Source organism: Azonexus hydrophilus (assembly GCF_038368255.1).
GTDB lineage: Bacteria > Pseudomonadota > Gammaproteobacteria > Burkholderiales > Rhodocyclaceae > Azonexus > Azonexus hydrophilus.
Genome location: NZ_CP151406.1, coordinates 1,403,736 through 1,517,597 on the forward strand (window position 1 = coordinate 1,403,736; position 113,862 = coordinate 1,517,597).

The window sequence follows — 113,862 nt, forward strand, 5'->3', positions numbered from 1 at the left end:
CGGACGCGGCCGGGAAGAGCCGGAAATCAACCTGATTCCGATGATCGACGTGCTGCTGGTGATCATCATCTTCCTGATGTTGACGACCACCTACTCGAAATTCTCCGGTCTGGAAATCAATCTGCCGACGGCCGAGTCCAGCCAGGAGAACAAGCAGCCGAACGAAATCGATGTGGCGGTGACGGCCGGTGGCCAGATCCTGGTCAACAAGGTGCCGCTGGCGACCACCGACGTTGCCGCGATTTCCGTCGCGCTGCAGCAGGCGGCCGGCAATCGCGCCGAGCCGGTGATCGTCATCAACGCTGACGCCAAGGCGACTCACCAGAGCGTTGTCGATGTGATGCAGGCGGCGCAATCGGCCGGTTATCCGCATATTTCCTTCGCCACCCAGTCGGCGCAGTGATGCTGGCCCGCTGGTTGCAGCGACAGTGGTTCCAACGCCGGCTGACGCCGGCGTTGTGGCTTTTGCTGCCCTTGCTGCTGCCGGTGAACCTGCTCTTCGTCGCGGTCGCTGCCTGGCGTCGTCGCCATACCCGGCCGTTACGCCTGCCGGTACCGGTGGTGGTGGTTGGCAATCTGATCGTCGGCGGTGCCGGCAAAACCCCGCTGACCCTGTGGCTGGCCGGCGAACTGCGGGCGCGTGGCTGGTGCCCGGGTATCGTCAGTCGCGGCTACGGCGCCGCCGGTGGCGCAGCGCGGCCGGTCATGCCGCACTCACCGGCGCAGGAAGCTGGCGACGAGCCTGTGCTGCTCGCCCGGCGCAGCGGTGTGCCGGTATGGGTCGGCCGGGATCGGGCGGCGGCCGGCAAGGCGCTGCTGGCAGCCCATCCGGAAGTCGATGTGGTGTTGTGTGACGATGGTTTGCAGCATTACCGCCTGGTACGCGATGTCGAGCTGGCGGTGTTCGATCGGCGCGGCGCCGGTAACGGCTGGCGCCTGCCGCTGGGACCGTTGCGCGAGCCCTTGCGGCGCCTGGCATCGGTCGATGCGGTGATCGGCAACGATTTTGCGGCGCAGTGCCTGGCTGGCCGCACGCCGGCCTTCGCCATGCGTCTGCAGCCCGGCGAATTCTGGCGTCTGGACGAGCCGGCACAACGCTGCCCGGCAGCAGCGCTGCGCGGCAGGAAGTTGCACGCGCTGGCCGGCATCGGCGATCCGCAGCGATTTTTTGCGACGCTGCAGGGGCTGGGGCTTGAGTTTGTCGCCCACCCCTTTGCCGATCATCACGCCTATGTCGCGGCCGACTTGCGCTTCGGCGACGACACCGTGCTGCTGATGACCGAGAAGGATGCAGTAAAATGTGCTGGACTGACGACGGGGGAGGCCTGGGTGCTGCCCGTCGAGGCCGACGTGTCGTCGGCATTGACCGATTTGATAGTGGAGAAGCTGCGTGGACGCCCGATTGCTTGAAATTCTCGTTTGCCCGGTCTGCAAGGGCCCCCTCGAACACCGTAAAGCGGCGCAGGAGCTGGTCTGCAAGCCGTGCAAGCTGGCGTATCCGATCCGCGACGATATCCCGGTGATGCTCGAAGACGAGGCGCGCCAGCTGGGCGCCGACGAAGCGTGATCACGCCGGCCTTCAAGGTTGTCATCCCGGCGCGTTTTGCGTCGAGCCGGCTGCCCGGCAAACCGCTGCTCGATCTTGGTGGCAAGCCGATGGTCGTGCGCGTGGCCGAACGGGCGCACCTGTCCGGTGCCGAGGAAATCTGGGTGGCCACCGATCATGCCGAGGTGCGGGCCGCCTGCGAAGCCCACGAATTCGCCGCGCTGATGACGCGCAGCGATCATGCGACCGGCACCGACCGGCTGGCCGAAGTTGTCGCCCAGCGCGGCTGGAGCAACGACACCATCGTCGTCAATGTTCAGGGTGACGAGCCGCTGATCGAGCCGGAAATCATCGTCCACACCGCCCGCCAGCTGGCGGTCAGCGGTGCCGACATCGCTACCGTTGCCCATCCGATTGCCGATCCGGCCGATTTCTTCAATCCCAATGTGGTCAAGGTGGTGTTGCGGGCCGACGGCGATGCCGCCTATTTTTCGCGGGCGCCGATTCCCTACGCTCGCGATCACTTCGCCCGCGAGGGCGGCGGTGCCAGCCTGCCGGCGGATTTTCCGGCGTATCGTCACGTCGGGCTGTACGCCTACCGGGCGAGCTTCCTGAAGGCTTATGCCGGCCTGTCCGTGGCGCCGACCGAAAGCTTCGAAGCGCTCGAGCAATTGCGTGCGCTATGGCATGGTTACCGGATCAGCGTCGCCCTGGTCGACGCGGCGCCGGCCCCCGGCGTGGATACCCCGGAGGACGCCGAGAGGATGCGCAAACTGTTTGACCGGGCGGAAATAAGCAGGTAACTTCGACCGTCTAGAGAACGGCGCCACAACAGCCGACAACAAGAATTTTCATACGTAACCAGAGGGATTTTCCATGAAACTGATTCTTTTGGGCGCACCCGGCGCCGGCAAGGGTACGCAAGCCACCTTCATCTCGAAGGAATTCGGCATCCCGCAGATTTCCACCGGCGACATGCTGCGCGCCCAGGTCAAGGCGGGTACCCCGCTGGGTCTGGAAGCCAAGAAGCACATGGACGCGGGCGGCCTGGTGCCGGACGCCGTGATCATCGGCATGGTCAAGGATCGCCTGACCCAGGACGACTGCAAGAACGGTTACCTGTTCGACGGTTTCCCGCGCACCATTCCGCAAGCGCAGGCGATGAAGGATGCCGGCGTGCCGATCGAATTCGTGCTCGAAATCGACGTGCCGGACAGCGACATCATCGAACGCATGGCCGGCCGCCGCGCCCACCTGCCGTCGGGCCGCACCTACCATGTCAAGTTCAATCCGCCCAAGGTTGAAGGCAAGGACGATGTCACCGGTGAGGATCTGGTCCAGCGCGACGACGACAAGGAAGAAACCGTCAAGAAGCGTCTCGATGTCTATCACTCGCAGACCAAGCCGCTGGTCGAGTTCTACGGCAAGTGGGCAGCTGAAGGCGATGCCGCGGCACCGAAGGTGCGCAAGATTGCCGGTGTCGGTTCGGTCGACGACATCACCAAGGCGGTCTTCAACGCCCTGAAGTAAATCCATGACGGCGAACAATGCCTTCTACGCGCAGTCGGGAGGCGTTACCGCCGTGATCAACGCAACGGCGTGCGGCCTGATCCAGGAAGCGCGCCGTTTGCATTTGCTGCATCCGCAACGGATCGGCAAGGTCTACGCCGGCCACGACGGTATTCTTGGCGCGCTGACCGAAGACCTGATCGATACCAGCCGCGAGTCCGACGCGGATATTGCCCGCCTGCGCTACAGTCCGGGCGGCGCTTTCGGTTCCAGCCGCTTCCATCTCGGTCCGCTGAGCACGCATCGGGCGCATTTCGAGCGCCTGGTCGAGGTTTTTCGTGCCCACGAGATCGGTTATTTCTTCTTCAATGGCGGCGATGGTTCGATGGGCGCCGCCTGGCATCTGTCGCAGACGCTGGCCGAACTCGGTCATCCGCTGACGGTGATCGGCATTCCCAAGACCGTGGACAATGATCTGGCGCTGACCGACACCTGTCCCGGTTTCGGCTCGGTGGCCAAGTACGTCGCCACCTCGATGCGCGAGGCTGGTTTCGACGTGGCGTCGATGGCGCGCACCTCGACCCGGGTCTTCATCCTCGAAGCGATGGGTCGCCACGCCGGCTGGATTGCCGCTGCTGCCGGCCTGGCCAGCGAAAGCGAAGGCGATCCGCCGCATATCCTGCTGTTCCCCGAGGTCAGATTTGACGCCGAGCGTTTCCTGGCGCGGGTCGATGAATGCGTGCAGCGTCATGGCTATTGCGCCATCGCCGTCGCCGAGGGTTTGTGTGATGACGGCGGCTGCGAGATTGGCGGGCGCAGTTTCGACGATTTGCCCAGTCATACCCGGGCCGGCGGCGTCGGGCGCTTCATCGGCGAACTGATTCACGCCCGTTTTGGCCACAAATATCACCTGGCGCTGGCCGATTATCTGCAGCGGGCGGCGCGTCACCTGGCGTCCGGCACCGACGTCGAGCAGGCGCATGCACTCGGCGTTGCCGCAGTCGATCGGGCGGTGCGTGGCAGCAACAACATCATGCTGACCTTGCAGCGTCTTTCCGATCGTCCCTACCGCTGGGAAATCGGCGAAGTGCCGCTGAGTGCCGTGGCCAACAAGGAACACCGGATGCCGGCCGAATTCATTTCGGTCGATGGCTTTCACATCACCGAGGCCTGCCGGACCTATCTGCAGCCCTTGATCGAAGGCGAAGACCCGCCGCCTTTCCGCAGGGGCTTGCCCGATTACGTGCGTCTGGCCAATCATCGTGTGTCACGGGTTTTGCCGGATTTCGTACCGTGACTTGATATGCAAATGCTATTGTTTTAGCAGTCCTTTGCAATGTTTTGCAATTGTGACGGAAGCGAAGGTTAGAATCGTCGGAAATATCAGAAAGCAGGCGGAGTAAATGAGTATTTCAGGTGAGGCGGCCGTCAGTGGTCTGCGGGAGGATCTGATGCACCACGATCCACTGCTCGACTGCCTGGTCGAATTGACCCGTATCCACGGCAGGCCGAGCACGCGTGCGGCGCTGGTCGCCGGCTTGCCGCTGGAAAATGGTTTGTTGACGCCATCCTTGTTCTGGCGTGCGGCCGGGCGCGCCGGTCTGTCGGCCAAGCTGGTCAAGCGTTCGCTGGACAGTATCGATGAGGTGCTGTTGCCGGCGGTGTTGATGCTCAAGGGCGACGAAGCCTGTGTCCTGCTCGGTTGGGACGATAGTGGCGAGAACGCCCGCCTGCTGTTTCCGGATACCGGCCAGGGCTCGGTGGTGATGCCCCGCGCCGAACTGGCCGCGCGCTATCTCGGCGTCGCCATCTTTGCCCGCCCGCATTTCCGTTTCGACAAACGCACGCCGCAGGTTGGCGAAGTCAAGCTGCGCCATTGGTTCTGGGGGGCTTTGGCCGATCAGTGGCCGGTCTATCGCGATGTGCTGGCGGCGGCGCTGCTGATCAACGTGATGGCCCTGTCGTTGCCGTTATTCACCATGAACGTCTATGACCGGGTGGTGCCGAACCGGGCGCTGGAAACGCTGTGGATGCTGGCGCTTGGCGTCGGCATCGTGATCGCGGTGGACATGGTGTTGCGGACTTTGCGCGGTTATTTCATCGATCTGGCCAGTGCGCGTATCGACATGCAGCTGTCGGCCCGCATCATGGAGCGAGTCCTTGGTGTGCGCATGGAAGCGCGGCCGGCGGCGGTCGGTTCGTTTGCTTCGAACCTGCGTTCTTTCGAATCGGTGCGCGATTTCATTACTTCGGCGACAGTGACGACACTGATCGACCTGCCGTTTGCCATGCTCTTCCTGCTGGTCATCGGCATGATTGCCTGGCCGCTGCTGTTCCCGGTGCTTGGCGCCATGCTGGTCGTGCTGGTGTACGCCTACGTCCTGCAGCACAAGATGCACGAATTGTCGGAAACGACCTATCGGGCCGGTGCCTTGCGCAATGCCACGCTGATCGAAAGCCTGACGGCCCTCGAAACGATCAAGACCCAGGGGGCCGAGAGCATCATGCAGGCGAAGTGGGAAAAATCGGTTGCCTTTGTCGCCCGCATCAACAACCAGATGCGTTTCCTGTCGGCAGCGGCGACCAACGGCGCGATGGAAATGCAGCAGGTGGTCAATGTCCTGGTGATCATCGTCGGTGTTTACCTGATCGGCGACGGCAAGCTCAGCATGGGTGGTCTGATCGCCTGCACCATGCTGTCGTCACGCGCGGTGGCGCCGCTGGGGCAGATGGTCGGCCTGCTCATGCAGTACCACAATGCCAAGGTGGCATTGACCTCGCTGGAGCAGGTCATGGCCAACCCGGTGGAGCGTCCGGCCGATGCCAATTTCGTTCATCGGCCCGAACTGCGCGGCGACATCGAATTCCGCGATGTCGAATTCAGCTATCCCAATACCCAGGTTTCCGCGCTGCGCGGCATCAACTGCAGCATCAAGGCCGGTGAGAAGGTGGTGATCATCGGTCGCATCGGCTCCGGCAAGACGACGCTGCAGAAACTGATCATGGGTCTGTACCAGACCACCGGCGGTGCCGTCAGCATCGACGGGGTCGATGTGCGTCAGCTCGACCCGGCCGACTTGCGGCGCAATATCGGCTATGTGGCGCAGGATGTGACCCTGTTCTACGGCACATTGCGCGACAACATCTCGATCGGCGCGCCCTATGCCGACGATGCTGCGATCCTCGCTGCGGCTGAAGCCGGCGGACTGACGGATTTCGTCAATCGCCATCCGGATGGCTTCGACATGATGATCGGTGAGCGCGGTGATTCCCTCTCCGGCGGACAGCGCCAGGGGGTGGCGATTGCCCGAGCCTTCCTGATGGATCCGCCGATCCTGCTGCTCGACGAACCGACCAGCGCCATGGATTTTTCGTCCGAACAGCAATTCAAGCAGCGTCTGAAGAGCATTGCCGCCCACAAGACGGTGATCATCGTCACGCATCGCAACAGCCTGCTCGATCTGGCGACGCGAGTGATCGTCGTCGATGAAGGCAAGGTGGTCGCCGACGGACCGCGCGATCAGGTGATCCAGGCGCTGCAGAGCGGGCGTATCGGGAGGGCATCGTGAGCCGCCTGAAAACAGCCTTTACCACGGTGCACGCCTGGCTCGAGAAGCTGGCGCTGCGCAACAAGCCGCGGGTCGAGCGGGTGCTTGGCCGCCTGCCGAATCGCGAAGACGTCGAAGTGGTCGATTTCGCCACCGACGCCGATCTGGCCATGCTGCGCCAGGAACCCCTGCGCGCGCGTTTCCTGCTGCGTTCGATCGGCCTGGTCTTCGTGCTCTTTGTCGTCTGGGCGGCGATTGCCCAGCTGGATGAAGTGACGCGCGGAGAGGGTCGGGTCATTCCGTCCAAACAATTGCAGGTGTTGCAGTCGATCGACGGCGGCCTAGTGTCCGAAATTCTGGTGCGCGAGGGCGAGATCGTCGAAATCGACCAGCTCCTGATCAAGATCGATGAGACCCGTTTCGTTTCGTCGGTCAAGGAAAACCGGGCGCAGTATCTCGGCCTGCTGGCACGGACGGCGCGATTGCGCGCGATTACCGAGGGCAGCGAATTCATCCCGCCGGCAGAAGTTGTCGCCGAAGCGCCGGAAATCGCCATTCAGGAAGGGCAGTTGTTTGCCGCAAAGCGCAGCGAGCTTGAGGCGGCGCTGTCGATTGCCCGGCAACAGCTTGCCCAGCGCCAGCAGGAGCTGAACGAAGCCAGTGCCAGGCGGGCGCAGGCGGCGCAAGGCTATGACCTGACCTCGCAGGAATTGACGCAGACGCGCCCGCTGATCAATTCCGGTGCCATTTCCGAAGTCGAACTGCTGCGTCTTGAGCGTGATGTCTCGCGCTATCGCGGCGAGCGTGACATGGCTTCTGCCCAGATTACCCGGGTGCAGGCTGCCATCAATGAAGCCAAGCGCAAGATCGAGGAAGTTGAACTCAGCTTCCGTAACGATGCGGGCCGCGAGCTCTCCGAGTCGACCACCAAGCTCAGCGGGCTGGCCGAGGGTAGTGTTGCCCTGTCCGACCGGGTCAAGCAGTCGTCGATCCGCTCGCCGGTCAAGGGTATCGTCAAGCGTTTGCTGGTGAATACCGTCGGCGGTGTCGTCCAGCCGGGCAAGGACATGATCGAAATCGTGCCGCTCGAAGATGCCCTGCTGCTCGAAGCTCGGGTGCTGCCGCGCGACATCGCCTTCCTGCGTCCGGGACAACCGGCCATGGTCAAGTTCTCGGCCTACGATTTCTCCATCTATGGCGGCCTGGAAGGGACACTGGAGCACATCAGTGCCGACACGGTCACCGACGACAAGGGCAACGCCTTCTATCTGGTACGGGTGCGCACCAACAAGCCGGGCTTCGGCGACGCCAACCTGCCGATCATTCCCGGCATGGTGGCCGAGGTTGACATCATGACCGGCAAGAAGAGCGTGCTGACCTATCTGCTCAAGCCGGTTCTGCGGGCCAAGAGCGTAGCGATGACGGAGCGCTGATGGAATACGAAATCGTTGATACCGAGCATGCCTTCCTGCCCAACTGGCAGGCGGCCATGCCGGCTGCCCGGATGGTGTTGCGAGCGGCAGCGCAGGGCGGTGCTGGTGCAGATGTTTCGATTCGCTGGTGCCGTCTGCGTGCCGGGGAGTCAATCACCGTGATTCTGCCTGCTCTGCTGGCCCGCAATGGAAAAACCGTGATCCTGGCCGATGAGCCGGGCGATGCGCTGATCCTCGAAGCCCTGTCGGCCGGCGCGGCCGGTTGCTGCAACACGCATGCGGCACCCGAGGTGCTACAGCAGGTTGCCGCGGTGGTCGGTAACGGCGGCTTGTGGGTCGGCCAGAACCTGTTGCAGCAATTGATCGGCCGTACGGCCCGCATCCTGAGCAATCAGAATCCTGCGTCGGCCAAGGCTGCCTTGCCGGATACGCTTTCGGAGCGGGAAAAGCAGGTGGCTGCAATGGTTGCCAGCGGTGCAAGCAACAAGGAAATCGCCAATCGTTTGTCAATTGCCGAGCGCACCGTCAAGGCTCACCTGACCGCCATTTTTGACAAGACCGGTACCCGTGATCGTCTGCAATTGTCCTTGAAAATCAACGGCCTTAAGCTGTAATTCACGGATCGTTCGGTACAGTCCGAAAAACTGTACTTTAGTCCAATAGCCAAGCTGCTTGACGCCACCTACTATGACGTATCGCCTACCCATTTTGGAGTATCGTCATGGCTCAAGCTGCTGTTATTGCCAAAGTTTCTTCCCTCACTGGTGAAGCCTATGCCCGCGACAGCGCGGGTAATCTGCGTCGGCTGAAAGCCGGCGATGTCATCCGTGAAGGCGAGGTGGTTGTTTCCGGCAATGGCGCCCAGGTCGTTCTGGCCCTGGCCGACGGTCGCAGCATGGTCATCGCCGAACGCCAGGCAGTAACGCTCGACGCCGAAGTGGCGGCCCAGGACAAGCCGGATGCCTCGGATAGCGCGGTTGCCCGTTCGGGAGGCGGCTTTGATCAGTTGGCCGGCGTCATTGCCGACGGCGGCGACCTCGATGCACTGCTCGATGCAGAAGCGCCGGCAGCCGGTGAGGCGGCCAGCGGCAATGAAGGCCATTCGTTTGTTGAGTTCCTGCGCGTTGTTGAAAGCGTGGATGGGCAACAGTATGGCTTCGCTACCGAGCGCAATGCCCCAGAAGATACGTTCCAGGGTGGTTTGTTGCCGGAAGATCCGCCGGGTATCGAAGTGAGCAATGTGACGGTGTCGGAAGGCCAGACGGCGATCTTCACGCTGACGCTGAGCAACCCGTCGGCGAACCCGACGACGGTGACGCTGAACCTGGGCAACACGGCGGTGGATACGGACACCGACGCGACGCTGGGCAGCGACCTGTCGAACGACCTGTATGTGACGTTTGACAACGGTGCGACATGGACGCCGGTGGTGGGTGGTCAGGTTCAGGTACCGGCGAACACGACGACGTTCTACGTGTCGGTGCAGACGACGGCTGACGAACCGACGCAAGTGTACGAAGGCCCGGAAACCTTCACGCTGACGGCAACGACGGTGACCAACAGCGCCACGGGCGTGGGCACGATCACGGACGACGGCACGCCGGGCACGCCGCAGCCGCCGGTGACGCCGCCGACGATCCAACCGCCGCCGCTGGACGACCGTCCGGGCGTGACGGTGAACAATGTGACGGTGTCGGAAGGCCAGACGGCGATCTTCACGCTGACGCTGAGCAACCCGTCGGCGAACCCGACGACGGTGACGCTGAACCTGGGCAACACGGCGGTGGATACGGACACCGACGCGACGCTGGGCAGCGACCTGTCGAACGACCTGTATGTGACGTTTGACAACGGTGCGACGTGGACGCCGGTGGTGGGTGGCCAGGTTCAGGTGCCGGCCAACACGACGACGTTCTACGTGTCGGTGCAGACGACGGCCGACGAACCGACGCAAGTGTACGAAGGTCCGGAAACCTTCACGCTGACGGCAACGACAGCAGTGAACACGGCGACGGGTACCGGCACGATCACGGACGACGGCACGCCGGGTACGCCGCTGCCGCCGACGGTGACGCCGCCGACGATCCAACCGCCGCCGCTGGACGATCGTCCGGGCGTGACGGTGAACAATGTGACGGTGTCGGAAGGCCAGACGGCGATCTTCACGCTGACGCTGAGCAACCCGTCGGAGAACCCGACGACGGTGACGCTGAACCTGGGCAACACGGCGGTGAATACGGACACCGACGCGACGCTGGGCAGCGACCTGTCGAACGACCTGTATGTGACGTTTGACAACGGTGCGACGTGGACGCCGGTGGTGGGTGGTCAGGTTCAGGTACCGGCCAACACGACGACGTTCTACGTGTCGGTGCAGACGACGGCTGACGAACCGACGCAAGTGTACGAAGGCCCGGAAACCTTCACGCTGACGGCAACGACGGTGACCAACAGCGCCACGGGCGTGGGCACGATCACGGACGACGGCACGCCGGGCACGCCGCAGCCGCCGGTGACGCCGCCGACGATCCAGCCGCCGCCGCTGGACGACCGTCCGGGCGTGACGGTGAACAATGTGACGGTGTCGGAAGGCCAGACGGCGATCTTCACGCTGACGCTGAGCAACCCGTCGGCGAACCCGACGACGGTGACGCTGAACCTGGGCAACACGGCGGTGGATACGGACACCGACGCGACGCTGGGCAGCGACCTGTCGAACGACCTGTATGTGACGTTTGACAACGGTGCGACATGGACGCCGGTGGTGGGTGGTCAGGTTCAGGTACCGGCCAACACGACGACGTTCTACGTGTCGGTGCAGACGACGGCCGACGAACCGACGCAAGTGTACGAAGGCCCGGAAACCTTCACGCTGACGGCAACGACGGTGACCAACAGCGCCACGGGCGTGGGTACGATCACGGACGACGGCACGCCGGGTACGCCGCAGCCGCCGGTGACGCCGCCGACGATCCAGCCGCCGCCGCTGGACGACCGTCCGGGCGTGACGGTGAACAATGTGACGGTGTCGGAAGGCCAGACGGCGATCTTCACGCTGACGCTGAGCAACCCGTCGGCGAACCCGACGACGGTGACGCTGAACCTGGGCAACACGGCGGTGGATACGGACACCGACGCGACGCTGGGCAGCGACCTGTCGAACGACCTGTATGTGACGTTTGACAACGGTGCGACGTGGACGCCGGTGGTGGGTGGCCAGGTTCAGGTACCGGCCAACACGACGACGTTCTACGTGTCGGTGCAGACGACGGCCGACGAACCGACGCAAGTGTACGAAGGCCCGGAAACCTTCACGCTGACGGCAACGACGGTGACCAACAGCGCCACGGGCGTGGGCACGATCACGGACGACGGCACGCCGGGCACGCCGCAGCCGCCGGTGACGCCGCCGACGATCCAGCCGCCGCCGCTGGACGACCGTCCGGGCGTGACGGTGAACAATGTGACGGTGTCGGAAGGCCAGACGGCGATCTTCACGCTGACGCTGAGCAACCCGTCGGCGAACCCGACGACGGTGACGCTGAACCTGGGCAACACGGCGGTGAATACGGACACCGACGCGACGCTGGGCAGCGACCTGTCGAACGACCTGTATGTGACGTTTGACAACGGTGCGACATGGACGCCGGTGGTGGGTGGCCAGGTTCAGGTACCGGCCAACACGACGACGTTCTACGTGTCGGTGCAGACGACGGCTGACGAACCGACGCAAGTGTACGAAGGCCCGGAAACCTTCACGCTGACGGCAACGACGGTGACCAACAGCGCCACGGGCGTGGGTACGATCACGGACGACGGCACGCCGGGTACGCCGCAGCCGCCGGTGACGCCGCCGACGATCCAGCCGCCGCCGCTGGACGACCGTCCGGGCGTGACGGTGAACAATGTGACGGTGTCGGAAGGCCAGACGGCGATCTTCACGCTGACGCTGAGCAACCCGTCGGCGAACCCGACGACGGTGACGCTGAACCTGGGCAACACGGCGGTGAATACGGACACCGACGCGACGCTGGGCAGCGACCTGTCGAACGACCTGTATGTGACGTTTGACAACGGTGCGACATGGACGCCGGTGGTGGGTGGCCAGGTTCAGGTGCCGGCCAACACGACGACGTTCTACGTGTCGGTGCAGACGACGGCCGACGAACCGACGCAAGTGTACGAAGGTCCGGAGACCTTCACGCTGACGGCAACGACAGCGACGCAGGCGACCCCGTCTACGGGCGTGGGTACGATCACGGACGACGGCACGCCGGGTACGCCGCTGCCGCCGACGGTGACGCCGCCGACGATCCAACCGCCGCCGCTGGACGACCGTCCGGGCGTGACGGTGAACAATGTGACGGTGTCGGAAGGCCAGACGGCGATCTTCACGCTGACGCTGAGCAACCCGTCGGCGAACCCGACGACGGTGACGCTGAACCTGGGCAACACGGCGGTGAATACGGACACCGACGCGACGCTGGGCAGCGACCTGTCGAACGACCTGTATGTGACGTTTGACAACGGTGCGACGTGGACGCCGGTGGTGGGTGGCCAGGTTCAGGTACCGGCCAACACGACGACGTTCTACGTGTCGGTGCAGACGACGGCCGACGAACCGACGCAAGTGTACGAAGGTCCGGAAACCTTCACGCTGACGGCAACGACAGCAGTGAACACGGCGACGGGTACCGGCACGATCACGGACGACGGCACGCCGGGTACGCCGCTGCCGCCGACGGTGACGCCGCCGACGATCCAACCGCCGCCGCTGGACGATCGTCCGGGCGTGACGGTGAACAATGTGACGGTGTCGGAAGGCCAGACGGCGATCTTCACGCTGACGCTGAGCAACCCGTCGGCGAACCCGACGACGGTGACGCTGAACCTGGGCAACACGGCGGTGGATACGGACACCGACGCGACGCTGGGCAGCGACCTGTCGAACGACCTGTATGTGACGTTTGACAACGGTGCGACATGGACGCCGGTGGTGGGTGGTCAGGTTCAGGTACCGGCCAACACGACGACGTTCTACGTGTCGGTGCAGACGACGGCCGACGAACCGACGCAAGTGTACGAAGGCCCGGAAACCTTCACGCTGACGGCAACGACGGTGACCAACAGCGCCACGGGCGTGGGCACGATCACGGACGACGGCACGCCGGGCACGCCGCAGCCGCCGGTGACGCCGCCGACGATCCAGCCGCCGCCGCTGGACGACCGTCCGGGCGTGACGGTGAACAATGTGACGGTGTCGGAAGGCCAGACGGCGATCTTCACGCTGACGCTGAGCAACCCGTCGGCGAACCCGACGACGGTGACGCTGAACCTGGGCAACACGGCGGTGGATACGGACACCGACGCGACGCTGGGCAGCGACCTGTCGAACGACCTGTATGTGACGTTTGACAACGGTGCGACATGGACGCCGGTGGTGGGTGGCCAGGTTCAGGTGCCGGCCAACACGACGACGTTCTACGTGTCGGTGCAGACGACGGCCGACGAACCGACGCAAGTGTACGAAGGTCCGGAGACCTTCACGCTGACGGCAACGACAGCGACGCAGGCGACCCCGTCTACGGGCGTGGGTACGATCACGGACGACGGCACGCCGGGTACGCCGCAGCCGCCGGTGACGCCGCCGACGATCCAACCGCCGCCGCTGGACGACCGTCCGGGCGTGACGGTGAACAATGTGACGGTGTCGGAAGGCCAGACGGCGATCTTCACGCTGACGCTGAGCAACCCGTCGGAGAACCCGACGACGGTGACGCTGAACCTGGGCAACACGGCGGTGAATACGGACACCGACGCGACGCTGGGCAGCGACCTGTCGAACGACCTGTATGTGACGTTTGACAACGGTGCGACGTGGACGCCGGTGGTGGGTGGCCAGGTTCAGGTGCCGGCCAACACGACGACGTTCTACGTGTCGGTGCAGACGACGGCCGACGAACCGACGCAAGTGTACGAAGGTCCGGAAACCTTCACGCTGACGGCAACGACAGCAGTGAACACGGCGACGGGTACCGGCACGATCACGGACGACGGCACGCCGGGTACGCCGCTGCCGCCGACGGTGACGCCGCCGACGATCCAACCGCCGCCGCTGGACGATCGTCCGGGCGTGACGGTGAACAATGTGACGGTGTCGGAAGGCCAGACGGCGATCTTCACGCTGACGCTGAGCAACCCGTCGGCGAACCCGACGACGGTGACGCTGAACCTGGGCAACACGGCGGTGAATACGGACACCGACGCGACGCTGGGCAGCGACCTGTCGAACGACCTGTATGTGACGTTTGACAACGGTGCGACGTGGACGCCGGTGGTGGGTGGCCAGGTTCAGGTACCGGCCAACACGACGACGTTCTACGTGTCGGTGCAGACGACGGCCGACGAACCGACGCAAGTGTACGAAGGCCCGGAAACCTTCACGCTGACGGCAACGACAGCGACGCAGGCGACCCCGTCTACGGGCGTGGGTACGATCACGGATGACGGCACGCCGGGTACGCCGCAGCCGCCGGTGACGCCGCCGACGATCCAGCCGCCGCCGCTGGACGACCGTCCGGGCGTGACGGTGAACAATGTGACGGTGTCGGAAGGCCAGACGGCGATCTTCACGCTGACGCTGAGCAACCCGTCGGCGAACCCGACGACGGTGACGCTGAACCTGGGCAACACGGCGGTGAATACGGACACCGACGCGACGCTGGGCAGCGACCTGTCGAACGACCTGTATGTGACGTTTGACAACGGTGCGACATGGACGCCGGTGGTGGGTGGCCAGGTTCAGGTACCGGCCAACACGACGACGTTCTACGTGTCGGTGCAGACGACGGCCGACGAACCGACGCAAGTGTACGAAGGTCCGGAGACCTTCACGCTGACGGCAACGACGGTGACCAACAGCGCCACGGGCGTGGGCACGATCACGGACGACGGCACGCCGGGCACGCCGCAGCCGCCGGTGACGCCGCCGACGATCCAGCCGCCGCCGCTGGACGACCGTCCGGGCGTGACGGTGAACAATGTGACGGTGTCGGAAGGCCAGACGGCGATCTTCACGCTGACGCTGAGCAACCCGTCGGCGAACCCGACGACGGTGACGCTGAACCTGGGCAACACGGCGGTGGATACGGACACCGACGCGACGCTGGGCAGCGACCTGTCGAACGACCTGTATGTGACGTTTGACAACGGTGCGACATGGACGCCGGTGGTGGGTGGTCAGGTTCAGGTACCGGCGAACACGACGACGTTCTACGTGTCGGTGCAGACGACGGCTGACGAACCGACGCAAGTGTACGAAGGCCCGGAAACCTTCACGCTGACGGCAACGACGGTGACCAACAGCGCCACGGGCGTGGGCACGATCACGGACGACGGCACGCCGGGCACGCCGCAGCCGCCGGTGACGCCGCCGACGATCCAACCGCCGCCGCTGGACGACCGTCCGGGCGTGACGGTGAACAATGTGACGGTGTCGGAAGGCCAGACGGCGATCTTCACGCTGACGCTGAGCAACCCGTCGGCGAACCCGACGACGGTGACGCTGAACCTGGGCAACACGGCGGTGGATACGGACACCGACGCGACGCTGGGCAGCGACCTGTCGAACGACCTGTATGTGACGTTTGACAACGGTGCGACGTGGACGCCGGTGGTGGGTGGCCAGGTTCAGGTGCCGGCCAACACGACGACGTTCTACGTGTCGGTGCAGACGACGGCCGACGAACCGACGCAAGTGTACGAAGGCCCGGAAACCTTCACGCTGACGGCAACGACAGCGACGCAGGCGACCCCGTCTACGGGCGTGGGCACGATCACGGACGACGGCACGCCGGGTACGCCGCTGCCGCCGACGGTGACGCCGCCGACGATCCAACCGCCGCCGCTGGACGACCGTCCGGGCGTGACGGTGAACAATGTGACGGTGTCGGAAGGCCAGACGGCGATCTTCACGCTGACGCTGAGCAACCCGTCGGCGAACCCGACGACGGTGACGCTGAACCTGGGCAACACGGCGGTGAATACGGACACCGACGCGACGCTGGGCAGCGACCTGTCGAACGACCTGTATGTGACGTTTGACAACGGTGCGACATGGACGCCGGTGGTGGGTGGCCAGGTTCAGGTGCCGGCCAACACGACGACGTTCTACGTGTCGGTGCAGACGACGGCCGACGAACCGACGCAAGTGTACGAAGGTCCGGAGACCTTCACGCTGACGGCAACGACAGCGACGCAGGCGACCCCGTCTACGGGCGTGGGTACGATCACGGACGACGGCACGCCGGGTACGCCGCTGCCGCCGACGGTGACGCCGCCGACGATCCAACCGCCGCCGCTGGACGACCGTCCGGGCGTGACGGTGAACAATGTGACGGTGTCGGAAGGCCAGACGGCGATCTTCACGCTGACGCTGAGCAACCCGTCGGCGAACCCGACGACGGTGACGCTGAACCTGGGCAACACGGCGGTGAATACGGACACCGACGCGACGCTGGGCAGCGACCTGTCGAACGACCTGTATGTGACGTTTGACAACGGTGCGACGTGGACGCCGGTGGTGGGTGGCCAGGTTCAGGTACCGGCCAACACGACGACGTTCTACGTGTCGGTGCAGACGACGGCCGACGAACCGACGCAAGTGTACGAAGGCCCGGAGACCTTCACGCTGACGGCAACGACGGTGACCAACAGCGCCACGGGCGTGGGCACGATCACGGACGACGGCACGCCGGGCACGCCGCAGCCGCCGGTGACGCCGCCGACGATCCAGCCGCCGCCGCTGGACGACCGTCCGGGCGTGACGGTGAACAATGTGACGGTGTCGGAAGGCCAGACGGCGATCTTCACGCTGACGCTGAGCAACCCGTCGGCGAACCCGACGACGGTGACGCTGAACCTGGGCAACACGGCGGTGGATACGGACACCGACGCGACGCTGGGCAGCGACCTGTCGAACGACCTGTATGTGACGTTTGACAACGGTGCGACATGGACGCCGGTGGTGGGTGGCCAGGTTCAGGTACCGGCCAACACGACGACGTTCTACGTGTCGGTGCAGACGACGGCCGACGAACCGACGCAAGTGTACGAAGGCCCGGAAACCTTCACGCTGACGGCAACGACGGTGACCAACAGCGCCACGGGCGTGGGTACGATCACGGACGACGGCACGCCGGGTACGCCGCAGCCGCCGGTGACGCCGCCGACGATCCAGCCGCCGCCGCTGGACGACCGTCCGGGCGTGACGGTGAACAATGTGACGGTGTCGGAAGGCCAGACGGCGATCTTCACGCTGACGCTGAGCAACCCGTCGGAGAACCCGACGACGGTGACGCTGAACCTGGGCAACACGGCGGTGAATACGGACACCGACGCGACGCTGGGCAGCGACCTGTCGAACGACCTGTATGTGACGTTTGACAACGGTGCGACGTGGACGCCGGTGGTGGGTGGCCAGGTTCAGGTGCCGGCCAACACGACGACGTTCTACGTGTCGGTGCAGACGACGGCCGACGAACCGACGCAAGTGTACGAAGGTCCGGAAACCTTCACGCTGACGGCAACGACAGCAGTGAACACGGCGACGGGTACCGGCACGATCACGGACGACGGCACGCCGGGTACGCCGCTGCCGCCGACGGTGACGCCGCCGACGATCCAACCGCCGCCGCTGGACGATCGTCCGGGCGTGACGGTGAACAATGTGACGGTGTCGGAAGGCCAGACGGCGATCTTCACGCTGACGCTGAGCAACCCGTCGGAGAACCCGACGACGGTGACGCTGAACCTGGGCAACACGGCGGTGAATACGGACACCGACGCGACGCTGGGCAGCGACCTGTCGAACGACCTGTATGTGACGTTTGACAACGGTGCGACGTGGACGCCGGTGGTGGGTGGCCAGGTTCAGGTACCGGCCAACACGACGACGTTCTACGTGTCGGTGCAGACGACGGCCGACGAACCGACGCAAGTGTACGAAGGTCCGGAAACCTTCACGCTGACGGCAACGACGGTGACCAACAGCGCCACGGGCGTGGGTACGATCACGGACGACGGCACGCCGGGTACGCCGCTGCCGCCGACGGTGACGCCGCCGACGATCCAACCGCCGCCGCTGGACGACCGTCCGGCAGTGATTGCAGTCTCCAGTCCGACGACTGTCGAAGGGATGGCGCTTGATTTCGTGGTGACCCTGAGTAACGAAAGTCTGTTCTCGACGACTGTCAATCTGGATTTCGACGACGACACGGCGAGCCTTGCGCTCGATACCACGACGCCGATCGAGGTTTCCTTCGACGGTGGCAACAACTTCACCACGGTTACGGTGGCTGCGGATGGTACTTTCAGCGTCTCGGTGCCTCCTTCGACGACCTCGTTCATCGTTCGCTTGCCGACCATCGATGATGGAGAAGTCGAGCAACCTGAACAGCTTTTCCTTTCTGCTGCGACCGCACAGAATGCCGTCCCAGTTGCTGGAACCGGTACGATCAACGACAACAGCATCGATGATGGCAATGAGGCGGTTTCCACGCAGGAGGATGTCTCCATCGTTTCCGGTACGCTGATTGCCAATACGGTTACTGCCGCTGGTAGCGTCTCAATCCTGAGTTTCTCGGTGGCCGGTGATCCGACTGTGCATGCTGCGGGCAGCAGCGTGACCATCGCGGGGCGCGGCGAGTTGACCATCAATGTTGATGGCAGCTATTCCTTCGTGCCGTACCAGGATTACAGTGGCCCGGTGCCGACGGTGACCTACACGGTCACCAACGGTATGCGCACCGATACCTCGACGCTGGATATCACGGTGACGCCGGTTGCCGATACGCCGAATGTGACGATCCAGATCGGCAACCCGGTGACCAACAACCTGACCATCAATAACACCAACGCTGGCATTGCCGGCCAAGGGTATACAGTCACCGCCTACAATCTCGATGGTTCTCCGGGTACGGTCAGCGTTGTCAACGGCGCGGGTGCGGGCAATGTCAGTGGCTTTGGGGTTGCTCAGGCATCCTCTGGAAACGATAGCGAAATCGGTCATCTGAACGGAAATTCCGAGAAGATTGCCATCGCTTTCGATGATCCGGTGTCCAGCGCCACCATCCAGTTCGCCTGGTTGCACTCTGGCGAGCGGGCGACCTACACGCTGTTCGACGATCAGGGTAACCAGATTGGCCAGGGCACCGTTGCCGGCGTCACCGATGTGGTCGATTCGCCTTTCACGGTGGTCAGTGACAACGGCGCGCAAATCGCACGCATCGAGTTCACGGCTCCGCGTGCGGGTGACGATTACCTGATCCATTCGGTGACTTTCGCGCAAACCAAGACGCATCCGCTGACGATCACGGCAACGCCGACCGATATCGATTATTCCGAGGAAATCGCCACGATTACGGTCAGCGTTCCGGCTGGGGTGACGCTGTCGCATGGCACGCAGAATCCGGATGGCACCTGGACCCTGCCACTGACCAGCGATGGTCCGTATGTGGTGACGGTTGATCCGGTGACCAAGGCTGTCACGATCACCGGGCTGACGATGACCACGCCGGTCGACATGACTGGCTCGATGAACATCACGGTGACGGCAACGGCCCGGGATGGTTCGGATCTGGCTGATGGCTCTGCTTCGATCGCCACGCTGGGCATCCAGCCAACTATCGCGGTGGTTTCGGAAGAAGGTTTGCCTGGTGGTAGCCCGGATTCGGTCGGGGTTCCCGATACGACCAATTCGGCTAGCTTCAATGGAACGATGCTCATTGGAGGCGATGGTGACAGGATAATTTCCTTCACTCCGCCATCCGGCCTGACTTCAGGTGGTCAAGCCCTGTCCTGGACTACCACTCTCGTGGGTACGGCCACTGTACTCTCTGGCTCGGCGAATGGCCGGGAAATCCTCACGCTCACGATGCAGAGTAACGGTCAGTATTCCCTGGTGTTGAAGGGAGGTCTGGATCATCCAGTGGCAAACATCGAGGACATGCTGCGTCTGGACTTTGGTGTGACGGTGAGCAATGCGACCAACAGCAACACCTCTACCCTGACGCTCCTTGTTGAGGATGATGCGCCGACGGTCAATGGGCTTGCATCGATTGCCGGTGCCAATCAGGCAGGGCAAACCGTGCTTGGTAGCCTCCCCGTTTCGCTGTCCGCCGATGGTACGGATTTCACCTGGCGCCCGGGGGCATCGTCGATGCCGACTTTGTTCGCCGATGGTCAACTGGTTCAGACCGAGTTCAACGATGCCGGTGATGTGATGACTGGCTTCATAATGCGCGCGGGGGTTCGCGAGAACGTCTTCACGCTCAATATCGATCTGGATTCCGGTGGTACTCAGTTCCGTACCTATACTGAACTGCTTGGGGTCTCCTCTCAGTCGAGCAGCTTCAAGAATACTGGAGGAAATTCCGGCAATCTGCTGCTGAGTGATTCCGCCTCCGGCCTGGTGTTGATTGATATTACCGGGGAACGTAATGGTCAGCCGGCCAATGTCAATTACTCAACCCAAGGGATTTCTGTAAATGGTGGTGCGGGGAACTGGATCGATACCGCAGGTAATGAAAAGCTCACCCTGAATTTCGGGGTGGACGTCACCTCGGCAGGTTTTACACTTGAGGCTCAGGGGCAGACAGCAACGATGTCGTGGGTTGCCTATCGGGATGGCGTCGAAGTGGCGCGTGGAAATAATGTTGCGATCACGACGAACGAGCAGCCGCTGACCATTTCCGTAGCGAATACGGGCGGCTTGGCTTTCGATCAGGTCGTCTTTACCTCGAATAGCGGTTCGTGGCGTCCCGAGGTATCCAGCCTCAGCTATATCAACTATCGTGCCGATATCAGCATGAATCTCGGCTATCAGCTCACTGATTCCGACCTGGATACCGCCAGCGGCAGCATTAATGTCACGCTGCTGGGCCGTCCGGCACCGACGGTTGGCGGTGCTAGCGCTACGCTCTCTGAAGAGGGCTTGGTCGGCGGTAACATCGATAACCTTGGCGTGCCGCAGGATACGACGAATGCCACTGTCTTCAGCGGAACCATGGCGGTTTCCGGTAGTGGAACCTTGTCCCTCGCCCTCTATCCGCCTTCGACGACGGTGACTTCTGGTGGCGAGCCGCTGCAGTGGAGCGGTGTCGGTACCACGAATCTGGTGGGCTCGGCCGCCGGTTCGCCTGTCGTCAGTGTGACGATTGCCAGCAATGGAAGTTACACAGTAACCTTGCTGGGTCCTGTCGATCATGCTCAAGCAGGCGTCGAAGATGTCTTGTCTTTCGACATTGGTGTGACGGTCAGCGACGGTACGGTTGCGAGTAGCGCAACGCTGACGGTCAACGTTGAGGATGACTCGCCGGTAGCAGGTGCTCAGACCAGGCAATTGGATGTCGGACAGATCGATACCAACCTGATGGTAATCCTTGATGTGTCCGGCAGCATGACCAGCACATCGGTCGACCGGCTGGCGGCTGCGCGGACAGCAATTACCAATCTGATCAACTCGTATGACGGATATGGCGATGTTGCAGTCAAGATCGTCACGTTCTCGACCACGGCTGCAGATCGGACCAGCTTCTGGATGACGGCGGATGATGCCAAGGCCATGTTGAGTTCGATCACGGCCAATGGCTGGACCAATTACGATGCGGCGCTGGCGCAGGCGATTCAGTCCTGGACTTCTGCCGGGCGGATTCTGGAAGCCCCGGCCGGAGGTTCGCTGCAGAATGTGGCCTATTTCATTTCCGATGGACAGCCAAACGCCAGTGATGGAAACGGCTCGACCTTGGCCAATAACAGTAATGGTGGTACCAATGTCACCGCTGATTCCGGAATTCAGCCGGATGAAGCAGCAATCTGGGCAAATTTCCTTGCCACCAATGAGATCAAGGCCTTTGCGCTGGGGATTGGTACCGGATTGACCGCAACGGACAAGGCCTACCTTGATCCAATTGCCTACGACGGTACGACGGGTAGCAGCACCGAGGCACTGATGGTGCCGAACGTGAATACCCTGTCGGCGGTGCTTCAGTCGACCGTTGCGCCGATTGCGCAGGGCAATGTCCTCTTGGGTAATACGCCGGGCAATGTGGGTGCGGATCAGGGCTATTTGTCGGTAATCCAGATCGACGGGCGAGTATTCAGTTGGGACCGTACGGCGAATACCGTCAGTGTCTCAGGCAGCGGTACAGCGTCCGCTACATTTGACGCTGTCACGCACCAGCTGAACGTAAGCACCGCAGCCGGCGGGTTGTTGATCATTGACCTGGATAATGGCGATTACAGCTATCGTCCTCCGTTCTCCGGTACCGGTTCCCTGTCCGAAACCTTCGGCTTCACGCTGCGGGATTTCGATGGCGATACTGCGAATGGATCAGTGCAACTGAATGTGACCTACAGCCAGGGTGCGGTGACCAGTGTTGGCACTGCCAGCGGCAATACCATCAACGGTACTGCGGGGAATGACATTCTCAGCGGGCTGGCCGGCAACGATACGCTCAGTGGCGGTGATGGAAATGACTGGCTGTCTGGTGGCGATGGTGATGACATCCTGAACGGCGGTAATGGTAACGATAAGCTGGTCGGTGGCAATGGTAACGACACGCTTAATGGCGGTGCCGGTAACGACCTGTTGATTGGTGGTGCTGGCAGCGACACGATGACCGGTGGTATGGGGGCTGACACTTTCCAGTGGAGTTTGGCTGATCGTGGGAACAAAGGCTCGCCAGCCCTCGATACCATTACCGACTTCAACCGTAACGAGGATATCCTTGATCTGCGGGATTTGCTGGTCGGCGAAAACCACAGCACGGGTATCGGTAACCTTGCCAACTATATCGACATCACGACGACGACCTCCGGTGGCGTTACCAGTACGATACTGCGCATCAGTCATGATGGAGGCTTTGCTGGAGGAACCTATAGTTCTGGACAGGAAAGCCAGCGCATTACGCTGACCGGGGTCAATCTGTACAGTGAGTACGGTGTGGCGAACAACAACGATGCTGCGCTGATCCAGCAGTTGTTGAATAACGGAAAGCTGATCGTCGATTGATCCTGGTAGTCAGCTAGCAAAGTAAAAGGGGCGGAATTTCCGCCCCTTTTTTTGTCAGCCTCGACTTGCGCTGAGGCGTTTGGGGTCCGGGATTTCAATCTGCCGGCCGCGGACGACGATCAGGCCTTCCTCGACCAGTTCGTGCAGGATGCGGGAGAAGTGTTCCTGGGTCAGGTTGAGGCGCGAGGCGACGATGCCCTTGGTGGTGCTCAGGCTGACCGTGGCGGTCTGGCCTGGCGTGGTGCTGGCCGGAAGCTCGCGTAGCAGGTAGGTGATGATGCGTTCCTTGCCGGAATGCAGCGAGTTGGCTTCGAGGTCGGCCATCAACTGGTGCAGGCGGACGGCCATGCTGGCGAGCATCTTGCGCGCCAGTTTGGGGTCGCGGTCGAGTTCGGCGAAAACGGTTGCCTTGGCAATGTGGATCATCTGCGCATCGGCGAGTGCCTGGGCGTAGACGATGTAGGGCGTGTCCATGAACATGATCGCCTCGCCGAAAGTCTGGCCTGGCTGAATGATTTCGACGACTTTCTCGTTGCCCTGAGCCGAGGTGAAGGCGAGCTTGATCTGGCCGCTGAGCAGCAGGTGGAAACCGTGATTGGGGTCGCCCTTGTGGAACAGGATGTCGCCCTTGGCCGCCCGGACTTCGCGGGCGCCGGCGGCGATGCGGCCGACTTCTTCGACCGACATGCTGGAAAACAGCGGCAGGCGGCCGATCAGGTTGGCGATGTCGGGGAGGGAAGCAGTCATGGCAGGCTCGTCGGGACGGAGCGTCCGATCATGTCACCGCCATCGGCTGCGCACAATACCTCCTAATGCTTACTGCCCGGCGCCGGTTTTCAGCTTGCGGTACAGCGTCTGCCGGCTGATCCCGAGTTGCCGGGCGGCGGCGCTGAGATTGCCCTGGTGGTCGACGATGGCCTGCTGGATGGCGGCCAGCGACAGCGTGGCAAGATCCTGCGCCGGCAGCACGGTACTTGTCGTCGACGGCCGCTCCGTACCGGCCTGGAGCGCGGCCAGGATATCGTCCGGCAGGTGTTGCCAGTCGATGCGGGTATCGCCCGGGTCGAGCATGGCGCAGGCGGTGCGCAGCACGCTGGCCAGCTGGCGCAGGTTGCCCGGCCAGTGGTAGGCCGCCAGGCGCTGGCGCAGTCCCGGCGCAATGTCTACCGGCAGATCTGGGAAAAGTTCGGCCAGCAGCTTGTCGCACAGCGCCGCGAAATCGCTGCGCTCGCGCAGGGCGGGCAAATTCAGGCTGAGGCCGTTGATCCGGTAGTAGAGGTCGCTGCGGAAGCGGCCGCTGGCGCAGGCGGCCGGCAAGTCGCAATGGGTGGCGCAGATCAGGGCGAAATTGACCTTGACTGGGGTGCCGCCGCCGAGCGGCGTCACCTGGCGCTCCTGCAGGACGCGCAACAGGCGGGTCTGCATGGTCAGCGGCATGTCGCCGATTTCGTCGAGGAACAGGGTGCCGCCGTCGGCTTCGCGCAGGCGGCCGATGTAGCCTTCCTTGCGGGCGCCGGTGAAGGCACCGGAGACATAGCCGAACAGTTCGGCCTCGATCAGGTTTTCCGGCAGTGCGGCGCAATTGATGGCGACGAAGGGGCCATCGCGTTGCGGCGAGGATTCGTGCGCGGCGCGGGCGAACATCTCCTTGCCGACCCCGGATTCGCCGCCGATCAGCAGCGGAATGTCCTTGCCGACGATACGCCGGGCCTTGTCGGCGGCGGTGCGCCAGCGGCCGTCGCCGGTATCCAGCGCACTCAGCGCGTCGTCTTTCTTCGGTGCCGGCGTGGCCGGAACCGACAGGATGCGCGGCTCGTGTCCATCGAGCCGGGCGTACAGGCTCATCCCGTCGTGGCGACGCAGCGCCAGGCCTTGCCCGGAACGGCGGCGGGCCTGTTCGAGCAGGTCGGCCAGGCGCGTGTCGAGCGCACGAAACAGCGGTGTGGCGCCGATGTCGGCACTGGCCAGGCCGAGCATCTGTAGCGCATTGCGATTGGCGCCAACGATCCAGCCGTCCTCGGAGAGAGCAACGATACCCTCGGCGACCGTGCCGATGCCGGCCGGGTCCGGGTGGAGATGCAGGCGCAGGTGGCGCTGGCAGGCATCGACGACCAGGCGGTTCTCGATCATCCGCGCCGCAGTGTTGACCAGGCCGAGGGTGTGCGGATGACGGCTGCGCCGGTCGCCGGAAATGTCGAGGATGCCGAGCAGTTCGCCGGTTGCGGAGACGATGGGCGCGGCGGCACAGGTGAGAAAGGTGTTGCGCTCCAGGAAATGCTCGTCGCCGTGGATTTCGACCCCGGCCGCTTCGGCCAGCGCGGTGCCGATGGCATTGGTGCCGCGCTGGCGCTCGTCCCAGCAGGCGCCCGACATCAGGGCGACGCGCTCGGCCTTGCCGAGAAAGTCGGCATCGCCGAGGGTGTGCATGAGCACGCCCCGGTTGTCGGCGAGGATGACCATGCTGTGGCTGTGGCGCACCTGTTCGAACAGGTATTCCATGATCGGCCGCGAATGGCTGAGCAGTTCGTGATTGCGGCCCAGTGCCCGGCCTAGCTCCTTGCCGCTGAGATTGTCCGGGATGGCCAGACGGCCGGTCGGCGTCAGGCCGGCAGCCAGGCTGCGCCGCCATGAACGGGCCAGGCGCTCGTCGACGGCGGCATCGGTGAAGTCGCTGCCTTCGAGCAGCTTCAGGCGGGCTTGTCGCAACTGCGGGGCCGGCACGGGGGAATGAGTGCGCATCGTGTTTGTCTCCTCGCCCGTTCGTCGCCGGACTTTATCGGGAGTATAGGGGGCCGGGCCGGGCATGCAAGCCCTGGCGAACGAATTGCCGGACACTGTTCCAGAATGTGACAGTTGTTTCCTTGTGCGACGTTCCAGTCGTCGCCTGGCTGCTGGTCGATTTCTGGAAATTCTTTTTGAATCAATGATGTGTTGTTCTGGCACGGCCCTTGATATGGGTTGCTGGCCATCAGGCAACTGATTCACTCATTCGTAAAAGACAGGAGACAAGATGATCTACGCAGCCCCCGGCGCCGCTGGCGCAAAAATCGCCTACAAGGCCAAGTACGACAACTTCATCAACGGCCAATGGACCGCCCCGGTCAAAGGCCAGTACTTCGACGTGGTGACCCCGGTCAATGGCAAGGTCTATACCCAGGTTGCCCGCTCCACCGCCGAAGACATCGAGCTGGCGCTCGACGCCGCCCACGCCGCCTTCCCGAAGTGGGGCAAGACCGATGCCGCGACCCGCTCGAACATCCTGCTCAAGATCGCCGACCGCCTCGAACAGAACCTCGAACTGCTCGCCTACGCCGAGACCGTCGACAACGGCAAGCCGATCCGCGAAACGCTGAACGCCGACATCCCGCTGGCCGTCGACCACTTCCGTTACTTCGCCGGCTGCCTGCGCTCGCAGGAAGGCGGCATCTCGGAAATCGACGAGAACACCATGGCCTACCACATTCATGAGCCGCTCGGCGTCGTCGGTCAGATCATCCCCTGGAACTTCCCCATCCTGATGGCCGCCTGGAAGCTGGCCCCGGCGCTCGGCGCCGGCAACTGCGTGGTCTTGAAGCCGGCCGAATCGACGCCGATCTCGATCCTGATCCTGGTCGACCTGATCGCCGACCTGCTGCCGCCGGGCGTGCTCAACATCGTCAATGGTCTGGGTCGTGAAGCCGGCATGCCGCTGGCCACCTCCAAGCGCATCGCCAAGATCGCCTTCACCGGCTCCACCGCCACCGGCCGCGTCATCGCCCAGGCTGCCGCCAACAACCTGATCCCGGCGACGCTGGAACTGGGCGGCAAGTCGCCCAACATCTTCTTCGCCGACGTCATGGACAAGGACGACGGCTTCCTCGACAAGGCGATCGAAGGCCTGGTCCTGTTCGCCTTCAACCAGGGCGAAGTGTGCACCTGCCCGAGCCGCGCGCTGATCCAGGAATCGATCTACGATGCCTTCATAGAGCGCTGCCTGAAGCGCGTCGCCGCGATCAAGCAGGGTTCGCCGCTCGACACCGAGACGATGATGGGCGCGCAGGCCTCGCAGATCCAGATGGACAAGATCGAGTCCTACCTCAAGCTGGGCAAGGAAGAGGGCGCCCAGGTGCTGATCGGTGGTGAGCGCGCCCACCTCGGCGGCGACATCGAAGGCGGCTACTACATCCAGCCGACGCTGTTCAAGGGCCACAACAAGATGCGCATCTTCCAGGAAGAAATCTTCGGGCCGGTGCTCGCGGTGACCACCTTCAAGGACGAAGCCGAAGCCCTGGCGATCGCCAACGACACGCTCTACGGCCTCGGTGCCGGCGTCTGGAGCCGCAACGGCAACGTCGCCTACCGCATGGGCCGCGCCATCCAGGCCGGTCGCGTATGGACCAACTGCTACCACGCCTACCCGGCGCACGCCGCCTTTGGCGGCTACAAGGAATCGGGCATCGGTCGCGAAACGCACAAGGTCATGCTTGATCATTACCAGCAGACCAAGAATCTGCTCGTCTCCTACGCCGAGCAGAAGCTGGGTTTCTTCTAAGCGGATTTCTTCTCCGACTCTGCGTGCCCTTGTGGGCTTTGACGGGGGCCGATGGCCCCCGTATTTTTTTGGAGGATGACATGGTCGAACGCGTTATTGCCACACCCGCCGCCCTGGCCCTGATCGAGCATTTGCAGCACACGCACGGGCCGGCGTTGTTCTTCTACCAGTCGGGCGGCTGCTGCGACAACAGCAGCCCGAATTGCTACCTCGACGGCGAACTGACGCTGGGGGCCCAGGACATCCGGCTCGGCGAGATCGGCGGCGTGCCGTTCTACATCAGTGCCGCGCAGTACGAGTACTGGCAGCACACCCAGCTGATCATCGATGCCGTGCCGGGGCAGGGCGGAACGTTTTCGCTCGAATGCGGTAGCGGGCAATGTTTCATCACCCGTTCCCGGCTGTTCACCGACGAGGAAACGGCGGATTTGCGGAGCGGCTGAGCGTGCTGGCGGTATACTGCGGCCTTCATCAAAACGGATCGACTCCATGGCCGCCAACGACACCGCCAGCATGGCGCTTTTCTGCGACTTCGAGAACATTGCGCTGGGCGTACGCGACGCGCAATACGAGAAATTCGACATCCGCCCGGTGCTGGAGCGTCTGCTCGCCAAGGGCAGCATCGTGGTCAAGAAGGCCTACTGCGATTGGGATCGTTACAAGAGCTTCAAGGCCGCCATGCACGAGGCCAATTTCGAGCTGATCGAAATTCCCCATGTGCGCCAGTCGGGCAAGAATTCGGCCGACATCCGCATGGTCGTCGATGCCCTCGACCTGTGCTACACCAAGTCGCACGTCGATACCTTCGTGATCATTTCCGGCGATTCCGACTTCTCGCCGCTGGTCTCCAAGCTGCGCGAGAACGCCAAGAAGGTCATCGGCGTCGGCGTCAAGCAATCCTGCTCCGACCTGCTGGTCACCAATTGCGACGAATTCATCTATTACGACGATCTGGTCCGCGACCGCGAGGCACAGCGTGGCGGGCAGCGACGCGAACGCGAGAAGCGTTCGCCGGAAGAGGAAGCCAAGCGGCGCGAGAAGATGGAAGAGCGCAAGGCCAAGGCGGTCGATCTGGTCTGTGCCACCTTTTCCGACCTCATGGCCGATCGCGGCGAAGCCGAACGCATCTGGGCTTCGGTGCTCAAGGAAGTGGTCAAGCGGCGCAATCCCGGCTTCAGCGAGAGCTATTACGGCTACCGAACCTTCGGCAACCTGCTCGAAGAGGCGGCTAGCCGTGGCCTGCTGCTGGTCGGGCGCGACGACAAGTCCGGCACCTACGTGACGCGTGCACGGCCGCAGGATAGCGAGCCGGTCGTCGCCGACGCAGCGCCTGAAGTGCAACTGGAAGCTCCGGAAACGCCGGCTGCCGGCGAAACGGAAGCTGTCGCGGCACCTGTCGAGGAAAAATCGGGCGGTCGTCGTCGCGGTGGCCGGCGTACGCGCAAGGATAGCCGGCCGGAAGAGCCAGCGCAGGTGTCCGTTGAGACCGTTTCGCCAGTGGCCGAGCCTGTCTCGTCCGAGCCGCCTCAGCCAGCGCCGGTGGTGATCGCTGAAACCACGGACAAGCCCAAGCGCGGCGCTCGACGCCCGCGCAAGGCGGCCGAGGCCGTCGTCGAAACGACGGAAGCGCCGGCGGCGACGCCGCTCGAAACAGTCGCCGCGGCGGAAGAGAAGAAGCCGGCCAGAAAAACGACGCGCAGCCGCAAGCCGAAAAAGGCCGATGGCGCCAAGAAGTCCGACGAATCGGCCGGCTAGATCACTTTCAGCAACATCGTCCGCAGTTCCTCGGCCCGTCGGCGACCCTCACGGGTCTGCACGACGGCATGGAACCAGGGATCGAACTGCAACCGCAACTCCTCATGCGTTTGGGCGGCGAAGGCGGCTTCGACGATGTGCAGGTGGGCGAACGGGCCGCAGAAGGTCTTCAAGGTGTTCTGGATGAAGTTGCGCGCCTGCTCCATATCCTTGGAATTGGCCGGTTGCGGTGCTGGACGGAAGGCCGTGATCGACGGTAGCGGTTCGGCTGGTGCAGGTTGGGTGGCGCCGGTTGCGGCATCCTTGACGGCACCGATTTCGATGAAGCCGGATTCCTCAAGCAGTCCCAATGTGTGCTGGAGGTCGTCGGCCTGCAGCATCTCCCGCAATTCATCGACGGTACGTTTGCCGTCGACCATGATCAGTACTCGTCGCTGACGCGGGGTCAGCCCGCCGGACTTGGCGGTGAGCTCTTCATGCCCTTTCTGTGTCTTGGCGAATACCACGCCCATGTTTGTCTCCGTTGGTTTTTTTAAAAATAGTGCAACGGATTGTACAGAAAAAGAAAAGCCCGCCAAGAGGCGGGCTTCGTCATCGACGGTGCAGGTCGTCAGTTCAGGCGGCGGCCTGAACCGGAATCTTGTGGCCGCGACGGACGATACGGTTCTGCGAATCGACGTAGATCAGGTCCGGCTCGTGGCGGGCCAGTTCAACCTCGGTATAGGCGGCGAAGGTGGCAATGATCAGGATGTCACCCGGTGCGGCGCGGCGGGCAGCCGAGCCATTGACCGAGATCACGCCTGAACCGCGTTCGGCACGAATCGCGTAGGTGGTGAAACGCTCGCCGTTGTTGACGTTCCAGATGTCGATCTGCTCGTATTCCTTGATATTGGCGGCTTCCAGCAGATCTTCATCGATCGCGCAGGAGCCTTCGTAATGCAGGTCGGCGTGGGTTGCCGTCACGCGATGCAGCTTGGATTTCAACATGGTTCTCTGCATGGTTTTTCACTCATCCAGAAAGTTGGGGGAAGCGAATTTTAACGGCATTGGACTCGCTGTCAACGATCTTTTTCGAGTGAAATCAGTCCTCGCGGAATGTTCTGGCCAGCGCATTGCTGATCGGTTGGGCGAGATACTGGAGTAGCGTGCGTTCACCGGTGTTGATGATGACTTCGGCGGGAATGCCGGGTTGTATCCGCAGATTCAAACGCTTCAGGTGTTGCAGGCCTTCGGCGGTCAGATGGATGTGACTGGTGAAGTAGGGGGTACCGGTCATCTCGTCGATCAGGCGGTCGCCGGCCAGGTGCACCAGGCGCCCTTCGACCACCGGTGTGGTGGTGGCCTTGAAGCCGGTGAAACGGATGTCGGCGAGCTGGTCGATGCGTACGCTGTCGACGTCGGCCGGTGAAATACGCGCCTCGATCACCAGATCGGCGCCGGCCGGGACGATATCGAGAATATGGGTGCCGGGCTGCAGCACGGCGCCGGGTGAATTGGTGCGCAGGCCGATCACCTGGCCAGCCACCGGGGCCCGTATGCTGGCACGCTTGACGCGATCTTCCAGCGACATCGATTTTTTCAGCAACTCGTCGAGTTTCTTCTGGGTTTCGGTCAGTGCATCGATGTCGGCAGTGCGGAATTCGGCCTTGCGGAAGTCGATGAGCAGTCGGGTTTCCCGTTGCTGGACGCGAAGGTTGGCGATGTTGGCATCGTTTTCGGCAATATCGCCGCGCAATTCGGAAATCTGTCGATCGATCTGGCTGAGTTTGTGCCGGCTGATGAAATTGCCAGCGACCAGTCGTTGCAAGTCGCTGAGTTCGGATTGCAGGGACTGCAGTATTTCCTGTTTGCGGGCATTGATCTGCTGCAAGCCGGCAATCTGGGATTCGGATTGCTGGATGCGCCCCTGCAAGACCTTGATCTCGCCCTGGCGGGATCCCTTGCGTGCCTGGAAGAGTGCGCTTTCACTGTCGATGAATTGGGCGAGATGCGGGATCTCGCCGGCGAAATCGTCGGGAAAGACAATTGCCGGTAAACCGTCACGCTCGGCTTTCAGCCTGGCCTCGGTGGCGCGCAGGGCATGCACCTGGCTGTCGCCGACTTCCATGTCGGCCTGGAATTGCGTCTGGTCGAGCGTGATCAGCAATTGCCCCGGCTCGACATGCTGTCCCTCGCGGACATGAATCTCGCGAACGATACCGCCTTCAAGATGCTGGATGCTTTTGCGTTCAAGTTCGACCTTGACCACGCCGGCGGCAACCACGGCGCTGGCAATCGGGGCGAAAAAGGCCCAGCCGCCGAAGAGAACGAAGGCCGACAGGATGACGCCCAGGCCGATCCGGCGCGCCCGCCCCGTGTCGACAATGGCCGCCAGTTCGTCAGATACGGGGGGCAGTTCGGTGCCGACGGGGTTCATGCCCAGGCCTCCTTGATCTGTCGAACCGGCGCCAGTTTGTTCAGTTCGGCGAGTACGCGGTCGCGGGGGCCGAACATCGACAGGCTGCCATCGGCCAGCACCAGCAGTTTGTCGGTGGCGGAAAGAATCCGGGTCTTGTGGGTGATCAGGAACACGGTCGAGGCGTTTTCCCGAAGGATATCCAGCGTTTCCAGAAGCGCCTCTTCGCCGACGTGATCGAGGTTGGCGTTGGGTTCGTCGAGGACGATCAGGCACGGCCGGCCGTAAATTGCCCTGGCAATGCCCAGGCGCTGGCGCTGGCCGCCGGAAAGCTTGCTGCCGCCGTTGCCCAGTTGCGTATCGTAGCCTTGCGGAAGGCGCAGGATCATGTCGTGGATGCCGGCGTCGCGTGCTGCCTGGACGACCTTCTCCGGATCGGCCGGACCGAATCGGGCAATATTGTCGCTGACGCTGCCTTCGAACAGTTCGATGTCCTGGGGCAGATAGCCGATGTGACTGCCCAGCTCATCCTTGTTCCAGCCGTGGATTTCGGCACCGTCCAGTCTGACGCTACCTTTGACGCAGGGCCAGATGCCGAGGAGGGCACGGGCCAGCGTCGACTTGCCGGCGGCGCTGGGGCCGATCACGCCGACGATGGTCCCCGGGGCGCAGTGGAAGGAAACATCGCTGAGCAAGGGGCTGTTGCCGCCGGGTGCAGTCACGACGATGTCTTCGACGCGCACTTCGCCGCGCGGCGTCGGCAGTGTCATCCGGGTTTCTGGGGCGGGATCGGCCTGCAGACTGGCGTTCAGTCGCTGGTATTGTTCGCGGGCGGTGGCAAATTGCTTCCAGCTGCCAAGCATCTGATCGATCGGGGCCAGGGCGCGGCCAAGCAGGATCGAGCCGGCGATCATCATGCCCGGCGATATTTCCTGACGAATGGCCAGATAGGCGCCCAGGCCGAGGATCAGTGACTGGATGATGATGCGCAGGCTTTTCGAGACGGCGGTCAGGATCGACGAAATTTCCGCGGCGGCGTTCTGCTTGACCAGAGCACCCCGGCTTTCCGATAGCCAGCGCTGGCGGAGCCGGGACAGCATGCCCATGGCGCTCATGACTTCGCTGTTGCGCAGCACTTGCGTGAGCATCCGGCCGGCCTCGTGGTAAGCCTGTTCGGCCGCCTTCTGGTGCTGGCCGGTCAGGCGTTCGTTGGCCAGGGTGATGCCGAGTAGGAGCAGGGCGCTGAGCAGGCCGATCAAACCGATCCACGGATGGAAGGCAAACATCACCAGCAGATAGACGGGTACCCAGGGCGTATCGAAAAAGGCAAACAGGCCGTGCGATGAGACGAACTGGCGTATGCCCTTGAGATCCTGCAGCGGTTGCGTGCCTGCGGCCATGCCGGCGGAGAGCCAGGCCTGACGGTAACCGACATCGAACAGCAAGGGGGCAAGCTGCAGGTCGAGACGATTGCTGACCCGGCGCATGATGTCCTGGCGTGCCCATTCGAGCACCCCCATGGCGATCAGGAAAACCAGCATCAGCAGGGTCAGCATGTACAGCGTCGGCATGCTGGCGCCGACGACTACCCGGTCATAGACCTGCAGCATGTAGATGGCCGGAACGAGCATGGCAATGTTGATGCACATGCTGAACAGGCCCACGTTGATGAAGCTGTCCCGGCAGGCGCGCAGGGACAGCCGTATCGTCTGATGCGGAACGGTCAGCATCGAATGCGGGCCGGGCGCCGGGGCTTACTGGAAGCAGGGGATGGAATAGACATCGTCGACGAAATTGAGATCGACGATGTCCGCTTCCGGGGTATCCGCGACGAACTTGATTTCCTCGAACCACCAGGCCGTCATCTTGTTGCCGTTGCTGATGTCGGTGATGTCCGTGTAGCCGCCGTACTTGTTCTTCTGGACGATGAACTGGCTGGCGTCACCGACCAGGGTCAGTGTGTCGTTGCCGCAACCGCCATCGACCACGGTCTTGTTGGCAAAACTGCCAAGGATCAGTTGATCGTCGCCCGAACCCATGTGAATGAGCTTCTTGTTGGTCCCGACATAGACCGTGTCGTTGCCACAGGAGGCATCGAGGTAGCCTTCATTCACGCCAATCCAGGCCTGGTCGTGGCCGGCGCCGAGTTGAACGGTGTCGATGCTGCCGAGAACCACCAGCTTGTCGTCCCCCCAGCCGAGCGAGGCGTGTTTCAGGTTGCCGGCGACATGAATGCTGTCATTGTTCGATCCCCCATTGATCGAGCAGGTGACGTTACCGGCGACGTACACCTGATCGTTGCCATTGCCCAGGCTGGCGTAGCGCAGGTCGCCCTCGACCACGATGCGGTCATTGCCGCTGCCGGTGTGCAGGTTGTCGGCGTTACCCTCGGCGAGGATGACGTTGTCGCCGTCGTGCAGGCAAGCCGTCTTCAGGTCGCCACCGGCGCGGACGTAATCCTTGCCGCTGTAGCCGATGATGGTGTCGATGTTCTTTTCAACCACGGTACAGTTGTCGCCGTGGCCGAGGTTGGCGTGCCTCAGGTCGCCGCCGACCAGCAGTTTGTCATTGTTCTTGCCGGTGAATACGCAATCGGCGTTGCCGCCGACAGTGATCTGGTTATTGCCGTCGCCGAGGTGGGCGTAGCGGAGGTTGCCGCCGACAGTGACGATGTCGTCGCCAGCCCCGCAGGCCGCATTGACATGATCGAGATTGCCGCCAACTTCCAGTTGGTCGTTGCCGGCGCCAAGATCAACGTGGCGGGCGTTGCCCATGATGTTGACCGTGTCGTCGCCGCGGCCGGCGTTCACATGGTCGACATTGCCGCCAATGGTGATGCTGTCATTGCCGTCGCCGGTGTCGATGCTACGGACGTGCCCGGAAATCTTGAAGACATCGTTGCCCTTGCCGAGGCTGACATTACGGATATCCCCGGTGATGTCGTAAGTGGCGTTGATCGAGCGGTCGTGAATATCGGTTCTGGAATTGCTGCTCATGGTTTGCTCCTGGATTATGGCGCGCTTCACCGCAGGCTGCGGCTAGTGAAGTGGCATATTCTAAATGCAAACCGGTGCTTCGTGTATACCGTCGGTATATGTTATTGGATTAGATTTCCAGGTTGTCGATCAGCCGGGTCTTGCCCAGGCGGCTGGCGGCAAGGATCACCAGCGCCTGCTTGTCGTCGCCAGTCGGGGACAGGTCGTGCTGGCGACGGATGGCGATGTAATCGGTGGTCCAGCCCTTGGCATTCAGTTCGGCGATGGCGGCTTGTTCCAATGCCGCGAAATCGCGGTTGCCATTGCGGATGGCGTCACGGATTTCGTTGAGCAGCCGGTACAGGCGCGGTGCTTCGGCGCGTTCGTCGGCGCTCAGGTAGCCGTTGCGCGAGGACAGCGCCAGGCCGTCGTCGGCGCGCACGGTTTCGCCGCCGATGATGTCGATCGGCAGCAGCAGTTGCCGGGTCATGTTGCGGATGACCATCAACTGCTGGTAATCCTTCTTGCCGAACAAGGCCGCCTGCGGCTGGACGCAGTTGAACAGCTTGGTGACGACGGTGGCAACGCCGCGAAAATGGCCGGGGCGGAACTCGCCGTCGAGGATGTTCTGGATGCCCGGCGGTTCGACGAAGTATTCCTGCGGCTCGGGGTAGAGGTCGGCTTCGGTCGGCGCGAACAGGACGTCGACGCCGGCGGCGGTGAGCTTGTCGCAGTCGGCCTGGAAGGTGCGCGGGTACTTGTCGAAATCCTCGTTTGGGCCGAATTGCAGGCGATTGACGAAGATCGACGCGACCACGGTGTCACCGTGCGCACGCGCCTGTTCCATCAGGCTGATGTGGCCGGCGTGCAGGTTGCCCATGGTCGGCACGAAAACGATGCGGCCACGCTTGGCCAGCGCGCCGCGCAGGTCGGCGATGCGGGAATGGATGTGCATGATCTCAGGCAGCGTAGGTGTGTTCCGGGCCGGGGTAGCTGCCGTCCTTGACGGCGGCGACGGCGCGGCTGGCAGCGTCGTGCAGGCTGCTGGCGCCGTCCATGAAATTGCGGACAAACTTGGCCTTCTTGCCCGGCGGGATGTCGAAAGCGTCGTGCAGCACCATGACCTGGCCCGAGCAATCCTTGCCGGCACCGATGCCGATGGTGATGATGTGCAGCGCAGCCGTGACTTCGGCGGCAAGCACGGCGGGAATGGCTTCGAGTACGATCATCGTGGCGCCGGCATGCTGTACTGCGACGGCGTCGTCGAGCAGCTTGCGGGCGGCGCTGTCGCCTTTACCCTGGACCTTGTAGCCGCCGAGCGCATGCACCGACTGCGGCGTCAGGCCAACGTGGGCGCAGACCGGGATGCCGCGGCTGACCAGGAACTGGATGGTCGGGGCCATCTCGGCGCCGCCTTCGAGCTTGACCATCTGGGCGCCGGCGGCCATCAGCGTGACGGCGTTGCGGAAGGCCGCTTCCGGCGATTCCTGGAAACTGCCGAACGGCATGTCGGCAATGATGAAGGCGCGTTCGGCACCGCGCTTGACGGCGGCGGTGTGGTAGGCGACGTCGGCGACGGTGACCGGCAGCGTGGTGTCGTGGCCCTGGATGACGTTGCCGAGCGAATCGCCGATCAGCAGGCAGTCGACGCCGGCGCCGTCGAGCAGGCGGGCGAAGCTGGCGTCGTAGCAGGTGAACATGGCGACCTTCTCGCCGGCGGCGTAGAGCTTGGCGAGGTCGGCCTGGGTCAGGCGGCGGGTGATGCTTTGAGCAGACATGGGCGTCCCGTGGCGTTGTTGACGGCGCCAAGGATACACAGCGGCGCCGAAGTGGCAAGGGTTAAATCAAAGGCGGCAGATACCCTGGTTGGCAACCGCCGGCAGCCAGGCGGCCAGACAGCCGCGACCGGGGATGGCCAGGTCCGGTGCCAGGTCGGCCAGCGGTTGCAGGACGAAGGCGCGCAGGTGCAGGCGCGGGTGCGGCAGCGTCAGGCGCGGCGTCGCCAGCGTCAGGTCGTCGTAGAGCAGGATGTCGAGGTCGAGCGTGCGCGGGCCGTTACGTTCGGCACGGACGCGCCCGAAGGCTTGTTCGATGCCGAGCAGCGCGTCGAGCAGGGCTTCCGGCGCCAGCGTCGTGTCGATCAGGGCGGCGGCATTGACGAATTCCGGCTGGTCGGCGATGCCGACCGGCACCGTGCGGTAAAGCGCCGATTTCGCCAGCAGACGGCTTTGCGGCAACTGGTCGAGCGCGGCAAAAGCGGCGTTGACGGTGGCCGCCGGGTCGCCAAGATTGGCGCCCAGGGCAATATAGGCGAGACTCATGCGTCGCTGGCTTGGGGCGTGGCGTTGGCTGGTTTTTTCCGGCGCCGGCGCTTTTTCTTGTCGCCGGCGGCTTCCGGCAGCAGCATTTCGGCGCGCTTGTCACCTTCGGCGTTCTGGAAGCGCGTCCACCATTCGACCAGTTCCATGTCGATTTCGCCGGCCTGCGCGCGCAGCAGCAGGAAGTCGTAACCGGCGCGGAAGCGTGGCTGTTCGAGCAGCGCGTAGGGGCGCTTGCCGGCGCGCTGTTCGAAACGCGGTTGCAGCGCCCAGATGTCCTTGATGTCGCCGGCAATGCGGCGGGTGATGGCGAGTTTTTCGCCCTGCACGTCGAGGACCGTGTCCATGGCCTGGAACAGCGCCGGAATCTTGGCTTCGCCCTTGGCCTTCATCTTGTCCCAGTGCGCCAGCACTTCGTGCCAGAGCAGGGTGGCGAACAGGAAGCCGGGCGAGGTGCCCTTGCCGCGACGGACGCGTTCGTCGGTGCTGGCCAGCGCCAGCATGACGAACTTCTCGCCGAGCGGTTGTTCGAGAATGACGTCGAGCAGCGGCAGCAGGCCGTGGTGCAGGCCCTCGTCGCGCAGTTGCGTGATGCACTTGACCGAGTGGCCCGAGGTCAGCAGCTTGAGCATCTCGTCAAACAGGCGGGCGGCAGGAACGTTTTCCAGCAGTTCGGCCATCTCGCGGATCGGCTTTTTCGCCTCCGGGTCGATCGACAGGCCGAGCTTGGCCGCCAGGCGCACGGCGCGCAGCATGCGCACCGGGTCCTCGCGGTAGCGGGCGCGCGGTTCGCCGATCATGCGCAGTGTCCTGGCCTTGAGGTCGCCGACGCCGTGGTGGTAGTCGATGACGGTTTCGGTCGTCGGGTCGTAATACAGCGCGTTGGCGGTGAAGTCGCGGCGGGCGGCGTCTTCCGCCTGCGAGCCGAAGACGTTGTCGTGCAGCACGCGGCCGTGTTCGTCCTTCTTCGTCGTCTCGTCGAGCGTGCCGCGGAAGGTGGTCACTTCGATCACTTCCTGACCCATCATCACATGGACGATCTGGAAGCGGCGGCCGATGATGCGCGAGCGGCGGAAGCAGCGGCGAACTTCTTCCGGCGTGGCATTGGTGGCGACGTCGAAATCCTTGGGGTCGGCGCCGATCAGCAGATCGCGCACGGCGCCGCCGACGACGTAGGCCTTGAAGCCTTCGGCCTGCAGCGTTTCGCAGGTGCGCCGGCTGCCGCTGGACAGGCGGTCGCGGGTGATGCCGTGGCTGGAGACGGGAATCACGGCCGGCTCATGCCGGTTGCCCTTGTTCTTGTTGCCGCGGAAGACGCGGGAAATGAGTTTGCGGATCACGGGTGCCTGAGGGTCAAGCGCATGCTGCGCTGCGAAAAGCGGGAATTTTACCGCAATGTGATGATTTTCCAGCCCATTTCAGTGGCGTGATGACACAGTTTGTCATCCGGGTCGACGGCGACCGGGGTGCGGACGTGCTTCATCAGCGGCAGATCATTGTGTGAATCGCTGTAGAAATAGCTGTTGTCGAAGCTGCCCCACCACAGGCCGTGCGCTTCCAGCCACTGCTCGACGCGGACGATCTTGCCGCTCTGGAACGACGGTGTCCCGGTCGAGGTGCCGAAGAAAGCGCCGTCCTTGACGTCGACCGCCGGAATCGTGCCGATCAGGTGATGGATGCCGAATTCGCGGGCAATCGGGCCGGTGACGAAACTGTTGGTGGCGGTGACGATCACGCACAGGTCGCCGGCATCGAGGTGGCTGCGCACCAGCGCCCGCGCCTTGTCGCCGATCAGCGGGCGGATGTGGCGGTCCATGTACTCGCGGTGCCAGGCGTCGAGTTCGGCGCGCGGGTGGCGGGTCAGCGGCGCCAGCTGGAATTCGAGGAAGGCGTCGATGTCGAGCGTGCCGGCCTTGTAGTGCTCGTAGAACTCGACGTTCTTGGCTTCCTGGACTTCGCGGTCGACGACGCCCTTGGAAATCAGGAATTGCGCCCATTCGAAGTCGGAATCGCCGGCGAGCAGGGTGTTGTCGAGATCAAAAAGGGCGAGGTTCATGCGGTGGCTTCCTGGGTGAGTAGTTCGCGCAGCAACGGCAGGGTCACCGCGCGCTTGTGTTCTAGGGTGTAGCGGTCGAGGGCGACGATCAGCGCCGACAGCGCGCGCATGTTGCGCGGCGCGTGGCGCATCAGGTAGTCGATGGCTTCGGGCGTCAGCTTGAGCGCCCGTTCCCTGGCCTGGGCGGCCAGCGCGGCGGCCTTTTCGGCGTCGGACAGCGGCTGTAGCCGGTAGATCAGGCCGGCACCGAGGCGGGTACGCAGATCCTCGCGCAGCGCCAGATGCGACGGCGGTTGGCCGGCGGCGGTGAGCAGGCGTTCACCGCTGGCACGGAGCTGGTTGAACAGCGCGAACAGGGCGATCTGGCCGCTTGCGTCGAGCGCCTCGACATTGTCCACGGCCAGCGGGCCGTCGGCGGTGACGCCGTCGAGGCCGGGATTGGCAGCGGCGTCGATGTAGTTGAAGCCGCAGGCCAGCAGCAGGTGGGTCTTGCCGCAACCGGCCTCACCGTGCAGGCAGAAGGCGGTCGCCTCCAGCGCGCCGGCCAGCCAGCCGGTCAGCGCCGCCACCGTCTCGTCGTTGCCGCCGGCAACGAAGTTGTCCAGCGACGGCGGACTTTCCGGCAGCAGGTCGAGGGTCAGCTGGCGCATCGTCGACTTATTGCCAGCGCAGCATCGCGTACTGCTTCTTGCCCCGGCGCAGGATGGTGAAGCGGCCGTAGAGGCGGTCGTCGCCGGCGAGGCGGTGGTCGAGCGACTCGGTCTTGGTGCCGTTGATCGTCACGCTGCCACCCTGGATGAAGGTGCGCGCTTCCGACTTCGACTTGGCCAGGCCGCTCGCCGCCAGCGCGTCGATCAGGCTGTCGGCGGCGCTGTCGAGCGTGATGCCGGGCATGCCGTCCTGCGCCAGTTGTTCGAGGTCGTTCTCGGTCAGATCGGCCAGTTGGCCGGAGAACAGGCATTCGGTGATGCGCCGCGCCGCCATCAATGCCACTTCGCCGTGCACCAGGCGGGTCGCTTCCTCGGCCAGGATGCGCTGGGCTTCGGGCTTGCCGCCGCTCGCCTTGTCCGCCGCCTCGATCTCGTTGATGCGCGCCACCGGCAGGAAAGTGAAGAACTTCAGGAACTTGTAGACGTCGGCGTCGGCCGTGTTCAGCCAGAACTGGTAGAAGGCGTAGGGCGAGGTCTTCTTCGGGTCGAGCCAGACGGCGCCGGATTCGGTCTTGCCGAACTTGGTGCCGTCGGCCTTGGTGATCAGCGGCACGGTCATGCCGTAAACCTGGGTATGGTGCAGGCGGCGGGTCAGGTCGGTGCCGGCGGTGATGTTTCCCCACTGGTCGGAACCGCCGACCTGCAGCTTGCACTGGTGGCGCTTGTAGAGTTCGGCGAAGTCGTAGCCCTGCAGCAGGCTGTAGGAAAACTCGGTGTAGGAAATCCCCTGGTCTTCGCGTACCAGCCGCTGCTGCACCGATTCCTTCTTGATCATGGCGTTGACCGAGAAGTGCTTGCCGATGTCGCGCAGGAATTCCAGGCAGTTCATGGCGCCGAACCAGTCGTGGTTGTTCGCCATCAGCGCCGCGTTGTCGCCTTCGAAACTGAGGAAGGGCTCGACCTGACCGCGAATCTTGCCGACCCAGGAAGCGATCACGTCCGGCGTGTTGAGCTTGCGCTCGGTGGCCTTGAAGCTGGGGTCGCCGATCATGCCAGTGGCGCCGCCGACCAGCGCGATCGGCCGATGCCCGGCCTGCTGGAAGCGCTTGAGGATGAGCACCGGCACCAGATGGCCGAGATGCAGGCTGTCGGCGGTCGGATCGAAGCCGCAATACAGCGTGATCTTTTCCTCCTGCAGCATTTTGTCGAGCGTTTCCGCGTCGGTGAGCTGGGCGATCAGACCGCGCTCATGCAGATCCTGAAGCAGGGGGGACTGGTACATCGATGAAATCTCCACGGGATGGGCGCCATGCCGGGCGCCGGAAAGACGGACCCGCGATTTTAGCAGAGCTGGCGCCATGGGTTAGGGGCTCGGCCGGCTTTCGGGTAAAATCGCGGTTTTTTCCAGCGGCCCATGGGCTGCTTCCGGCGAGCTTTCAAGATCATGACCCAGAATACCTCCCTCTCCTACCGTGATGCCGGTGTCGACATCGATGCCGGCGATGCCCTCGTCGAGCGCATCAAGCCCCTGGCCAAGAAGACGCTGCGCGACGGCGTGCTCGGCGGCATTGGCGGCTTCGGCGCCCTGTTCGAAGTGCCCAAGCGTTACAAGGAGCCGGTGCTGGTGTCCGGGACCGACGGTGTCGGTACCAAGCTGAAGCTGGCGTTTGACCTTAATCGTCACGACACCGTCGGCCAGGATCTGGTCGCGATGAGCGTCAATGACATTCTGGTGCTTGGCGCCGAATCGCTGTTCTTCCTCGATTACTTTGCCTGCGGCAAGCTCGATGTCGATACCGCCGCTGCCGTCGTCGGCGGCATCGCCAAGGGCTGCGAACTGGCCGGTTGCGCGCTGATCGGTGGCGAAACCGCCGAAATGCCGGGCATGTACCCGGCCGGCGAATACGATCTCGCCGGTTTCGCGGTCGGCGTCGTTGAAAAATCCAAGGCCATCGACGGCAAGTCGATTGCCCCGGGCGACGTGGTGCTCGGCCTGGCGTCTTCCGGCGCCCACTCCAACGGCTACTCGCTGGTGCGCAAGATCATCGACCGTTCCAAGCCGGACATGAACGCGCCGTTCGACGGCGATCGTTCGCTGGCCGACGTGGTCATGGCGCCGACCCGCATCTACGTCAAGCAGGTGCTGGCGACGATGGAAAAGGTCGCGATCAAGGGCATGGCCCACATCACCGGTGGCGGCCTGCTCGAAAACGTGCCGCGCGTGCTCCCGGAAAACACCGTCGCCGAACTGGAAAAGGCCGCCTGGCCGCGTCCCAAGCTGTTTGACTGGATGCAGGCCGAAGGCAATGTCGCCGAGAGCGAGATGCACCGCACCTTCAACTGCGGTATCGGCCTGGTCGTTGTCGTCGCTGCGGCCGACGCCGATGCGGCGATGGCCGAGCTGAAGGCGCAGGGCGAAGCGGTTTACCGCATCGGCACGATCCGGGCCCGTCAGGGTGACGAGGCGCAGACCGTCGTCATCTGATCTTGTCAGGCGGGTCGCGGCGCTCTGCTGCGGCCTGGGCCTGACCCTGGCGGCGGTTGCCGAGGCGCCGTCGCCGGTCGCCGTGGTCGAAGGGCTGGCCAGTTACTACGGCAGCAAGTTCCATGGCCGCAAGACGGCCAGCGGTGAGGTTTTCGACAAGACCGTCTTCAGCGCCGCCAGCAACCGCTTCCCGCTCGGCAGCCACGTTGCCGTGCTGCGTCCGTCCAATGGCCTGTGCGTCGTGGTCCGCATCAATGACCGCATGCATCGCCGGCATCGGACGCGGGTCATCGATATTTCGAAATCTGCCGCCGATTACCTGGAAATGCTCCAGGCCGGTGTCGTCAAGGTCAAGGTTGCCTTGCTCGACGAGTCCCTGCAGGCCCGCGGCCATCTCGCCTGCGCCGACGCCTTCGCTTCTCCCGCAAGGGAAAACGCTGCCACGGTCGGTACCGGGGGCGATGTTGGGTACAATTCGTCTGGAATGATCAATCTCGGGCCAAGCCCAGGAATCTCCCCACCATGAACAAGATGAAACGTCGTGGCGTTCTTGCGCTTTCCTTTGCCGGTCTGCTGGGACTTGGTTTCTATGCCTGGTCGGCCAACCGCAGCGAAGCGCCGGCGCCCGCGCCTGGCCAAAAGGCCGCCGCACCGGCAGCTCAGGCGGCACCGGCACGGCCGGTGGCGGTCGAGGTCGCCACCGTGCTGGCGGTCGATTTTGCCGACGACACCACTGCAGTCGGCACGCTGAAGGCTGCCGAATCGGTCGTGCTGCGTCCGGAAGTCAGCGGGCGCATCACCCGGATCGGCTTTCGCGATGGTGCGCTGGTCAACAAGGGTGATCTGCTGATCGCCTTCGATGCCACCATTCCCGACGCCGAACTGGCGCAAGCCCAGGCCAATCGCGACCTGGCGCTGGCCAGCTTCAAGCGCAACCAGGAATTGCTGGAAAAGAAATTCATCAGCCCGCAGGCGCTCGATGCTTCGGCAGCGACGTTGAAGGTGCAGGAAGCGGCGGTCCAACTGGCGGCGGCCAAGGCAGCGAAGATGCGCATCCAGGCGCCGTTCCGCGGCATCGTCGGGTTGCGCGATGTGAGCGTCGGCAGCTACATCAAGGAAGGCGAGGCGCTGGTCAATATCGAGGACGTCAGCAGCCTGCGCGTCGATTTCCGTCTGGCTGAAACCTGGCTGGAGCGGGTCAAGGCTGGGCAGTCGCTGGAGCTGGGCAGCGATGCGCTGCCCGGGCAGCGATTCGTCGCCAAGGTCGAGGCCATCGATCCGCAGATCGACCCGAACGGTCGCTCGATCGCCGTGCGTGCGCGGCTGGACAATGCCGCCGGCCAGTTGCGCCCGGGCATGTTCGTCCGTCTGCGGCTGGCCTTCGGCGAGCGCAAGGGTGTGCTGATGGTGCCGGAAGAAGCCATCATGCCGGGCGCCAAGCCGGCCGTGTTCAAGGTGGTCGATGGCAAGGCCGAGCGGGTCGTGGTCCGTACCGGCATCCGCCGCGATGCCCAGGTCGAGATTGTCGACGGACTGGCGGCGGGCGATGTCGTGGTCAGTGCTGGCCAGCTGAAGCTGCGCCCGGGGGCGCCGGTGACGGTACCGGGAGCGAAGGCGCCTGAAGGCGCCCAGGGCAAGCCATGAGAATTTCGGAAATCTGCATCGAACGGCCGGTCTTCGCGACCGTGCTGTCGCTGGTCGTGATGCTGATCGGTATCGTTTCCTACGATCGCCTGTCGGTGCGCGAGTACCCGAAGATCGACGAGCCGGTGGTCACGGTGACCAGCGATTACCGCGGTGCCTCGGCCGACATCATCGAGTCGCAGGTGACCAAGCCGCTTGAGGATTCGCTGGCCGGTATCGAAGGCGTCGAGGTGATCACCTCGATCTCGCGGGCCGAACGCAGCCAGATTTCGGTGCGCTTCAAGCTCGAACGCGAGCCGGATTCGGCCGCTGCCGACGTCCGCGACCGCGTTTCCCGGGTGCGCAACCGCCTGCCCGACGAAGTCGACGAGCCGGTCATCGCCAAGGTCGAGGCCGACGCCAACCCGATCATCTGGCTGGCGTTCTCGTCCGAGAAACATTCGCCGCTGGAAGTCACCGACGTCGCCAACCGTATCGTCAAGCCCAAGTTGCAGACGCTGACCGGTGCTGCCGATGTGCGTGTTTTCGGCGAGCGCAAGTTCGCCATGCGCATCTGGCTGGACAAGCAGCGGCTGGCGGCCTATCGGCTGACGCCGGCCGATGTTGAGGATGCTTTGCGCCGGCAGAATGTCGAAGTGCCGGCCGGGCGTATCGAGAGCGTCGAGCGCGAGTTTTCCGTGGTATCGACCACCGACCTGCGCACGCCTGAAGAATTCAGCGCGGTCATCCTGCGCAATGTCGATGGTTACCCGGTGCGTATCGGCGATGTCGCGCGGGTCGAGATCGGCGCTGCCGCCGAACGGACTTCGGTGCGCTTCAAGGGGCGCTCGGCGGTGTCGCTGGGCGTGATCAAGCAGGCCACGGCCAACCCGCTCGAACTGTCGAAGGCCCTGCGCGCCGAACTGCCGCGTATCACCGAAGAGCTGCCCGAGGGCATGCGCGTCGATATTTCCTACGATTCGTCGGTGTTCATCGACCGCTCGATCAAGTCGGTGTTCACCACCATCGCCGAAGCCATCGTGCTGGTGCTGGCGATCATCTTCTTCTTCCTGCGCAACCTGCGGGCGACGCTGATTCCGCTGGTCACCATCCCGGTCTCGCTGATCGGTGCCTTCGCCATCATGTTCGTGCTTGGCTTCACCATCAACACGCTGACGCTGCTGGCGCTGGTGCTGGCCATCGGCCTGGTCGTCGACGACGCCATCGTGATGCTGGAGAACATCTACCGCCACATCGAGGAAGGCATGTCGCGGCGCGAGGCGGCGTTCAAGGGGGCGAAGGAAATCGGCTTTGCCGTGGTCGCGATGACGTTGACGCTGGCCGCCGTGTACGCGCCGGTCGCGTTCATGACCGGGCGCACCGGCAAGCTGTTCATCGAGTTCGCGCTGACCCTGGCCGGCGCCGTGCTGGTGTCCGGTTTCGTTGCGCTGACGCTGTCGCCGATGATGTGCTCGGTGCTGCTCAAGCACGAGGAAAAGCATTCGAAGGGCTTCATGCTGATCGAGTCCTTCCTCAACTGGCTCAACACCGGCTATCGTCGCGTGCTGACGCAGGCGCTGGCCCATCGCTGGATCGTCTTCGTCGCTTTCGTCGCCGTCGCCGTCGCCTGCGGCGTCCTGCTCAAGGCGCTGAAATCCGAACTGGCGCCGATCGAGGATCGCGGCGTGATCATCGGCGTGTTCAACGGGCCGGATGGCGCCACGCTGGACTACACCGAGAAGTACGCGCAGCAACTGGAAAACATCTACAGCCAGACCCGGGATATCGAGCGCTATTTCGTCGTTTCCGGCAACCCGACCGTGAACCAGGGCATTTCCTTCGTCGGCCTGAGCGACTGGAGCGAGCGCTCGCGCAGTTCGTCCGACATCGCCAAGGAACTGTTCCCCAAGTTCGCCGCCGTGCCCGGCGTCATGGCTTTCCCGGTGACGCCGCCGTCGCTCGGCCAGAGTCCGCGCGAGCGGCCGATCAATTTCGTCATCGTCACCTCGGCGCCTTATGAGGAACTGCAGCAGGTGACCCAGCAATTCCTCGGCGAACTGGCGAAGAATCCGGGGCTGACCAACGTCGATACCGACCTCAAGCTGAACAAGCCGGAGCTGTCGGTGGTGGTGCGGCGCGACAAGGCGGCCGACGTGGGCGTACCGGTCGAGACCATCGGCCGGACGCTGGAAACCTTCCTCGGTGGCCGCCAGGTGACCCGCTTCAAGCGCGACGGCGAGCAGTACGACGTGATCGTCCAGGTCGCCGACAGCGACCGCCGGTCGCCCGACGACATCCGCGACATCTACGTGCGCGGCGGCGATGGCAGCATGATTTCGCTCGACAACCTGCTCGACGTCCAGGAAACCGTGGCGCCCCGGGAGCTCAACCACTTCGGCCAGCGCCGGGCGGTGACCATCACCGCCAACCTGGCGCCGGGCTACACCATGGGTGAGGCGCTGACCTACATGGACGGGGTCGCCGGGCAGATGCTCAAACCGGGCTACGCCGTCGATTACAACGGGCAGACGCGCGAGTTCCGCCAGTCGTCGGCGTCGCTGGCGATCACTTTCGTGCTGGCGCTGGCTTTCATCTACCTGGTCCTGGCGGCGCAGTTCGAGAGTTTCCGCGATCCGCTGATCATCATGCTAACCGTGCCGCTGTCGATGGCCGGCGCGCTGTTCGCGCTCTGGGCGACCGACGGCACGCTCAATGTTTACAGCCAGATCGGCCTGGTCACGCTGGTCGGCCTGATTACCAAGCACGGCATCCTGATCGTCGAATTCGCCAACCAGCTGCAGGAAAAGGGCCGGGAACTGCGCGAAGCGGTGATCGAAGCCGCCGAACTGCGCTTGCGTCCGATCCTGATGACTACCGGGGCCATGGTCCTCGGCGCCGTGCCGCTGGCGCTGGCCACCGGCGCCGGGGCCGAATCGCGTCAGCAGATCGGTTGGGTCATCGTCGGCGGTCTGCTGCTCGGTACCTTCCTGACGCTGTTCGTGGTGCCGGCGGTCTATACCCTGCTGGCCACCCGGATCCAGCCGCATCCTGCTGAAACCCCGCTTTCCGAAGAAGCTCATTGATGAAACTCTTTTCTCCCCTCTATCGCCGGGCCATGGACTGGTCGCGTCATCCACGCGCGCCCTGGTATCTGGGCGGTCTGAGTTTTGCCGAATCGTCCTTTTTTCCGGTGCCGCCCGATGTCATGCTGGCGCCGATGGCGCTGGCCAACCCGCCGCGCTGGTGGCGGCTGGCGCTGATCACCACCTTGGCATCGGTGCTTGGCGGTCTGGCCGGCTACCTGATCGGTTATTTCGCCCTCGATGCGATCCAGCCCTGGCTGCAGGAAAGCCGTTACTGGCCGGCTTACCAGACGGCGGTCGAGTGGTTCGGGAAATGGGGCTTCTGGGCGGTCTTCGTCGCTGGCTTCTCGCCCATTCCCTACAAGGTATTCACCATCGCCGCTGGTGCCTTGTCGATGGCGCTGTTGCCGTTTACGCTGGCTTCCATCGTCGGCCGCGGCCTGCGCTTTTTCCTGGTTGCCGGCCTGATGGCCTGGGGTGGGGCACGGATGGAGGAAGCACTGCATCGCTATATCGACAGGCTGGGCTGGGCAGTGGTGCTTGTCGTGGTGATCGTGGGCTTGTGGATCGGCCTGCGCTGAACCGGGATACGGGGAGAAAATAAATGGACAATAAACTCAAGGTGTTCATCGTCGACGACGATCCGATTCTGCTGGAGGTGCTCGGCGCCGTGCTTGAGGCGGATTTCGACCGGGAATTCTTCGGCTCGGGCGAGGATTGCCTGGCGCGGATTGCCGAGTGCAAGCCGGATATCGTCATCCTCGACCTGACCCTGCCGGGCATCAGCGGTTTCGAGGTCTGCCAGCGTCTGAAGGAGGATTGGGATACGCAGGACATTCCCATCCTGTTCGTTTCTTCCAGCGACGATATCGACACGCGCCTGCAATGCTACGAAGCCGGCGGAGAAGATTTCATTACCAAGCCCTTCGACCCGGACGAGCTCCTGCGCAAGGTCAAGGTGGCGGCACGCATCCTCGGCGAGAAACGCAACCTGCACGAGCAGGCCGGTTATGCGCAGCGCACGGCGATGTCGGCGATGGTCAGCATGGGCGAACTGGGTGTCGTCCTGCAGTTCCTGAGCAAGTCCTTCTCCTGCGGCAGTTCGGAAGAACTGGCGGCGGCCTTGATCGACAGCATGCGCCAGTATGAACTGAATGCCGCCGTCCAGCTGCGCATGGACGACCGGGCCCGGTCGTACAGCGAGAACGGTTGCGATCTGCCGCTGGAAGTTTCGGTGCTCAACCATGTCCGGCATTCCGGGCGGATTTTCCAGTTCAAGACGCGCTGCGTGTTCAATTACGGGCACGTCACCTTGCTGGTCAACAACATGCCGCTGGACGATCCGGACCGCTGCGGTCGTATCCGCGACAACGGTGCCTTGCTGGCTGAAGGCGCCGACGCCCGGATGCGTGCGATCGAGGCCGAGGAACTGGCGCGCCACCGGCGGGCCGGCATCGAGGCAGCCTTGCCGCGGGTGCAGTCAACGCTCGATTCGGTGCAGGCCAGCTACCGCCGCAATTCGATGGAACTCACCGAGATCATGATCGAATTCCAGGAAGCCCTGGGCCGTTCGATGATGTCGCTGGGACTCACCGAGAGCCAGGAGGAGTCGATGACCACGCTGGCGGCGGATTACATGCAGCGCATGGTCGCCAGCCAGGATGCCAGCCTGCAGACCATCGGCCAGTTGCAGGAACTGGCGCAAAGCCTGGAGCAGGTGCTCAGGCGTTGAGGAAACGGGCGACGCGCTGGCTGACGCGTTCGCTTAATCCGGCGTCGATGCAGTCGAAAGTCTCGGCGGCAAAGGAATTGCCCAGCCAGGTAATCTGGCGCTTGGCCAGTTGCCGGGTGGCGAAGACGCCGCGGTCGCGCATTTCCTGGCGCGGAATCAGGCCGTCCTGGGCCTCCCAGACCTGACGGTAACCGACGCAGCGCATCGCCGGCAGTTCGGGGGTGAGCCGGTATTTCTGCCGCAGCATCGCCACTTCTTCGTCCAGGCCGGCGAGCAGCATTTCGTCGAAGCGGCGGGCGATGCGTTCGTGCAGCACGGCGCGGTCCGACGGTAGCAAGGCCAGTTGCAGGAAATTCCAGTCCGGTTTCTGTTGTTCGCTCTCGGCCAGCACCGCGGACATCGGCCGGCCGCCTGCCAGACAGACCTCCAGCGCCCGCTGGATCCGCTGGCTGTCGTTGGGCGGCAGCCGGGCAGCCGTCGCCGGGTCGAGTTCGGCCAGGCGGGCGTGCATCGCCGGCCAGCCCAGGCGGGCGGCGTCGGCGTCGATGGTGGCGCGCAGGGCATCGTCGGCCTGCGGCAGCTCGGCCAGTCCGTGCAGCAGGGCGCGGAAATAGAGCATGGTGCCGCCGACCAGCACGGGGATGCGTCCGGCGGCGCGGATTTCGTTCATCGCCGCCAGTGCCTCGGCGCGGAAGCGGGCCGCCGAATAACGCTGTTCCGGCGTGATCAGGTCGATCAGGCGGTGCGGATAGCGGGCCAGTGTTTCCCGGTCGGGCTTGGCGGTACCGATATCCATGTCGATGAAGACCTGGGCCGAATCGACGCTGATCAGACCGACCGGCAAACGGTCGGCCAGCGCCATGGCGGCAGCGGTCTTGCCCGAAGCAGTCGGACCCATGATGAGGATGGCTGGCGGTAATTTCATGGCGGGCAATGCTAGCACGGGGGGCTATAATCCGCTGACCATGACCGTCATTCTCAGTCGTCGTCGCCTGCTCTCCGCCGGCTTGCTCGCGCCGGCCGCCGGCCTGCTGCCGTCGTTTGCCGGGGCGGCCGGTGAGCGCATACCGGGCTTGAGTGCCCGTCATGCCTTCGTCGGCAGCCTGGATGAAACCCTGCTGGCGATCGATGCCGACCGCCCGGTGCAGATTGCCTCGATCAGCAAGCTGATTTCCGCCTGGGTCGTGTTGAGCGCCGAACTGCCCCTGAACGAGACGATACGCATCGAGCAGGCGGATGCGGTGAGCTCGGAACATACCCGCTCCAGCCTCCCGGTCGGCTCGCGCTGGCGCCGCGAGCAGTTGCTTGAATGGCTGGTAGTGGCCTCGGACAACCGCGCAGCGGCGGCGCTGGCGCGGACTTTTCCCGGCGGCTGGGAAGAGTTCCGTTACGCGATGCGGGCGTTGATGACGCAGATGCAGTTGTTCAGCTTCGATTTTGGCGACGCCGCCGGGTTGTCGCCGGTCAATCAGGCCAGCGCCCGGGATCTGGGCGTGCTGCTGGCGACCCTGGCACAGATTCCCTATTTCCAGGCGTTGTCGCGCAAGACGGCGGTCGGCGGCAAGCTCAACGTGAATCGCTTCGCCCATGACCGCTCGGTCTCGCTGCTTGCCGGCAAGACCGGGTTTACCTCGCTGGCCGGCTTCTGCCTGGCCGAAGCCGAGCAGTTCGACGGCCGGGTGGTCGCCATGGTCGTGCTCAACGCCAGCGACCGTGAAGCCCGGGCGCGCGATATGAACCGCCTGCGCAGTTTCGCTCGGGAAAACCTGGCTAAAGCCTGAATCGGTGTCGGTTTACCGGCGCATGGTGCGCAACATGGCTTCGGCGCTGGCCGCGTCGGCAGGCCGGCCGAAATGGTAGCCCTGCATCAGGTCGCAGCCCAGTTCCAGAAGAAAGTCACGCTGTATTGCCTGCTCGACGCCTTCAGCAATGACTTCCTTCTGCAGGCTGGCGGCGATGGCGATGATGGCGCGGACGATGGCGATATCGTCCGCATCGTCCGGCAGATCGCGGACGAAGGATTGGTCGATCTTGATCCGGTCGAAAGGCAGGCGCTTGAGGTAACCGAGACTGGAGTAACCGGTGCCGAAGTCATCGACCGACAGCTTGATGCCGATCGCCTGCAGTTCCTGGAGGACATCGATGATCCGGTCGGTGTCGTGGATGAACGCGCTCTCGGTGATTTCCAGCTCCAGCCAGCGCGCATCGAGACCGGTTTCGGTGAGGATGGCGCCGACCCGTTGCGCCAGGTCGGGCTGACGTAACTGCACGGCTGACAGATTCACCGCCATCACCACCGGTGGTAATCCCATGTCCTGCCAGCGACGGTTCTGCTGACAGGCTTCGCGCAGCACGCGCTCGCCGATCTGGGAGATCAGGCAGCTTTCCTCGGCCACCGGGATGAAGCGTGTCGGCGGGATGATGCCGAGTTCGGGATGTTGCCAGCGGACCAGGGCTTCGAAGCCGACCAGGCGTTGTTTCCTGGCGTCGGTCTGGGGCTGGTAGTGGACAAAGATCTCGTCGCTGTCGAGTGCCCGGCGCAGATTGTTTTCGAGCGTGACGCGTTCCGAAATGCGCAGGTTCATTTCCTGCGTGAAGAAGCGATAGGTATTTCCGCCGCTTGCCTTGGCCTGATACATCGCCGTATCGGCGTTCTTCAGCAGGCTGCCGATGTCCTTGCCGTCCTGTGGATACAGGCTGATGCCGATGCTGGCGCCGACGCGCAATTCGTGGCCGCTGACGAAGAAGGTCTGGCCGAGGACGTTGATCAGGCGCTGGGCGATGCTTGCCAGTCGGGCCGGCGCACCATGGTGACGGATCAGGATGGCAAATTCGTCGCCGCCCTGGCGACTGATCGTATCGCGTTCGTCGAGACTGGCGCTGAGCCGCTGGGCAACCTGCAGCAGCAACTGGTCGCCGATGTCGTGGCCAAGGGTGTCGTTGATGTTCTTGAAATGGTCGAGGTCGAGGAAGATCAGTGCCAGTTCGGCCTGATCGCCGAGCGTTTCGGCCAGGGCGCTGGCCATGTGCTCGGCCAGCAGGAAGCGGTTGGGCAGATCGGTGAGTAGGTCGTGTTCGGCCAGATGGCGGATGCGTTGCTGGTCTTTGTGTAGTTGCGTGATGTCGCGAGCGACGCCGGCCACCCCGGCGAGTACGCCGCGATCGTCGAAGACCGGTGTGGCGATGTATTCATAATGGCGCTGGCCGCCCCGCTCGGTTGACTGGCTGCCGGTCTGTTTTTGTTGACATTGTTGCGACAGTGCCTCGCTGGAGAGTGTCGTCAGGGCCTCGGCGAGAGTCGGCGGGAGCACGGCTTCGGCGGGTTGCCCGAGAATGGCTTCGACCGGTTTGCCAGACAGTTCGGCGTAGGCGTCGTTGACCGCAATCAGCAAGCCCTGGCGGTCGCTCAGCCAGGCCGGGTCGGGCAGGCTGTCGAGCAGGGCGCGGGTGCGGCGGAAGGTGGTTTCGTAGGCCCGGGTCATGCCCTGGGCGATTTCCCGGGCGCGGTCGTAGGTGCGTAGCCAGACGATGATCCAGCCGGCCAGGACAAGGGCGAGCAGGCCGGTGCTCAGCGTCGCCCAGAAGGCTTGCTGGCGCCAGTTGCTGAGGAAGTGCTCCGGCGTGTGGCCGACGACCACGTAGAAGGGCAAGTCGCCCACCTGGCGGACGACGTAGAGGCGTTCGATGCCGTCGAGTGCCGAATGGGTAGTGAAATTGGTGTAGCTGCCTTGCTGCCGGATCAGTTCGGCGATTTTCGGATGGCTGACCGTCTGACCGATCTTGTCCGTTGCGGCCGGGTAGCGGGCAATGAGTTGCTCCTGGGCATTCACCAGGGCGATGCTCTGGCCGTCACCCAGGTTCAGGCTGGCGAAGAAATCCTGGAAGTGTTCGGCGCGAATCGCCGCCTGGATCAGGCCGGCGAAGTTTCCCTGCGGGTCGTCAATGCGGCGGCTGAGGGTGATGACCCAGTTGTGCGTGATGCGGGCGAACAGGGGTTCTGAAATGACCAGTGCGCCCGACTTGTCGTCGCGGTTGCGCTGGAAATAGGCGCGGTCGGCAATGCGTGCTGTCGCCGCTTTTCCAGCCGCGTCGAAGATGAAGCGGCCATTCTTGTCGGCAACGCGCAGGCTTTGCGATTCATCGTCAATCAGCCGCAAATAGCGGGCCAGGGTGGCGTTGATATCGACCTGATACTTGTCGCGCAGCGGCGAGAGATAGACCTTGCTGCCGAGCAGGATGGTGTCGATCTTGGCGATCGTGTTGCGGGCGTGGTCGTCGAGAACGTGCGCAAGATTCTCCAGGTTGCGCAGGGCGAAGCTGCTTTCGCGCTCGTGAGCGATGATCAGGCCGATTGCCAGCAGGCTGGCATAGGTGATGAACGCCAGCGTTCCCAGTCCGAGCAGGGCATAGCGGCGCCAATTGTCCTGCTGCGGCGAAACCAGTTGCTGGAATCGCGAAATAAGAGACTTCATCGAGGCTCCGGGCGTGATGAACCCGGATTATCGACCGCGAAGAAACAATTTGTCGAGTTCGTCAAGCGATAGCGCGGTCCACGTCGGCCGGCCGTGGTTGCACTGGCCGGCGCGTTCGGTCTCTTCCATCTGGCGCAGCAGGGCATTCATCTCCGGAATCGTCAGCTGACGGCGGGCGCGTACCGCACCGTGGCAGGCCATGGTTGCCAGCAGTTCGTTGCGGCGGGCGGTGGCCAGCTGGGTGATGCCGTGTTCGCGCAGATCGGCGATCAGCGAGCGCGCCAGCGCTGCCGGATCACCCGACTGGAGCAGGGCCGGCACGGCGCGCACGCCGAGTTGGCCGGGACCGAGCGGGGCGATCTGGAAACCGAGGTCGGCCAGCGCGTCGGCGTGCTCCTCGACCGCCGCAACGTCGACCGGATCGGCCGAAAAGACCGCCGGGATGAGCAGGTTCTGGGTCGCCACCTGGCGGCTGTCGAAGGCGGTCTTGAGCTTTTCGTAGAGGATGCGCTCGTGCGCCGCGTGCATGTCGACGACGATCAGCCCGCCCGCGTTCTGCGCCAGGATGTAGATGCCGTGCAGTTGCGCCAGGGCGTAGCCGAGCGGCGGCCCGTCACGGTCGACCGGCACCTCCGGACGGAATTGCGGCGCATCGGCTGCGCCCATGCTGGTCGTTACTGGGCGTTGGGCGGCCTGGGCGAAAGCCAAGTAAGCCGTGGCGGCGGGTTCGGCAACACCGAGGCTGCCCTGATGGCGCAGTGGCGGCGGGAAAGTGGGGGCCGTGGAGGCTGGGGATGTCCACGGCTTTTTCTCCGCGAAAACCGTGGTTTGTTCCCTGTTTTCATTGACCGGCGCCGGTTCGGTAGCCTGGATCGGCGTCGCCAAGGTGCGCTGTATGGCGTGATAAACGAACTGATGCACGGCGCGCGAGTCGCGGAAGCGGACTTCGGTCTTGGCCGGATGGACGTTGACGTCGACCAGCCCGGGGTCGATCTCGAGGAACAGGCAGACGGCCGGCTGGCGGGCACCGTGGAGGACATCACGGTAGGCCTCGCGCAGCGCGTGGCCGATGATCTTGTCGCGCACGAAGCGGCCGTTGACGAAGACGTTCTGGCCGTCCTTGGCCTCGCTGGCGCGGGTCGGGTCGATGGCGAAGCCGGTCAGCGAAATCGGACCGGCGGCAGCGTCGACCGTACGTGATGCCGTGACAAAATCGTCGCCGACCACTTCGGCGATGCGCCGGGCGCGGTCGGCCGGCGCCAGCTGGAACAGGCTGCGGCCGTTGTGCGTCAGGCTGATGGCGACATCGGGCCGGGTCAGCGCCAGGCGGCGGACGGCGTCGGCGCAGTGGGCGAACTCGGTGCTCTCCGACTTGAGGAATTTGCGCCGCGCCGGGGTGTTGTAATAGAGGTCGCGCATCTCGACCACGGTGCCGGCCATCAGCGCCGCCGGTTCGGGTTCTGCGCCATTTTCGCCGCGCAGCTTCCAGGCGTGCGCCGCGCCGCGTTCGCGGCTGGTGATGGCGAGCCGGGCGACGGCGGCGACCGAGGCCAGTGCCTCGCCGCGAAAGCCGAAGCTGGCGACGCGTTCGAGGTCGTCGAGGCTGGCGATCTTCGAGGTGGCATGCCGGGTCAGCGCCAGCGCCAGCTCGTCCCTGGCAATCCCGCAGCCGTCGTCGGTGATGCGGATCAGCTTGACGCCGCCTTCCTCCAGGTGCACCTGGATCGCCGTGCTGCCGGCGTCGAGGCTGTTTTCGAGAAGCTCCTTCAATACGGAGGCGGGTCTTTCAACGACCTCGCCGGCGGCAATCTGGCTGATCAGGAGGTCGGGGAGGCGGGCGATGGTCGGCATGCCCGGATTATAATGCGGCCTCCTTCATTCCCCGGAACGTTCGCATGAGACGTTTGAGCCTTGGCGCGAATCTCCTTGCCGGCCTTTTGCTGGCGGGTTTTTTGGGTGCCTGCTCAACCCGCATGGGCAGTGACGGTCGTACCGAAACCCGGGTTGATGCCCGGTATCTGCTGAAAACCGAGGTTGATCGCATTGCCGATACGACGCGGCGCGAGATTGTCGATGGTTTGCTGCTGATTGCCGACAAGCTCTACAAGCGCAACCCGCGCGAGTGGCGCCAGGCCGGACTGCCCAGCCGGGAGGCTGCCGTCGATCGGCTGCGGCGGCGACTCCATCATGACTGGCCTGAACTCCTTGGTCAGCGCGAGCGCTTTGCCGCGCAGCTGGCGTTTTCCGAAGGCTTTTCCGGTGATCGTGTGGCGGCGCTGGTGTTCGGCCTGCTGACCATGGTCGATGCTGCCTTCGAGCACAAGAACGACTTCTACGTCCTAGACAGCCTGAACGAAACCAAGTTATACAATGCGGCGCGCAATATGGAAGTCGCCATCTGGAAGCTCGGCCAGGACCGGCGTGCCGGCGGCGAGCTTTTCCTGCTGTCCAATGAACTTGATCCGGCCAATCGCAATCTCTCGTTCGAACGGGAGTTCGGTCGTGTCATCGGCTTGCTTGACCTGATTGCCCAGGTTGTTGCCGACCGTAACGGCCGCACCTTGTCGCGGATGACGCAATCCGTGGCCACGGCCATCTTTCTTCCTGTAGGTTTCTGAACATGAAAAACATCGTCATCCTGATTTCCGGCCGGGGCAGCAACATGGAGGCACTGATCGCCGAGCGCGATGCGGGGCGTCTCCCCGTCAATATTGCCGCCGTGATCAGCAACCGCGCGGATGCCAAGGGACTGGAAACGGCCGCCGCTGCCGGAATCGCGACGCGTTGCCTGGATCACAAGGCCTTCGCCGGCCGTGAGGCCTTCGACGCTGCGCTCGCTGCCTGCATTGACGAATTTTCCCCGGACCTGGTCGTTCTCGCCGGCTTCATGCGCATTCTGACGCCGGATTTCGTCCGCCACTATGCGGGCCGTCTGCTCAATATCCATCCTTCCTTGCTGCCGTCCTTCCCCGGTTTGCACACGCACCAGCGGGCACTGGACGAAGGGGTGCGCATTCATGGCTGCACCGTGCATTTCGTCACCGCTGAACTCGATCATGGCCCGGTGGTCGTTCAGGCGGCAGTTGCCGTGCTTGATGACGACGACGAGGCGAGCCTGGCGGCTCGTGTCCTGCGTCAGGAGCATCGCGTTTATCCGCAGGCCGTGCGCTGGTTTGCCGAAGGCCGGTTGACTCTGATTGACGGGCGCGTCCGGGTTGCCGGCGAGGTGTTCGAACAGGACGCGTTACTGGCGCCAGCCCTGCGCTGAACCCGATGCGGAAGCTGTTCATCGCAGCCTTGCTGCTTTCCTTGCTGGTCCATGCCTTCGCCTTGTTCGGCATCGACTACGGGATGTTCGGGGAGCCGCCGGAGAGCGTCCCCCTGAAGGCCGAGTTGCGAGCCTTGCCGCCGTTGCCGGTTCCCGAACCATCGCCACCCCCCCGGCCGAAGCCGCCGGTCGAGCCAATCCCCGCGCCTGCGCCGGTGCCGCCGGTTGATACCGCTGCTGGCTTGGCAGCGATGCCAGCCCGGGATGATGCCGCGGCGAACGATGCTTTGGCGACTGCCGTGGCAGACGAGGCGGTCAGTCCGCCTCGGCCGCCTGCCGTTGAGCCGGTCTTGTCGGGTAGCGGCCGACTGGCCTTTGTGGTGGTCAAGGAGTCTCTTGGCATGCAGATCGGGCGGGCCCTGCATCAATGGGATTTTCCGGGTGATGGCAGTTATCGCCTGAGCAGCATGATCGAGACCAGCGGCCTGGTCGCCTTGCTCAAGCCCTTGCGCCAGGAGCATGAAAGCTTCGGTCGGCTGGTGGCGCATGGCCTGCAGCCGGAGGGCTTCCGCATTCTGCGCAATGGCAAGCCGCGCGGAGATAACGCCGATTTCGACTGGGCGACCGGAGAGGTGAGGCTGGAGCGCGACGGCAGTGTGCTCAAGATTGCGCCGGGTACGCAGGATCTGTTGTCGCTGATTTATCAACTGGCTTATCTCCGGTCGCCGGAAAATGGATCGACGATAGGTGTGGTTGCCGGTCGTAGCTACGAGCGCTACCAACTGGATTCGCTTGGCGAGGAAGAGATCGAGACGCCGGCCGGCCGTTTTCGTACCTTGCACCTGCGCGCTGCGGGTGAAACACTGACCGAAATCTGGATTGCGCTGGATCGGCAGCGTCTGCCGGTTAAAATCCGCTTTACCGATAAAAAAGGTGACAGTTACACCCAGCTTGCCACCACGCTAGATATTTCCGGCACCGGGCCGGAAATGCCGTCAGGAAAACCATGAAAGTCCGCTTCACGCCCGCCCTCTTTGCCCACGCCGAAACCCTGCTGGGGCAATTGCTGAATTTCGATCATCCGGCCGATGCCGTGGTCTCGCGTTATTTCCGTGAGCATCGCCAGTTGGGGCATGCCGATCGCGGTTTCGTTGCCGAAACGGTGTTCGCGGTCCTGCGCCGGGGGCGCAGCATCGAAGCGCGTTGTGCCGACAATCTGTCCGACCGCCGGCGTCTGCTGGTTGCCTTGCTGGTCGTGCGTGGCTGGAATCTGCGCGAACTGGCCCCGGTGCTGAAAGCCGGCGAGGAAGCTTGGCTCTCCAGTGTGGCGGCGTTCGACGAGTCGGCCTTGTCGCCGGCGGTGCGCTGCGACCTGCCGGACTGGCTGTACGAGCGCTTGCTGACGAGTTTTACTGCGGACGCAATCCCGGTCCTGGCAGAAGCGCTGAACCGACCGGCGCCGCTGGACTTACGGGTCAATACCCTGAAAACCGACCGTCAGGCCCTGCTCGCGCAACTGGCCGAAGCCGGCATTGCCGCCCAGCCCGGCGCCTGGTCGCCGCTGGCCGTCCGCCTGCGCGACAAGCCGGCGCTGGCCAAGCATCCCTTGTTCCTGGGCGGGGCTTTCGAGGTGCAGGACGAAGGCAGTCAGTTGCTGGGGCTGCTGGTCGAAGCCAAACGCGGCGAGATGGTCGTCGATTTCTGCGCTGGCGCCGGCGGCAAGACGCTGCTGCTCGGTGCGCAGATGCGCAATACCGGCCGCCTTTACGCGCTCGACGTTTCCGAGCGCCGCCTGAGCAAGCTCAAGCCGCGTCTGGCGCGTTCGGGCTTGTCCAATGTCCATCCGGTGCGCATCGAGCACGAGCGTGACCAGAAGGTGAAACGCATGGCCGGCAAGGTTGATCGCGTGCTGGTCGATGCGCCGTGTTCAGGGCTGGGCACGCTGCGGCGCAACCCCGACCTGAAATGGCGCCAGGACGCGGCGTCGATTGCCGAACTGACCGCCAAACAGACCAACATCCTGGCCGCGGCAGCGACTCTGCTACGCCCGGGCGGACGGCTGGTCTATGCCACCTGCAGCCTGCTGGCCGAGGAAAACGAGCGCATCGTCGACGCCTTCCTGGCCGCCCATCCGGCGTTCCGCCTGGTGCCGGCCGAACAGGTGCTGGCCCGCCAGGGCGTGGCCGTGAGCGGCGACATGCTGCATCTGCTGCCGCATCTTCACGATACGGACGGCTTCTTCGCCGCCGTATTGGAGAAGCAGAATGGATGAGTCGACGCGTCAGGCGCTGAGCCTGATCGGCAAATTACTTGCGGACTTCGGCGATCCGCTGTTCGTCTGGCAGTTGGTCGCGCTGGGCAGCTGCCTGGTGCTGGCCTGGGGGGGCGCCCACTGGTGGCAACGGACGCATCGTGAAGATGCCGGCGGACGCTTCCGTCAGCTCGGCGGACGCCTGGCTTTCCCTGTGTCGGGGATGGTGCTGACCGGGGCGACCCAGATGGCGCTCAAATCCTTCATGCCGGTAACCGTGCTGCAAGTGGCGATGCCCTTGCTGGCGTCGATGGCGCTGGTTCGCAGTGTCGTCTATGTGCTGCGCCAGGCCTTTCCCGGGGCCAGTTGGCTGACTTCCTGGGAAAAGCTGATCGCCACGCTGGTCTGGGGCTGGCTGGCGCTGTACATCACCGATCTGGCACCGTTCGTGATCGAGGCGATGACCCAGGTCGGTTTCAGCATCGGCAAGCAGCAACTGAACCTGTGGCTGATTTTCAGCGGTCTGGTGACCATTTTCCTGACCGTGGTCTTTGCGCTGTGGATCTCCGGCGTCATCGAGGCCCGCCTGATGGGCATGCGCTCGCTCGACGGCAATCTGCGTATCGTCGGCGTCCGGGTTGCCCGGGCCGTGCTGACGGTGCTGGCCGTGCTGGTCAGCCTGTCGATGGTCGGCATCGACATGACTGCCCTGTCGGTGTTTACCGGGGCGCTTGGTGTCGGTCTCGGTTTCGGCTTGCAGAAGATCGCCAGCAATTACGTGTCCGGTTTCATCATCCTGCTCGAGCGTTCGATCCGCATCGGCAACATCGTCCAGATTGGCGCCGACAGCGGGGTCGTCAGCCAGATCACCACACGCTATACCGTCATCCGTAATCCGGGCGGCATCGAATTCATCGTGCCCAATGAAATGCTGATCGGCACGGTGGTCCAGAACCAGACCTATTCCGACAACAGTCTGCGTCTGAGTACGACGGTCGGTGTGGCTTACGACAGCGATCTCGATCTGGCGATGCGCCTGTTGGTCGAGTCGGCCCGGCGTCAGCCGCGGGTGCTGCCCGACCCGCCGCCGCGGGTGCTGCTCACCCAGTTTGCCGACAGCAGCATCAATCTTGAACTGGGTTTCTGGGTGGCCGATCCGGAAAACGGCAAGATGAACGTCGTTTCGGACATCAATCTGGCCATCTGGCAGGCCTTCCGCGAGCATGGTGTGCAGATTCCCTTCCCGCAGCGCGAGGTCAGGTTGCTGGCGGATCGCTGAACAACAAATTTTTACCACATTGTGGCGACACAGGCAGGTGAATTCGTTGTGTTTCTCGAAACGACTGCATATACTCCTCATACAGCTTTGATCTGTTGAGGTTTTTATGCTCGCTGGGACGATAAGCAAGTACCTTTTCCGGATACGGACGCGTAATGGCGTTATCGTTGAGCATCTCTCTTTCTACGGTCGGGATGAGGAAGAGGCTCGCCGCAAGGTCGCGCAGATCTACAACTACTGCGAAATTCTGGAGTGCAAGCACCATCAGGTCAGCATGAACGGCCGCCTGGGGTCGATCAACTACGAAGACGTGGTCGATCTGATCAGCGCGTCGTGACTGGCAGGCTGCCGCGTTCCAGCAGTTCGTTGAACAGTTTCCGGTAATCGTGGGCGCCCGTGCTGCTGGCGTTGTGCCGGAACACGTCCTGATTCAGTGAGGGGCTTTCGGCCACCGTCACATTCTCGGAAATCACCGTATCGATGACTTCGTCGCCATAGCGTTCGCGCAGGCGGTTGCGTACGTCCTCGCTCATCCGGCGGCGGCGGTCGAAGCGTGTCAGCAGGTAGTAACGCGGGACACGGCGCTTCATCACCGGTTCCAGAACCTGCAGCGTTCGCGTGATGTGGTCGGCGGCCTGTAGCGACAGGTAATCGGTGGATACCGGGATGACCAGACAGTCGCAGGCGAAAATCGCGTTCAGCGCCAGCACGCCGATGTAGGGACAGCAGTCGATCAGGCAATGCCGTTCCGGATTGGCTTCCTCGAGGACGTCCAGGCCATGGCGCAACTTGTTGAGAATGGCCGGTCCTTTACCGAAGATCGAATCGACCTTGATCAGTTGCTGGTGAGCGGGGATCAGGCGGCCGATATGCTCCCACTCAACCTCGAGTTCCTGCAGGGTGCGCAAATCCTGGAAAAAGGCGAACAGGCTCTGTCCGGCATCGAGTGGCGCCTGGCCGTGGATGCTCGACAGGTGACCCTGAGGATCGAGGTCGATCAACAGCGGCGGGTTGCCCGAGCGGTTCAGGGCTGCGCCGAGATTGAGCGTGGTGGTCGTCTTTCCGACGCCGCCTTTCTGGTTGAATATGGCGATTCGCATGGTTTGGCCGTTCTATACAAGGCGCTATTTTTCACTTAACATTCAGCTTTCTGCAACTCTTTCCGGATTTATTTGCCGGTACGGGTTGTGATCGTTCCGGCGGCGGTAGCCGCCGTTTTCGTTTTATGGGGTTGCCTCATGTCGCATGTCATGAATACCTACGCCCGCTTGCCGGTGGCTTTCAGCCATGGCGCCGGCAGCCGGATCACGGATACCGAGGGGCGGGAATACCTGGATGCCTTGTCCGGCATCGCCGTCAATACCCTGGGTCACGCCCATCCCAAGCTGGTCGCTGCGATCGCGGCGCAGGCCGGGCGGATGCTGCACACCTCGAATCTCTACGGGGTGACCGGCCAGGAACAACTGGCTGACAAGCTGTGCGCGCTGTCGGGCATGGACGAAGTCTTCTTCGCCAATTCCGGTTGTGAAGCCAACGAAGCAGCGATCAAGCTGGCACGCTACTACGGTCACAAGAAGGGCATCGAACTGCCGACCATCATCGTCATGGAAAAGGCCTTCCACGGCCGCACCATGGCGACCCTGTCGGCGACCGGCAACCGCAAGGTGCAGGCCGGTTTCGAGCCGCTGGTCGCCGGCTTCATCCGCGTCCCTTACGGCGATCTCGAGGCGGTCCGCGCCGTCGCCGAACACCACAACAACATCGTCGCCGTGATGCTGGAAATCATTCAGGGCGAGGGCGGCATTCATCTGTGCGATGCGGCCTACTATCAAGGCGTGCGCCAGCTGTGCGACGCCCACGAGTGGCTGATGATCTGCGACGAAGTCCAGTGCGGCATGGCGCGCACCGGCAAATGGTTCGGTTACCAGCAGGTCGGCGTCCAGCCGGATGTGGCGACGCTGGCCAAGGGGCTGGGTTCCGGCGTACCGATCGGTGCCTGCATGACCGGCGGGCGGGCCACCGGCCTGTTCGGGCCGGGCAACCATGGTTCGACCTTCGGCGGCAACCCGCTCGCCTGCACGGCAGCGCTGACCACCATCGCATGTATCGAGGAAGAAGGCCTGCTCGACAACGCCGCCCGGATCGGTGCGCTGATCCGTCAGGGTTTTGCCGAGGGGCTGGCCGGGGTCGCCGGTCTGGTCGATATCCGCGGCCACGGCCTGATGATCGGTATCGAACTCGATCGCCCTTGCGGCGATCTGGTCAAGCGGGGCCTGGCTGCCGGCCTGCTGATCAACGTCACCGGCGACACCGTGATCCGCCTGCTGCCGCCGCTCAACTTCAGCGAGGCTGACGCCCGCGAGCTGGTCGAGCGGATGCTGCCGCTGATCAAGGCCTTCCTGGCGGAGTGAGGCAATGACGATCAAGCATTTCCTGCAGTTCAAGGATTTCAGCCGTGACGAACACCAGTACGTGTTCGAGCGCACGCGCTGGATCAAGGACCAGTTCAAGTCCTACCAGAAGTACTGGCCGCTCAGCGACCGTACGCTGGTGATGATTTTCGAGAAGGCCAGCACGCGCACCCGCCTGTCGTTCGAGGCCGGCATGCACCAGCTCGGCGGTTCGGCAATCTACCTGAACACCCGCGATTCCCAGCTGGGGCGCGGCGAGCCGGTCGAGGATGCAGCCCAGGTCATCTCGCGCATGAGCGACATCGTGATGATCCGCACCTTCGAGCAGGACATCATCGAGCGCTTCGCTGCCAACTCGCGCGTGCCGGTGATCAACGGCCTGACCAACGAATACCACCCCTGCCAGATCCTCGCCGACATCTTCACCTACATCGAGCATCGCGGCTCCATCCAGGGCAAGACCGTGGCCTGGGTCGGTGACGCCAACAACATGTGCAATACCTGGCTGCAGGCCGCCGACGTCCTCGACTTCAAGGTGCATGTGTCGACGCCGCCCGGCTACGAACTGAATCCGGCCCTGATCGCCGGCGTCGATCCGACGCGCTACGCGGTCTTTGCCGACCCGATGGACGCCTGTCGCGGTGCCGACCTGGTCACCACCGACGTGTGGACCTCGATGGGCTTCGAAGCCGAAAACGAGGAACGCATGAAAGCCTTCGCCGATTGGTGTGTCGACGCCGAGATGATGGCGGTGGCTGATCCTAAGGCCGTGTTCATGCACTGCCTGCCGGCGCATCGCGGCGAGGAAGTGACGGCGGACGTCATCGACGGTCCGCAATCGGTGGTCTGGGACGAGGCGGAAAACCGCCTGCACGTTCAGAAGGCCCTCATGGAATACCTGCTGCTCGGCCGCCTCAAGGTCTGATCGGCATTGTCAAAACGCAACTGGAAAAGCAAATGAGCGACGTCAAGAAAGTGGTTCTCGCCTACTCGGGCGGTCTGGATACCTCGGTCATCCTCAAGTGGCTGCAGGACACCTATCAATGCGAAGTGGTGACCTTCACCGCCGACCTCGGCCAGGGCGAAGAGCTCGAGCCGGCGCGCGCCAAGGCGCTGAAGTTCGGCATCAAGCCGGAAAACATCTTCATCGACGACCTGCGTGAGGAGTTCGTCCGTGACTTCGTCTTCCCGATGTTCCGTGCCAACACCGTCTATGAAGGCGAATACCTGCTCGGCACCTCGATCGCCCGTCCGCTGATCGCCAAGCGCCTGATCGAGATCACCAACCTGACCGGTGCCGACGCCATTTCGCACGGCGCCACCGGCAAGGGCAACGACCAGGTCCGCTTCGAACTCGGCGCCTACGCGCTGAAGCCGGGCGTCAAGGTCATCGCCCCGTGGCGCGAATGGGACCTGCTGTCGCGCGAGAAGCTGCTCGCCTACGCCGAGCAGCACGGCATCCCGGTCGAGATGAAGCACAAGCAGGGCGGTTCGCCGTACTCAATGGACGCCAACCTGCTGCACATCTCCTACGAAGGCCGCCATCTCGAAGATCCGGCCGCCGAGGCCGAGGAATCCATGTGGCGCTGGACGGTGTCGCCGGAAGCGGCACCCGATGCGGCCGAATACCTCGACATCGAATACGAGCAGGGCGACATCGTTGCGCTGAACGGCGAGCGCCTGAGCCCGGCCCAGGTGCTGACCAAGCTCAACCAGCTCGGCGGCAAGCACGGCATCGGTCGCCTCGACCTGGTCGAGAACCGCTACGTCGGCATGAAGTCGCGCGGCTGCTACGAAACCCCGGGCGGCACGATCATGCTGCGCGCCCACCGCGCCATCGAGTCGGTCACCCTCGATCGCGAAGTCGCCCACCTCAAGGACGACCTGATGCCGCGCTACGCCAGCCTGGTGTACAACGGCTACTGGTGGAGCCCGGAGCGCGTCGCGCTGCAGACCCTGATCGACCACACCCAGCAGAACGTCAACGGCTTCGTCCGCGTCAAGCTGTACAAGGGCAACGTGATCGTCGTCGGCCGCGATTCCAAGACCGATTCGCTGTTCGACTCGACCATCGCCACCTTCGAGGACGACGCCGGTGCCTACGACCAGAAGGATGCCGGCGGCTTCATCAAGCTCAATGCGCTGCGCATGCGCATTGCCGCCAATCTCAAGGCACGCAAGGGCGGTTGATCGGTGGAAGGTACTGTATTCGGCTTCAACGAGGAGCAGATCGCCGACTTTTTCTCGACCTGGGGCGTCGGCGCCTTCATCCTGTTCATGCTGTTCATCATCGGCGAAATCGCCTGGAAGTCGAAAGCCGGCAAGACCGGGACCTTCGTCCTGTTCTTCGTGCTGGCTTTCGGCATGGTCGGTTTCATCGCCAAATCCATCATTGAAAAACTCTGGGGTATCTGATGTCTCAATTCGACAACGTTTCCGTGGTCAAGGCTGCCAACGTCTATTTCGACGGCAAGTGCGTCAGCCACACCGTCATCCTCGCCGATGGCACCAAGAAGACCGTCGGCGTGATCCTGCCGTCGTCGCTGACCTTCAACACCGGCGCGCCGGAAGTCATGGAAGGCGTCGGCGGTTCCTGCCGCGTCAAGCTCAAGGGCGAGAGCGAGTGGAAGACCTACGGCGCCGGTGAGTCGTTCAACGTGCCGGGCAATTCCAGCTTCGAGATCGCCTGCGACGCGCCTTACCACTACGTCTGCCATTTCGAGTAATCGCCATGCCGAGCTTTGACTTCACCTCCGAAGCGGACATGGTGGCGTTGAAGAATGCCGTCGACGTCACCTCGCGCCAGATCGATAACCGCTACGACTTCAAGGGCACCTCGGCCAAGGTCGAGTTGAACGAGAAGGACAAGCTGATCACCTTGTGGGGCGACTCCGACTTTCAGCTCGACCAGATCAAGGACCTGCTTTTCCCGGCACTGGAAAAGAAGGAAAAGGACAGCGTCAAGCGGCTCGATGCGCAGAAGGTGCAGAGCGTTTCCGGCAACAAGGCCAAGCAGGAACTGAAGATCCGCGATGGCATCGACAGCGAGCTGGCCAAGAAGATCGTCAAGCTGATCAAGGACGCCAAGCTCAAGGCACAAGCCTCGATCCAGGGCGACGCGGTGCGGGTGTCGGGCAAGAAGATCGACGAACTGCGCGAAGCGATTGCGCTTGTCCGCTCGAAAATCACCGATTTCCCGATCAAGGACGGCAACTACCGCGATTGATCGCCGGCAAACCGGTCAGGAAAGGCGGCTGCGGCCGCCTTTTTCCATTCAGTGGCGCAGGCCCTTGATCCAGACCGAGTAGAGCTGTTCCGACAACTGGCGCATCACTGGCAACTGGGCGGCAATGCCGGCCTGCATTTCGGCCGGTGTCTGGGCGCTGGGCTGGTCGGCCACCGACAGGGCTTCGTCGGCCCATTGCTCGCACCAGGTGGAGATCATTTCCGGCGTCATCTCGACGTGGCACTGCATGCCCAGATGCGGACCGAGCACGTACATCTGGTTGGTGCAGTAGGCATTGCCGAACAGCCGGGTGGCGCCGGGCGGGATGCTGAAGGTTTCGCCGTGCCACTGGAACACCGTGCCCGTCCGGCCGGCCAGTTCGCCCAGCCAGTGGCGGGCGCTTGCGTCGTCCTGCGCGTCGGCCGTGCCCCAGCCGATTTCCTTGACCGGGTTCCGGGTCACCTGACCGCCGAGGGCCTTGCTGATCAGCTGGCCGCCCAGACAGTGACCGATCACCGGGATGTCGCGGGCGACCGCGTCGCGGATCAGCGCGCAGACCAGGGCGATCCAGGGCAGTGGGTCGTTCACGCTCATCGGCCCGCCCATGAAGCACAGGCCGGCGTAATCTTCGGCGCTGACGGGGACGGTTTCACCCTCGTCGATGGCGATCAATGTCCATGGAATCCCTTGCTGCTCAAGGAATATGGCAAAATAGCCCGGACCTTCGGTAGGGGAGTGACGAAAGATGGCGACCGGTTTCATGGCTGTGCTGCGCTTGGCGGGAAAGGGCGTTCATTTTACGCTCGCCGCGTTTTGTCTGTTGCTGTCCTCCGCGCTGGCCGCGCAGGAAGTCGGGCTGGCCGGCATCATCGGCAGCAAGGCGCTGCTCAAGATCAACGGCGGGGCGCCGCGCGCGGTTCCGGTCGGGGCGACGGTCGATGGCGTCAAGGTCGTTTCGGTCCAGGGTGACCAGGTGGTGGTCGAGATCAACGGTCGCAAGCGTCCGCTGAAGGTCGGGCAGAACGCAGTCGGCGTGGCGGCCAGCAGTGATTCCGACCGTCTGGTACTGCAGGCCGACGGGCAGGGGCATTTCTTCACGACCGGGACGATCAACGGCGTGTCGGTGCGTTTCCTGGTCGATACCGGGGCCAGCATGATTTCCCTGGGTGCCAGCGATGCGCGGCGCATGGGGCTGGATTTCAACCGTGGCCAGAAGGGCATTTCGCAGACCGCGAACGGCCAGGTCGTGGTCAGCAAGATACAACTTGATAACGTGCGGATCGGCGGCATGACACTGCATCAGGTCGATGCGGTGATCCACCAGACCGATCTGCCGATTGCGCTGCTGGGAATGAGTGTGCTCAACCGCATGGAGATGCAGCGTGACGGCAGCACGATGACGCTGAAAAGGCGCTTTTAGGAGAGAGAATATGCCGCAAAAAGATCAGGAAATCGCGCTCTTGCGTACCGAACTGGAAATGCTGATGCGCGAGCGCCAGTCGCTGTTGCGCGTGGTCGGCGCCAGCGCTGCGCTGATCGCCTCGCTCGACAGCAAGCGCCTGCCGGTCGGCGCCGTCGAGGCGGCCGACGTGGTGGCGACGGCGATCAACGGACTGCCGGAAGAAACGCTGCAGGATGCACTGAACGCCGTGCATGCGGAAATCGAGGAAGGACCGGTGGCTTGACCGAAGACGAACTGGTCCGTTTGCGCCGCAGCCTGCTGCCGGCGCCGGCAGCAGGGGAGGCAGTGATCGAGGATGGTGCTCGCAGCAGCGAGCTGACGCCGGCCGCCGTCCTGTTTCCCATCGTCCGGCGCGAACCGGGTTTCACTGTGCTGCTGACCCAGCGCACCGCGCACCTGCGCGATCATGCCGGGCAGGTGAGTTTTCCCGGCGGCCGGGTCGAGGCCGAGGACGCTTCGCCGCTGGAGACGGCCTTGCGCGAGACCGAGGAGGAAATCGGGCTGGCGCGCCGCCACGTCGATATCCTCGGTTACCTGCCGGAATATCGTACCGGTACCGGTTTTTGCGTGGTGCCCGTGGTCGGGCTGGTGACGCCGCCGTTCTCGTTGGCCCTCGATCCTTTCGAAGTGGCCGAGGTTTTCGAGGTGCCGCTGGCCTTCCTGCTCGATGAGGCCAATCACCAGCGCCATTCGGTTCATCTGCGTGGCGCTTTACGTCATTATTATGCAATGCCCTACGGCGATCATTTCATCTGGGGAGCGACGGCTGGCATGATCCGCTCGCTGACCGAAAGGCTTGTGGTATCTTGATGCCTTGGCCTGGAACAAACCGCTGCGCAGGGTAATACACCGCCCATGAGTCTTTTTTCGTTGATCGCCGTCTTCCTGATCGAGCAATTCAAGCCGCTGGACTATCGGCGCATCGTCGCCGAGCCGCTGGGCTTGTGGGCCGGCTTCGTCGAGTCGAAGTTCAATGCCGGCAGCCGCCACCATGGCGTGGCCGCCTGGTTGATCGCCGTTCTCCTGCCGGTGGTGCTGGTCGGCCTGCTCTACGTCCTGCTGTATTCGCTGAACCCGCTGCTCGGCTGGCTGCTCAACGTCGGCGTCCTTTACCTGACCATGGGTTTTCGTCAGTTCAGCCACCATTACACGGAAATCCAGCTGGCGCTGCGTCTCGGCGACCTGGAACGGGCGCGTCAGTTGCTCGCCGATTGGCAGGGCATCGCCACCCAGGGCCTGAGTGCCCGCGATGTGTCCCGGCTGTCCATCGAGGGCGCGCTCGGCGCCTCGCATCGCCACGTCTTTGCCGTGCTGCTGTGGTTCATCCTGCTGCCCGGTCCTTGTGGCGCCTTGCTCTACCGTCTGGCGCTGATCGTGCGCGACCGTTGGACAGCCGATGCCCCGACGGCGCATAATGAATTTCCGATATTCTCCCGCCAGGCTTTCGGTATCATCGACTGGCTGCCTTTACGGACTACGGCTGCGGCATTTGCCGTCGTCGGCGATTTCGAGGATGCGGTGCACTGCTGGCGAACCCAGCCGGCGCTGTGGCCGGACCGCGATCTCGGGATCGTGCTGGCCAGCGGTGCTGGCGCCCTGGGCGTGCAACTGGGCGGTTCGGTGATCGAAGAGGGCGAGGTCTCCGACCGCGCCGAACTCGGGATCGGCGATCCGGCCGATGTGGATTTCATGCAAAGTGCCGTCGGCTTGGTCTGGCGCGCCACTGTGCTATGGATGTTGTTGCTCTTTTTGTTGGGGCTTGCCAGTCTGGCGGGCTGAAAATAATTTTTAAGAGGAGTTCTACATGAGCAGAGAAGTTGTCGTTCTGAGCGCGGTCCGTTCCCCCATCGGTTCCTTTGGCGGCTCCCTGGCTGATTTCGATACCAGCGAACTGGCCGGTATCGTGATGAAGGAAGCGATTGCCCGCTCCGGCGTCGATCCCCAGCAGATCAATTACGTCACGGTGGGCACCACGATGCCGACCGATTCCCGTTATGCCTACGCCTCGCGCGTCGCCTCGATCCAGGCCGGCCTGCCCATGGAATCGGTGTCCATGCAGGTTTCCCGCCTGTGCGCCTCCGGCCTGCAGGGCATCGTTACCACCGCCCAGAACATCATGCTGAACGATGCCGACTACGGTATCGGCGGCGGTGTCGAAGTCATGTCCAAGGCCGCCTACCTGCTGCCGGCGTTGCGTTCCGGTGCGCGCATGGGCGACACCAAGGCGATCGACTCGATGGTTGCCGTCCTGACCGACCCGTTCGGCGTCGGCCACATGGGCATCACTGCCGAAAACCTGGCTGCCAAGCACGGCATCAGCCGCGAAGAGCAGGATGCCTTCGCCGTTGAGTCGCAGCGTCGTGCCGCTGCTGCCCAGGATGCCGGTTACTTCCAGTCGCAGATCGTCCCCATCGTCAAGCAGACGCGCAAGGGCGACGTGGTTTTCGATGCCGACGAGTACATCAAGCGCGGCACTACCATGGAAACCCTGGCCAAGATGAAGCCGGCGTTCAAGAAGGACGGTACCGTCACCGCCGGTAACGCCTCCGGCATCAACGACGGCGCGGCCTTCTTCGTGCTGGCCGCCGCCGATGTCGCTGCCAAGGCCGGTTACAAGGCCCGTGCCCGTATCGCCGGTTACGCCGTTGCCGGCGTGCCGAACGACGTCATGGGCGAAGGTCCGATCCCGGCGACCAAGCTGGCGCTCAAGAAGGCCGGCCTGACGCTGGACCAGATGGACGTCATCGAATCGAACGAAGCCTTCGCCGCGCAAGCCCTGTCGGTGTCCAAGGTGCTCGGTCTCGATCCGGCCAAGACCAACCCGAACGGCGGCGCCATCGCCCTCGGCCACCCGGTTGGCTGTTCCGGTGCCTTCATTGCCACCAAGGCGTTGTACGAACTGGAACGCGTTGCCGGCAAGTACGCACTGGTCACCATGTGTATCGGTGGCGGTCAGGGTATCGCGGTCATCCTCGAGCGCGCCTGATCTCTTGCCTGCTTTGCCAAAAACCCGCCGGATCGCTCCGGCGGGTTTTTTTATTGGTGCGCACCATGTTGTCACTTCGCACCAGTATGGGGCGTGCATATTCATCGGAATTTCCTAATCCGCTGTTTCAATGAGGTTTTGGGTCGTGGCACGGTTTCTGCTGAATTGAAAACGAGAGCATCCTCATAAAAGAGTCGGACATGAACTTCTATAACGAGATGTACGACGCCGACGGTGGCGTCCGGGAGCACTACAAACGCTACGAAGCGTGGTTGAAGGAGACGCCGCCCGAGCGCATCGAGCGCAAGCGCGCCGAAGCCGATCTGGCTTTCCACCGCGTCGGCATCACCTTCGCTGTCTATGGCGAGGAGGCCGGCAAGGAGCGCCTGATTCCCTTCGACATCATTCCGCGCGTCATTCCATCGAAGGAATGGAAGGCGATGGAACGCGGCATGCGCCAGCGGGTCAAGGCGCTGAACATGTTCCTGTGGGACATCTACCACGATCAGGAAATCCTCAAGGCGGGCAAGATCCCGGCCGAACAGGTGCTGGACAACGCCCAGTACCGTGCGGTGATGAAGGGCGTCGACGTGCCGGCCGGCATCTACGCCCATATCGCCGGGGTCGACCTGGTCCGCGCCGGCGCCGGCGAGTTCTACGTGCTCGAAGACAACCTGCGCGTGCCGTCGGGTGTGTCGTACATGCTCGAAGACCGCAAGATGATGATGCGCCTGTTCCCGGAGCTGTTTGCCCGGCACAAGGTGGCACCGGTTCAGCATTACCCGGACATGCTGCTGGAAAAGCTGCGTGCCGTCGCGCCGCAGGGCATCACCGATCCGACCGTGGTCGTGTTGACGCCGGGGGCTTACAACAGCGCCTATTTCGAACACAGCTTCCTGGCCCAGCAGATGGGCGTCGAACTGGTTGAGGGCCGCGATCTCTTCGTCAAGGACGAGACGGTGTACATGCGCACGACGCAGGGTCCGCAACGCGTCGACGTGATCTATCGCCGGATCGACGACGACTTCCTCGATCCGCTGGCTTTCCGCGCCGATTCGGCGCTCGGCGTGCCCGGCATCCTCAAGGCCTACCAGGCCGGCAACGTCACCCTGTCGAACGCCATCGGCACCGGCGTCGCCGACGACAAGTCGATCTACCCCTACGTGCCGGAGATGATCCGTTTCTACCTCGGTGAGGAGCCGATCCTCAACAACGTGCCGACCTACATGTGCCGCAAGAAGGACGATCTGGCCTACGTGCTCGATCACCTCGGCGAACTGGTGGTCAAGGAAGTGCACGGCGCCGGCGGTTACGGCATGCTGGTCGGTCCGGCCTCGACCAGGGAGCAGATCGAGAAATTCCGCCAGTTGCTGCTGGCCAAGCCGGACGGTTACATCGCCCAGCCGACGCTGGCCTTGTCCAACTGCCCGACTTTTGTCGAGGAAGGCATTGCGCCGCGTCACCTCGATCTGCGGCCCTTTGTGCTGTCGTCGGGCAAGTGCGTGAACATGGTGCCCGGCGGGCTGACCCGGGTCGCCCTGACCAAGGGCTCGCTCGTCGTCAATTCGTCGCAGGGCGGCGGTACCAAGGATACCTGGGTTCTGGAGGATTAATCATGCTGAGCCGTACTGCCGATCACCTGTTCTGGATGTCGCGCTACATCGAGCGCGCCGAAAATCTTGCCCGCCTGCTCGACGTCACCTGGCAGATGTCGCTGGTGCCCCAGTCCGAAGAAGCCGCCAACCAGAGCTGGGCCGCGATCATCGCGCTGAACAGCCTGGAGGAGGCCTACGCCGCCAAGTACGACACGGTCAATGGCGAGAACGTGCTGCGTTTCATGGTCAGCGACCACGACAATTTCTCGTCGATCTACAGCTGCTTGCGCATGGCTCGCGAGAACGCGCACGCGGTGCGCGGCACGCTGACCACCGAGATGTGGGAAACGATGAACTCGACTTGGCTGGAAGCCCGCGAAAAGAGTTTCGAGCAGATCGTCAATGCCGGCGTCGGCGATTTCTTCGAGTGGGTCAAGCTGCGTTCCTCGCTGTCACGCGGGACCACGCTGGGCACGCTGCTGCAGGACGAGGCCTTCCACTTCATCCGCCTCGGCACCTTGCTCGAACGTGCCGACAACACGGCGCGCATCCTCGACGTGAAATACCACGTCCTGCGTCCGCACGGCGAGGAAGAGGAAGCCACCGATTTCTACCAGTGGGGCGCCTTGCTCCGCTCGGTGTCGGCCTTCGAGGTCTATCGCAAGGTGTACCGCGACGTGATCACGCCGGAGCGGGTCGCCGAGCTGCTGATCCTCAACAGCGACATGCCGCGCTCCCTGCGCTTCTGCCTGAACGGCGTGGTCAAGAATCTCGAACTGCTGTCGAACAACCATTCCGGCGAAACCCTGCGCCAGGCCGGTCAGCTGTACTCGCAACTGCGTTACGGCCGGATCGAGGACATCCTCAAGGACGGCCTGCACGAGTGGCTGACCGACTTCATGGATCGCATCTACCTGATCGGCAACGGCATCAGCAAGGACTTCCTGGTGCCGATGGACGAAGCCGCCTAGGCGCTTTCCAGCGACACGGGCGCGCTGCCGGCCACCGGGTCCAGGGTCTCCAGCATGCGGGCCGCCTTGTTCGCCTGTTCGACCAGGCGGCGCAGGGCGCTGAAACCGCTCATCAGTTCGTCCATCTGCTCGATCGGGATGCTGCCGGCAGCGCCCGCTTCGAGCAGTTTTGCTTTCAGCGCGTGGTAGGCCAGTTCGAAACCGCCCAGTTGTTCGGCTTCGGGCAGGGTCTGACCGGCGAGCAGGGGATCGACCCGTTCGAGCAGCCCGACGGCCTGGGCGGCCAGGCTGCGGCTTTCATCGACCAGGTCGTGAACGGCGATCAGCGGCAGCGTCGAATGAATCCGCCCGAGTTCGGCGCACAGTTCGTGGCAGGTATCGTAGTAGCGGTGCACGCGCAGCAGCGTCGCCAGGTTGTGCGCCGTGTCCTGGGGCATCGGATGCCGGTTGACCTCGGCAACGAAGTCGAGGATCGCCCGCGATAGCGGCGGGAAAGGATTGACCCGAGGCCAGGCGGCCGGGCCGGCACCATCCGGCGTGCTGCGCAGGCGGGCCATGTCGAGGACGATGTTGCCCAGCCGCGAGACTTCGCGGTGCAGGGCATCGACCGCCAGTGAAGGTACCGAGCCGACGTTGCGGTCGATGTAGTGCGGCCGGCCGATTTCCTCTTCCTCGGTCCGGAAGCGGCCTTCCAGGAAACGCGCCAGACGGCCGGTCAGCGGCCACATCAGGATCACCCCGAGCAGGTTGAAGACGGTATGGAACAGGGCCAGGCTGACGGCGGGCTGGGCACCGAGTTCGAGCCAGTCGCGCAGCATGCCGATCAGCGAGAGCAGCGCCGGCAGCATGAACAGGGCGACAATGCCAGTCAGGAAATTGAACATGACGTGGGCGGCGGCGGCCCGGCGTGCGTTCGGCGTGGCGCCGATGGCGGCGAGCAGGGCGGTGGCGGTGGTGCCGATGTTGGCGCCGATGACCGCGGCGGCGGCTTCATTCATCGGCAGGACGCCGGCTTCGGCCAGTGTGAGCACGATTGCCAGGACTGCGGCGGAGGCCTGCATGACCACGGTCAACAGCACCCCGGCCAGTACGAAGGCCAGGATCGACCAGATGCCGTGTCCGGAAAGGGCGCTCAGATCGAGCCCGCTGCCGCCGGCGGCAAAGGCCTGCTGCAGAAAACCGATGCCCAGGAACAGCACGCCGAAGCCGCCAATGGCGTTACCGACGGCGCCACGCCGGGTTTCCGCACCGGAAATGCGCAACATGATGCCGATGCCGATCAAGGGCAGCGCGGCCGCCTCGATTTTCAGCTTGAAGCCGATCACGGCGACCAGCCAGCCGGTGAAGGTGGTGCCGACATTCGAACCAAAGAACACCCACAGCGATTGTCCCAGCGGCAGCAGGCCGGCATTGACGAAGCCGATGGTGGCGACGGTGATCGCCGTCGATGACTGCACCAGGGCGGTCGAGAAAATGCCGAACAGCAGGCCGCGCAGCCGGGTCGCCGTCCAGGTGTGCAACAGGCTGGCCAGCGAGGGGCCCAGCGCCAGCTTCAGCCCGTCGGTCATCATCGTCATCCCGAGCAGGAAGAGGCCGATGCCGCCGAGCATGGCAGGCAGGTTGATTCCGTCCATAACGCACCATACTGTTTGTGTGTGCATAGCGTGGCGCCAGACGCCCGCGCCGTCAAGCATTGCGCCGATGTTAGAATGCGCCGCCTGATGCCGAGCGAAGCGATGTGCCATGCAATTTGACGTGATCATCATCGGTGCCGGTGCCGCCGGCATGATGTGTGCCGCCCAGGCCGGGGCCCGCGGGCGGCGCGTGCTGCTGGTCGACCATGCCGAAAAGCTCGGCGAGCGCATCCGGATTTCCGGCGGTGGCCGCTGCAATTTCACCAACCGCAGCGTCAGCGCCGACAACTACCTGTCGCAGAACCCGCATTTCTGCCGCTCGGCGCTGGCCCGTTTCACCCAGCACGATTTCATCGCGATGCTCGACAAGCGCCGCATCGCCTACCACGAGCGCGAACACGGCCAGTTGTTCTGCAACGACTCGGCCGAAGAGATCATCGCCATGCTGCGCGACGCCTGCGTGGATGCCGGCGTGCGCTGGGCGATGCCGTGCGCGGTGCAGGGCGTCGAACGCCTGGCCAACGACGCGGCGCTGCCGTGGCGGGTGCTCACCGATCAAGGGGCCTTCCGCAGCCAGTCGCTGGTCGTTGCCACCGGCGGCCTGGCAATTCCGAAAATCGGCGCTTCGCCTTTCGGCTATCAACTGGCCGAACAGTTCGCCATTCCCGTGGTGCCGCCGCGACCGGCGCTGGTGCCGCTGGCGCTGGCGCCGGAACTGCTCGAACCGCTGAAGCCGATGGCCGGCGCCACCCTCGATGCCAGTGCCAGTTTTGCCACGGCGGCCTTCCGAGAAAACGTGCTGATCACCCACCGCGGCCTGTCCGGCCCAGCCATTCTGCAGATTTCCAGCTACTGGCAGATGCAGGAATACGGCAGCGGCAAGAAACGGCCGCTGGAAATCGACCTGCTGCCCGGCATCGACGCCGGCGACTGGCTGGAAGGGCAGCGCCAGGGCCGGGTGCATCTGCCCAACCTGCTCGCCGAACGCCTGCCCCGGCGCTTTGCCCACGAGTGGTGTGCGCTGGTCGGCGGCGACAAGGCGGTCAATCGGCCAATCGGCGAACTCGGCCGGCGCGACCTCGAACATATCGCCAGCCAGCTCAACGCCTGGTCGCTGATGCCGGCGGGTACGCTGGGCTTTGCCAAGGCCGAAGTCACGCTCGGCGGCGTGTCGACCGCAGCATTGTCATCAAAGACCATGGCGGCGCGAGAAGTGCCCGGCCTCTACTTCATCGGCGAAGTGGTCGACGTCACCGGCTGGCTGGGCGGCTACAACTTCCAGTGGGCCTGGTCGTCGGGCTGGGTGGCCGGTCAGTTCGCCTGATCAGGCTTGCGTCATCGCCCGGGCCACGGCCTCGGCGACCTTGATGCCGTCCACGCCCGCCGACAGGATGCCGCCGGCGTAACCGGCGCCTTCGCCGGCCGGGTAGAGGCCGCGGGTGTTGATGCTCTGGAAGTTGTCGCCGCGCTTGATGCGGATCGGCGATGAAGTCCGTGTCTCGACGCCGGTGAGTACCGCGTCAGCCATGGCGAAGCCGTGGATCTGGCGGTCGAAGGCGGGGATGGCTTCGCGCAGCGCGTCGATGACGAAGGCCGGCGCACAGGTGCTCAGGTCGGTCATGTGCACGCCGGGCTGGTAGGACGGATCGACCTTGCCGAGGGCGCTCGACGGCCGGCCGGCGAGGAAGTCGCCGACGCGTTGCGCCGGTGCGTCGTAGTTGCTGCCGCCGGCGATGAAAGCCTGGCTTTCCCAGTGGCGCTGGAAGTCGACGCCGGCCAGCGGGTTTTTGCGGTAGTCGCCGGGGAAATCCTCGGGTTCGACATTGACCACCAGCGCCGAATTGGCGTTGCGCTCGGCGCGCGAGTACTGGCTCATGCCGTTGGTGACGACGCGGCCGGGTTCCGAGGTGGCGGCGACTACCTGGCCGCCCGGGCACATGCAGAAACTGTAGGCGGCGCGGCCGTTGGCGCAATGATGGACGAGCTTGTAGTCGGCGGCGCCGAGCAGTTCGTTGCCGGCGTTGGGGCCGAAGCGGGCCTTGTCGATCAGCGTCTGCGGGTGCTCGATGCGGAAACCGATGGCGAAGGGCTTGGCTTCGACATAGACGCCGCTGCCGTGGATCATCTGGAAGGTGTCGCGGGCGCTGTGGCCGATCGCCAGCACCACATGGCGGCTGGCGATGCGCTCGCCGCCGGCGAGCTCGACGCCTTCGACCTGGCCGTTTTCAATCTGCAGGCGCTCGACGCGGGCGCCGAAGCGGATTTCGCCGCCCAGCTCGCGGATCGTCGCGCGCATGTTCTCGACCATCTTGACCAGCCGGAAGGTGCCGATGTGCGGCTTGCTCACGTACATGATCTCTGCCGGCGCGCCGGCCTTGACGAACTCGGCCATGACCTTGCGCCCGAGGAAGTTCGGGTCCTTGATCTGGCTGTACAGCTTGCCGTCGGAGAAGGTGCCGGCGCCGCCTTCGCCGAACTGGACGTTCGATTCCGGGTCGAGCACGTGCTTGCGCCACAGGCCCCAGGTGTCCTTGGTCCGCTCGCGCACGGCCTTGCCGCGTTCGAGGATGATCGGCCGGAAACCCATCTGCGCCAGCAGCAGCCCGGCCATCAGGCCACAGGGGCCCATGCCGATGACTACCGGGCGCTCGTTCAGGCCTTCGGGGGCGCGGGCGACGAAGTGGTAGTCCATGTCCGGCGTCGGCACGATGTGGCGGTCGTCCTTCAGGCGGGCAGCGACGCGGGCCTCATCGCGCAGTTCGACGTCGATCTGGTAGAGCAGGACGATGGCCGATTTCTTGCGTGCATCGTGGCTGCGCTTGAACACCGTGTAGCCGATCAGTTCGTCGTCGGCGATGCCGAGCCGGGCGCACAGCGCCGGGCGCAGGGCTGCCGGCGGGTGATCGAGCGGCAGCTTGAGTTCGGTCAGGCGCAACATGCCGGGTCAGCGCGCCTTGAACGGGTTGTGGCAGCTCTTGCAGCTGTCGTAGACCGCCTGGTAGGCGGGTTCGATGCGCTTGAGGTCCTTGCTCTGCGCGGCGGCCAGCAGTTCGTCGGTGGTGGTGAAGAAGCGCTTGCGCTCTTCCTCGAAGCGCGTCGGTTCTTCCCAGACGCGCGGCGTCGATTTGGTCGGCGGGTAGTTGGTGTCCGGGCCGAAGTGCGCCCAGGGCAGCTCGCGTTTTTCAACCAATACAGTAGCCATGCGCAGGAAGCGGTCTTCCTCGTAGCGCTTTTCGCGCAGCATCACGCCCATCGGCTCGAACACCCGCAGCATTTCCTTGAACGCATCCTGACGGGTTTTCACCGGCTGGCCGGGACGAGTGTCCTCGACTTCGCCGCAGGCGGGCAGGAGCAGGGCCGGGATCAGGGCAAGGAGGGCGGTTCTGGCGATCTTGTGCATGGATATCAAGCGGTGGATGAAGCAGAGGCCGGATTATAACCGGCGCCACCTGCATCCACCGTCTTACCAGGCGCGCGCACCCCGCATGTAGCTACGTGTTTCGGCGGTGCGCTGCACCGCTTCGACCGGCTTCGCTTCGGGCGCGGCAATGACTTCGGTGTCGCGGGCGACCGGCAGCAGCAGGTCGCGCAGGCGCAGGACCATGATCAGCAAATCCTCGTCGTCGGCGGCATCTTCGACTTCGTTGAGGCGCTGGCGGGCGTAGGCGGGTTCGCGGGTCAGTCGTTCCAGGTCAACGGTTTCGCCCAGGCTGCGCTTCACCTGCAATTTGAAGCGGGCCAGCAACTGCGCGGTTTCCATTTGCTTGTCCATTGGCCGAATTCTCCTTTTTTCTGGGTGCATCTCCCCGTTGGGGTCGGGTACCGGAAATTAGCGAAAATCGTGCCGGATGCTGCGCTGCAATATAGTGTTTTCCAATCAATGCTTTAGGCATTTCCCCCTTGGCGGGTGTGGCTTTCCCGGTGTTTGCCGATGGTGCGGCCTGCCCGATGATGGTGCGTTACAGCATGCCGCGTTCGCGAATGAAGGCGATGATGGTTTCCAGCCCTTCACCGGTTTTCAGGTTGGAAAAGACGAAGGGGCGCTGGCCGCGCTGCGCCTTGGCGTCGGTCGCCATGACGTCGAGCGAGGCACCGACCATCGGCGCCAGGTCGATTTTGTTGATGACCAGCAGGTCGGACTTGGTGATCCCGGGGCCGCCCTTGCGCGGGATCTTCTCGCCGGCGGCGACGTCGATCACGTAGATGGTCAGATCGGAGAGTTCGGGCGAGAAGGTCGCCGCCAGGTTGTCGCCGCCGGATTCGACGAGGATCAGCTCGACGCCGGGAAAGGCGCGCTGCAGGCGGTCGACGGCTTCGAGGTTGATCGATGCGTCCTCGCGGATGGCCGTGTGCGGGCAGCCGCCGGTCTCGACGCCGATGATCCGCTCGGGCGCCAGCGCCGAATGATTGACCAGGAACTTGGCGTCCTCGGCGGTGTAGATGTCGTTGGTGACCACGGCCATGTCGATCTTGTCGCGCAGGGCCTGGCACAGCGCCAGGGTCAGGGCGGTCTTGCCGGAACCGACGGGGCCGCCGATGCCGACGCGCAGGGCTTGTTTGCTCATGTTTTTCCTAGGATCTGAAGAGACGGGAATACTGGGTTTCGTGACGGGCGCAGGCGATGGCGAACGCCGGCGTGAAGTTCGACCATTCGCTTTCCGGCAGTTTCAGGGCAAGGGCAGCAATTTCGGGGATGCGCCCGCCAAGTTCGGCGAGCAGCCGCTGGCCGCTGGCCTGGCCGAGCGGCACCGCTTTCAGCGCGGCCATTACCTGGTTTTCGGCCCAGGCCCAGAGATAGGCAGTCAGCGCCGCTTCCGGGGCGATCTGCCAGGTCGCGGCGATGCCGGCCCAGCCGGTCGGGAAGGCGATTTCGCCGAGTCCGGCCAGCGTCGATTCGACATCGGCCAGCGCCGGGTCGCGCAGATCGCGCACCAGCCGGTGCAGCGAAAAGCCCATCTGGGCTGTTTCCGCGCGCAGCTCGGCGGATTCGCGGCTGGCCAGGAATTCGGCGTTGAGGCGGGCGATTTCAGCCTTGTCTGCTGCGGTCCACGCGCGCATCAGCGCAAAAATCAGCGGCGCTTCGTAACGGCCGATACCGTATGCGAGCAGATCGGCGATCCAGCGGCCGGCACTGGTCTCATCGCGGATGGTGCCGGATTCGACCGCCCATTCAAGACCTTGCGAATAGGTGTAGGCGCCGACCGGCAGCGCCGGGCTGGCGAGTTGGAGCAGGCGGGCGAGTTGCAGTGAAGGGGTCAACGCGGTTTGAACTCGTGGATTTTCGGCACGGAACGGTGCGGACCGTGGCCGGGGTTGTGCAGATCGGCATGGTCGGGCTCGTCACCGTGGTGATGATGGCCGCCGTGCGCCCCATAGGCGCCGGATTCCGGCTGGAACGGCGCTTCCGTCTCGCTGATCGAGCAACCGAGCCCACGCGCCATGTCGGCAAGCACGTGGTCGGTCTGGAAGCGCAGCTTGCCGCCGTTCTCGGTGGGAAGGATCTGCACCGGGACGTGCCGGTTGCCCAGGTGATAGGCGGCGCGGGCGAACAGCAGCGGAGTGTCGGCGACGGCCTCGATCAGCTTTTCCGGGGCGGCGAGGATTTCGACGACGGTTGAGCCGTCTTCAGCAATCAGTTTGTCGCCGCCGTGCAGGTGGTCGCCGCGCTCAAGGAAAATGCCGGCCTCGCTGCCGGAAGCCAGCGTCACTTTGAGGCGGCTGCGTTTGCGTTCGTCGTAGGCGAGCGCCACTGTGTCGGTGGCGGGGGCGGTGGTGCGTTTATTCAGGATCAGCATGGTCAGAACAGGAAATAGCGTTGGGCCAGCGGCAGTTCGGTCGCCGGTTCGCAGACGAGATGCACGCCGTCGGCCTTGACCACGTAGGTTTCGGGATCGACGGTGATTTCCGGCGTGGCGCCGTTGTGCACCATGTCGGATTTTTGCACGCCACGGCAACCGGAGACGGCGACCAGCGGTTTGGCGAGGCCCAGCGCCTTGATGGCCGGATTTTGCAGCGCCGCCTGCGAAACGAAGGTGACCGACGTCTTCAGCGCCTTGCCGAAGCTACCGAACATCGGCCGGTAATGTACCGGCTGCGGTGTCGGGATCGAGGCGTTGGGGTCGCCCATGGCGGCGGCGGCGATCATGCCGCCTTTCAAAATCAAGCTTGGTTTGACGCCGAAGAAGGCCGGTTTCCACAGCACCAGATCGGCCAGCTTGCCGACTTCGATCGAGCCCACCGTATGGGCGATACCATGTGTGAGCGCCGGGTTGATGGTGTATTTGGCGATGTAGCGCTTGACCCGGAAATTGTCGTGGCGCGCGTTGTCCTCAGGCAGCGCGCCGCGCTGCAGCTTCATCTTGTGCGCTGCCTGCCAGGTGCGAATGATGACTTCGCCGACGCGGCCCATGGCCTGCGAGTCGGAGCTCATCATCGAGAAGACGCCGAGGTCGTGCAGGATGTCTTCGGCGGCGATGGTCTCGCGGCGGATGCGCGATTCGGCGAAGGCCACGTCCTCGGCGATGCTCGGGTCGAGGTGGTGGCAGACCATCAGCATGTCGAGATGCTCGTCGATGGTGTTGACCGTGTACGGCATGGTCGGATTGGTCGAGCTGGGCAGGACATTGGGCAGCCCGGCTGCCTTGATGATGTCCGGGGCGTGGCCGCCGCCGGCGCCTTCGGTGTGGAAGGTGTGGATGGTGCGGCCCTTGAAGGCATCAATCGTTGCTTCGACGAAGCCGGACTCGTTCAGCGTATCGGTATGGATGGCCACCTGTACGTCCATCTCGTCGGCCACGCTCAAACAGCAGTCGATGGCCGCTGGCGTCGTGCCCCAGTCTTCGTGCAGCTTCAGGCCGATGACGCCGGCCGCGACCTGCTCGCGCAGCGCTTCCGGCAGGCTGGCGTTGCCCTTGCCGAGAAAACCGAGGTTCATCGGGAAGGCCTCGGCGGCTTCGAGCATGCGGTGGATGTGCCAGGGGCCGGGCGTGCAGGTGGTGGCGTAGGTGCCGGTGGCCGGCCCGGTGCCGCCGCCGATCATGGTGGTGACACCCGAATTGAGTGCTTCGTCGATCTGCTGCGGGCAGATGAAGTGGATGTGGCTGTCGATGCCGCCGGCGGTGACGATCATGCCTTCGCCAGCGATCACTTCGGTGCCGGGGCCGACGACGATGGTCACACCGGGCTGGATGTCCGGGTTGCCGGCCTTGCCGATGGCGGCGATGCGGCCGTCCTTGAGGCCGATGTCGGCCTTGACGATGCCGGTGACGGCATCGACGATCAGCGCGTTGGTGATCACGGTATCGACCGTTTCCGCTGAAACGCGCTGGCTCTGGCCCATGCCGTCGCGGATGACCTTGCCGCCGCCGAATTTCACTTCCTCGCCGTAGATCGTGTAGTCCTTCTCAACCTCGATGATCAGCTCGGTGTCGGCCAAGCGGAGACGGTCGCCGGTGGTCGGGCCGAACATCTCGGCATAGGCCTGACGGGTAATCTTGTTCGCCATCACAGTGCTCCCTGAACGAGGCCGCGGAAACCGTAAACCTTGCGCTCGCCGGCCAGCGCGACCAGTTGCACGGTGCGGCTCTGGCCCGGCTCGAAGCGCACGGCGGTGCCGGCGGCGATGTCGAGGCGGTAGCCGCGCGCGGCTTCACGATCGAAGCTCAAGCCGGCATTGGTTTCGTAAAAATGGTAGTGCGAGCCGACCTGAATCGGCCGGTCGCCGGTATTGGCCACCACGAGGGTGATGGTCGGGCGGCCGACGTTCAATTCGAGTTCGCCGGATTCGGCGAGGAGTTCTCCGGGGATCATCGCGTTCTCCTCAAACAATCGGGTGATGGACCGTGACCAGCTTGGTCCCGTCTGGGAAGGTGGCTTCGACCTGGATTTCCGGGATCAGCTCGGCGATGCCGTCCATCACGTCGGCGCGGGTCAATACCTGGGTGCCTTCGTGCATCAGCTCGGCCACCGTTTTGCCTTCGCGGGCGCCTTCCATGATCGCGCAGGTGATCAGCGCGACGGCTTCCGGGTAGTTGAGCTTCAGGCCCTTGGCCTTGCGCCGCTCGGCGAGCAGGCCGGCGGTGAAGATCAGCAGTTTGTCCTTCTCACGCGGTGTCAGTTCCATGACGACTCCTTCAGGTATTCCAGATTCGGGGCAGCACGGCCGGACGGCCGCAGCCGGCCGGACGCAGGATTTTCCACAGTTCGGCGAACCATCCCCGGGCGGCTTCGCTGTTGTCGCCCAGGTAACGCGCGATGAGCAGGCCGGGCGGGGCGGTGATGCCGTGTAGCGCAGCATCGGCGGGGGCGATGGTGCGCAGGCTTTCGAGCAGCGCAGCAGCCTGTTGCGGCAGTTCCGGGAAGCTGCACAGCAGCGTGCCGCAGACCGTCTTGCCGGCCCAGGCGGCCGGGCTGGCGAGCAGCGCATCGCTGCCCGAGACACCGCCGCGCTCGATCCACAGCGGCTTGCCGTCGCGGTCGATGCGGCAGAACAGGTCGAAACGCCCGTGCTCGAAACGTTCGCCGGACGCCGCGCGGCCCAGGCAGAGGATGTCCCAGCCCAGGTAACGGCTGTCGGCGGCGAGCGTGACGCGGGTGTCCATGCGTGCAATCGCGCCGTCGAAGACGATGCTCTCCTGCGGCAGCCATTCCAGCGTCGCGCCGGCAGCGACGTTCAGCGTCACCGTCTGCGATGCCGCAGCGCCGCCCGAGCGATACCACTTGCCGGCGCCCGGCGTGGTGATCTGGGCGTGGCTGTCGCGGTCGACGGCAATGTCGATCGCCAGATGATCGCCACCGGCGATGCCTGACGGCGGATGCAGCACCAGTGCCTGGCAGACGGCCTCGCCTTCCGGGTAAAGCGCTTTCTGCACGCGCAGCGGACCGCGATGGCGGTTTTCGCGCAGCACACTACGGGCACCTTGCCGGGTGAAGGCGAGGTGCAGTTCTGCGTGCCAGGTGGCCGTGTTGTCCGCCTGGTAAACGGGGAGGCGCGAAGTCATGACCGGATTATCAGGGAAACGGCTGGCGACGGGGAATACGCAGGAATGCGCAGGTGGTGTTCGCCGGTAAACGCCGGGCGGCCGCCCGGAAGCGGCCGCAGCATGCAAGATGGTTGGAGGAAAACGCCTCAGAAGTGATATTCGGCGCGGATCATCGGGGTCTTGGCGTAGGCACCATTGCCGGCGGCACCCTTGTGGTCGTTGCCGAACTTGTTCTTCCAGTACTGGTAGCCAACACCCGCCTTGAACGTGTTCTTCTGGGCGCCGATCAGACCGCTGAAATCGTAGAGCAGGGCCATGTCGATGTTGGTTTCGGCCTTGGTCTTGGTCTTGGCGATGTTTTCGTTATCGCCCTTGGCGGCGATGAAATTGGCGTAGCCACTGAAAGAGAAACCGCTGTCGCCGAGCGGAATGCCCCAGGCCAGGTTGAGCATGGGGTGCGGGTCATAGTGGTAGCGGCCGGGCTGGCGGAAGACGGCGCGTGCCGGTTCGTTGCTTTCCCACAATTGCAGCAGGCTGATGTTGAGGAAGCCCGGCACATTCATCATCACCGTCGGGCCGGCGACCAGCATGCGCTTCTTCGACTGGTAGCTATCGCCGCTCTTGTTGTTGTAGTCGAAACCGGCGGTAAAGCCGAAGCCACGGAACGGGCCGACCGCCAGACTCTTGCCGGCGATCTTGCCGAAGTCGAAGGTGTGACGGTAAACAATATAGACTTCCTGAGCGCTGCTCTCCTTGTTGGGAACACCGTTGGTCGTCGGCGAGTCGTTGCTGTCCGACATCAGCATGTCGACGTTGAAGTAGTTGCTGCCGTACTTGTAGCCACTGGCGTGGGTCAGGTTGATGATGTTCTTCTTGATGTCGTTGTTGTTGAACGGCTCGGCGAACTTGGTGCCGTAGCGGTAGCCGATCGAGGTATCGCTCCAGTCGGCGGCGCTGGCACCGGTAATGCCGACGGCGAGCAGGACGCTGGCGGTGAGGATGGACTTCTTGGCAAACATGATTGAACCTCCTGGTTTTGAGTTTGGGTGATCTCGTGCGGATGCTGCGGTGCAGCAGCCAGGCGACGGGCAAAATTTATCAGGAAGCGGCGTTGATGACCGGCATACACGGTATCGCTGAAATCATATAGTCGGTTTCTTATATCCCATTGAATATAATGGGCTTATCTCGCAGCAAATATACTTTCGGCATGCACGGTGAGGGGGCGTTTTTGCCGCTCATGCACCAAATCGAGGCGTGCTTTTTGCGCTATTTTGGTGAAAACCTTCTGCTGGCTTGACCGACGCGGCCTCGGGAAATTTCTGGTTTTAAAAAGTTGTTTAAAAACATAGACTTATTGCTTGGCACGGCGATTGCATGAAGACGGCCATTCACAACCGTTCAGGAGAATCGCTCATGTCCCTTCCCTTCAATGCCTGCCGTCGCCTGCTGCTTGCCGCTGGCCTTGCCTGCCTGACTGTGCCGGCGTTTGCCCAGGCTCCGCAGAAGATCAAATTCACGCTTGATTGGCGTTTCGAGGGCCCGTCCGCACCTTTCCTGATGGCCAAGGCCAAGGGTTACTTCGCCGCCGAAGGGCTGGATGTCGAGATCGATTCGGGCTCGGGTTCGGCCGGTGCCGTCACGCGCGTCGCGACCGGCGCCTACGACATGGGCTTTGCCGACTTCAATGCACTGGTCGAGCATGAGGCGAAGACGCCGGGCTCCAAGATCCAGGCCGTCTATATGGTGTACAACGCAACGCCGGCCGCTGTCTTCGTGCTCAAGAAGTCTGGCATCACGAAGCCCGCCGACCTCGTCGGCAAGACTTTGGCGGCACCGGTCTTCGATGCTGGCCGCAAGGCCTGGCCGGCTTTTGCCAAGTCGAATGGTCTGGCCGTCGATGCCGTCAAGTGGCAGAGCGTCGAACCGGCGCTGCGCGAAACCCTGCTCGCGCGTGGTGACGTGGATGGCATCACCGGTTTCTACTTCACCAGTCTGCTCAACCTCGAAGCGCGTGGCGTCAAGCCGGAAGAGATCGTTGCCCTGAAGTATCCGGATTTCGGTGTTGCGCTCTATGGCAACGCGATCATCGCCAGCCCGAAACTGATTGCCGAGAAGCCGCAAGCGGTGGCCGGCCTGCTGCGCGCCTTCAACAAGGCGCTCAAGGAAACCATCGCCAACCCGGATGCCGCGATTGCCTACGTCAGGGAGCGCGATCCGCTGATCAACGTTGCCCTCGAAACGCGTCGCCTCAAGCTGGCACTTGAATCCAGCGTGATCACCCCGGAAGTCAAGGCCAATGGTCTCGGTGCCGTGACCGGCGAGCGCCTGCAACGCTCGCTCGCCGAAACCGTCGAGGCCTATGGCCTGCCGGCGATGCCGAAGGCCGGCGATCTGTTCAGTGCTGCCTTCTTGCCGGCCGCTGCCGAGCGCGCACTCAAGTAAGTCCCCCGGCCGGCGGCAGTCGCCGCCGGCCGTTGCCGTTACCGATAGGGAATCCGCATGTCTTTCGTCAAGTTCGAGAACGTCAGCCTGGCCTACGCACCAGGTGGCGCCAACGCCATCGAGGATGTCAGTCTGGACATTCGTGAGGGTGAATTCGTCGCCGTCGTCGGCCCGTCAGGTTGTGGCAAATCCACCCTGATGAAGCTGGTCTCCGGCCTCAAGCCGCCAAGCAACGGTTACGTCTTCGTCGATGGACGCGAGGTCGGTGGTCCGTTGAAGATCGTCGGCATGGCCTTCCAGGCCGCCAACCTGCTGCCCTGGCGCAGTACGCTGGACAATGTGATGCTGCCGCTGGAAATCGTTGAACCCTTCCGCAGCAACCTGAAGAAGGAAAAGGCGCAATACACGGCCGACGCCGAGGCGCTGCTCGCCCGCGTCGGGCTGGCCGGCTACGGCGACAAGTTCCCCTGGGAACTGTCCGGCGGCATGCAGCAGCGGGCGTCGATCTGCCGCGCGCTGATCCACCAGCCGCGCCTCCTGATGCTCGACGAGCCTTTCGGCGCGCTCGACGCCTTCACCCGCGAAGAGCTCTGGTGCATGTTGCGCGACCTCTGGCAGGAGAAGCCATTCACCGTCATTCTGGTGACCCACGACCTGCGTGAGGCGGTCTTCCTGGCCGATACCGTCTACGTGATGAGCAAGCGCCCGGGCCGCATCCTGGTGCGCAAGGAAATCGAACTGCCGCGCCCGCGTCCGCTCGATGTCACCTACACCGACACGTTTGCCGCCTACGTGCACGAGCTGCGCGACCACATCGGCCGCATCCGCGAATCCTGAGGAACTCCCATGGTCATCAAACCTTCCACCCTCATCAAGGCCGCGCCCTGGTTGCTCACTGTCGCCATTTTCCTGATCTGGGAAATCATCTGTACCGGCCTGGCCATTCCCGATTACCTGATGCCGGCGCCGAGCGCGATCTGGGTCTCCGGCGTCGAATACGCCGGGCCGATCATGATGCACGCCATGCAGACGCTGTGGACGACGCTGGCCGGCTTCGCCATCGCCGTTGTCGTCGGCATGATGCTCGGCCTCGCTGTTGGTGCCTCGCCCTTGGTGTACAAAGCCTGCTACCCGCTGCTGGTCGGTTTCAACAGCATTCCCAAGGTCGCCTTCGTGCCGGTGCTGGTCGTCTGGTTCGGCATCGGCACCATCCCGGCCATCCTCACCGCCTTCCTGATCTCCTTCTTCCCGGTCGTGGTCAACGTCGCCACTGGCCTGGCGACGCTGGAGCCAGAACTGGAAGACGTGCTCCGCTCGCTCGGCGCCCGTCGCTGGCAGATCCTGATCAAGGTCGGTATTCCGCGCTCGCTGCCGTTCTTCTTCGCTTCGCTGAAAGTGGCGATCACGCTCGCCTTCGTCGGCTCGGTGATCTCGGAAACGGTCGCCTCCAACCTCGGCATCGGCTACCTGATGATGTCGGCCAGCTCGTCGATGAACATGCCGCTCGTCTTCGCCGGGCTGATCGTCATCGGCGTCATGGGGGTGGTCATGTACGAACTCTTCGCCCTGGCGGAGCGGCGCCTGACCGGCTGGGCGCACCGCAACCCGAACGCGCCGGGCTGAAATCGCGCAACTGTCGCGACAACGGCGCCCGCGGGCGCCGTTTTTCATGGTGCGGGGCGCCGGTTCAAACCCCGATATCCTCATTCCACAATTCCGGCCGGGCGGCGATGAAGTCGCGCATCAGGGCGATGCAGCTTTCGTCCTGCAGCACCTCGACGGCAACGCCGCGCGAGCGCAGTAGTTCTTCTTCGCCCATGAAGGTCCGGTTCTCGCCGACGATGACGCGGCGAATGCCGTAAAGCAGAATCGCCCCGCTGCACATCGAACAGGGCGACAAGGTGGTGTACAGCACCGCCTCCCGATACACCGAGGCCGGCTGGCGGCCGGCGTTCTCGAAGGCATCCATCTCGCCGTGCAGGATGGCGCTGCCCTGCTGGACTCGCCGGTTATGCCCGCGCCCGATGATGCGACCGTCGTGCACGATCACCGAGCCGATGGGAATGCCGCCCTCGGCCAGGCCCTGCCGGGCTTCGGCAATGGCGGCCTGCATGAATTCGTCCATGTCTTGCCTCTCCTGTCACTCGCCGCGATAGACCGGCGTGCGTTTTTCCTTGAAGGAATTGATGCCTTCGGCGTAGTCACGGCTGTTGTATACCACACGGCGCAGGCCCTGGATGCGCTCGAAATCGGCCGGCGACAGGGCGTGTGCGGCAGCCAGGATGCGTAGTTGTTCCTTCATGACGCCAATCGCCAGCGGCGAGTTGTGGGCGATGGTCTGCGCCATGTCGTGCGTGAACGCGGTGATTTCGGCAACCGGTACGACGTGGTTGATGATGCCCTGGCGTTCGAGGCGGGCAGCGGTCATCGGACGACTGGTGAATAGCAGCTCCTTGGCGATGTGTGGTGGCGCGGCGTTGAGGAAGGTGAGCAGGCCGGTCGCGTTGTAAGGCACGCCGAGCTTGGCCGGCGTTGCGGCAAAAGTCGCCTCGGGCGTGGCGACGATCATGTCGCAGGCAAAGACCAGTTCGCAGGCGCCGCCCCAGACGCTGCCCTCAATCAGCGCAATCACTGGCGCCGGAAAGGCTTCCACCTCGCGGATCAGCATGCGCAGCGGGTCCTGCCAGCCGAGCGGGTCGACGCCGCCGAGCGGCAGTTCGGCGACATCGTGGCCGGCCGACCAGACCTTGGCACCAGGCTGCGCACGCAGGATGGCAACGCGCGCCCCGGCTTCCCTGAAGTCGGCGAGGGTGGCGGCGATGGCATGGACCAGTTGTTCGGACAGCGCATTGCGCTTGAGGTCGTGATTCAGGGTGATGGTGCCGATGCCTTCGTTGACCGAGGCAAGAATCAGGGACATGAATTTTCCTGTAGATAATGATCTTGGACTATTGTGCCCCAGACTGTTACCGCCAGCACCTGCGTCGCGCTCAGGCTGCGCTTGTTGCCGAGACTCATCGGCGCACTGCTTGCTCTGGCCGTGCGTTGCCAGCTCGTTGGCCGACAAGGCTCCACCGAGGTGATCGCCCTGCGCGGCACGAATGGCTGATCGTCCCGACTTACTCGCTCAACTGCCCGCGTCCCGCCGCCTTGGCCCGGTATAGGGCGGCGTCGGAGCGCCGGCGCAGGTCTTCCAGTGTGGTGTCGCCGCTTTCCAGACAGGCCAGACCGGTGCTGAAATCGAGCGGGTAGCCGAGTTCGGCCGGTGCCATGTCTGCCAGTAGTCGACGCAGGCGGGCATCGTAACGCTGCGTCGCTGCGTTGCCGGCCAGCGGCAGCAGGGCACAGAATTCCTCGCCGCCGATTCGCGCCACCACGTCTTCCTGGCGCTGCTGGCTGTGCAGCAGCTTGCCGAACAGTCGCAAGGCGGCATCACCGGCTTCGTGGCCGCGTTGGTCGTTGATTGCCTTGAAGTGGTCGAGGTCGAAGGAGAGCAGGGCGAGCGGCTGGTTGTGCCGGCGGGCCAGGGCGAAGGTCCGTTCGCCGTGTTTTTCCCAGCCGCGGCGATTGAGCAGCGTGGTCAGCGGGTCGGTCAGGACCAGCGCTTCCAGGCGCAACTCGGCTTCTTCCCGCCAGGCCACGAGCAGTGAGACGTTGGCGAGCACCATGGCGACGTTGGCCACCAGCAGCGACGCCACGTTGACCGGATGCGGGGCAGCGAAATTCGGATAAAGCTCGGGGTAGAAAGCGCCCAGCACGCCGCGCGCCAGGGTCAGAACGCCCATCGTCGCAAAACAGGTGAGCAGGGCGAAGCGCCAGCTACCGCGCAGGGCGCTGCGCGGGCGCAGGGTGGCGTAGCAGAGGATGGCCAACTGCAGGGCGATGAGCAGGTTGGCCCAGCCGACGCGGGCGCTGTAGCTGTCGAACAGCAGCAGGTAGCCGATGGGCAGGGCGATGGCGAGTCCGCCCAGCAGGCGACCGCCGGCCCGCTCGCCCAACCATTCGCTAAGCGCCCGGAAAAGCAGCCAGTGACTCGTCCCGTAGCCTGCCATCGAGAGCGTCGACAACAGCCGGTTGGCCCAGTCGGGGGCGACCTGCTCGGACAGGATGACGGCGATCCAGGCCCCGGCATGCACGATCAGCGAGAGCCTGGCCGCCCGCGCCGCCGGGCTCAGTCTCTTGCCCATGATGACTGGCAGGAGCACGGCCAGGGCGAGCAGGTTGGTCACGCTGACGACGAGCAGCGTCTGTGGATCGAGCGACATGGAGGGAGGTGGAAGCAGGCCCGGGGGGCGGCAAAGGCGAACATGTTACCAGTTCGCCAGGCCCGCGAAAGCGCCCCGTCCCAGGCGAAGCAGCTGACGGATCAGTCCGCGGCGGCGGAGACTCTTTCCCCCAGCACATGCGTCGCCGTCACGCAGCGTTCGTCGCCGAGGATCATCAGCGCGAACAGCGTCGCCGCCAGTTCGTCGGTCTTTTCCAGGCGGAAGTCGAGTTCCGGCGTCGCGCGCGGGTTGAGGACGATGAAGTCGGCTTCCTTGCCGACCGCGAAGTTGCCGATGAACTCGTCGAGGTAGAGCGCCTGCGCGCCGCCCAGCGTGGCCAGGAACCAGGCGCGTAGCGGCGGCAGCGGGCGGCGGTGGACTTGCGAGACCTTGTAGGCTTCGTCGAGCGTGCGCAGCATGCTGAACGAGGTGCCGCCGCCGACGTCGGTGGCGAGGCCGACGCGGATGCTGGCATCGACGGCGGCAGCGTGGTTGAAGAAGCCGCTGCCGAGGAAGAGGTTGGAAGTCGGGCAGAAGGCTGCCGCCGTGCCGGTTTCGGCCATGCGCGCGACTTCGGCCGGCGACAGGTGGATGCAGTGGCCATAGATGCTGCGTGGGCCGAGCAGACCGTGGCGGTCGTAGACGTCGAGGTAGTCGCGCGCTTCCGGGAACAGCGACTTGACCCAGGCGATCTCGTCGAGGTTTTCGGCCAGGTGCGATTGCACGTGCAGGTCCGGTTTGCTTTGGTAAAGCTCGCCGGCCAGGCTGAGCTGGGCTGCGGTCGAAGTCGGCGCGAAGCGCGGCGTCAGGCAGTAGCGCAGCCGGCCCTGGCCGTGCCAGCGCTCGATCAGCGCCAGGCAGTCGCGCTCGGCGTCGGCGACGGTGTCGCACAGCGCCGGCGGCGCGTGGCGGTCCATCATGACCTTGCCGGTCAGCATGCGCAGCCGGCGTTTTTCGGCGCCGGCCATGAAGGCGTCGACCGAGCCGGCATGCACCGTCGAGAAGACGGCGGCGGTGGTCGTGCCGTGGGCGAGCAGGCGGTCGAGGAAGTAATCGGCGGTGTGTGCGGCGACTTCCGGGTCGGCGAAGGCGGTTTCGGCCGGGAAGGTGTAGTCGTTCAGCCAGTCGAGCAGTTGCCGGCCGAAGGAGGCGATCACCGCCGACTGCGGGTAATGGCAGTGGGTGTCGACCAGGCCGGGCAGGATCAGCTGGTCGCCGTAGTCGGTGATTTCGGCGGCGGCGCGTTCGGCTGGCGCGATGCTGGCTTCGACTGCCGCGCGCGTGCCGGCGGCAGCGATGCGGCCGGCGACGATCCACAGCGCGCCGTCGGGAAAGTACTCATAGCTGTCGGCGGCGTCCGCTTCGCCCGGGTCGGCGAGGAAGTGGAGGACGCGGCCGAAGACCAGTTGTTTGCGGGTGGCGTTCATGTCAGTGCGCAGTGTTGGCCAGTTGCCGGGCCAGCCGGTTATGTTCGGCGACCAGCGGCGGCAGGTCGAGCGGCAGCAAGTGGCCGTCGGTGACCACCGCCTTGCCGTTGATGATCGAATGGCGCACCGTTTGCGGTGTGCAGAAGACCAGCGCGGCGACCGGGTCATGCACGGCGGCGCCGGCCAGGTCGAGGCCGCCGGTAGCGAAGGCGACGAGGTCGGCGCTCATGCCCGGGGCGAGGGCGCCGATGTCGTCGCGGTTGAGGACTTTGGCACCGCCCAGCGTCGCCAGTTCCAGCGCCTGGCGGGCGCTCATCGCCGCCGGACCGTGGCCGACGCGGGCCAATAGCATCGCCTGTCGCGCTTCGCCGAGCAGGTGGGCGGCGTCGTTCGAGGCGCAGCCGTCGACGCCCAGCCCGACATTGACGCCGGCGGCGCGCATCGCCGGGATCGGCGCAATGCCGGAAGCCAGGCGCATGTTCGAGCACGGGCAATGCGCGACGCCGGTGCCGCTGCGGGCAAAAAGATCGATGCCCGGCGCGTCGAGCTTGACGCAGTGGGCGTGCCAGACATCGTGGCCGACCCAGCCGAGCGATTCGGCGTATTCGGCCGGCGTCATGCCGAACTTCTCGCGGCTGTAGGCGACGTCGTTGTCGTTCTCGGCGAGATGCGTGTGCAGTGAAACGCCGTAGCTGCGCGCCAGTTCGGTGGCGTCGCGCATCAGTTCGCGGCTGACCGAGAACGGCGAGCAGGGCGCGACGACGATGCGCTGCATGGCGTGGCGTTTGGGATCGTGCCAGGTTTCGATCAGGCGCTGCGTGTCTTTCAGAATCGCCGCTTCGTTTTCGACGAGGCGGTCCGGCGGCAGGCCGCCCTGGCTTTCGCCGACGCTCATGCTGCCGCGCGCGGCGTGGAAACGCATGCCGATGGTGGCGGCGGCTTCGATGCTGTCGTCGAGCCGGCTGCCGTTTGGGTATAGGTAGAGATGGTCGCTCGACGTGGTACAGCCGGAAAGGATCAGCTCGGCCATCGCGGTCAGCGTCGACACGCGGATCATTTCCGGTGTCAGCCCGGCCCAGATCGGATAGAGCCGGCGCAGCCAGCCGAACAGTTCGGCGTCCTGGGCGCCGGGGATGGCGCGGGTCAGGCTCTGGTACATGTGGTGGTGGGTGTTCACCAGGCCGGGCAGGGCGACCGTGCCGGCCAGCGAAATGACCTGATCGGCGGTGGTTGGCAGCTCGGCGCTGGGGCCGACCGCCTCGATCACGCCGTCGCGGATGAAGACGCCGCCACCGGGGATTTCGCGGCGGGCAGCGTCCATGGTGACGAGGACGTCGGCGTCCCTGAGCAGCAGTGTTGTCATGGCAGGAAAGGCTTGCCGAGCGAAGCCGGCAGGTTCAGTTGCAGCAGCTTGCGGTCGCGCGAGATCAGCACCAGGACGACGATGGTCGCCAGGTAAGGCAGCGCCGCCAGCAGTTGCACCGGCACCGAAATGCCGAGGCCCTGGGCGTGGAACTGCAGGATGGTGACGAAGCCGAACAGGTAGGCGCCGAGCATCAGCCGGGTTGGTTTCCAGGTGGCGAAAACGACCAGGGCGACGGCGATCCAGCCGCGTCCAGCGCTCATGTTCTGGACCCACAGCGGCGTGTACACCGTGGCCAGGTAGGCGCCGGCAATACCGGCCATGGCACCGCCGAAGATCACTGCGCCGTAACGGATGGCGATCACCGGGTAGCCGATCGCGTGGGCGGCCTCCGGCGCTTCGCCGACCGCCTTGAGCAGCAGGCCGAGGCGGGTTTTCGTCAGGGTCCAGGCGACAAGCGCGAAGGCGATCAGCGACAGGTAGACCACCCAGTCCTGCCGGAACAGCGCCGGCCCGAGCAGCGGGATGTCGCTGAGCAGCGGAATGGCGATCGGCTGCAGGCCGGGCAGGCTGTAGCTGACGTAGTGCTGGCCGATGAAGGCCGACAGGCCGATGCCGAAAATGGTCAGGGCCAGCCCGCAGGCGGCCTGGTTGGCGGTCAGCGACAGGGCGAAGAAACCGAAGATGGCTGCCGCCGCAGCGCCGGCCAGGGCGCCGGCGGGCAGGCCGATGACGGCGCCGTAGCCGGTCTCGGCGGCAGCGGCGAAGCCGGCGATGGCGCCGATCAGCATCATGCCTTCGACGCCGAGGTTGATGACGCCGCTGCGTTCGGCGACCAGTTCGCCGAGGCCGGCGAAGATCAGCGGGGTGGCGGCGGCGAGCGTGCCGGCGAGGATCAGGGGAAGGTAGTCGAGCATCGCAGTCTCCGGTCAGCGGGCGCGGCGGCGCAGGCGGTTATCGATGAAGGCGTCGGCGCCAAGCAGGAAGAACAGCAGCATGCCCTGGAAGATGCCGGTGATCGCCGCCGGCATCTGCAGGCTCAGTTGCGCTGCTTCGCCACCGAGGTAGATCAGCGCCATCAGTGTGCCGGCGAGGACGATGCCGAGCGGGTGCAGGCGACCAAGGTAGGCGACGATGATCGCTGCAAAGCCGTAGCCGGGCGAGATGTTGAGGTTCAACTGGCCGACCGGTCCGGCGACTTCGCCGACCCCGGCAAGGCCGGCGGTGAGACCGGAAATGACCAGGCTGAACCACACCGTCTGCTTCGCCGGAAAGCCGGCGTAGCGCGCCGCCGCCGGTGCCAGGCCGCCGACTTCGAGACGGTAGGCGAGAAAGCTCCTGGCGTTGAACAGCCAGAAGGCGAGCACCGCGAAAATGACGATCCACAGCGAACTGTTGATCCGGAAACCCTCGACCAGCAGGCCGAACAGCGCCGCGTCGTCGAACAGGATCGACTGCGGGAAGTTCATCCCCTCCGGGTCGCGCCAGGGGCCGTGCATCATGTACGACAGCAGGTGGCTGGCAACATAGGTCAGCATCAGCGTGGTCAGTGTTTCCTCGGCGTTGAAGCGCGTCTTGAGCAGCGCCGGGATGGCGCCCCACAAGGCGCCGCCGATGGCGCCGGCGACGACCATCGCCGGCAGTACCCAGGCGGCGCCGGTTTCGCCGTAGGCGATGCCGATGCCGCCGCCGAACAGCGCGCCGACGATCAACTGGCCTTCGGCGCCAATGTTGTAGATGCGCGCCTTGAAGCCGATCGCCAGGCCCTGGGCGATGAGGATCAGCGGGCAAGCCTTGATCAGCAGTTCGCTCCAGCCGTAGCCGGTGGTCAGCGGTTCGACGAAGAAAACGTGGAAGGAGTCGAGCGGCGACTTGCCGAGCGCCCAGAACAGCACGGAGCCGACCAGCAGCGTGGCGGCGATGGCGATCAGCGGCGCCGTCCAGCGCATCAGCTGCGACGGCTGGGCGCGGGGTTCAAGCAGGTGCATGGCTGACCTCCGCGTCGGTGTCGGTGAACAGGCCGGCCATCTGCAGGCCGACCGACTCGGCGTCGGCCAGCTCGCGTGCTTGCGGTGCCGACAGGCGGCCGGCGGCGAGGACGGCGATGCGGTCGCTGATTTCGAACAATTCCTCGAGCTCCTCGGAAATGACCAGGATGGCGACACCGCTGCGCGACAGATCGAGCAGCGTCTGGCGCAGGAAGGCCGAGGCGCCGACATCGACGCCCCAGGTCGGCTGGGCGACGATCATCAATTTGGGGGCGAGCATGATCTCGCGACCGACGATGAATTTCTGCAGGTTGCCGCCGGACAAGGAGCGGGCGGCGGCGCCTGGCCCGCCGCAGCGGACGTCGAAGCGGGCGATGCATTGCTCGGCGAAGGCCTGCGCCTTGTCGAAAGCGACCAGCCCCCAGCGCTTCATGCCCTGGCGGTGGCCGGTGAGCAGCGCGTTGCGGGCCAGCGACAGCGCCGGTACGGCGCCGCGCCCCAGTCGTTCTTCAGGAACGAAGACCAGGCCGCGGTCGCGCCGCCGGCCGGCGTCGAGGTGGCCGACGGCCTCGCCGGCCAGCCAGACCGCTTCGCGGTCCACCGTCGTTTCGCCGGACAAGGCGGCCAGCAGTTCGGCCTGACCGTTGCCGGAAATGCCGGCGATGCCGACGATCTCGCCGGCGTTCACCGTCAGCGAGATATCCTTGAGCGAGGTGCCGAAGGGGTCGTCGGACGCCAGGCTGAGGCGTTCGACCTGCAGCACCGGATGGACCGGACCGTGGTAGGGCGGGGCAACGCAGACCGGCAGCTCGCGGCCGATCATCATGCGTGCCAGCGAAGCTGGCGTTTCGTCGCGCGGGATCGCGGTGCCGGTCACCTTGCCGCCGCGCATGATGGTCGCGCTGTCGCACAGCGACTGGATTTCGTGCAGCTTGTGGCTGATGTAGAGGATGGAAACGCCTTCGGACGCCAGCCGGCGCAAGGTCTCGAACAGTTTCTGCACGGCCTGCGGCGTCAGCACCGAGGTCGGCTCGTCGAGGATCAGCAGCTTGGGGTCCTGCAGCAGGCAGCGGACGATCTCGACCCGCTGGCGCTCGCCGACCGACAGGCTATGTACCAGCCGGTGCGGATCGAGCGGCAGGCCGTAGCGTTCGGAAACCTCTTTCACCCTTACCGCCAGCGCCGCAAGGTCAAAGGCTTCGTCGAGGACCAGGGCGATGTTCTCGACCACGCTCAGCGTCTCGAACAGCGAAAAATGCTGGAAGACCATGCCGATGCCCAGGCGGCGCGCCTGCGCCGGATTGCTCACGTTCACCTGGCGACCGTCCCAGAGCATTTCGCCACTGTCGGCCTTGACCGCGCCGTAGATGATCTTCATCAGCGTGCTCTTGCCGGCCCCGTTTTCGCCGAGGATGGCGTGGATCTCGCCGGGCATCACGCTCAGGCTGATGTCGTCGTTGGCGACGACGCTGGGATAGCGTTTGCTGATGTGCAACAACTTGAGACGGGCTTCGGGCGAGCTCATGCTTACTCCGGCAGGTCGGGGCGAACGGGAATGGTGCTCAGGCGCGGACGGCCGGCCTGGTGCAGCAACTGGCGTGCATGATGCAGGCTGAGCAGTTCGGCGGCAACCGCCAGGGCAATCGCTGACGGTTCCTTGCCGACGATGCCGGGAATGCCGATCGGGCAGGTCATCTCGCGCAGGCGGTCGGGTGCCAGACCACGGTCGCGCAGCCGGCGCTCGAAACTGGCGCGTTTGCTGTGCGAGCCGATCAGCCCGAAATAGGCGAAGTCGCGGCGGCGGAAGATCGCCTCGCACAGCGCAAAATCCAGCGTGTGGCTGTGCGTCATGACAACGAAGAAAGTGCCGGCCGGCGCTTGTGCCACTTCGCTTTCGGGCAGGTCGGTGAGGCGGGTGTCGACACCGCTCGTATCGACATCGGCAAAGGCTTGGTCACGCGTGTCGATCCAGGTGACGGTGGCGCCCAGTGGCAGCAACTGGCGGATCAGTGCCCGGGCGACGTGGCCGGCCCCGAAAACCCAGACCGGGAAGGCGCTGCCGGCGATGTCCTGCACGAAATGCCAGTCCTCCGGCCCGCCGAGCAAGGCGGTGGCGCAGGCGGCGGCGCCGGTCTGCCAGGTCGATGCCGTATCGCCGGCGGCCAGCCGCCGTTGCAGGCGGGCGCCGCCAGCCAGCGCGGCGCTGTGCTGCGCCCAGACGGCAGCCTCGTTGGCGGAAATCCTCTCATAGGCCAGCCAGACGACACCGCCGCAACACTGGCCGAGTCGGGCGCCGAGCGCGTAGCGCACCACCTGCGGCCGGCCGCCACCGGCCAGCAGGCGGTCGGCGTGGGCAGTCGCCTGCCATTCGAGGTGGCCGCCGCCGATGGTCAGTTCGGTGTCGCTGGCGCCGACCAGCATCGTCGTCCCGGCGTCGCGCGGCGCCGAGCCCTGGACGGCGGCGACGGTGACCAGCACGACGTCCTCGCCAGCGGCGAGGCGGGCGGCCAGCGGGGCGACCCAGTCGGCGGCCATGTCAGCTGCCCCCACCGGAAATTGCGCGCAGGATCGCTTCCGGCGTTGCCGGCGCGTCGAGCTGCAGTGGCCGGCCGGCCGGCAGGGCGGCAGCAACCGCATCGCGCAGCGCCTGATACACCGAGAGGGCGAGCATGAACGGTGGTTCGCCGACCGCCTTCGAGCGGTGGATGCTGTCCTCGACGTTGGCGTTGTCGTAGAGGCGGACGTTGAAGACGTCCGGCAGGTCGCTGGCGGTCGGGATCTTGTAGGTCGACGGCGCGTGGCTCATCAGCTTGCCGTCCGGACGCCACCACAGTTCCTCGCTGGTCAGCCAGCCCATGCCCTGGACGAAGCCGCCTTCGATCTGGCCGATGTCGAGCGCCGGATTGATCGAGCGGCCGGCGTCGTGGAGGATGTCCACGCGCAGCACGCGGCTCTCGCCGGTCAGCGTGTCGATGGCCACCTCGCTGCAGGCGGCGCCGTAGGCGAAGTAGTAGAAGGGGCGGCCGAGCTTGGTCACCGGGTCGAAATGGATTTTCGGCGTCTTGTAGAAACCGGCGTCCCACAACTGGATGCGCGCGCGGTAGGCGCGCATGACGAGGTCGGCGAAGGCTTCGTCGAAACCTGGCGCGCGCACCCGGCTGTCGGCGAACTGCACGTCGGCGGCGGCGACCGCGCCGTTGGTCAGTTCGCCGACAAAGGCGGCCAGTCGCGCCTTGATGTTGTTGCACGCCGCCTGCGCCGCCTTGCCGTTGAGGTCGGTACCGCTCGACGCGGCAGTGGCCGAGGTGTTGGCGACGCGCCGGGTGTCGGTGGACGAGAGGCGGACATCTTCGAAAGGCAGGCCGAATTCGTGGGCGACGATCTGCTTGATCTTGGTGTACAAGCCCTGGCCCATTTCGGTGCCGCCGTGCGAGACGAGCACGCTGCCGTCGGTGTAGACATGGACCAGCGCGCCGGCCTGGTTGTAGTGCGTGGCGTTGAACGAGATGCCAAACTTGATCGGAGTCAGCGCGATGCCGCGTTTCAAGACCGGGCTGCCGGCGTTGAATTTGGCAATCGCCGCGCGGCGGGCGGTGTAGGCACAATCGCGTTCGAGTTCGGCGACCAGCGCCGGGGCGACGTTGTCCTCGACGAGCGTGCCGTAGGGCGTGGTGCTGCGCGCGCCCGGTTCGACGTCGTAGAAGTTGGCGCGGCGGATGGCCAGCGGGTCGAGGCCGAGGTGGCGGGCGATGTCGTCGAGCACGTTCTCGATGACGAACATCCCCTGCGGCCCGCCAAAACCGCGAAATGCCGTGTTGGAGACGCGGTTGGTCCTGCAGCGCAGGCTTTTCAGGGCGAGCGCGTCGAGGTAGTAGGCGTTGTCGATGTGGCAGATGGTGCGGTCGTTGACCGGCCCCGAGAGGTCGGCCGAGTGGCCGCAGTCGGACGCGAATTCGAGTTTCAGGCCGAGCAGGCGGCCGCTGTCGTCGAAGGCGCTGTCCCAGTGGTAGCGGTAGGGGTGGCGCTTGCCGGTGGCGACCATGTCGTCATCGCGGTCGAGGCGGATTTTCACTGCCCGGCCGGTGCGTGTGGCGAGCAGCGCGGCCAGGCAGGCCCATTGCGCTGATTGCGATTCCTTGCCGCCGAAGCCGCCGCCCATGCGCCGGCATTCGACGCTGACGCGGTGGGCGCGCCAGCCCAGGCAATGGGCGACCAACTGCTGCATTTCGGTCGGGTGCTGGGTCGAGCAGAGCACGTGCAGCGTGCCGTCGTCGCCCGGCTGGGCATAGGAAATCTGGCCTTCGAGGTAGAAATGTTCCTGACCGCCAAGCACGGCGTTGCCGCTCAGGCGGTGCGGCGCGTCGGCAAAGGCGGCGTCGATGGCGCCGCGCTGCATGAAAAACGGCGGCAGCACCCAGGATTCGGCGGCAATCGCCGCGTCCACGTCGAGGATGGGCGGCTCGATGTCGTAGTCGATCCTGGCCAGACGCGCTGCCTGGCGGGCGATGTCGCGCGTCTCGGCGGCGACGACGAAGACCGGCTGGCCGTGGAAGCTGACCGTGTCGGCGGCGAGGATGGGGTCGTCGTGCAGGATCGGCCCGCAATTGTTTTCGCCGGGGATGTCGGCGGCGGTGAGCACGGCGCGCACGCCGGGACAAGCGCGCACGGCGCTGAGGTCGATGTTGCGGATGCGGCCACGGGCGACGGTCGATAAACCGGGCGCCGCGTGCAGCGTGCCGGCGGCTTCCGGCAGGTCGTCGATGTAGTGGGCGCGGCCGCTGACGTGCAGGCGGGCGCTTTCGTGCGGCAGCGGGCGGCCGATCAGCGTATCGCTCATGGCTGGTCCTCCGGGGCGATCGGCGTCAGCGCAGCGAGGCGGACCGGCGTATCGCCGGCGCCCGAAGTTTCCAGCCAGAAGCGTTGCAGCAGGTTGGCGGCGACGCTCAGCCGGTAGGCGCTGCTGGCGCGCACGTCGGTGAAGGGGGCGAAATCGCTGCCCAGCGCGTCCATCGCCCGGCGCACGGCGGCGGCGTCCCACGGTCGGCCGAGCAGCGCCGCTTCGGCGCCGGCGGCTCGCTTCGGGGTCGCGGCCATGCCGCCGAAGGCGAGGCGGGCGCGGCGGATGCAGCCTTCGTCGTCAACATGGACGGCCAGCCCGCAGGCGACTGCAGAAATGTCCTGGTCGAGTCGCTTGGCCACCTTGTAGCTGCGGAAGTGGCGTTTTAGCCCGGCGGCCGGCGCGTCGAGGACGAGCGCGCGGACGAATTCGCCGGCGGCCAGCGCCGTCTTCTGGTAATCGAGGTAGAAGTCTTCCAGCGCCATTTCCCGCGTCGCGTCACCGCGCTGCAGCACGATGCGTGCGCCGAGGGCGATCAGCGCCGGCATCGAATCGCCGATCGGCGAGCCGTTGGCGACGTTGCCGCCGAGTGTGCCGGCGTTCTTGACCGGCGTCGAGGCAAATCGTCGGGCCAGTTCGGCCCATTGCGGCTCGAAGGCGGTGAGCGCCGCGAAGGCGTCGGTCAGGGTGGCGCCGGCACCGATTTCCAGCCGGCCGGGGCCGATCTGGATGCGCTTGAGTTCGGCGACGGCGCCGGTCAGGATCAGTTCGCCGAGGTCGCGCCCCTGCTTGGTTACCCACAGGCCGACATCGGTGCCGCCGGCGACCAGCCGGGCTTGCGGTAGCCGCTCGCGCAGTTCGGCGAGTTCGGCCAATGTGCGCGGGCTGTGGCTGCGCCGGCCGTCGCCGACGTAATCGAGCGGCGGCAGCTCGGCCAGCGTTTTCAAGGCGGCGATTACCGGCAGGCGGTCGAGCTGGCGACGCGGCAGCGCGTAGGCGTCGCGCGCGGCATCGACGATCGGCCGGTAGCCGGTGCAGCGGCACAGGTTGCCGGACAGCGTGTGGTCGATCTCGTCGCGTTCCGGGCAATGGTCCTGGTTTTCATAAAGGGCGAACAGCGACATGGCGAAACCCGGCGTACAGAAACCGCATTGCGAACCGTGCCGGTCGACCAGCGCCTGCTGTACCGGGTGCAGTTGCTCGCCGGCCGCCAGGTCCTCGACCGTGAACAGCGCCTTGCCGTCGAGCGCGGGCAGGAACTGGATGCAGGCATTGACCGCGCGCAGGCGCAATTCCTCGGCACCGGGTGCGCCGACCAGTTCGCCGATGACCACCGTGCACGCGCCACAGTCGCCCTCGGCGCAACCTTCCTTGGTCCCGGTCTGGCAGAGATCCTCGCGCAGGTACTGGAGCACCGTGCGCGTCGGTGCTGCCCCCTGTATGGCGTGGATGGCGCCGCGGAAATAGAACTGGATCGGACGTTCGGACATGGCTGCAAGTTTCGCTGATGGCATGGATCAAAATTAGCACAGGGCGTGTGTGCCGGGCAGCACCCGCCATGGATAAGGACTATGCGCCGGGGCTTATGGTTCGCCAGAATCCGGCGTGCGGCGCTGCCGCCTCGTCTTCCAGGCAGGGGCCGACGACCTCGATGCGGCGCTGGCCGCGGGCGAAGACCTCGCGGCAGGGCAGGGCGAAGGTCGGGTTTTCCGGATGGTCGCCGGTCAGCGTCAGCAGTCGGTGTTCGGACAGCGCATAGACGACGCGGCCGATGCCGCACCAGTAGATTGCCCCGGCGCACATGGCGCAGGGCTCGGCGCTCGAATACAGCGTACACCGGGCGAGCTGGGCCGGCGTCAGCAGGCGGGCGGCACGAGCAGCGGCGACCAGTTCGGCGTGGCGGGTCGGATCGCCTTCGGGCGGCAGCGAATCGTTGCCGGCTTCGACCACGATGTTGTCGTGCTCATCGACGACGATGGCCGCGAATGGGTGCTTGCCGGCATCGCGGACCTGGCGGGAGAGCATGATGCAGTGCTGCAGGAAACGGGTATCCTTGCCGTTCGGCTGGGGGTGCATGGGGAAACCTCCGATCAATGTTGCCTGGCATTATCCGGCGTCGGGCCGGCGCGTGATGACAGCGGCGAGCAATACTGTTCATAACGTTGGCAAGATAGGTTGCTGCGGCGTGCGTTGTTACAGTGAAGGCGATTCAACAAACCCCGTAAAGGAGATTTCCGCATGATTCCGAAAAGCTTCAAGACCCTTGCCGCTGCAGGCCTGCTCGCGCTCTCCTGCGTTGCCGGCGCGCAGACCGGTGCCCCCCTCAAGGCTGGCTTTGTCTACATCGGCCCGACCGGCGACCACGGCTGGACCTATTCCCATGATGTCGGGCGCAAGTCCGTTGAAGCCCAGTCCGGCGGCAAGGTGAAAACCAGCTACGTTGAAAACGTCCCGGAAACCGCCGACGCCGAACGCGTCTTCCGCGATATGGCCCAGAAGGGCCACAAGGTCGTCTTTGGCACCTCTTTCGGTTACATGAACCAGATGGTCAAGGTCGCCAAGGCCTTCCCCAACACGGTTTTCATGCACGCCACCGGCTACAAGACCGACAAGAACCTCGGCGTCTACGACGTCCGCACCTACGAAGGCGCCTACATGCTCGGCGTCATCGCCGGCAAGATGAGCAAGGGCAACAAGCTTGGCGTCGTCGGTTCGATCCCCATTCCGGAAGTCATCCGCAACATCAACGCATTCACGATTGGCGCCCGCAGCGTCAACCCGGCCGCCACGACCCGCGTCATCTGGGTCAATAGCTGGTTCGATCCGGGCAAGGAACGCGAAGCCGCGCTGGCGCTGATCGCCCAGGGCGCTGATGTGCTCATGCAGAACACCGATTCCCCGGCCGTCGTCCAGGTCGCCCAGGAAAAAGGCGTGCTCGCCTTCGGCTGGGATTCCGACATGAGCAAGTTCGGCGGCAAGGCCCACCTGGCCGCGTCGATCCTGAACTGGGGCGTGATCTACAAGAAGACGCTCGACGAAGTCCAGGCCGGTACCTGGAAGAGCGGCGACATCTGGTGGGGCGTCAAGGAAGGCGCAGTCAACATCGACAACTTCGGCCCGGCCGTTTCCCCCGAGCTGAAGAAGATCGCCGAACAGCGCCGCGACGATATCAAGTCCGGCAAACTCCACCCCTTCACTGGCCCGCTCAAGGACCAGTCGGGCAAGGTCGTCCTCGCCGCCGGCAAGAGCTACACCGACCCCGAACTGAAGCAGATGAACTTCTACGTCGAAGGCGTCGAAGGTTCGATCCCGAAGTAAGCAGCAACACGGCACCGGCCGGTTTCGCCCGGCCAATGCACAAAGCCCCCGGCCTTGGTCGGGGGCTTTGTTTTAGTGTTTAATCACGGCATGAAATCCATCGTCATGCTATTCCTCTCGCTGTTGCCGGTTTCTGTCCTAGCTGAGAATCCTTACGCGGTTGAATCCGCAATTTATAAAGTTGTTGTTCCGGTCGGCAATTCAAACTATTTCGGCACCGGCGTACTGTTGTCACCCGACAGGATTTTGACGAATTGTCATATCGTCCAGGGCAAGGGCGGATGGCCGAAGGTGATGCAGAGAAAGACAGGCGATTGGTTCAAGGTGGCAAAGTACTACCAGCTTGGAAAGCTTGACGCCTGTGTTCTTGTCGGGGGCTTCCGGGGGCAGCCTGTTGCGCCTAGTGCGAAGATCGTCGAAGGAGAAAACATCTGGCTGTATGGATATCCATCAGGCATTCCGGTAATCGGGCAGGGGTCTGTCCTTGGGTATGCTGATGGCGGAAAAACCTTGAAGCTCGGGGCTTTCTGCTCGGGAGGATCGTCGGGCGGACCGGTACTGAATGCTCGCGGCGAATTAATCGGCCTCAATTTCGCCGTCTATCGCTATCAAAAATCCTGTCTCGCCATTCCTGTGAGCGAATTGCGGCCGTATCTATAGTTGCGATCGATGTGCTTCCCGATTTGGCGCGTTTGCACTCAATGGGCATGCTTGTTGTGACAGGTGGAAATTAACCGTTGTCAGGACATCGGCCACTGCGGACCGTCGGGCTGTGGCCAGTGTCGGGTTGAAGCAATGAGCTGGGCGCTGGCCGAACCCGAATTGAATATTCCGTTGCTGATTCGGGAATCGATGCGGCTCCTGATCGAGGAAATCCGTCTCCTGGAGCTGCGCATTTCCCGCCTTGAAGGCGAACTTACCGCAATGGCCAGACAAAGCCCAGCCTGCACCTGAACTGAACTGCAGCCTGGAGTCTTGTTATTCCGTATGGTTCGCGGCACGATGCGGGCACTTCGTTAGGCAAACATAACTGCTTCATACTTTCACAAGGGAAAGGCATGTATTGGTACTTCAAAATCTTAAGCTACTCCTTATTTGTGCTCGCCATAGCTTTATTGTTTTATAGATTGCACCTGTTGTTCACAGGAAACAGAGTTTTTGGTGTGGTCACTAATTTAATAACTAGAAACAGAACAATTACTGGTATAGCCAAATCAACACTCATGGAAATTTCTTACAAGAATTCAAGCGGAGTTGACTGCAAATTTGAAGCTGACAATGGATTATTGGTTTTTATCTATAAAATAGGAGATTCGGTAAGTTTATCAGAGAGAAATGGCAAAATAATCGTTAATTCATTATTCAATATTCTCGCTGCGCCCATTTTTTTATTTGCAATGAGTTACGTGGTTTTTAATTTTCTTGCCTAATAAATCAAAGGAATGCGGGGGCATGGAAAATCGCGGAATCAATAGTTCAAAACCGTGTTTTTTCATCAGAAGAATTTGGCGTATTTGAAATCGCGGGCGGCGCAAAAAATCTTGGTTCAGCGACATCCGGCACGGCAGCCATAGCATCGTGTTGGCGCTGTGGCGCTCAAAAGTTGCCGAGCAAAACAAGCGCATGAAACTGCACAACAGCATGAAGAAGCCATTTAAAGCAAAAGCACTGTTGGCTATCGCGGCGCAACCACTTGTAACGCCCAGTTCAAGTCTGCGCCTAACAACTGGTTCAAAACGCTCGCTTCGCTCAATGGGACGGGCTAAAGCCCGCCTCTAACCAAATGTTGAACATCCGCTTTCACAATCGACCAAGTTCCGCTTCGGGTCGGGAGCACGAATTCGCTTAATGGGCAAGCAGCCGTTAGAGGCGTTTGGGAGCTGGACGGCAGTTGACCGACACATTGCCGTCTGTGTCTCGTTTAAGGCCCAAGCTCGGCTAAGGCCGACAAGTAGCCCCCTTTCACACTCCTCCCGCAATCCCCGATCTCCAATGCCGGTTATACGCCCGCCGCACGGCCGCTTCTCGTAGAATCGGGCCGACGCCGCGCTTTCACGGAGAATTTCTGCGATGACCACCCACGACCCCGTTCTTGAACTCGTCTGCCGCATGCCCAAGGCCGAGCTGCATGTGCATATCGAGGGCACGCTTGAGCCCGATCTGGCTTTCGCGCTGGCCCGGCGCAATGGCATTGCGCTGCCTTATGCCGATGAGGCAGCGTTGCGGGCGGCTTATGATTTCGACAGCCTGCAGTCCTTTCTTGATCTCTACTACGCTTGCGCCGACGTGCTGCGTACGGCCGATGATTTCCGCGACCTGATGCTTGCCTACCTGGAACGGGCAGCGGCCGATAATGTGGTTCATGCCGAGATTTTCTTCGATCCGCAGACCCATACGGCGCGGGGCATTTCCTATTTGACGGTGCTCGACGGCCTCGAGGAGGGGCTGCGTATCGGGCTTCAGCGTTGGGGGATCAGTGGCCTGCTGATTCTCTGTTTCCTGCGTCACCTGAGTGAGGAAGATGCGTTCGCCACGCTGGCCGAAGCCGAGCCCTGGCTCGACCGGATTCACGGCTTCGGCCTCGATTCTTCGGAAAAGGGCCATCCGCCGAGCAAATTCGCGCGGGTTTTCGCGCGCTGCCGCGAACTCGGCAAGCCGGTGGTCGCTCATGCCGGCGAGGAGGGGCCGCCGGCCTATGTGGTTGAGGCGCTCGACCTGCTCGGCTCGGCGCGTATCGACCACGGCGTGCGCGCGGTCGAGGACCCGGAACTGGTCGCACGGCTGGCGCGCGAGGCGATCCCGCTCACCGTCTGCCCGCTGTCCAACCTGCGCCTGTGCGTGTTCGGCTCGATGGCCGAGCACACGCTACCGCAACTGCTCGCGGCCGGCGTGCGGGTCACCGTCAACAGCGATGATCCGGCTTACTTCGGCGGTTACCTGAACGACAACATCCGCGCCGTTCAGGCGGCTTTCGGCTTTGACGCGGCGACCTGGCAGCGCATTGCCCGCAACAGCTTTGAGGCGAGTTTTGTCGATGCCGCCCAGAAGGCGGTGTGGATCGCCGAACTCGACCGCGTTGTCGGGCAAGGCGCCTGATCGCCGGATTGTTTGCCCTCAGGCCAGCGCCAACTGCACTGGCGGCGTGATCGCGGTCTCGTCGCAGTTGTTGCCGGGGCCGCTGCGGTCGATGACGAGGAAGTCGCTAACTGCGTTGAGCGCCAGCAGCGGGTGGTGCCAGGTGCCGGGCGCGTAATTGACGCCCGCGCCGGGCTGGGCGAGGAAGGCGCGCAGGTCGTCGGGGCCGGGCGGGGGGCCGGGCGGTGCGACGACGATCAGGTAAGGCTGGTCGCCGAGCGGCATGAAGGCCTGCGAGCCGAGCGGATGGCGTTCCAGCATTTCGATGGCGAAGGGCAGGGCGCGCGGCTGGCCACGGAAGAGGCTGACGATCAGTTTGCCGTCCGGGCCGGGCACCAGTTCGGCGAGATCGTGGTAGCGCTCGGTGTTGCCGCCGTTGATGGAAAAATGCCGTTGCGCGGCGTTGACCGCGATGACTTCGCCGAAGGGGGCGAAGGCGCTTGCGGTCAACGGTTCCGGAAGAAGAATTTTCACCGCGCCACCTTGCCCCACAGGCGCAGCCTTGAAACGCCGCCGTCCGGGATGATGTTCAGGCGCACGTGCGTCACCGGGCCGAGGTCGGCCAGGCCGTCGAAGGTGTGGATGGCGTCCATCGACAGTTTCTGTTCGGCGAGCAGCACCGGCCAGAACATGCTCTGGGTGATCACCGACTGGTCGGTGCCGCCGTCCATGCGCGCCGCCTGGATCGAGCAGCGGTCGGGGAAGTTGCCCTTGAAGTGGGCGGTGTCGACCTCGACACGCTCGATGATGCCGGGCGCGCCCAGTTGCAGGATGCACCAGTCGTTGCCCGGTTCGCGGCGGCGGCGGGTTTCCCAGCCGTCGCCCATGTTGATGCCGCGGCCGGGGGCGATCAGGTTGGCCGCCGAGCCGAAGTGGGCGTCGTTCCAGGCCACCGCGCGGCCGCCGTTTTCCAGCGCGACGAGGTCGTAGATGCGGTCCGGCTCGCTGGCGTCGAAAACGCCGACCGGCTGGCCGTAGGCGCGCAGACGGGCGATGCCGCCGTCCGGGTACATGTTGATGCGCAGGTGGCTCCAGGTGTCGGCGCTGTCGACGGCGAGCAGGTGGTGGCTGTTGCCGGTCAGCGTGGTGGACGGCAGGATGCGCGTCCAGCGGGCCTTGGCCAGGACTTCGGGGTCGTCCGACTCGCAGTCGGTGGCGTCGATCGAGACGGCCGGCGCGAAGTTGCCGGTGAAGTGGCTGGTATCGACGTCGAAGCCGCGCAAGATGCCGCGCCGGCCGAGCTTGACCAGGCTCCAGTCGTAGCCGGTGGTGCGCTTGCGGCGGGTTTCCCAGCCGTCCATCCACTTGCCGTTGGCGTCGTACTTGCCGGGCACGAAAACCGCCGGCTCGGGGTCGAGCATGCGTTCGAGCGGGGCGAAGAACTCGTCGGTGGCGAACAGCGCGCGGGCGCCGATGCGGGTGTCGGCGAGGTTGACCGAACGCTTGGCCCAGTCGGGCAGGTCGGCGGCGGCGGAAACGATGGGGGCGGCGTGGATCATTTTTTATCGTCCTGGCGGTAGGGATGGGTCGCCTGCCAGTGGCGGGCGATGTCGAGGCGACGGCAGACCCAGACGCGGTCGTGCCGTTCGATGTGATCGAGGAAGCGCTGCAGCGCGAGGAAGCGGCCGGGCCGGCCGAGCAGGCGGCAGTGCATGCCGATCGAGAGCATCTTCGGCGCTTCCTCGCCTTCGGCGTAGAGCACGTCGAAGCTGTCCTTCAGGTACTGGAAGAACGGGTCACCGTGGCTGAAGCCCTGCGGCAGGCAGAAGCGCATGTCGTTGGTGTCGAGCGTGTACGGCACGATCAGGTGCGGCACCGTGCTGCCGTCGGTTTTGGTGACTTCGGTCCAGAACGGTAGGTCGTCGCCGTAGTAATCGCTGTCGTAGAGGAGGCGCCCGTCGTCGGCAACCAGGCGGCGGGTGTTCGGCGAATCGCGGCCGGTGTACCAGCCGAGCGGGCGGCTGCCGGTCATCTGTTCGATGACTTCCAGCGCTAGGCGCATGTGCTCGCGCTCGGTTGCTTCGTCCATCGTCTGGTAGTGAATCCAGCGCCAGCCGTGGCAGGCGATCTCGTGGCCCAGTTCGACGAAGGCGGCGGTGACTTCCGGGCTGCGCTGCAGCGCCATGCCGACGCCGAACACGGTGAGCGGCAGGCCGCGTTTCTCGAATTCCTTGAGGATGCGCCAGACGCCGGTGCGCGAGCCGTATTCGTAGATCGACTCCATCGACAGGTGGCGGTCCGGGTAGCTGGCCGGGTTGAACATTTCGGAGAGGAATTGTTCGGAGCCGGCGTCGCCGTGCAGCACGCAGTTCTCGCCGCCTTCCTCGTAGTTGAGGACGAACTGGACGGCGATGCAGGCGTTGCCCGGCCATCGGGCGTGCGGCGGGTTGCGGCCATAACCGGCCAGATCACGTGGGTATTCGCTTTTCCGTATATGGCTCATGGTCGGCTCCAACTATACTGCTGCCCTTGTCGTTTATCGAGAAATCAAGCATGGAACATTCGCCCGCCAGCCCCTACCGCGACGACATCGTGATCTCGTGGCCCGAACTTCATCGCGACACCCGTCTGCTCTGCCATCAACTGATCGACAAGGGCCCGTTCAAGGGGATCATCGCCATCGCCCGTGGCGGCCTGATCCCGGCGGCGCTGGTGGCGCGCGAGCTGGAAATCCGCCTGGTCGATACGATCTGCGCGTCCAGCTACGAAGCTACCGACGATGCCGCTGCCCAGACCATGCGCAAGGAAGTCAAAATCCTCAAGGGCATCGAAGGCGACGGTGAAGGTTATCTGCTGATCGACGATCTGGTCGATACCGGCAACACCGCCCGCGTCATCCGCAAGCTGCTGCCCAAGGCCTTTTTCGCGACGATCTACGCCAAGCCGCAGGGGCGCGAGGTGGTCGACCTGTGCGTCAAGGAATTCAGCCAGGACAAGTGGATCTACTTCCCCTGGGACATTGACTACCAGTTTGTCGCTCCGATCAAGAAACATCGCGCCAGCGCCTGATCAGCGGTAACCGCCGCCGGCCCAGGCGGCGATCTGCTGCCGCTCGTCGTCGGTCATTTCGGTGATGTTGCCGAGTGGCATGGCTTTCAGTTGCACCGTCTGCGCCAGGATGCGCGGGCCGTTGGCGCGGATTTGCGCTTCCGTGTCGAGCACGACACCGGCTGGCGCTGCCGGCATCAGGGTCGGCGTCGCCGAATGACAGCCGGCGCAGCGGGCAGTGAGCAGTGGCTGGATGTCGGCGACGGCCGGCGCACCGTTGGCGGAAACGGCGAGCGGTGCCGGTGCCAGCCAGATGAAGACGCCAAGCAGCAGGGCGCCGCCGGCGGCCGGGTAGGGCCAGGCGAAGACGCCCTTGTGGCGCAGGTTGAAGAAGTGGCGGATGAGGACTGCGGCGAGCAGGATCAGCGCCAGCACCAGCCAGGCCTGCGGGTGGTTGTAGGTGAAGGCGTAGTGGTTGGAAATCATGCAGAACAGCACCGGCAACGTCAGGTAGTTGTTATGCACGCTGCGCTGTTTGGCCCGCAGGCCGTGAATCGGGTCCGGGGTTTCGCCGCGCTGCATCATGGCGATGGTTTTCTTCTGGCCGGGAATGATCCAGAAGAAGACGTTGGCGCTCATCGTCGTGGCGATCATCGCGCCGACGTGCAGGAAGGCGGCCCGGCCGGACAGCAACTGAGTCAGCCCCCAGGCGACGGCGACGACGAAGAGGAAGTAGAGCGCCGCAAACAGCAGCAGGCTGCGCCGCATCAGCACCCGGCACAGGGTGTCATAGACCAGCCAGCCGACGACCAGCGTGGCCAGACCGATGCCGACGGCGCTGGCGGGGGTCAGCGCGGCGCGCATCGGGTCGATCATGTAGGTGGCCGCTTGCGCGTAATAGAGCACACCGAGCAGGAAGAAGCCGGTGATGAAGGTCGAGTACGACTCCCACTTGAACCAGTGTAGTTCTTTCGGCAGGTGGGCCGGTGCGACCAGGTATTTCTGCGGGTTGTAGAAACCGCCGCCATGCACCGCCCACAGCTCGCCACCGACGCCTTTTGCCTTCAATGCCGGGTCGGTCGGCGGCTGCAGCGAGTTGTCGAGCCAGACGAAGTAGAACGAGGAGCCGATCCAGGCGATGCCGACGATCAGGTGTAGCCAGCGCAAGAGCAGCGAGCTGACGTCGATCAGGTAATTGAAGTCCATCAGCTGCCCCGGTAGGTGGAGTAGGACCACGGCGAGACGAGCAGCGGCACGTGGTAATGGCCATCGGCATCGGCGACCCCGAAACGCAGGGTGATGCGGTCGAGGAAGGGCGGTTCGGGCAGTTCGGCGCCGACGGCGCGGAAGTAGGCGGCAGCGTCGAAGACCAGTTCGTAGATGCCCGGCAACAGGTCGGCGCCGGCCAGCAACGGCGTGTCGGTGCGCCCGTCGGCGTTGGTCGTGCCGCTGGCGAGGACGACCGGCGTCGCGCCGTCGAGGCGGTTCAGGGTGTAAGTCATGCCGGCGGCCGGGCGGCCGTTGGCGGTGTCGAGTACGTGGGTGGAGAGGCGTCCCATGGCGGATTTCCGGCTGCGTTGTCGATGCGTCGATTATAGGAAGCCACGGCCCGTCGGGGGCGTATAAAGGCTATCGGAGTTTTCGGATGTCGGCGCGCGCACTATCTGTCCTGGCGCAGGAAGCTTATACGCGCGGCACGGCTTGCTGGCTGCGCTGAGCGTCCGTAAGCTAGGCTCAGGACTGACTTTATGGATCGCACGATGACCTCGCCCCTGACTTTCGCCACCCTTTCTCAACTCGATAGAGACGGCTTCGTTGCCGCTGTTGGTGCGGTGTTCGAGCATTCGCCCTGGGTCATGGCGCGGGTCTGGGAGAAGCGCCCTTTTGCCGATCGGGCGATGCTGCGCGCGGCGATGTCCGAGGTGCTGACCGGTGCGGCGCGTGCGGAGGTGCTGGCCCTGATCCTGGCCCACCCGGAACTGGCCAGCAAGGCGGCGCTGCGTGGCGAGCTGACGGCCGATTCGGCGCGCGAACAGGCCGGTGCCGGGCTGGATGCCTGCACGCCGGCGGAACTCGCGGAAATCCGCCAGCTCAACGACGCCTATCGCGATAAATTCGGCTGGCCCTTCATCGTCGCCGTACGCGGTTTGACCCGCCAGGACATCATCGCCGCCATGCGTCGCCGCCTGCAGCGAGACGCCGACGAGGAATTTGCCGAGGCCCGGGCGCAGGTCCTGCGCATTGCCGACCTCCGCCTTGATCCATTGCTCTCCGCTACCTGATTTCAGGCCCGCTGGCGCTGCCGGGGCATGGCTTCGGCAGATGGGTTGATGCGCTGGCGGATCACTTCGCCGATCTGCTCGCGGAACCAGCGGCATTCTTCGGCGTGGTGTGTGCGGTCGTGCCAGAGCAGGTAGAACTGCATTTTCGGGAAGTCGACCGGCGATTCGGCGTAGCAAAGATCGCCGAGTGCGCAGCAGTGTTCGGCAAAAATTCGTGGTGCCGAGAAGATCAGGTCGGCCTGCTGCAGGACGTAGGGCACGAGATTGAAGTAGGGCACGCTGGCGACCACGTTGCGCTTGATCCGGTCGCGCGCCAGTTGCATGTCGATGACGCCGCGCTGACCGACCGCGTAGGGGGTCGGCGCCAGGTGTTCGGCGTTCTGGTAGTCGTCGGCGGTCAGCCGGTGGCCGGCCAGCGGATGGCGCTTGCGCATCAGGCAGACCACGTCGTCCTCGAACAGCGGCGCCAGCCGCAGATGCTCGGGCGGCTGCGGCCAGTTGCCGACGACGATGTCGAGTTCGCCCGATTCCAGTGCCTTGGTGTAGTCGTGTTCCGGACCGAAGGAGTGCAGTACGACCTGGGAGTGCGGTGCATGCTGGCGCAGGTGGGCAACGATGTTGCCGATCAGGATGGCGTTCAGGTAGTCCGGCGTGGCGATGTTGAACACACGCTTCGTCTTCATCGGGTCGAAACGCACCTGCTGCAGGCCAATCGCCTCGATCTGGGCGAGCGCGACCTTGACCGGTTCGAGCAGCGACTGGCCGCGTTCGGTCGGCGTCATGCCGTTGCGGCTGCGCACCAGCAGCTGGTCGCCGGTGATGTCGCGCAGTCGCCGCAGCGCAGTACTCACCGCGGGCTGCGACTGGTTCAGGCGGCGGGCGGCGTTGGAGACGCTGCATTCGGTAAGGAGTGCATGCAATACCTGCAGTAGATGCACGTCGATTGATTCCCAGGAGCAACTGGCGGCCATGCTTTTCTCCAAAATTGAAATTGTTTTTCATTTGTTCCAGCAATATCCGGGCCTTGGATGAAAAGCCGGAAAAGCCCGTTTTTTCGTAGTCAGGCGCACCGCATTGGCGCGCTGGCGGCAGATATCGCACCTGGGGGATGCATGGCCGTTCAGTTGATCGAGCCGATGAAGGCGGCCAGTTCCGGGGTTTGTGGATTGGCGAAGACTTCGCGCGGGTCGCCGGCTTCATGCACGCGGCCCTGGTACATGAAGACCAGTTTGTCGCCGACTTCGCGGGCGAAACGCATTTCGTGCGTCACCATGATCAGCGTCATGCCTTCGGCGGCCAGATCCTTGACCACGGCCAGCACTTCATTGACCAGTTCCGGATCGAGCGCCGAGGTGATTTCGTCGCACAGCAGCACGCGCGGTTGCATGGCCAGCGCGCGGGCGATGGCGACGCGCTGCTGCTGGCCGCCGGACAACTGGTCGGGGAAGGCATCGAACTTGTCCTGCAGGCCGACCTTGAGCAGCATCGCCTTGGCCAGTTCGCGGGCTTCGGCCTCCGGCATCTTGCGCACGATGCGCGTCGCCAGCATGACGTTCTGGCCGGCGGAGAGGTGCGGGAACAGGTTGAACTGCTGGAAGACCATGCCGACCTTCTGGCGCAGCGCGCGCAGGTCGGTTTCGTGCGGGTGGATGCGCTCGCCGTCGACTTCGATACAGCCTTCGTCGAAGCTTTCCAGGCCGTTGATGGTGCGCAGCAGGGTGCTCTTGCCCGAGCCGCTGCGGCCGATGAGGGCGATCACCTGGCCTTCTTCGATGTCGAGGTCGATGCCCTTGAGCACGTGGTTGCTGCCGAAATGCTTGTGCAGTGCGTCAATGCGAACGAGCGCCATGGAGATTCCTTTCGAGAGTGCGGGCATAGGCCGAGAGTGGGTAGCACAGGGCGAAGTAGCCGAGGGCGACGAAGCCGAAGACGAGGAAGGGCTGGAAAGTGGCGTTGGCGAGCATCGAGCCGGTCTTGGTCAGTTCGACGAAACCGATGATCGACGCCACCGCCGTGCCCTTGACCACTTGTACCGAGAAGCCGACGGTCGGTGCGATGGCGATGCGCAGGGCCTGCGGCAGGATCACGTAGCGCATCTGCTCGAAGCGCGACAGCGCCAGACTGGCCGAGGCTTCCCACTGGCCCTTGGGGATGGCCTCGACGCAGCCGCGCCAGATTTCCGCCAGGTAGGCACTGGTGAACAGCGTCAGGCCGATGGCGGCGGCGATCCACGGCGAGATTTCCAGGCCGATCAGGCTGCCGCCGAAGAAGATGATGAACAACTGCATCAGCAAGGGCGTGCCCTGGAAAATCTCGATGTAGCCGAGGGCCAGACGGCGCGGCAGGGCATGTTTGGCAATGCGGGCGAAGAGGATGGCCAGCCCGGCCAGGCCGCCAAAGACGAAGGCGGTCAGCGACAGGGCGAGCGTCCACACGGCGCCGTCGAACAGGTTGCGGACAATGTCCCAGGTTGAAATGTCGTTCATCACGGCCTCCGCGCGATCAGCCGCCGGCCGATCTGCATCATCAGCTGGCGGATACCGATGGCCAGCAGGAAGTAGATCGCGGT

The 113,862-nt window shown here is 64.1% G+C and carries 103 protein-coding genes (2 of these 103 running past the window's edge); 51 read left to right on the forward strand and 52 right to left on the reverse strand.

Annotated elements, in window-relative coordinates; all coding sequences use genetic code 11:
- The 10 genes from AADV58_RS06845 to AADV58_RS06890 all read left to right on the forward strand — a co-directional run.
- Window positions 1-403: the 3' portion of an ExbD/TolR family protein gene (locus AADV58_RS06845; protein WP_028996079.1), read on the forward strand. It extends 14 nt beyond the left edge of the window; only the last 403 of its 417 coding nucleotides appear in the window; its start codon lies off the left edge, out of view; its stop codon occupies window positions 401-403.
- Window positions 403-1,410 carry a tetraacyldisaccharide 4'-kinase gene (lpxK, locus tag AADV58_RS06850; RefSeq protein ID WP_341744395.1) on the forward strand — a complete coding sequence of 336 codons (1,008 nt, stop codon included), beginning with the start codon at window positions 403-405 and terminating at the stop codon, window positions 1,408-1,410. The genes AADV58_RS06845 and lpxK overlap by 1 nt, the downstream gene beginning before the upstream one ends.
- Window positions 1,391-1,567 carry a Trm112 family protein gene (locus tag AADV58_RS06855; RefSeq protein ID WP_028996077.1) on the forward strand — a complete coding sequence of 59 codons (177 nt, stop codon included), beginning with the start codon at window positions 1,391-1,393 and terminating at the stop codon, window positions 1,565-1,567. Before lpxK ends, AADV58_RS06855 begins: the two co-directional genes overlap by 20 nt.
- Window positions 1,567-2,349, forward strand: a complete 783-nt coding sequence (kdsB, locus tag AADV58_RS06860; RefSeq protein ID WP_028996076.1) for a 3-deoxy-manno-octulosonate cytidylyltransferase — start codon at window positions 1,567-1,569, stop codon at window positions 2,347-2,349. The genes AADV58_RS06855 and kdsB overlap by 1 nt, the downstream gene beginning before the upstream one ends.
- 73 nt (window positions 2,350-2,422) lie before the next feature.
- Window positions 2,423-3,076: an adenylate kinase gene (adk, locus tag AADV58_RS06865; protein ID WP_028996075.1), complete on the forward strand. Its 654-nt coding sequence runs from the start codon at window positions 2,423-2,425 to the stop codon at window positions 3,074-3,076.
- A gap of 4 nt (window positions 3,077-3,080) precedes the next feature.
- A complete protein-coding gene (locus AADV58_RS06870) occupies window positions 3,081-4,352 on the forward strand; it encodes a 6-phosphofructokinase (protein WP_281981909.1) in 1,272 nt (423 codons plus the stop codon).
- A gap of 106 nt (window positions 4,353-4,458) precedes the next feature.
- A complete protein-coding gene (locus tag AADV58_RS06875; protein ID WP_341744396.1) occupies window positions 4,459-6,624 on the forward strand; it encodes a type I secretion system permease/ATPase in 2,166 nt (721 codons plus the stop codon).
- On the forward strand, window positions 6,621-8,036 hold the full coding sequence (locus AADV58_RS06880) for an HlyD family type I secretion periplasmic adaptor subunit (RefSeq protein ID WP_028996072.1): 1,416 nt from the start codon (window positions 6,621-6,623) through the stop codon (window positions 8,034-8,036). The genes AADV58_RS06875 and AADV58_RS06880 overlap by 4 nt, the downstream gene beginning before the upstream one ends.
- Window positions 8,036-8,650, forward strand: coding sequence for a helix-turn-helix transcriptional regulator (locus AADV58_RS06885; RefSeq protein ID WP_051295537.1), 615 nt, complete (start codon window positions 8,036-8,038; stop codon window positions 8,648-8,650). The genes AADV58_RS06880 and AADV58_RS06885 overlap by 1 nt, the downstream gene beginning before the upstream one ends.
- 107 nt (window positions 8,651-8,757) lie before the next feature.
- The gene (locus AADV58_RS06890) at window positions 8,758-23,106 is read left to right on the forward strand and encodes a retention module-containing protein (RefSeq protein ID WP_341744397.1); all 14,349 of its coding nucleotides are present in this window, start codon (window positions 8,758-8,760) and stop codon (window positions 23,104-23,106) included.
- Between the two features lie 54 nt (window positions 23,107-23,160).
- Here AADV58_RS06890 and AADV58_RS06895 read toward each other — a convergent pair whose 3' ends face one another.
- Window positions 23,161-23,853, reverse strand: a complete 693-nt coding sequence (locus AADV58_RS06895; RefSeq protein WP_043421690.1) for a Crp/Fnr family transcriptional regulator — start codon at window positions 23,851-23,853, stop codon at window positions 23,161-23,163.
- A gap of 69 nt (window positions 23,854-23,922) precedes the next feature.
- A complete protein-coding gene (locus tag AADV58_RS06900) occupies window positions 23,923-25,845 on the reverse strand; it encodes a sigma-54-dependent Fis family transcriptional regulator (RefSeq protein WP_028996068.1) in 1,923 nt (640 codons plus the stop codon).
- Window positions 25,846-26,116: 271 nt separating this feature from the next.
- On the opposite strand from AADV58_RS06900, the gene exaC reads away from it, so the two are divergent.
- From exaC to AADV58_RS06915, 3 genes are all read left to right on the forward strand, one after another.
- Window positions 26,117-27,637 (forward strand): acetaldehyde dehydrogenase ExaC, encoded by a 1,521-nt coding sequence (gene exaC / locus AADV58_RS06905; RefSeq protein ID WP_341744398.1) that lies wholly within the window; start codon window positions 26,117-26,119, stop codon window positions 27,635-27,637.
- A gap of 80 nt (window positions 27,638-27,717) precedes the next feature.
- Window positions 27,718-28,080 carry a DUF779 domain-containing protein gene (locus AADV58_RS06910; RefSeq protein WP_341744399.1) on the forward strand — a complete coding sequence of 121 codons (363 nt, stop codon included), beginning with the start codon at window positions 27,718-27,720 and terminating at the stop codon, window positions 28,078-28,080.
- 46 nt (window positions 28,081-28,126) lie between these two features.
- Window positions 28,127-29,392 (forward strand): NYN domain-containing protein, encoded by a 1,266-nt coding sequence (locus tag AADV58_RS06915; RefSeq protein ID WP_281985364.1) that lies wholly within the window; start codon window positions 28,127-28,129, stop codon window positions 29,390-29,392.
- On the opposite strand, the gene AADV58_RS06920 is transcribed toward AADV58_RS06915, so the two are convergent.
- From AADV58_RS06920 to tyrS, 12 genes are all read right to left on the reverse strand, one after another.
- Window positions 29,389-29,904, reverse strand: coding sequence for a hypothetical protein (locus AADV58_RS06920; RefSeq protein WP_028996064.1), 516 nt, complete (start codon window positions 29,902-29,904; stop codon window positions 29,389-29,391). The genes AADV58_RS06915 and AADV58_RS06920 overlap by 4 nt on opposite strands.
- A gap of 103 nt (window positions 29,905-30,007) precedes the next feature.
- The gene (panD, locus tag AADV58_RS06925) at window positions 30,008-30,391 is read right to left on the reverse strand and encodes an aspartate 1-decarboxylase (protein ID WP_028996063.1); all 384 of its coding nucleotides are present in this window, start codon (window positions 30,389-30,391) and stop codon (window positions 30,008-30,010) included.
- Window positions 30,392-30,473: 82 nt separating this feature from the next.
- Window positions 30,474-31,808 carry an HlyD family type I secretion periplasmic adaptor subunit gene (locus AADV58_RS06930; protein ID WP_028996062.1) on the reverse strand — a complete coding sequence of 445 codons (1,335 nt, stop codon included), beginning with the start codon at window positions 31,806-31,808 and terminating at the stop codon, window positions 30,474-30,476.
- A complete protein-coding gene (locus tag AADV58_RS06935) occupies window positions 31,805-33,517 on the reverse strand; it encodes a type I secretion system permease/ATPase (protein ID WP_341744400.1) in 1,713 nt (570 codons plus the stop codon). Before AADV58_RS06935 ends, AADV58_RS06930 begins: the two co-directional genes overlap by 4 nt.
- 24 nt (window positions 33,518-33,541) lie before the next feature.
- A complete protein-coding gene (locus AADV58_RS06940; RefSeq protein WP_341744401.1) occupies window positions 33,542-34,783 on the reverse strand; it encodes a calcium-binding protein in 1,242 nt (413 codons plus the stop codon).
- Window positions 34,784-34,892: 109 nt separating this feature from the next.
- On the reverse strand, window positions 34,893-35,717 hold the full coding sequence (panC, locus tag AADV58_RS06945; protein ID WP_341744402.1) for a pantoate--beta-alanine ligase: 825 nt from the start codon (window positions 35,715-35,717) through the stop codon (window positions 34,893-34,895).
- A gap of 4 nt (window positions 35,718-35,721) precedes the next feature.
- Window positions 35,722-36,540, reverse strand: a complete 819-nt coding sequence (gene panB, locus AADV58_RS06950; protein WP_341744403.1) for a 3-methyl-2-oxobutanoate hydroxymethyltransferase — start codon at window positions 36,538-36,540, stop codon at window positions 35,722-35,724.
- A 66-nt stretch (window positions 36,541-36,606) separates the two neighbouring features.
- Window positions 36,607-37,083 (reverse strand): 2-amino-4-hydroxy-6-hydroxymethyldihydropteridine diphosphokinase, encoded by a 477-nt coding sequence (gene folK, locus AADV58_RS06955; protein ID WP_341744404.1) that lies wholly within the window; start codon window positions 37,081-37,083, stop codon window positions 36,607-36,609.
- The gene (gene pcnB / locus AADV58_RS06960) at window positions 37,080-38,420 is read right to left on the reverse strand and encodes a polynucleotide adenylyltransferase PcnB (RefSeq protein WP_028996056.1); all 1,341 of its coding nucleotides are present in this window, start codon (window positions 38,418-38,420) and stop codon (window positions 37,080-37,082) included. The genes folK and pcnB overlap by 4 nt, the downstream gene beginning before the upstream one ends.
- 47 nt (window positions 38,421-38,467) lie before the next feature.
- Window positions 38,468-39,136 carry an HAD family hydrolase gene (locus tag AADV58_RS06965; RefSeq protein ID WP_341744405.1) on the reverse strand — a complete coding sequence of 223 codons (669 nt, stop codon included), beginning with the start codon at window positions 39,134-39,136 and terminating at the stop codon, window positions 38,468-38,470.
- Complete coding sequence (gene hda, locus AADV58_RS06970) at window positions 39,133-39,786, reverse strand: DnaA regulatory inactivator Hda (protein ID WP_341744406.1); 654 nt, start codon at window positions 39,784-39,786, stop codon at window positions 39,133-39,135. The genes AADV58_RS06965 and hda overlap by 4 nt, the downstream gene beginning before the upstream one ends.
- 7 nt (window positions 39,787-39,793) lie before the next feature.
- Window positions 39,794-41,068: a tyrosine--tRNA ligase gene (tyrS, locus tag AADV58_RS06975; RefSeq protein WP_341744407.1), complete on the reverse strand. Its 1,275-nt coding sequence runs from the start codon at window positions 41,066-41,068 to the stop codon at window positions 39,794-39,796.
- Window positions 41,069-41,230: 162 nt separating this feature from the next.
- On the opposite strand from tyrS, the gene purM reads away from it, so the two are divergent.
- The 6 genes from purM to AADV58_RS07005 are packed head-to-tail and all read left to right on the forward strand — an operon-like array spanning window position 41,231 to window position 48,709.
- Entirely contained in the window at window positions 41,231-42,271 is a 1,041-nt protein-coding gene (gene purM / locus AADV58_RS06980; RefSeq protein ID WP_028996052.1) for a phosphoribosylformylglycinamidine cyclo-ligase, read from the forward strand.
- Window positions 42,243-42,797: a septal ring lytic transglycosylase RlpA family protein gene (locus tag AADV58_RS06985; RefSeq protein ID WP_341744408.1), complete on the forward strand. Its 555-nt coding sequence runs from the start codon at window positions 42,243-42,245 to the stop codon at window positions 42,795-42,797. Before purM ends, AADV58_RS06985 begins: the two co-directional genes overlap by 29 nt.
- Window positions 42,794-43,915: an efflux RND transporter periplasmic adaptor subunit gene (locus AADV58_RS06990; protein ID WP_341744409.1), complete on the forward strand. Its 1,122-nt coding sequence runs from the start codon at window positions 42,794-42,796 to the stop codon at window positions 43,913-43,915. The genes AADV58_RS06985 and AADV58_RS06990 overlap by 4 nt, the downstream gene beginning before the upstream one ends.
- Window positions 43,912-46,977 (forward strand): efflux RND transporter permease subunit, encoded by a 3,066-nt coding sequence (locus AADV58_RS06995; protein ID WP_028996050.1) that lies wholly within the window; start codon window positions 43,912-43,914, stop codon window positions 46,975-46,977. Before AADV58_RS06990 ends, AADV58_RS06995 begins: the two co-directional genes overlap by 4 nt.
- Window positions 46,977-47,558 carry a YqaA family protein gene (locus AADV58_RS07000; protein ID WP_028996049.1) on the forward strand — a complete coding sequence of 194 codons (582 nt, stop codon included), beginning with the start codon at window positions 46,977-46,979 and terminating at the stop codon, window positions 47,556-47,558. The genes AADV58_RS06995 and AADV58_RS07000 overlap by 1 nt, the downstream gene beginning before the upstream one ends.
- Before the next feature lie 23 nt (window positions 47,559-47,581).
- Window positions 47,582-48,709, forward strand: a complete 1,128-nt coding sequence (locus AADV58_RS07005; protein WP_341744410.1) for a response regulator — start codon at window positions 47,582-47,584, stop codon at window positions 48,707-48,709.
- On the opposite strand, the gene miaA is transcribed toward AADV58_RS07005, so the two are convergent.
- Window positions 48,699-49,634, reverse strand: coding sequence for a tRNA (adenosine(37)-N6)-dimethylallyltransferase MiaA (miaA, locus tag AADV58_RS07010; protein ID WP_298398885.1), 936 nt, complete (start codon window positions 49,632-49,634; stop codon window positions 48,699-48,701). The two genes, AADV58_RS07005 and miaA, sit on opposite strands and share 11 nt — an antisense overlap.
- On the opposite strand from miaA, the gene AADV58_RS07015 reads away from it, so the two are divergent.
- Window positions 49,633-50,490: a D-alanyl-D-alanine carboxypeptidase family protein gene (locus AADV58_RS07015; protein WP_341744411.1), complete on the forward strand. Its 858-nt coding sequence runs from the start codon at window positions 49,633-49,635 to the stop codon at window positions 50,488-50,490. The genes miaA and AADV58_RS07015 overlap by 2 nt on opposite strands.
- A 12-nt stretch (window positions 50,491-50,502) precedes the next feature.
- Here the strand turns inward: AADV58_RS07015 and AADV58_RS07020 are convergent, their stop codons facing one another.
- Together AADV58_RS07020 and mutL are read right to left on the reverse strand one after the other, a co-directional pair.
- Complete coding sequence (locus AADV58_RS07020) at window positions 50,503-53,181, reverse strand: bifunctional diguanylate cyclase/phosphodiesterase (protein ID WP_341744412.1); 2,679 nt, start codon at window positions 53,179-53,181, stop codon at window positions 50,503-50,505.
- Window positions 53,182-53,208: 27 nt separating this feature from the next.
- On the reverse strand, window positions 53,209-55,032 hold the full coding sequence (mutL, locus tag AADV58_RS07025; protein ID WP_028996045.1) for a DNA mismatch repair endonuclease MutL: 1,824 nt from the start codon (window positions 55,030-55,032) through the stop codon (window positions 53,209-53,211).
- Window positions 55,033-55,076: 44 nt separating this feature from the next.
- Here mutL and AADV58_RS07030 point away from each other — a divergent pair, with 44 nt between their 5' ends.
- The 6 genes from AADV58_RS07030 to AADV58_RS07055 all read left to right on the forward strand — a co-directional run bounded on the left by AADV58_RS07030 (window position 55,077) and on the right by AADV58_RS07055 (window position 60,316).
- Window positions 55,077-55,799, forward strand: a complete 723-nt coding sequence (locus tag AADV58_RS07030) for a hypothetical protein (protein WP_341744413.1) — start codon at window positions 55,077-55,079, stop codon at window positions 55,797-55,799.
- A gap of 2 nt (window positions 55,800-55,801) precedes the next feature.
- The gene (gene purN, locus AADV58_RS07035; protein WP_341744414.1) at window positions 55,802-56,449 is read left to right on the forward strand and encodes a phosphoribosylglycinamide formyltransferase; all 648 of its coding nucleotides are present in this window, start codon (window positions 55,802-55,804) and stop codon (window positions 56,447-56,449) included.
- Between the two features lie 5 nt (window positions 56,450-56,454).
- Window positions 56,455-57,459, forward strand: coding sequence for a DUF3108 domain-containing protein (locus AADV58_RS07040; RefSeq protein ID WP_341744415.1), 1,005 nt, complete (start codon window positions 56,455-56,457; stop codon window positions 57,457-57,459).
- The gene (locus tag AADV58_RS07045) at window positions 57,456-58,721 is read left to right on the forward strand and encodes an RsmB/NOP family class I SAM-dependent RNA methyltransferase (protein WP_341744416.1); all 1,266 of its coding nucleotides are present in this window, start codon (window positions 57,456-57,458) and stop codon (window positions 58,719-58,721) included. The genes AADV58_RS07040 and AADV58_RS07045 overlap by 4 nt, the downstream gene beginning before the upstream one ends.
- Window positions 58,714-59,979, forward strand: a complete 1,266-nt coding sequence (locus AADV58_RS07050; RefSeq protein WP_341744417.1) for a mechanosensitive ion channel family protein — start codon at window positions 58,714-58,716, stop codon at window positions 59,977-59,979. The genes AADV58_RS07045 and AADV58_RS07050 overlap by 8 nt, the downstream gene beginning before the upstream one ends.
- A 106-nt stretch (window positions 59,980-60,085) precedes the next feature.
- Window positions 60,086-60,316 (forward strand): hypothetical protein, encoded by a 231-nt coding sequence (locus AADV58_RS07055; protein ID WP_043421686.1) that lies wholly within the window; start codon window positions 60,086-60,088, stop codon window positions 60,314-60,316.
- On the opposite strand, the gene AADV58_RS07060 is transcribed toward AADV58_RS07055, so the two are convergent.
- Window positions 60,303-61,079, reverse strand: coding sequence for a ParA family protein (locus AADV58_RS07060; RefSeq protein ID WP_028996039.1), 777 nt, complete (start codon window positions 61,077-61,079; stop codon window positions 60,303-60,305). The two genes, AADV58_RS07055 and AADV58_RS07060, sit on opposite strands and share 14 nt — an antisense overlap.
- Window positions 61,080-61,217: 138 nt before the next feature.
- On the opposite strand from AADV58_RS07060, the gene AADV58_RS07065 reads away from it, so the two are divergent.
- Genes AADV58_RS07065 through AADV58_RS07090 form a run of 6 tightly spaced genes read left to right on the forward strand, consistent with a single transcriptional unit; the run spans window position 61,218 to window position 65,616 of the window.
- On the forward strand, window positions 61,218-62,390 hold the full coding sequence (locus AADV58_RS07065) for an aspartate aminotransferase family protein (protein WP_281981782.1): 1,173 nt from the start codon (window positions 61,218-61,220) through the stop codon (window positions 62,388-62,390).
- A gap of 4 nt (window positions 62,391-62,394) precedes the next feature.
- Window positions 62,395-63,315 (forward strand): ornithine carbamoyltransferase, encoded by a 921-nt coding sequence (gene argF, locus AADV58_RS07070; protein WP_341744418.1) that lies wholly within the window; start codon window positions 62,395-62,397, stop codon window positions 63,313-63,315.
- A 32-nt stretch (window positions 63,316-63,347) separates the two neighbouring features.
- Window positions 63,348-64,580 carry an argininosuccinate synthase gene (locus tag AADV58_RS07075; protein ID WP_341744419.1) on the forward strand — a complete coding sequence of 411 codons (1,233 nt, stop codon included), beginning with the start codon at window positions 63,348-63,350 and terminating at the stop codon, window positions 64,578-64,580.
- Between the two features lie 3 nt (window positions 64,581-64,583).
- On the forward strand, window positions 64,584-64,805 hold the full coding sequence (locus tag AADV58_RS07080; RefSeq protein ID WP_028996035.1) for a DUF2788 domain-containing protein: 222 nt from the start codon (window positions 64,584-64,586) through the stop codon (window positions 64,803-64,805).
- Window positions 64,805-65,116, forward strand: coding sequence for a pyrimidine/purine nucleoside phosphorylase (locus tag AADV58_RS07085; RefSeq protein WP_028996034.1), 312 nt, complete (start codon window positions 64,805-64,807; stop codon window positions 65,114-65,116). The genes AADV58_RS07080 and AADV58_RS07085 overlap by 1 nt, the downstream gene beginning before the upstream one ends.
- Before the next feature lie 5 nt (window positions 65,117-65,121).
- Window positions 65,122-65,616, forward strand: coding sequence for a YajQ family cyclic di-GMP-binding protein (locus AADV58_RS07090; protein WP_028996033.1), 495 nt, complete (start codon window positions 65,122-65,124; stop codon window positions 65,614-65,616).
- Window positions 65,617-65,664: 48 nt separating this feature from the next.
- Here AADV58_RS07090 and AADV58_RS07095 read toward each other — a convergent pair whose 3' ends face one another.
- Window positions 65,665-66,378, reverse strand: a complete 714-nt coding sequence (locus AADV58_RS07095) for a type 1 glutamine amidotransferase (RefSeq protein ID WP_341744420.1) — start codon at window positions 66,376-66,378, stop codon at window positions 65,665-65,667.
- On the opposite strand from AADV58_RS07095, the gene AADV58_RS07100 reads away from it, so the two are divergent.
- The 7 genes from AADV58_RS07100 to AADV58_RS07130 all read left to right on the forward strand — a co-directional run bounded on the left by AADV58_RS07100 (window position 66,362) and on the right by AADV58_RS07130 (window position 72,630).
- The gene (locus AADV58_RS07100; protein ID WP_341744421.1) at window positions 66,362-67,036 is read left to right on the forward strand and encodes a retropepsin-like aspartic protease; all 675 of its coding nucleotides are present in this window, start codon (window positions 66,362-66,364) and stop codon (window positions 67,034-67,036) included. The genes AADV58_RS07095 and AADV58_RS07100 overlap by 17 nt on opposite strands.
- Before the next feature lie 10 nt (window positions 67,037-67,046).
- A complete protein-coding gene (locus AADV58_RS07105; protein ID WP_028996030.1) occupies window positions 67,047-67,301 on the forward strand; it encodes a hypothetical protein in 255 nt (84 codons plus the stop codon).
- Window positions 67,298-67,888: a CoA pyrophosphatase gene (locus AADV58_RS07110; protein WP_043421682.1), complete on the forward strand. Its 591-nt coding sequence runs from the start codon at window positions 67,298-67,300 to the stop codon at window positions 67,886-67,888. The genes AADV58_RS07105 and AADV58_RS07110 overlap by 4 nt, the downstream gene beginning before the upstream one ends.
- Window positions 67,889-67,933: 45 nt before the next feature.
- Window positions 67,934-68,857 (forward strand): CobD/CbiB family protein, encoded by a 924-nt coding sequence (locus AADV58_RS07115; protein WP_341744422.1) that lies wholly within the window; start codon window positions 67,934-67,936, stop codon window positions 68,855-68,857.
- 25 nt (window positions 68,858-68,882) lie between these two features.
- Complete coding sequence (locus AADV58_RS07120) at window positions 68,883-70,064, forward strand: acetyl-CoA C-acyltransferase family protein (protein WP_028996028.1); 1,182 nt, start codon at window positions 68,883-68,885, stop codon at window positions 70,062-70,064.
- A 200-nt stretch (window positions 70,065-70,264) separates the two neighbouring features.
- Complete coding sequence (locus AADV58_RS07125; RefSeq protein WP_341744423.1) at window positions 70,265-71,677, forward strand: circularly permuted type 2 ATP-grasp protein; 1,413 nt, start codon at window positions 70,265-70,267, stop codon at window positions 71,675-71,677.
- Window positions 71,678-71,679: 2 nt separating this feature from the next.
- The gene (locus tag AADV58_RS07130) at window positions 71,680-72,630 is read left to right on the forward strand and encodes an alpha-E domain-containing protein (RefSeq protein ID WP_028996026.1); all 951 of its coding nucleotides are present in this window, start codon (window positions 71,680-71,682) and stop codon (window positions 72,628-72,630) included.
- On the opposite strand, the gene AADV58_RS07135 is transcribed toward AADV58_RS07130, so the two are convergent.
- Window positions 72,627-74,264, reverse strand: a complete 1,638-nt coding sequence (locus AADV58_RS07135) for a Na/Pi cotransporter family protein (protein ID WP_028996025.1) — start codon at window positions 74,262-74,264, stop codon at window positions 72,627-72,629. The genes AADV58_RS07130 and AADV58_RS07135 overlap by 4 nt on opposite strands.
- Window positions 74,265-74,373: 109 nt before the next feature.
- Here AADV58_RS07135 and AADV58_RS07140 point away from each other — a divergent pair, with 109 nt between their 5' ends.
- Window positions 74,374-75,588: an NAD(P)/FAD-dependent oxidoreductase gene (locus AADV58_RS07140; RefSeq protein WP_341744424.1), complete on the forward strand. Its 1,215-nt coding sequence runs from the start codon at window positions 74,374-74,376 to the stop codon at window positions 75,586-75,588.
- Here the strand turns inward: AADV58_RS07140 and AADV58_RS07145 are convergent, their stop codons facing one another.
- The 11 genes from AADV58_RS07145 to AADV58_RS07195 form a co-directional block, all read right to left on the reverse strand.
- Window positions 75,589-77,202 carry an NAD(P)/FAD-dependent oxidoreductase gene (locus tag AADV58_RS07145; RefSeq protein WP_341744425.1) on the reverse strand — a complete coding sequence of 538 codons (1,614 nt, stop codon included), beginning with the start codon at window positions 77,200-77,202 and terminating at the stop codon, window positions 75,589-75,591.
- 6 nt (window positions 77,203-77,208) lie between these two features.
- Entirely contained in the window at window positions 77,209-77,664 is a 456-nt protein-coding gene (locus tag AADV58_RS07150) for a cytochrome c (RefSeq protein WP_341744426.1), read from the reverse strand.
- A 63-nt stretch (window positions 77,665-77,727) separates the two neighbouring features.
- Window positions 77,728-78,036 (reverse strand): hypothetical protein, encoded by a 309-nt coding sequence (locus AADV58_RS07155; protein ID WP_051295522.1) that lies wholly within the window; start codon window positions 78,034-78,036, stop codon window positions 77,728-77,730.
- A gap of 187 nt (window positions 78,037-78,223) precedes the next feature.
- Entirely contained in the window at window positions 78,224-78,829 is a 606-nt protein-coding gene (gene ureG / locus AADV58_RS07160; protein WP_281984158.1) for an urease accessory protein UreG, read from the reverse strand.
- 7 nt (window positions 78,830-78,836) lie between these two features.
- Window positions 78,837-79,523: an urease accessory protein UreF gene (locus tag AADV58_RS07165; protein WP_341744427.1), complete on the reverse strand. Its 687-nt coding sequence runs from the start codon at window positions 79,521-79,523 to the stop codon at window positions 78,837-78,839.
- Window positions 79,520-80,059: an urease accessory protein UreE gene (ureE, locus tag AADV58_RS07170; RefSeq protein WP_341744428.1), complete on the reverse strand. Its 540-nt coding sequence runs from the start codon at window positions 80,057-80,059 to the stop codon at window positions 79,520-79,522. The genes AADV58_RS07165 and ureE overlap by 4 nt, the downstream gene beginning before the upstream one ends.
- Before the next feature lie 2 nt (window positions 80,060-80,061).
- The gene (gene ureC / locus AADV58_RS07175) at window positions 80,062-81,768 is read right to left on the reverse strand and encodes an urease subunit alpha (protein ID WP_341744429.1); all 1,707 of its coding nucleotides are present in this window, start codon (window positions 81,766-81,768) and stop codon (window positions 80,062-80,064) included.
- On the reverse strand, window positions 81,768-82,073 hold the full coding sequence (locus AADV58_RS07180; RefSeq protein ID WP_341744430.1) for an urease subunit beta: 306 nt from the start codon (window positions 82,071-82,073) through the stop codon (window positions 81,768-81,770). The genes ureC and AADV58_RS07180 overlap by 1 nt, the downstream gene beginning before the upstream one ends.
- Window positions 82,074-82,083: 10 nt before the next feature.
- Window positions 82,084-82,386 (reverse strand): urease subunit gamma, encoded by a 303-nt coding sequence (ureA, locus tag AADV58_RS07185; protein ID WP_341744431.1) that lies wholly within the window; start codon window positions 82,384-82,386, stop codon window positions 82,084-82,086.
- 10 nt (window positions 82,387-82,396) lie between these two features.
- Complete coding sequence (locus AADV58_RS07190; protein ID WP_341744432.1) at window positions 82,397-83,263, reverse strand: urease accessory protein UreD; 867 nt, start codon at window positions 83,261-83,263, stop codon at window positions 82,397-82,399.
- A gap of 128 nt (window positions 83,264-83,391) precedes the next feature.
- Complete coding sequence (locus tag AADV58_RS07195) at window positions 83,392-84,264, reverse strand: outer envelope protein (RefSeq protein WP_028996015.1); 873 nt, start codon at window positions 84,262-84,264, stop codon at window positions 83,392-83,394.
- Between the two features lie 397 nt (window positions 84,265-84,661).
- Between AADV58_RS07195 and AADV58_RS07200 the strand changes: the two genes are divergently transcribed.
- From AADV58_RS07200 to AADV58_RS07210, 3 genes are read left to right on the forward strand one after another with little or no spacing between them, the layout of a single operon-like run.
- A complete protein-coding gene (locus AADV58_RS07200) occupies window positions 84,662-85,690 on the forward strand; it encodes an ABC transporter substrate-binding protein (RefSeq protein ID WP_028996014.1) in 1,029 nt (342 codons plus the stop codon).
- Between the two features lie 57 nt (window positions 85,691-85,747).
- Complete coding sequence (locus AADV58_RS07205; protein WP_028996013.1) at window positions 85,748-86,527, forward strand: ABC transporter ATP-binding protein; 780 nt, start codon at window positions 85,748-85,750, stop codon at window positions 86,525-86,527.
- A 9-nt stretch (window positions 86,528-86,536) separates the two neighbouring features.
- The gene (locus AADV58_RS07210; protein ID WP_028996012.1) at window positions 86,537-87,313 is read left to right on the forward strand and encodes an ABC transporter permease; all 777 of its coding nucleotides are present in this window, start codon (window positions 86,537-86,539) and stop codon (window positions 87,311-87,313) included.
- A gap of 64 nt (window positions 87,314-87,377) precedes the next feature.
- Here the strand turns inward: AADV58_RS07210 and AADV58_RS07215 are convergent, their stop codons facing one another.
- Both AADV58_RS07215 and scpB read right to left on the reverse strand, forming a co-directional pair.
- Window positions 87,378-87,815 carry a nucleoside deaminase gene (locus tag AADV58_RS07215; protein ID WP_028996011.1) on the reverse strand — a complete coding sequence of 146 codons (438 nt, stop codon included), beginning with the start codon at window positions 87,813-87,815 and terminating at the stop codon, window positions 87,378-87,380.
- A 15-nt stretch (window positions 87,816-87,830) separates the two neighbouring features.
- Window positions 87,831-88,610, reverse strand: a complete 780-nt coding sequence (scpB, locus tag AADV58_RS07220) for a methylmalonyl-CoA decarboxylase (RefSeq protein WP_341744433.1) — start codon at window positions 88,608-88,610, stop codon at window positions 87,831-87,833.
- Between the two features lie 33 nt (window positions 88,611-88,643).
- On the opposite strand from scpB, the gene AADV58_RS07225 reads away from it, so the two are divergent.
- Window positions 88,644-88,799, forward strand: coding sequence for a hypothetical protein (locus tag AADV58_RS07225; RefSeq protein WP_157272555.1), 156 nt, complete (start codon window positions 88,644-88,646; stop codon window positions 88,797-88,799).
- Between the two features lie 10 nt (window positions 88,800-88,809).
- Here AADV58_RS07225 and AADV58_RS07230 read toward each other — a convergent pair whose 3' ends face one another.
- From AADV58_RS07230 to AADV58_RS07275, 10 genes are all read right to left on the reverse strand, one after another.
- A complete protein-coding gene (locus tag AADV58_RS07230) occupies window positions 88,810-89,955 on the reverse strand; it encodes a GGDEF domain-containing protein (RefSeq protein WP_341744434.1) in 1,146 nt (381 codons plus the stop codon).
- A 101-nt stretch (window positions 89,956-90,056) separates the two neighbouring features.
- The gene (gene guaD / locus AADV58_RS07235) at window positions 90,057-91,382 is read right to left on the reverse strand and encodes a guanine deaminase (RefSeq protein ID WP_341744435.1); all 1,326 of its coding nucleotides are present in this window, start codon (window positions 91,380-91,382) and stop codon (window positions 90,057-90,059) included.
- A 1-nt stretch (window position 91,383) separates the two neighbouring features.
- On the reverse strand, window positions 91,384-92,745 hold the full coding sequence (locus tag AADV58_RS07240) for an 8-oxoguanine deaminase (RefSeq protein ID WP_341744436.1): 1,362 nt from the start codon (window positions 92,743-92,745) through the stop codon (window positions 91,384-91,386).
- Entirely contained in the window at window positions 92,742-93,662 is a 921-nt protein-coding gene (locus tag AADV58_RS07245) for an ABC transporter permease (RefSeq protein ID WP_028996006.1), read from the reverse strand. Before AADV58_RS07245 ends, AADV58_RS07240 begins: the two co-directional genes overlap by 4 nt.
- A gap of 12 nt (window positions 93,663-93,674) precedes the next feature.
- A complete protein-coding gene (locus AADV58_RS07250; protein ID WP_028996005.1) occupies window positions 93,675-94,733 on the reverse strand; it encodes an ABC transporter permease in 1,059 nt (352 codons plus the stop codon).
- Window positions 94,720-96,258 (reverse strand): ABC transporter ATP-binding protein, encoded by a 1,539-nt coding sequence (locus tag AADV58_RS07255; RefSeq protein ID WP_028996004.1) that lies wholly within the window; start codon window positions 96,256-96,258, stop codon window positions 94,720-94,722. The genes AADV58_RS07250 and AADV58_RS07255 overlap by 14 nt, the downstream gene beginning before the upstream one ends.
- A gap of 2 nt (window positions 96,259-96,260) precedes the next feature.
- The gene (gene xdhC / locus AADV58_RS07260) at window positions 96,261-97,268 is read right to left on the reverse strand and encodes a xanthine dehydrogenase accessory protein XdhC (RefSeq protein WP_341744437.1); all 1,008 of its coding nucleotides are present in this window, start codon (window positions 97,266-97,268) and stop codon (window positions 96,261-96,263) included.
- A gap of 1 nt (window position 97,269) precedes the next feature.
- Entirely contained in the window at window positions 97,270-99,570 is a 2,301-nt protein-coding gene (xdhB, locus tag AADV58_RS07265; RefSeq protein WP_341744438.1) for a xanthine dehydrogenase molybdopterin binding subunit, read from the reverse strand.
- A complete protein-coding gene (gene xdhA, locus AADV58_RS07270; protein ID WP_341744439.1) occupies window positions 99,567-101,060 on the reverse strand; it encodes a xanthine dehydrogenase small subunit in 1,494 nt (497 codons plus the stop codon). The genes xdhB and xdhA overlap by 4 nt, the downstream gene beginning before the upstream one ends.
- A gap of 79 nt (window positions 101,061-101,139) precedes the next feature.
- Window positions 101,140-101,646 carry a nucleoside deaminase gene (locus AADV58_RS07275; protein WP_341744440.1) on the reverse strand — a complete coding sequence of 169 codons (507 nt, stop codon included), beginning with the start codon at window positions 101,644-101,646 and terminating at the stop codon, window positions 101,140-101,142.
- Window positions 101,647-101,808: 162 nt separating this feature from the next.
- On the opposite strand from AADV58_RS07275, the gene AADV58_RS07280 reads away from it, so the two are divergent.
- From AADV58_RS07280 to AADV58_RS07300, 5 genes are all read left to right on the forward strand, one after another.
- Window positions 101,809-102,888 carry a BMP family ABC transporter substrate-binding protein gene (locus tag AADV58_RS07280; RefSeq protein WP_028996002.1) on the forward strand — a complete coding sequence of 360 codons (1,080 nt, stop codon included), beginning with the start codon at window positions 101,809-101,811 and terminating at the stop codon, window positions 102,886-102,888.
- Window positions 102,889-102,978: 90 nt separating this feature from the next.
- On the forward strand, window positions 102,979-103,548 hold the full coding sequence (locus AADV58_RS07285; protein WP_281982190.1) for a S1 family peptidase: 570 nt from the start codon (window positions 102,979-102,981) through the stop codon (window positions 103,546-103,548).
- A gap of 135 nt (window positions 103,549-103,683) precedes the next feature.
- The gene (locus AADV58_RS07290; protein WP_157272554.1) at window positions 103,684-103,842 is read left to right on the forward strand and encodes a hypothetical protein; all 159 of its coding nucleotides are present in this window, start codon (window positions 103,684-103,686) and stop codon (window positions 103,840-103,842) included.
- A 669-nt stretch (window positions 103,843-104,511) separates the two neighbouring features.
- On the forward strand, window positions 104,512-104,667 hold the full coding sequence (locus AADV58_RS07295; RefSeq protein WP_157272553.1) for a hypothetical protein: 156 nt from the start codon (window positions 104,512-104,514) through the stop codon (window positions 104,665-104,667).
- Window positions 104,668-104,958: 291 nt separating this feature from the next.
- On the forward strand, window positions 104,959-105,984 hold the full coding sequence (locus AADV58_RS07300; RefSeq protein WP_341744441.1) for an adenosine deaminase: 1,026 nt from the start codon (window positions 104,959-104,961) through the stop codon (window positions 105,982-105,984).
- Window positions 105,985-106,002: 18 nt separating this feature from the next.
- Here the strand turns inward: AADV58_RS07300 and AADV58_RS07305 are convergent, their stop codons facing one another.
- From AADV58_RS07305 to puuE, 3 genes are read right to left on the reverse strand one after another with little or no spacing between them, the layout of a single operon-like run.
- Complete coding sequence (locus AADV58_RS07305) at window positions 106,003-106,497, reverse strand: ureidoglycolate lyase (RefSeq protein ID WP_341744442.1); 495 nt, start codon at window positions 106,495-106,497, stop codon at window positions 106,003-106,005.
- Window positions 106,494-107,522: an allantoicase gene (gene alc, locus AADV58_RS07310; protein ID WP_341744443.1), complete on the reverse strand. Its 1,029-nt coding sequence runs from the start codon at window positions 107,520-107,522 to the stop codon at window positions 106,494-106,496. Before alc ends, AADV58_RS07305 begins: the two co-directional genes overlap by 4 nt.
- Window positions 107,519-108,466, reverse strand: a complete 948-nt coding sequence (gene puuE / locus AADV58_RS07315; RefSeq protein WP_341744444.1) for an allantoinase PuuE — start codon at window positions 108,464-108,466, stop codon at window positions 107,519-107,521. The genes alc and puuE overlap by 4 nt, the downstream gene beginning before the upstream one ends.
- A gap of 50 nt (window positions 108,467-108,516) precedes the next feature.
- Here puuE and gpt point away from each other — a divergent pair, with 50 nt between their 5' ends.
- Window positions 108,517-109,032 (forward strand): xanthine phosphoribosyltransferase, encoded by a 516-nt coding sequence (gpt, locus tag AADV58_RS07320; RefSeq protein ID WP_051295521.1) that lies wholly within the window; start codon window positions 108,517-108,519, stop codon window positions 109,030-109,032.
- Here gpt and AADV58_RS07325 read toward each other — a convergent pair whose 3' ends face one another.
- On the reverse strand, window positions 109,033-110,217 hold the full coding sequence (locus AADV58_RS07325) for a urate hydroxylase PuuD (protein WP_028995995.1): 1,185 nt from the start codon (window positions 110,215-110,217) through the stop codon (window positions 109,033-109,035).
- Window positions 110,217-110,570 carry a hydroxyisourate hydrolase gene (gene uraH, locus AADV58_RS07330; RefSeq protein ID WP_028995994.1) on the reverse strand — a complete coding sequence of 118 codons (354 nt, stop codon included), beginning with the start codon at window positions 110,568-110,570 and terminating at the stop codon, window positions 110,217-110,219. Before uraH ends, AADV58_RS07325 begins: the two co-directional genes overlap by 1 nt.
- Before the next feature lie 201 nt (window positions 110,571-110,771).
- Between uraH and uraD the strand changes: the two genes are divergently transcribed.
- The gene (gene uraD, locus AADV58_RS07335; protein WP_281982175.1) at window positions 110,772-111,293 is read left to right on the forward strand and encodes a 2-oxo-4-hydroxy-4-carboxy-5-ureidoimidazoline decarboxylase; all 522 of its coding nucleotides are present in this window, start codon (window positions 110,772-110,774) and stop codon (window positions 111,291-111,293) included.
- Between the two features lie 2 nt (window positions 111,294-111,295).
- Here the strand turns inward: uraD and AADV58_RS07340 are convergent, their stop codons facing one another.
- From AADV58_RS07340 to AADV58_RS07355, 4 genes are all read right to left on the reverse strand, one after another.
- The gene (locus AADV58_RS07340) at window positions 111,296-112,264 is read right to left on the reverse strand and encodes a LysR substrate-binding domain-containing protein (RefSeq protein WP_051295520.1); all 969 of its coding nucleotides are present in this window, start codon (window positions 112,262-112,264) and stop codon (window positions 111,296-111,298) included.
- A gap of 149 nt (window positions 112,265-112,413) precedes the next feature.
- Window positions 112,414-113,142: an amino acid ABC transporter ATP-binding protein gene (locus AADV58_RS07345; RefSeq protein ID WP_028995992.1), complete on the reverse strand. Its 729-nt coding sequence runs from the start codon at window positions 113,140-113,142 to the stop codon at window positions 112,414-112,416.
- On the reverse strand, window positions 113,123-113,779 hold the full coding sequence (locus AADV58_RS07350; RefSeq protein ID WP_028995991.1) for an amino acid ABC transporter permease: 657 nt from the start codon (window positions 113,777-113,779) through the stop codon (window positions 113,123-113,125). The genes AADV58_RS07345 and AADV58_RS07350 overlap by 20 nt, the downstream gene beginning before the upstream one ends.
- Window positions 113,779-113,862, reverse strand: the 3' portion of a protein-coding gene (locus AADV58_RS07355; protein ID WP_028995990.1) for an amino acid ABC transporter permease. 582 nt of this gene lie beyond the right edge of the window; the window shows 84 of its 666 coding nt (coding positions 583-666); the start codon falls outside the window, past its right edge; the stop codon is at window positions 113,779-113,781. Before AADV58_RS07355 ends, AADV58_RS07350 begins: the two co-directional genes overlap by 1 nt.

Bases quoted from the DNA above. Each gene is read 5' to 3' on its own strand.
- lpxK (WP_341744395.1), top strand. From the start codon at position 403: ATGCTGGCCCGCTGGTTGCAGCGACAGTGGTTCCAACGCCGGCTGACG.
- adk (WP_028996075.1), top strand. From the start codon at position 2,423: ATGAAACTGATTCTTTTGGGCGCACCCGGCGCCGGCAAGGGTACGCAA.
- AADV58_RS06870 (WP_281981909.1), top strand. From the start codon at position 3,081: ATGACGGCGAACAATGCCTTCTACGCGCAGTCGGGAGGCGTTACCGCC.
- AADV58_RS06875 (WP_341744396.1), top strand. From the start codon at position 4,459: ATGAGTATTTCAGGTGAGGCGGCCGTCAGTGGTCTGCGGGAGGATCTG.
- AADV58_RS06885 (WP_051295537.1), top strand. From the start codon at position 8,036: ATGGAATACGAAATCGTTGATACCGAGCATGCCTTCCTGCCCAACTGG.
- AADV58_RS06890 (WP_341744397.1), top strand. From the start codon at position 8,758: ATGGCTCAAGCTGCTGTTATTGCCAAAGTTTCTTCCCTCACTGGTGAA.
- AADV58_RS06895 (WP_043421690.1), bottom strand. From the start codon at position 23,853: ATGACTGCTTCCCTCCCCGACATCGCCAACCTGATCGGCCGCCTGCCG.
- AADV58_RS06900 (WP_028996068.1), bottom strand. From the start codon at position 25,845: ATGCGCACTCATTCCCCCGTGCCGGCCCCGCAGTTGCGACAAGCCCGC.
- exaC (WP_341744398.1), top strand. From the start codon at position 26,117: ATGATCTACGCAGCCCCCGGCGCCGCTGGCGCAAAAATCGCCTACAAG.
- AADV58_RS06910 (WP_341744399.1), top strand. From the start codon at position 27,718: ATGGTCGAACGCGTTATTGCCACACCCGCCGCCCTGGCCCTGATCGAG.
- AADV58_RS06915 (WP_281985364.1), top strand. From the start codon at position 28,127: ATGGCCGCCAACGACACCGCCAGCATGGCGCTTTTCTGCGACTTCGAG.
- AADV58_RS06920 (WP_028996064.1), bottom strand. From the start codon at position 29,904: ATGGGCGTGGTATTCGCCAAGACACAGAAAGGGCATGAAGAGCTCACC.
- panD (WP_028996063.1), bottom strand. From the start codon at position 30,391: ATGCAGAGAACCATGTTGAAATCCAAGCTGCATCGCGTGACGGCAACC.
- AADV58_RS06930 (WP_028996062.1), bottom strand. From the start codon at position 31,808: ATGAACCCCGTCGGCACCGAACTGCCCCCCGTATCTGACGAACTGGCG.
- AADV58_RS06935 (WP_341744400.1), bottom strand. From the start codon at position 33,517: ATGCTGACCGTTCCGCATCAGACGATACGGCTGTCCCTGCGCGCCTGC.
- AADV58_RS06940 (WP_341744401.1), bottom strand. From the start codon at position 34,783: ATGAGCAGCAATTCCAGAACCGATATTCACGACCGCTCGATCAACGCC.
- panC (WP_341744402.1), bottom strand. From the start codon at position 35,717: ATGCACATCCATTCCCGCATCGCCGACCTGCGCGGCGCGCTGGCCAAG.
- panB (WP_341744403.1), bottom strand. From the start codon at position 36,540: ATGTCTGCTCAAAGCATCACCCGCCGCCTGACCCAGGCCGACCTCGCC.
- folK (WP_341744404.1), bottom strand. From the start codon at position 37,083: ATGAGTCTCGCCTATATTGCCCTGGGCGCCAATCTTGGCGACCCGGCG.
- AADV58_RS06965 (WP_341744405.1), bottom strand. From the start codon at position 39,136: ATGAACCTCGCCCTTTTTGATCTCGACAACACCCTGCTCGCCGGCGAT.
- hda (WP_341744406.1), bottom strand. From the start codon at position 39,786: ATGCGCCAGCTGACCCTCGACCTGCTGCCGGAAAGTCCGCCGTCGCTG.
- tyrS (WP_341744407.1), bottom strand. From the start codon at position 41,068: ATGTACCAGTCCCCCCTGCTTCAGGATCTGCATGAGCGCGGTCTGATC.
- purM (WP_028996052.1), top strand. From the start codon at position 41,231: ATGACCCAGAATACCTCCCTCTCCTACCGTGATGCCGGTGTCGACATC.
- AADV58_RS06990 (WP_341744409.1), top strand. From the start codon at position 42,794: ATGAACAAGATGAAACGTCGTGGCGTTCTTGCGCTTTCCTTTGCCGGT.
- AADV58_RS06995 (WP_028996050.1), top strand. From the start codon at position 43,912: ATGAGAATTTCGGAAATCTGCATCGAACGGCCGGTCTTCGCGACCGTG.
- AADV58_RS07000 (WP_028996049.1), top strand. From the start codon at position 46,977: ATGAAACTCTTTTCTCCCCTCTATCGCCGGGCCATGGACTGGTCGCGT.
- AADV58_RS07005 (WP_341744410.1), top strand. From the start codon at position 47,582: ATGGACAATAAACTCAAGGTGTTCATCGTCGACGACGATCCGATTCTG.
- AADV58_RS07015 (WP_341744411.1), top strand. From the start codon at position 49,633: ATGGCGGGCAATGCTAGCACGGGGGGCTATAATCCGCTGACCATGACC.
- miaA (WP_298398885.1), bottom strand. From the start codon at position 49,634: ATGAAATTACCGCCAGCCATCCTCATCATGGGTCCGACTGCTTCGGGC.
- AADV58_RS07020 (WP_341744412.1), bottom strand. From the start codon at position 53,181: ATGAAGTCTCTTATTTCGCGATTCCAGCAACTGGTTTCGCCGCAGCAG.
- mutL (WP_028996045.1), bottom strand. From the start codon at position 55,032: ATGCCGACCATCGCCCGCCTCCCCGACCTCCTGATCAGCCAGATTGCC.
- AADV58_RS07030 (WP_341744413.1), top strand. From the start codon at position 55,077: ATGAGACGTTTGAGCCTTGGCGCGAATCTCCTTGCCGGCCTTTTGCTG.
- purN (WP_341744414.1), top strand. From the start codon at position 55,802: ATGAAAAACATCGTCATCCTGATTTCCGGCCGGGGCAGCAACATGGAG.
- AADV58_RS07040 (WP_341744415.1), top strand. From the start codon at position 56,455: ATGCGGAAGCTGTTCATCGCAGCCTTGCTGCTTTCCTTGCTGGTCCAT.
- AADV58_RS07045 (WP_341744416.1), top strand. From the start codon at position 57,456: ATGAAAGTCCGCTTCACGCCCGCCCTCTTTGCCCACGCCGAAACCCTG.
- AADV58_RS07050 (WP_341744417.1), top strand. From the start codon at position 58,714: ATGGATGAGTCGACGCGTCAGGCGCTGAGCCTGATCGGCAAATTACTT.
- AADV58_RS07055 (WP_043421686.1), top strand. From the start codon at position 60,086: ATGCTCGCTGGGACGATAAGCAAGTACCTTTTCCGGATACGGACGCGT.
- AADV58_RS07060 (WP_028996039.1), bottom strand. From the start codon at position 61,079: ATGCGAATCGCCATATTCAACCAGAAAGGCGGCGTCGGAAAGACGACC.
- AADV58_RS07065 (WP_281981782.1), top strand. From the start codon at position 61,218: ATGTCGCATGTCATGAATACCTACGCCCGCTTGCCGGTGGCTTTCAGC.
- argF (WP_341744418.1), top strand. From the start codon at position 62,395: ATGACGATCAAGCATTTCCTGCAGTTCAAGGATTTCAGCCGTGACGAA.
- AADV58_RS07075 (WP_341744419.1), top strand. From the start codon at position 63,348: ATGAGCGACGTCAAGAAAGTGGTTCTCGCCTACTCGGGCGGTCTGGAT.
- AADV58_RS07085 (WP_028996034.1), top strand. From the start codon at position 64,805: ATGTCTCAATTCGACAACGTTTCCGTGGTCAAGGCTGCCAACGTCTAT.
- AADV58_RS07090 (WP_028996033.1), top strand. From the start codon at position 65,122: ATGCCGAGCTTTGACTTCACCTCCGAAGCGGACATGGTGGCGTTGAAG.
- AADV58_RS07100 (WP_341744421.1), top strand. From the start codon at position 66,362: ATGGCGACCGGTTTCATGGCTGTGCTGCGCTTGGCGGGAAAGGGCGTT.
- AADV58_RS07095 (WP_341744420.1), bottom strand. From the start codon at position 66,378: ATGAAACCGGTCGCCATCTTTCGTCACTCCCCTACCGAAGGTCCGGGC.
- AADV58_RS07105 (WP_028996030.1), top strand. From the start codon at position 67,047: ATGCCGCAAAAAGATCAGGAAATCGCGCTCTTGCGTACCGAACTGGAA.
- AADV58_RS07115 (WP_341744422.1), top strand. From the start codon at position 67,934: ATGAGTCTTTTTTCGTTGATCGCCGTCTTCCTGATCGAGCAATTCAAG.
- AADV58_RS07120 (WP_028996028.1), top strand. From the start codon at position 68,883: ATGAGCAGAGAAGTTGTCGTTCTGAGCGCGGTCCGTTCCCCCATCGGT.
- AADV58_RS07125 (WP_341744423.1), top strand. From the start codon at position 70,265: ATGAACTTCTATAACGAGATGTACGACGCCGACGGTGGCGTCCGGGAG.
- AADV58_RS07130 (WP_028996026.1), top strand. From the start codon at position 71,680: ATGCTGAGCCGTACTGCCGATCACCTGTTCTGGATGTCGCGCTACATC.
- AADV58_RS07135 (WP_028996025.1), bottom strand. From the start codon at position 74,264: ATGGACGGAATCAACCTGCCTGCCATGCTCGGCGGCATCGGCCTCTTC.
- AADV58_RS07140 (WP_341744424.1), top strand. From the start codon at position 74,374: ATGCAATTTGACGTGATCATCATCGGTGCCGGTGCCGCCGGCATGATG.
- AADV58_RS07145 (WP_341744425.1), bottom strand. From the start codon at position 77,202: ATGTTGCGCCTGACCGAACTCAAGCTGCCGCTCGATCACCCGCCGGCA.
- AADV58_RS07150 (WP_341744426.1), bottom strand. From the start codon at position 77,664: ATGCACAAGATCGCCAGAACCGCCCTCCTTGCCCTGATCCCGGCCCTG.
- AADV58_RS07155 (WP_051295522.1), bottom strand. From the start codon at position 78,036: ATGGACAAGCAAATGGAAACCGCGCAGTTGCTGGCCCGCTTCAAATTG.
- ureG (WP_281984158.1), bottom strand. From the start codon at position 78,829: ATGAGCAAACAAGCCCTGCGCGTCGGCATCGGCGGCCCCGTCGGTTCC.
- ureE (WP_341744428.1), bottom strand. From the start codon at position 80,059: ATGCTGATCCTGAATAAACGCACCACCGCCCCCGCCACCGACACAGTG.
- ureC (WP_341744429.1), bottom strand. From the start codon at position 81,768: ATGGCGAACAAGATTACCCGTCAGGCCTATGCCGAGATGTTCGGCCCG.
- AADV58_RS07180 (WP_341744430.1), bottom strand. From the start codon at position 82,073: ATGATCCCCGGAGAACTCCTCGCCGAATCCGGCGAACTCGAATTGAAC.
- ureA (WP_341744431.1), bottom strand. From the start codon at position 82,386: ATGGAACTGACACCGCGTGAGAAGGACAAACTGCTGATCTTCACCGCC.
- AADV58_RS07190 (WP_341744432.1), bottom strand. From the start codon at position 83,263: ATGACTTCGCGCCTCCCCGTTTACCAGGCGGACAACACGGCCACCTGG.
- AADV58_RS07195 (WP_028996015.1), bottom strand. From the start codon at position 84,264: ATGTTTGCCAAGAAGTCCATCCTCACCGCCAGCGTCCTGCTCGCCGTC.
- AADV58_RS07200 (WP_028996014.1), top strand. From the start codon at position 84,662: ATGTCCCTTCCCTTCAATGCCTGCCGTCGCCTGCTGCTTGCCGCTGGC.
- AADV58_RS07205 (WP_028996013.1), top strand. From the start codon at position 85,748: ATGTCTTTCGTCAAGTTCGAGAACGTCAGCCTGGCCTACGCACCAGGT.
- AADV58_RS07210 (WP_028996012.1), top strand. From the start codon at position 86,537: ATGGTCATCAAACCTTCCACCCTCATCAAGGCCGCGCCCTGGTTGCTC.
- AADV58_RS07215 (WP_028996011.1), bottom strand. From the start codon at position 87,815: ATGGACGAATTCATGCAGGCCGCCATTGCCGAAGCCCGGCAGGGCCTG.
- scpB (WP_341744433.1), bottom strand. From the start codon at position 88,610: ATGTCCCTGATTCTTGCCTCGGTCAACGAAGGCATCGGCACCATCACC.
- AADV58_RS07230 (WP_341744434.1), bottom strand. From the start codon at position 89,955: ATGTCGCTCGATCCACAGACGCTGCTCGTCGTCAGCGTGACCAACCTG.
- guaD (WP_341744435.1), bottom strand. From the start codon at position 91,382: ATGAACGCCACCCGCAAACAACTGGTCTTCGGCCGCGTCCTCCACTTC.
- AADV58_RS07240 (WP_341744436.1), bottom strand. From the start codon at position 92,745: ATGACAACACTGCTGCTCAGGGACGCCGACGTCCTCGTCACCATGGAC.
- AADV58_RS07245 (WP_028996006.1), bottom strand. From the start codon at position 93,662: ATGCTCGACTACCTTCCCCTGATCCTCGCCGGCACGCTCGCCGCCGCC.
- AADV58_RS07250 (WP_028996005.1), bottom strand. From the start codon at position 94,733: ATGCACCTGCTTGAACCCCGCGCCCAGCCGTCGCAGCTGATGCGCTGG.
- AADV58_RS07255 (WP_028996004.1), bottom strand. From the start codon at position 96,258: ATGAGCTCGCCCGAAGCCCGTCTCAAGTTGTTGCACATCAGCAAACGC.
- xdhC (WP_341744437.1), bottom strand. From the start codon at position 97,268: ATGGCCGCCGACTGGGTCGCCCCGCTGGCCGCCCGCCTCGCCGCTGGC.
- xdhB (WP_341744438.1), bottom strand. From the start codon at position 99,570: ATGAGCGATACGCTGATCGGCCGCCCGCTGCCGCACGAAAGCGCCCGC.
- xdhA (WP_341744439.1), bottom strand. From the start codon at position 101,060: ATGTCCGAACGTCCGATCCAGTTCTATTTCCGCGGCGCCATCCACGCC.
- AADV58_RS07275 (WP_341744440.1), bottom strand. From the start codon at position 101,646: ATGCACCCCCAGCCGAACGGCAAGGATACCCGTTTCCTGCAGCACTGC.
- AADV58_RS07280 (WP_028996002.1), top strand. From the start codon at position 101,809: ATGATTCCGAAAAGCTTCAAGACCCTTGCCGCTGCAGGCCTGCTCGCG.
- AADV58_RS07285 (WP_281982190.1), top strand. From the start codon at position 102,979: ATGAAATCCATCGTCATGCTATTCCTCTCGCTGTTGCCGGTTTCTGTC.
- AADV58_RS07290 (WP_157272554.1), top strand. From the start codon at position 103,684: ATGAGCTGGGCGCTGGCCGAACCCGAATTGAATATTCCGTTGCTGATT.
- AADV58_RS07295 (WP_157272553.1), top strand. From the start codon at position 104,512: ATGAAACTGCACAACAGCATGAAGAAGCCATTTAAAGCAAAAGCACTG.
- AADV58_RS07300 (WP_341744441.1), top strand. From the start codon at position 104,959: ATGACCACCCACGACCCCGTTCTTGAACTCGTCTGCCGCATGCCCAAG.
- alc (WP_341744443.1), bottom strand. From the start codon at position 107,522: ATGATCCACGCCGCCCCCATCGTTTCCGCCGCCGCCGACCTGCCCGAC.
- puuE (WP_341744444.1), bottom strand. From the start codon at position 108,466: ATGAGCCATATACGGAAAAGCGAATACCCACGTGATCTGGCCGGTTAT.
- gpt (WP_051295521.1), top strand. From the start codon at position 108,517: ATGGAACATTCGCCCGCCAGCCCCTACCGCGACGACATCGTGATCTCG.
- AADV58_RS07325 (WP_028995995.1), bottom strand. From the start codon at position 110,217: ATGGACTTCAATTACCTGATCGACGTCAGCTCGCTGCTCTTGCGCTGG.
- uraH (WP_028995994.1), bottom strand. From the start codon at position 110,570: ATGGGACGCCTCTCCACCCACGTACTCGACACCGCCAACGGCCGCCCG.
- uraD (WP_281982175.1), top strand. From the start codon at position 110,772: ATGACCTCGCCCCTGACTTTCGCCACCCTTTCTCAACTCGATAGAGAC.
- AADV58_RS07340 (WP_051295520.1), bottom strand. From the start codon at position 112,264: ATGGCCGCCAGTTGCTCCTGGGAATCAATCGACGTGCATCTACTGCAG.
- AADV58_RS07345 (WP_028995992.1), bottom strand. From the start codon at position 113,142: ATGGCGCTCGTTCGCATTGACGCACTGCACAAGCATTTCGGCAGCAAC.
- AADV58_RS07350 (WP_028995991.1), bottom strand. From the start codon at position 113,779: ATGAACGACATTTCAACCTGGGACATTGTCCGCAACCTGTTCGACGGC.